The sequence below is a fragment of the Pseudoalteromonas fenneropenaei genome (genome assembly GCF_042643375.1).
Lineage (GTDB): Bacteria > Pseudomonadota > Gammaproteobacteria > Enterobacterales > Alteromonadaceae > Pseudoalteromonas > Pseudoalteromonas fenneropenaei.
In genome coordinates this window covers 57,672-151,285 of the sequence record NZ_JBHRSD010000047.1, presented here as the reverse complement: position 1 = coordinate 151,285, position 93,614 = coordinate 57,672, and the positions used below count along the sequence as shown (strand labels likewise).

Below are 93,614 nucleotides of genomic sequence, written 5' to 3'. Positions count from 1 at the left end.
TGGTGAACTCTCGATACTCACTGTGCTTATTAGATCAAAGGGCTAGATCTGTGTCTAGCCCTTTTTCAACAGTCTGAAGGCCAACTGTTGTTGGCCTTTTTTATTTACGAGTAGCTAGGTTGTCCTAATTCTTTTCCACTATCTTAGCGTAGCTTTTATATTGATTTACCGATTTTACTTTCTAGATTCGCTAACATGCCCATAAGTTGATCTCGCTCGCCAGCGCCTAAACTGGCCAGAAATGTCTCTTCCCATTCTAAAGCTTTGGGCGATAAACGTTGATACATCGCCGTACCCGTTGTACTCAATGACAATAATGCCGCGCGTTTATCTTCACTATTAATTTCAGTCACTACATAGCCTTCATCTACCATTTGCTTTACAGCACGAGACACGGTGGATTTGTCCATTAAAGCCAAGTCGCATAACTGTTTAGCGCTACTATGCGGATTTTCTGCTAAGTGCGCCAATACACGCCACTGCGCCACCGAAAGACCGGCTTCCTCGGCGTACACTTTGGCAAATTCACTTGATACCAAAGTCGCCAGTCGCACTAAGCGGTAAGGTAAAAACGATTTAAGTTGAAGTGACATCGCGCCCAATAACCTCTTTATTTACAACTCGTAAACTATTCCATACATGGCGCAAAACCGCCCGCATTGAATTTACTCTCACATGAGAGTATCTTAATAAAAACACCTTAGGAGTGAAAGCAATGAATACCGAATTTCAATACCTCACTGGATTTGGCAACGAACTAGAAACAGAAGCCTTACCCGGTGCATTGCCAATTGGCCAGTTTTCACCACAAAAGGTCAAATATGACCTGTACGCCGAACAATATAACACGACCGCATTTACCGCTCCACGCGCGGATAACCGTCGCAACTGGTTTTACCGCATTCGTCCCTCTGTGGTGCAAGGCGACTACGAACCATTAGATAATGGTTTATTGCGTACCGCCCCTATCACAGAAGTGCCAACGCCACCGACTATGCTGCGTTGGAACCCTGTTGCCATTCCAAACAAGCCTACGGATTTTATTGATGGTTTAGTGACTATGGCCGCAAATGGCAGTGCCAATGGCCAAAGCGGTATCGGTATTCATGTTTATGTCGCCAACAAATCAATGCAAGGCCGCTATTTTTACAATGCTGACGGCGAATTACTATTCGTCCCTCAACTGGGTAGATTAATACTTCATACGGAATGCGGTAAATTAGCTATCAAACCGGGCGAAATTGCAGTGATCCCAAGAGGGATTAAATTCTCCGTTGAGCTAACGGATAGCGAAGTCCGTGGCTATATTTGTGAAAACTACGGCCACCCATTAGTGCTGCCAGAGCGTGGCCCAGTTGGTGCTAACGGTTACACTAACCAACGTGACTTCCAATATCCAGTCGCAGCATTTGAAGACTTAGAGGGCAATTTTGAACTGGTTGCCAAATTCAACGGCAATTTGTTCCGCTGTGATATCGGCCATTCACCGCTTGATGTAGTGGCTTGGACAGGCAACAGCGCACCCTATAAATATGACCTTGCGCGCTTTAACGTGATGAATACGGTAAGCTTTGATCATCCAGATCCATCTATCTTTACTGTGCTGACCTCTCCTTCTGGCACACCGGGTGTAGCTAACGTCGACTTTGTGATTTTCCCACCGCGTTGGATGGTGGCTGAAAACACTTTCCGTCCCCCTTACTATCACCGTAATATCATGAGTGAATTTATGGGTCTTATCCACGGCGTATACGATGCCAAGGAACATGGCTTTGTGCCTGGTGGTATGAGCTTGCATAACTGTATGTCACCACATGGCCCAGAAGCAGAAGTCTTTGAAAAAGCGTCAAATGCAGAACTTGCACCACAGCGCTATGAGAACACCTTGGCGTTTATGTTCGAATCGCGCTATGTCATCTCGCCAACCAAATATGCTCTGGAGGGTAAAGAGCGTCAGACGAATTACGCGGACTGTTGGAAAGGTATTAAAAAATACTTTAAAGGCGCATAATCTGCCAATCTCTTGGGGCCAATTGGCCCCAATTGCGTCGTGTTCTAAGGAGAATTCATGAGACTGTACAGTTACTTCCGTTCATCTGCAGCTTATCGGGTCAGAATAGCACTCAATTTAAAGAATATTGCCCATGAGCTAGTTGGCGTTAATTTACTTAAATCTGAGCAAATGAGTGATAGCTACCTAGCCAAAAATCCTCAAGGCCTATTACCCGCGCTTGAAACCGAACAAGGTGTACTAGCCCAGTCATTGGCAATATTAGAATGGCTGGAAGAAACCCAACCACAGCACCCACTACTACCGCATGACAGTTGGCAAAAAGCACAAGTGCGGAGCTTTTGCTATGCGATTGCTTGTGATATCCACCCAATTGACAATTTACGCGTGTTAAAACGCTTAGTCAGTCAATTTGATGCCAATGAAGAGCAAAAAAATGAATGGTATCGCCACTGGATAATTGAAGGATTTAAAAAGTTAGAGCCGCAATTAGGCCAAAGCCGTTACTGCTTTGGCAATACGCCGACTTTAGCGGACGTGTGTTTGGTGCCACAAGTGTTTAACGCGCTACGTTTTAACGTTGATATGACACAGTTTCCACGTATTGCCGCAATTTACGCTGCGTGCAATGAACTAGAAGCCTTCCGTTTAGCTGCACCTGAGCATCAGCCAGACGCGGTGTGATTTAACATCACAACAAAAAGGCGCTTATGCGCCTTTTAAATTTAAATCCACCCAAACACGGTTATTTCAGCGCAAGGCTCAGTTTGTCGAGATGCTCACGCAAGTCATGGCCCAAATCGGTGAGATAACCCCCATCCACGCTATCTATTACCCCTTTATTGAATAACCGCTCTGCCGCAGCCAATAGCTGAGGGTCGGCATCTTTATGTAACTTGAGCCCTTGGTGGAGACTTTTACTTGGGAATTTAGCCAGCAGCGCCAATTCTTCCATCATATTATTATCAATTGCCATATAACCTCTTTAATCTTGTAAATGTTTTTTGGACTGCCATCGCAATCAGGCTATGCTATTTAAGACTAGACGCAAAGGAGCAGAACGTCATGAAAATATTTATAAAAGTTGTCGCTTTTAGCACTTTGCTATGCGCTGGATCAAGCTCTGCCAATAACCGCCTTGAGCCGCGTGTATTTATTGATAAGCCGCAGAATGTCTGCTGGTATAACGGCGCAGAATACAGTGAAGGTGCGGTCATTAAGCAGCTCGACTGGTTGTTTGCCTGTGAGCCACGCTTTCGCCATGAGCAAAATGGTGTCGTCATTTGGGTGCGAATTGATGAAGAGGGCAAACGCATCGAGCCTGAAAACCGTGCAACGATAAACATCAATTAAGTTCATGCCCTTTTTCGGCTTGTGCGAAACGCCGTTTTTGCATGGGCCAACCTCAATTTTTCATAATATTTTCATTTAGTTACCATGTAAGTGTCATATCCTGTCTTTAGCGTAGACGGGATTTAATCAGTTCATGGGAATAATACAAAAATGAGAACAATCAATTTATCATTGCTTGCGTTGTCGGTTGTTGTCGCATTAAGCGGTTGTGGTGACGATGGTAAAGACGGCAGCAATGGAGCAAACGGTGCCGATGGCACAAATGGCAATAACGGCAGCAATGGCTTAACGAGTTTAGTCACACAAACCGCTCTTACATCAGGAGACAGTCACTGCTGGCTCGGTGGTACTCGTATTGATTCAGGTCTTGATCAAAATAACAATAACTTGCTTGATAGTGCCGAAATCAGCTCCACTACTTATATTTGTAATCCCGACAACTTTGCCTCGAGTGGTGTACGTTTGCCCCATTCCGTGATGCGCAATGACTTAAAAAATGGCGCGCAACCTAACTCCACCTTTGAGATCCGTAACGGTGGCTATGGTTCAGACATGGACGGCCATCCGAGCAATCCTATGCAATTTTATGCTTTAACGGACCGCGGCCCAAATGCCGATTTTAGCAGTGCACAAGGTAAAGGCAAAATGTTCCCAACTCCAAATTATGTGCCAAGAATAGGTTTGTTTGAAATTCAGGCAACAGGTGGCATCAAATTAGTCAAAAATATTCTGCTCAAAGACCGCAGCGGTAATACTATCACAGGGTTGCCAAATAGCTCCGCGTTAGGTGGGACAGGTGAAACCCCTTATGATGCAAGCGGTGAAGTGATCCGTATGGATATGAGCAAACCATACGATGCCACCACTAACCCCATCAAAACTGATGACTATGGCCTAGATTCAGAAGGCTTAGTTGCGCTCAGTGACGGTACATTTTGGGTTAGTGATGAATATGGCCCTCATATCGTCCATTATAGCGCCGATGGCGTGGAAATTGGCCGTATCAATCCATTTGGCAGCGATACTCGCAACGTTTACTCACTGCCAGCGGAGTTTGCTAACCGTTGGGCAAATCGCGGCATGGAAGGCTTAACCATCACTCCGGATGAGAAAACCTTGGTCGGGATCATGCAATCGAGTCTAGATAACCCAAATAAAAACCGTACAGACTTGACGCGTATTGTCACTGTCAATCTTGAGACTGGCGCTGTAGCTCAGTATCTCTATCGTCAGGAAAAAGGGTCTAATTCCAATTCCGCCATCAAGGCGCTTAGCGCTACGCAATTTTTGGTACTGGAACGTGACGGTGCATTTTATCACCGTACCCCAACCGCAATGAAACATGTCTACAAGATTGATTTAGCCAATGCGACTAATTTAGAAAGCATCGCAACTTCAGGCGAGCTACATCAAGACGCAAACCTGGGCCTCACAGTGGCAGGGCAAACTTTAGAACAAGTTATCAATAATAACGCTTCTGCGAGTAACTACGATGCAGGTTGGGCTAAGTTAGCCGCGATTGGCATCAAACCTGCGCAGAAACTCGGGTTAGTGGTCGATATGGTCAGTGAAGTGGCGTACCCATACGACAAAATGGAAGGCTTATGGGTCATTGATAACCAGCGCCTTGGCGTGATTAACGACGACGATTTCGCCACTTGGGCAACGAATGGCGTGCTTGAACAAAAATACCTCGACACCACGCAAAGCGTTATCGACGGCAATACCTTGTATATAGTCAACGGCCTCAATTTATCTGCCAACTAAAACCTTTTTAGGCAGCAAGCAACAACTTTGTCTTGCTGCTCTTCTTGATAAACAGGATGACAACAATGAACTATCACCCGCTAACAGCAATCGTAATGCTAGCCGTATTTAGCTTCTCTTGTTCAGCCTTAGCCAATGCTGATGTGACTTCTCGCGAATACAAACAATTGCTAGACCCAGCGCATTTTACTTATTCTTCAGAAAGCCTAGATGTTGCAAGCTACGACAACGTGATAAAAACCAATATTAGCAACGCGATTGGTCGTAACGTCAATGGCTCGCTCAGCCTCAACAAAAATCGCCAGATTGCCTTTTACGATTCCCCTAGCAGCTGCGTATTACGCGCTAACGGCTATCTTTTTCGCGAGCGCAGTTACGCAAGTAGCAATGAGGTAACACTTAAGTTTCGCAGTAGCGACCGTTATATCAGCGCATTTGAAGACCTATCCTCAGTAACAAACGGTGCCGAAACAAAATTGGAAGCTGATATTGGGCTCAAAAACGGCGATAGCTATAAAGTCGTTTACAGCCACTCTACCACCGCTATAAATACCCGCACGTTAAGCGATTTCAAAGACATCCACAGTCATTTTCCAGGCTTTGCTGACGACTATGGGTTTAGTGACAATTTACCTTTAGCAGTAGTTGGTGGTATCTATATTACGGAACATGTTTATAAAGGCACCGAAATAGATTTAGGCTCAATTGACGCAGAGCTGAGCCTCACCCTTTGGTATGTTGGCCAACCGAGTGCAGCGCAACATCCTATGTTGGCTGAAGTGTCATTTAAGATTGAAGACGGCAGTGCAGCTTATAGCCAAAAAGTGGTGCAAAGAGCCAAGCTCGCTTTAGAAGCGCTACAAACATTAGATAACTGGAATTCAATCGACAATACCAGTAAAACTCAACGTATCTACAATGCGGCGGGTAATTTTTGCCAGTAATAATGTGACGGCTTTGACTCAGGGTCTTTCGCTAAAGCGGCTTTACTGTATTCGATACTTGCTGATATGCCTGCAATAGACGGTTAAACAGGGGTTTTGCAATGTTTTTGTTGCAGGCAAAGTAAAGCTCTGTTCGTCCCGCCTCTAAAGTCCATAGCCGTTGTAGTGGGACTTTGATTTCACCTTTGGCGAGTCGATATTCATATTGCGCATCGCTTAATATGACTAGGTCTAGTAAATCGCTGCGCGTCGCCAATAGGTCGAACACATTGTCAAAATTGGTAATAAGAATTAAATGTCGTTCTTCATCGAAACCGCGCTCTAACAGATACTGATGGCTAAAATTATTGCGGATCACCGCCGTTTTATATTGTAGAGCATCGTCCAGTCTACTGAGAGTGATGTTGGCGGATTCCAGTGCGTAAAAGGAAGCGCTGAATACGGCAACCGGGAACACCCAAGTAAATTGAGACTCCCGAGTATCTAACCGTGCAATAGAAAATAAACAGGTATTATCATCTCGAAGCGCGGCATTATAGGCCAACGACCAATTCATCACGCTGATCTGATGGTCTATCTTACTAGCTTCAAGTACCTTTAGCACCAGCTCTGCGGCTTTCCCTTGCAACTGACCTTGCTCATTCAAATATTGGAAATTGGGGAAATTTTCCGTAACAATATTAAGCTCTGCCGCACGCACTGAGGCATTGAGTAACACAGCGCCTAACACAAAACTTCCAAACCACTTTGCAACCAAGTGTAACCCTCCATACAACCTACACCTACTATAGTTGCAAATTTTGCTTTTATAAAAGAATTTGCCCAATAAGGGCAAACTCTTGTCCGTCTTACTTATGGTTTATCGCATTGATTAAAAAGGCAGAGATCTCAGCACCAACTTTTAAGGTGGTCTCAGAGCTTGATTTGCCTTCCAATGAGCTGTCGGTAAATGGCGCGATTTCCATCATATCTGCTGCGGTAATGGCAAACTCCGCTTTTAACATAGACAGAATTGTTAGTGCTTCTTGCGGCGTCATGCCATTTTCTTCTGGTGTGCCTGTGGCAGAGGCAAACGCAGCATCCAGTGCATCAATATCAAAACTAACGTACAGCTCTTCGACACCATCAGCCTTTAACTGTGCGATCACTTCCGTTGCAATAGCCTCTGCGCCTTTTTCACGAATTTCGTGTGCCCAATGCTGCTTAATGCCAAAAGTGCTTTCCCAGTGCTGTTTTGGTTTTCCACTTGAGCGAATACCAAACTGCACTAAGTTGCGTGGGGCCGGTAAAAATTCGAGAATATGTGTACACCAAGAACCAAAACACAAATCAATACCAAGACGTTCTACCAACAAGTCAGTATGCGCATCAAAATGAATGATTGCAGTCTTTATTCCGCGCGCACGCTTGGCTTTCAAATACGACTTGGTTAATGGATAACTAATGGAATGGTCGCCACCAATGCCGAAAATGCCTTTGTCTTCGAAGTGAGCATAGAAACCATCGCAAATATCTTCGGTAATGGATAAAGGGCTGACATGGTAGTCACTGTTTGCATCTTGGTATAAAGCTTTTTGGCAATTGCTGATGGTTTCTGGATTCAGGTATTTATCATGCAGTAAATGTGGGATCACTCGAACATCACCGAGATCTAATGTACGCGCTGCGGGTTGCTGTTCAAGTAAAGTGCTACGCAAAAACAGTGGCCCCCAATTTGCGCCACGTAATATTCCGCCACCACAATCTGAGCTAATACCGAGGATCACAGCATGTTGCGAGGCTTGTGGTAAAGCATCTAAACTTTCTAACCACAGGGTTTGAACATCATCCGTACCAAAGAGTTGTTGCCGTAATGCTAACTTGCGCTCTTTTGCAGTGTTAACCGTGAAAACCCCGTCCCCCGGTGGACACAGGCAACTTGCGAGTTTTTCCCGATATTCAGCCCAAGATGTGTTCATTCTTCTCTACTCCTATTGCTATGGTGCAGCAAACTTCCTGCATTCGTACTGCATAGTCATGCACTACTGAAATTTTAACAAATATTGCGCAACTATGTTTACCTGCATGCCTTGATGTGTCTTTGGTGTTTGCCGTTGGTTTTCCCTAAAAACAGAAAATAACCATATAAGTCAATTAACTACTGAATTAAGAGTGGCTAACCACAGGTTCAAGATTGTTCAGCAACCGCAGTCAACATTGCGCATTTATTCAGATATAACAGTGACAGGCGGGAAGTCAACCCGGGCAAGTTGGAGAGCGTAATAACGCGTGGCTGGATATTCAACTCAGGTGCATTTCCACCTAGAAAATGCACCTTTCCCATTGAAATACAAAACATTGTGTTTCTAAAAACCCGAGCCAAGGGTTTCGGGTGTACACAACTGGCTATTCGTAATGGCGTGGCCGCTTGGTTTTAATAATCGCAATATAGCCATGCCAACTGGCGTAACTAAGCATCGGCATGATCACTATAAAGCCCGCAGCACCAGTCGCAAATCCAAGCAACACGAAAAATACGATGCACAGACCCCATACTATCATAGCTGGTACATTTGCTCTCACCGCATGCATGCTGCTTACCACAGCTGTCATAATATCGACACGACGCTCCATCATTATTTGCGGCGTAAACGCTGATATGGCAAAAACACTGACCATTAGCACACCCCCAATTAAGCTGCCGAGGGTGAGAAATGCACTGAGCTCTTCAAGACTTGGGTTTGGCACATTGGGGTAAAGCGCGTGCACCAACGCAGCCAAACGCATCCACACAACCATGATAACCATAAGTAATATCGCGAAGCCCCATTCGCCTGCGGGGTTACGAAACATTGACCGTAAACTATGGGACAGCGTAGGTGTGTGCCCTTTCTCTAGCTCCCACGCAACATCATAAAGCCCTGCCGCAAATGCGGGCCCAATCAGTGCAAACGCCACCGCAGCCGGCAAGATCACCAAATGCGATCCAGATTGATAAACAAACCACAAAATCGCGGCCGGAATGGAAGCAAAAACAACACCGTAAAACAAACTTAATATAGGTGCTCTTGCCATATCCCGAAATGCCAATGCTAACCAATGGAACGGCGCAAAAGCAGAAATTTTATTACTTTCAAAACAACGTGCAAAATCGGATTTCTGTGCTGAATGTGTCGCTGGCATAGTCGCCTCCTCCTAGACCTTCATTTAAGGTTTAGGTGATAGAGCGCAAAGTTGCAAATAGTGAAATAGGATAACTTTATGTTGTGCTCAGCTACAAACGGACATACGTCCTGTACTTTGTCGGCTAGACTATTAACCATTACACTTTAGATAACTAACTAGGTTTAATCATGGAAAAGGTTTTTCATCTAGGCTTACGCACTGCTGATCTGCAAGGCGCTAAGCTTGCTATTGTCCCGGGTTGTCCGGACCGCGCCAAGCGTATTGCCGAGCAAATTTCTGAGGCTCAGTGTTTAGTTAAAACCCGTGAATTTCACGCGTATCTTGCAAGCCTCAACGGTTCTCCAGTGGTGGTATGCTCAACGGGCATTGGTGGCCCGTCAACTTCTATCGCGGTTGAAGAGCTTGCTCAACTTGGAGTTAAGACCTTTTTACGCGTTGGCACAACAGGTGCGATTCAGCCACACATTAACGAGGGCGACGTACTGGTCAGTACCGCGTCCGTTCGTTTAGATGGCGCCAGCCAGCATTTTGCTCCTTTGGCCTACCCTGCTGCTGCAGATTTTTACGCGACGCAAGCTATGGTAGAAGCTTGTAAAGCTACTGGCGTTGACTTTCATGTGGGGATCACTGCATCAAGCGACACATTTTATCCCGGGCAAGAGCGTTACGATACCTATTCAGGCTATGTGTCACGTGCATTTCAAGGCAGCTGTGCAGAATGGCAACAGCTAAATGTCATGAACTATGAAATGGAATCAGCCACCTTATTTACCATGTGTGCAGCGCTTGGTTTGCAAGCTGGTTGTGTGGCGGGTGTACTCGTTAACCGCACGCGTCAGGAGATCCCAGACGTAGATCACGCTATGGTTGAACGCCGTTCAGTGGCTGTGGTATTAAAGGCGGCAGAGCTTTTGTTAGCTAAGTAATTACCAGTTAGCTTTTGCTCAAGTTTTTACAAAGCCCTATTGTCATAGATAGGGCTTTGGCATTTTAGTGGCTAAAAAACGTTTTATCTAAATTGAGAACAGGCCATTTTTGCCGTTTTTATTAGTAAATGATACCTGCGCATCTTTTCGTCGCGACTAAGCTTAACCCCACTAACACGCAGCTGAGTGCTATCAAAGCTTGCAGTGCAGCAGCGCTCAGTTAGCACTTTACCGCACTTATCTGTTCAAACGTAATTGGATAGTCGAAGCTATTTATCACAGCTTTCGCGACATCTGCTTGATTTTCATGGCCTTGACACTCTAACAAGGTAACGCGCAGAATAGCGACTTGCTCTAGCGTATTACCCGCTAACACCATTTGACTTAACGCACTTTGTAGCGGTGACAAACTTGGGCTATAAGCTGCATTTTCAGCATAACGCCCGATAAAGTTACCTTTATTTGTGACAATTTCAACCGCGCTGTAATTGCCTGAATATGGCGCATAGCTGTGCTCTGCTGCTGCGAGCAAATCAGTCGAAACATCACCTGACGCGCTTAAATTCACCTTAGGCGATGCAAATAAACTATGTGGATTAGCTAAATCTGACGGCCCGAAAGGCTGTGGAAGCAGTTCTCGTAGCGTTGCACTGTGATGTGGTAACGCAATCTTTAACTCATCCGCACTTGCCAGTTCATTCATAAATTGTCGGCAATAACCACAAGGTGCGTCGGTGATGGCAATTTTGTCGATACTTTTAGCACCTTGCAACCACGCATTATTGATAGCAGCCTGTTCAGCATGCACAACTAAGCTAAGCGCCTGATGTTTAAATTCAAGGTTAGCACCAACATACAACTCCCCGTATGGCGCATTGCTTGTGTCAAGCACCACAGCACCAACATAAAAATGGGAAATTGAGGGACCGGCAAATTGTGCTGCAAGCGGCAGTAATGCGAGCATTAAGGCATCGATATCACAACTGTGCCGCGTGCATAAATGTTCAACCTGAGCGTGGTTAAGTTTGCCGCGCTGCAACGTCAGTAGCGCTTTAATGTCAGCACTTTGCTCGGGCGTAAAAATGTGTTGAGTAGTAGAACTTGTCATACTGTTGTTGTTATTTTAAAGGGCTGGACAGTCTACGCCTTTACTTTTGCTTTGACAACACTCGACGATAAGGGAAAATGCCCAAGCCTCATTAGCAGTTGCCCAACCAACGTTTTGCCTGGTTAAAGCAATCAAAGTTTTCCGCGGTAATATTAAAACGTTTGGCTTTTTGTAGAAATAAATCATGCATATAGCCTCGAAAGCCAACCACTCTGGCCACCGTCATACCATTTAGGTAATGCGCAACTTTTGGCATGATATCCACTATGTCAATGGCAGCAAATTTATGCTCAAGTTCAACCACATCCAGCAACACTTTGCTGCAGTTATGGGTTTTGGCATATTCATTTGCAATTTTATAGACGCTGATCACATCCTGTGCCGTTATCTTCCCACGCAGCGTCATCATGACAAGCGCCGTCGTTTCGTCATAAGTAATACTGGTTGAAAATTGAGACATATGAGCCTTGTTTATAAAGATACGAAAAAGAACTGGTAAAACCAGCAGCGCATCATATTGAATTCCTAATTTAAGTCAACAAAACCAGTAATAAAAAACGATTAAGAAGGAACAAAAACAAACTAAAGGATGACTTTTTGGGGTGGTAAATGAGGAGGATTAAAATAAGTTGTTAGCAACAACTTAAGTCATTGCTAACAACGTTGCCAATTGCCGCTTTGATTAACCGGTATTGCGCATTCCAGCAGCAATGCCTGTCATGGTAATCATTAAAGCGCGGTCAACATCTGAAGTCAGATGGGGTTCCTGACTGCGTGAACGTTTTAGCAATTCAACCTGTAATAAATTTAACGGATCAGTGTACGGGTTACGTAAATTAATCGACTCCCTGATCCACGGTTGCCCTGCAAGTAAGGTTTGTTCTTTACAGATCTCACGGACCAACTTGATTGCATCGCCAAGCTCGGTGCGCAAAGTTGCGCCTAAATGGCGATAACCCGACTCAACCAAGCCTTGCTCATAGTGCTCACTGAGCCAACTGTCTGCTTTACAAAACACCATTTCCAACATTTCTAAACGTGTGCGGAAAAACGGCCAAGTCTGATTCATGGTTTGCAAGGTCTCAATACCAAACTTTGCAATCGCATCCTGCAAGCCTTGATACGCACCAAGCCAAGCTGGCAGCATTAAGCGGTTTTGGCTCCACGCGAAGATCCATGGAATAGCACGCAAACTCTCTACACCACCATGAGGATTGCGTTTCGCTGGACGCGACCCTAATGGCAGTTTTGCTAGCTCGACCTCAGGAGTTGCCATTCGGAAGTATGGGACAAAGTCTTTATCTTCTCGCACGATTTGTCGATAGCGAACGCACGACGCATCAGCTATCACATCCATCACTTCTTTCCACTGAGGTTCTGGGCTTGGTGGCGGTAACAAATTACTTTCTAGCACGGCGCCTGCATAGATGTTTAAGCTCTGTAAGGCGACTTCTGGTAAACCAAACTTAAAGCGGATCATTTCGCCTTGCTCAGTGACACGCAAACCACTTTTTAATGACCCAGGTGGCTGAGAACGCAGCGCTTGAGCCGCCGGCGCACCACCGCGGCCAATAGTGCCACCGCGGCCATGGAATAACACCAGCTCAATACCTTGCTGTTCTGCAAGTGCAACCAATTCTTCCATGGTGCGATATTGTGCCCAGCCTGCGGCCATCATGCCGGCATCTTTAGCTGAGTCTGAATAACCTATCATCACATATTGCTTGTTACCGAAATGGCCACGATACCAAGTGCTCTTTAATAAGGCGCTGATCACATCGTAACCGTTGTTTAGATCATCCAAAGTCTCAAACAGTGGCGCCACAGGTAAATTAAAACTACAGCCCGCTTCTTTTAGCAACAAATGCACCGCAAGCACATCTGACACTGTCTTTGCCATGGAAATAATATAAATACCAAAAGCGGCAGGATCTTGCTTAGCTATAACAGCGAAGGTATCTAGCACTTCCTGGACTTCTGGCGTTGGCTGCCAGTGTTTTGGGACGAGTGGGCGACGTGAAGTGAGCTCTGCTAGCAAAAACGCTTGTTTATCTTGCTCATCCCACTGTGCGTAGTCACCAATCCCCAAGTAACGAGTCAGCTCAGAAAACACGCCTGCGTGACGTGAGGCATCTTGTCTTACGTCCAGTTTCACCAGACGTAAACCAAAACACTGCAAGCGATTAAGAGTATCAAGCAACAAGCCATCAGCCACCACTTTCATATTGCATTTTATCAGCGAGCGATAGCATAGCTCCAGCGGTTCACGAATTTGCTCAACTTTACGAATTTTGTCCTGCGCGCCGCTGGGATAACCTTTGATTTTGGCGTTTATTGCTTCAACCGTTTCATGAATTTCGGCTTTTAACTTTTTCAATAACGCACGGTACGGCTCACTGACAGCGCCACTGTGTGCCATCAGTTCATCGCTCGCCGAATACATAGATAATTCCGCACTGAGCTTGTCAATATCGCGGGCGTATAAATCAAGCGCCATCCAACGTCCATGATCTAGCACTTGTTCTGTCACAAGCGCGGTCACAAATGGATTACCATCACGGTCCCCCCCCATCCAAGAGGTGAATTGCAGCGGCATAAAATGGGTAGGCAGCTCTAAATTCAGGATCTCTTTTACCGCACTTTTGAATTCAGCGATAAAACGCGGTACAGCTTGCCACAAACTATTTTCAATCACGGCAAAACCCCACTTTGCTTCATCTAATGGGGTTGGTCGGCTATCACGAATATCATTGGTATGCCAAGCTTGGCAAATCAGTTGCTCTAAGCGGTCATGCACTCGTTGCCGCTCTTCTGGCGACAAACTAGTACGCTCCAGTTCTGCCAAACAGTCACTCATTTCAATGTGCTTACTAATAATCGTGCGGCGAGTGACTTCCGTCGGATGTGCTGTTAACACTAAATCAATCTTCAAATTGGCAATAGATTGCGCAACTTGATTTAAATCCAGCGAACCTGCATCTAACTGCTGCTTTAAATGCTTAAGCGTTTGCGTTAACGGACTTAAATTACATACTGCACGCTGGCTTTCTTTAGAAATGGTATGAAATTGTTCAGCTACGTTGGCAAGATTTAGGAAATGATTAAAAGCACGTGTTACTGGGAGGAGTTCACTATCAGACAAACTGTGCAAAGTATCGATAAGTGCGACTCTATCGGCATCATTACCGCCACGCGAAGATTTAGATAAATGTCTAATTTGTTCGACTTTATCCAAAACCGCCTGACCTTGCGCCTGTTTAATGGTTTGTCCAAGCAGCTGCCCCAATAAATTGACATTCGCTCTTAGCGCTGCATATTGTTCACTCATAGTTACTCCTTCGCTTTGATGATGTCCTCTATACTGACCTTTGCTCGCATCACGAGCAATTGAATTTTCATCAATTAAATGTGAATGTTAGGTGTTTAAATGGCGATGTACAGACGCGTTATAAGAGTCATAACGAGTCAATTATCGCATGCTCAGTGCGCGTTTGGTGCGCTTGTTGGCGCTTTACCGACCTCAGCATGATGTATTGCAGCTTTTTCATCAAACTCTGCTGGCAAACTCAAAAGCTATCATTATCAAGCCGTATTAAGATGACAAGTTAATGATAACTGGGTGTTAAAACTATCAACTCAACAAAAGCTGTGCAAGTTTCCCCGTGATTTTTAAGTTAAGGTAAAATTTAGATGATATTAATTATCATTTGTATTGACTTGCAGTTATAGCTGGATAATAATGATTCTCGTTGAGAACAAGGACGTGAAGGTTTGCCCAGCTAGGCTAAACTTAGCAGCTTAGCTTCACCCTCAACATGTTGATCACCCAAGGCTTTGTTCACCTTTAACGAACACATCTACTTGCTACTACGCTCATATCTGACGGTAGATATGGCCCAAAAAGCCCTTTTAGGGCTTTTTGTTTTTTGGTGCTTGGAATTTAGCGCAAGTTTCAGACTTTCTGTTGTCTAATTTAATCCGCATATATTGTAAAACTCATTGAGTCTATTACACTTAGCTAAGGTACGTAACCGTATAATAGAATGGAGAGACATCATGTGGCTGCAAAAGACCAAAGTACTGGCACTGATTGGCGCTTTGCTTTTCACCAATGTCAGTTTTGCAACTTTAGAGCAAGGTATTATCGCGGCGAATGAAGGCCGCTTTGAAGATGCGTTAAAAGAGTTTCGTTACTTGGCTGACATGGGTTATGCGCCGGGTATTTATGAATTAGCAAAAATGTACGAAGGTGGCTTTGGTGTTACAAAAAACGAACGCAAAGCGGCGGAGTTATTCAAACAAGCGGTTGATTTAAATCTTGCTGATGCCATGTTTTCACTAGCCGTAATGTATAAAGATGGTCGCGGCGTAAAGCAAGACCTGCAAAAAGCAGTTGAACTATTTACCAGTGCTGCCAATAAAGACCTCCCAGCAGCTCAGTTTAACCTAGGTGTCATGTATACTAATGGCGAAGGGGTGATTAAAGATTACCGCGCTGCTTTGAATTGGTACGAGAAAGCCGCGGGCAATAACTTCACTTTGGCACAATTCAATATGGCGTTGATGTACTTCCAAGGCTTAGGTGTGCCAGAAAGTGTTGAAAAGTCCTATATTTGGAACTTGATCGCAGAATGGAATGGCAATCGTGACGCTATGAAGAGCCGCCAGTTAGACGAACAGAAAATGTCGCCTTCTGAGGTTGAAGAGGCTAATCGTAAAGCCAATGTTATTTATGAGCGCATTTTAGCTGGAACGTATATTGCGGAAACTCGACCTGAGTCTTGATCGAGTAATAATCATATAACAAAGCCAGCGCATGCTGGCTTTGTTATATTTAGTTTATCTTCAAACGCTAGCTAGCGTGAGATAGCTGGTAAAGGCGAATACCAATTTGCATTAACACTTGGTCAATTAGGCGGGTTAAATTACTCGCTAACCTTGGTGGCAGTTTCTCATTTATGACTGCATGGTTGCAGGAGGCATAACAATGCAGGTGCAATTGCCGAGAATAACCAAATAGCAAAACTCCCATCGCGTTATCGCAAAATTTCCTCCCCTAAATTAGATCACTTAATTAAGCCGATTGATATAACATGAGTTGTCTCTATTTCCTCATAAACAACCACATCACTGGTTTTAGCAACCAAGCCTTACGCGCCAACAATAAATGTATTCGCCAACCGAGTTTTTGCGACTGCAACACTGTGCGTTTATGGCTGAAAGTTTCCACTCCTTCGCGGCCATGATAATGACCCATGCCTGAGTTACCTATCCCACCAAAAGGCGCGGCTTCTGCTGTCACTTGGAGCAGGGTTTCATTCACGACTAAACTGCCGCTTTGCACTCGTAACCGTACTTGTTCGATATCAAAACGGTCACTACTAAACACATAAGCTGCTAATGGATGGGGATGCTGGCAGACATAATCAATCGCTTCGTCTAGCTGATGATAAGTTATCACCGGCAAAAGTGGACCGAAGATCTCATCTTGCATAATTCGCATTTGCTCATTGACGTCTGTGACTACATGTACTGCCATTTTCCGTGTTTCAGCAGCTAACGCTTGTGGGTGTAACGCCTCAACATTTGCACCTTTGAGTCTGGCATCGCTCAGTAAGCCTTGTAAACGGGCAAACTGGCTATCGTTAATGATGGCTGTTAGCTCTTTGCTATCTGCCCCTGCTTTAAAATACTGAGCGTAGACACGTTTTAAAGCTTGAATAAACGCTAAGTATTGGGTCTCGTGTACCAAGACATAATCGGGCGCTACGCAAATTTGCCCAGCATTTACGGTTTTACCTAAAATAATTGCTGCTGCGGCGCAGTCAAGATCAGCATTGCGGGTCACAATCGCTGGAGATTTACCTCCCAGCTCCAACGTGACGGGCGTCAGATGTTGCGACGCCGCTTGCATCACCTTTTTTCCTACCGTAGTAGAGCCCGTAAAAAACAAATGTGCAAACGGTAGTGCGCTAAAGTGAGCAGCCACTTCAGCTCCGCCTTCAACTACTTTGCACCAAGATTGATGGTTGGCAAAAAGTGTACGCAGGACCTGATTAATTGCAGGTGTAAACTCACTGAGTTTGAGCATGACTCGGTTACCAGCGGCAATTGCGGTGAATGCAGGCAGCAAGGCCAATTGAATGGGGTAATTCCAGGGTGCAATAACCCCAACCACCCCTTTAGGTTGTAACTCTACGCTCAATTTTGAAGGCCACAGCTGCATTCCGGCCGCACGCTTGTGCGGCTTCAACCAACGTTTGAGATGCTTGCAAATATAGTCAAGTTGAGTCACGGTAGGCAGAATATCAGCAAATTCAGTGTCAAAGCGGCTTCGAGAGCCAAAATCTTGATTGGCAGCGCGAATAAGCTCAGGGGTGAGCGTAATAAGGTCTCCCCTAAGCTGCTTTAATAAAGCGATGCGCTCATCAACAATTGGATAGGTATTTCTGGCGAATTCGCCTTGCAGCATTACGAAAGTCTGCTGCAAGTCAAAATTGAGTTCTGTCTGCACTGTGGCGTCCTTAAGCGTTGCAATTTCAAGCATTACAACAATCAATGCTGAAGCTTGGCAATAATTTAACTATAACGCTGCACCCACAAGGTGGCAACTGTACATTGTTGCCACCTCTAGTATCTTTATTCCTTTAAAACCCTAACACCACACGTGCCAATGTCATAGTCACTAATGTAATTAAAGCAATAGCGACTAGATTTAGCGCAAATCCGGCGTTTATCATGTCGCGCATTTTCAATTCCCCAGAACCAAACACTATCGCATTAGGTGGTGTTGCCACTGGCATCATAAACGCGCAACTAGCCGCAATTGCTGCCGGAATAACCCAAACGAGCGGTGTTCCAGTTAGCGATTCCGCCACTGGCCCAAGCAAAGGTAAAAAGCCTGCGGCTGTGGCGGTATTGCTGGTAATTTCGGTGAGGAAAGTGATAAGCCCAGCAACCAACAGCACGCTTAACAGCAGTGGAATTGTGTCAGCATCAGCGAGTAGATGCGCGATATAGTCTGCAAGGCCTGAGGACTTAATCTGTGCCGCGAGCGATAACCCACCACCAAACAACAGTAAAATGCCCCAAGGGACTTTGGCAGCGTGATCCCAATCGAGTAAACGCGGCTGTTGCTCATCACCACTTGGCAACACAAACAATAACAATGCTGCTAAAATCGCGATACCCGTGTCGCTGAGCTCCAAACCGCTCCAATCCGCCAACAAAGGTCTAAACACCCAAGCTATTGCAGCGAAACCAAACACCCAAAGCACGCCTGTTTCAGCTCTACTTATAGTTCCCAATTGACTTAGCTGTTGGCGAAAGACTGACCTAGTATCAACACTTTGCTGTTGCTGGTCCACTTTATACGCAACTTTAGTCAACCAAAACCAAGTAAATAGCAACATCACCAATGACAGCGGTACACCTATCATCATCCACGTTGCAAACCCTATTTCAATTTTGTAGCTATCGGCTAAGTACGCTGCCATTAACGCATTCGGTGGCGTGCCAATCAAAGTGGCAATACCGCCAATGCTCGCACCATAGGCAATCGCCAGTAAGAGCGCTTTAGCAAAGCCACTGGCGTCTGCATGCTGGCCTTTGACTAAATGGATCACCGACAACGCAATAGGTAACATCATCACCGCGGTTGCGGTATTTGACATCCACATAGATAAAAATGCTGTTACGCCCATCATCGCCATGATCTGATAGCTTGGGGTTTGCCCAGCGCGAAGCATAGTATTGAGTGCAATACGTTTATGTAAGCCCCACCGCTCCATTGCAATAGAAAGTAAAAAGCCACCTAGAAAGAGGAAAATTAACGGATGAGCATACGGCGCCGCAACTTTTGCGACAGGCATGATCCCCGCTAATGGCGAGATCACCAAAGGTAATAACGATGTCGCCGGAATTGGTACTACTTCACTCACCCACCAGCTCGCCAGCCAAAATGCCAACGCTGCAGTGCGCCAAGCAGCAACACTCATACCGCCAACAGGGTCAATAATACAGCTCAGCAACATCACCATAGGGCCAAGCCACAGTAGGATCAGTTGGGTCGGGGTAGTTTTTGTTATATTTGTCATTTCTTAACCCTTAAAACAAGTACTTGAGACCAAGCGCCACACTGCTGTCAGAGTCTTGTGGCAAATCAAGTGTGCTCAGCATGATATATAAGTTCGTTTGTTTATCATAGAGATAGTCAAGTCCGAGTGTCCATTGCTCCGCTTTGCCTGAGTGGCGTAATCTGCTGTCGTCACTGGCAAACTGCAGTTTTGGTCGCCATTGGTTATGGGTATAAGACACGCTCGCCACATAACCTTTGCCAAATTTATCGCCACTCAGGTTTTCACTGTCTTGCAACAAAGCGCCAAATTGCCATTGTTGCCACTGCGTAACCGCAACAACTCGCGTTGCTATCAGGTTATTGAGACTATCGGTATGGCTCAGCGCCACATAGTAGGGCTTAGATTTAAGCGCTCGGTCACCATAAATAGCGGTGACCGCAAAACCCGCTTGTTGATTATTGGCATCATCTTTAGGTGCATAGGTCAGCGAGACATTAAAATCCTGCCAAGTTGGTGTGGTATAAGTGAGGGTATCGCCAAGTCTATCTTGACCTGCTAAAACCTGCGCAATATCGCCCTGAGTTTCATTAAATAGGTCAAGCTTACCTTCACTGAACTTAAACCGAGTGTCGTTGCGCCCCGCTACCAAAGTGCCGAATGAACCTCGTAAACCAATGTAGGTATTACGGGCTGCAAATGGCGAATCAGTGTCGTCACTTTCGAACCCTTTAACCTGTACTTCGTATTTGTAGATAAGCTTCAAGTCGCCGCTTAGCGTGTTTGAACCATCAATACCAAGGCGTGAAAAAGGGGCATCAATTTGCGTGCCTTCTTTGGTATAACGCATGAGGCCTTTGTAGGTGTGTGCGAGTTGAATTTCTGCTTTACCGTAGATTTTATACTGAGCCTCAGCCAGCGCAGGCGCCGCACTAAGAAGGATGCCAAGCGCACACGCGCTTTTTCCAAATGAGGTGAGATTACTTGCTGTCATGGATTGGGTCCTGTTTTTATTTAATTATCCACAGCAGACTACGCAAGTTTACGGCCAATAATTATTTTTCATAATTATCAATACATTAAGGTAATTTTTTGTATTTAGAAGGGCTTAAGTGTGTGGATATCCACACACCAAAATTAGCTTTTGTCACTTTCTTCACCCAAGGGGTCTTCAAGAAACATAGTGCGCGACAACCCATACTTGGTCATTTTGTCGTACAGGGTTTTACGGGGTAGTTGCAATAGCGCCATTGCGGCTTTTATATTTCCCTGTGTACGCGCAAGCGCCTCTTCTACTAGGCTTTGCTCATAAAAGCTGACTTTCTCCGCAAGACTAAGTTCATTTGCCACTTGGGTGTTTTGCGGCGTAAATTGTAATGCATTATGTTGACCCAGCAGCACTGAACGTTCAGCAACGTTACGCAGCTCTCGCACATTGCCAGGCCACTGGTATGCCATCAGCTTTTGTAATAACTCAGGGTTCACTGGTTCAAATGGACGATGAAAACGCGTGGCTGCAATCGAGCAAAAATGCTTAAACAGCAAAGCAATATCGCCTTTGCGCTCCCGCAGTGGCGGAATAAGCACTTTAACAAGGTTAAGGCGATAGAACAGATCCGCTCTGAACAAGCCTTGATTGACTAAGCTAAGTAAATCTATTTTAGTTGCGGCGACAATCCGCACATCTAAACTGATCGCATCATTACTGCCAACCGGCGTGACTTTGCGCTCTTCTAACACCCGTAATAATTTCACTTGCAAACTGGGCGACATTGCCTCAATTTCATCAAGAAACACCGTCCCGCCCTGCGCATATTCAAATTTGCCTTGGCGCGATTGAGTCGCGCCAGTATAGGCGCCACTCTTAGCACCAAATAACTCACTTTCAATTAAGTCATGTGGAATTGCACCGCAGTTAATCGCCACAAAGTTGTTGCTACTACGGGCACTTTGGTCATGCAGGTAACGCGCTACCAGCTCTTTGCCCGTGCCTGTTTCGCCTTCTATTAGCACATCTGCTGGAGTATCTATCACGGCATCAAGCAAAGCTACCATTTGGCGCATACATTCAGTTTGCCCCAAAATCCGCACTCCTGGTGCACTACTTGATGCTAGTGAGCGTTTTAATGCGCGGTTTTCCATCACCAATTGGCGTTTTTCTTGCGCACGTTGCAAAGAGTCTAGTAACGCTTCGCTTATCGGCTTTTCAAAAAAGTCGTATGCGCCAGCTTGCATGGCTTTTACCGCGATACCGACATCGCCAAAGCCAGTTAAAAAAATCACCGGTAGTTCAGAGTCAAATTGCTGTACTTGTTTAAGAAATGTCATACCATCCATAGTAGGCATATTGATATCGCACAGTACTACACCGCTAAAACGGCGGTTTAATCGCGATAGCGCAGTATTCGCATCAGCGAAACAAGTAACTTCATAGCCTTCAAGTGACAATAATTGTTGCAAGGCATCACGCACCATTTTCTCGTCATCAATTACATAAATGGCAGGTTGCATCATGACTCCTCACTGCTATGCATTTTACCGCTTAAAGCGATAATAAACTCCGCACCTTGTGTAGGGCGATTATGGGCACTTAAGTTGCCACCAAACGATGCAACTATCTCTTTTGAAATCGATAAACCCAGTCCAAGGCCGTGGCCAGTTTTTGTCGTAACGAAAGGTTCAAAGATACTACCCAGCAAGTGCTGCGAGATACCTACACCTGTATCGGCGACGGTTACCTTCACTTTTTCATCAAACAGTTCAGCACCAATGGTTAAACGTTTTTCGCTTTGCTCTGCCATGGCCTGCGCAGCATTAGTGAACAGGTTTACCAACACTTGTTCAAACCGAAACGGCTCTACCCACACCTCAGTCTCTGGCACAGATACTTCAACCTCAACCCCAGCTTGCTTTAATTCGGGGCCTGTGATCATCAAAGCGTTATCAATTAATGGCCGTAGCGCAACTAATCGCATTTTGTTATCGCCTGATTGGCTAAATTGCTTGAGCTGCGCGACAATTTGATGAACACGAAACACTAAACTTTCAATGATGTCTAAGTTATCACTGACCGCGCTAAACTGGCCTTTACGTAACAAACGCCTGCAGCTGGCAAGGTAAGTATTAATCGCCGACAACGGCTGATTTATTTCATGGTTTATACTGGCACTGAGCTGTCCAATAGTGGCGAGTTTCGCCGCCCGGATCAAAGCATTTTGCGCCTTCTCCAAAGCTTGTGTACGTTCTTCAACTTTATCTTCTAACGCTTGTCGGCGGCTTTGCAAGGCTTGATAACCTTGCCACCGTTTCTGGACCACGTGCCACACCACTCGTAGTATCACTAACAACAAACAAGCAATCCCAATACGCGGCCATTGCTGATACGGCAAGTCACTGACATTGGAGAGAAACACTAACTGCGCCGCAAGTTCAGGCAAAGGGTGTGTGGTGAAATAATAGGCTTGGTGCGCAATGTTGACTTGCTGCGCTTGCCATTGCCAATCTGACGCCTCGGCAACAGCGCTACGATAATGCTGTAACGGCCATTCCGGTTGGCTTGCACCATAAATCAGCCCGTCATCGCCAAGTACCGCAAATTCATTATCATAGCCGGTATTGAGCTTTTCACGATCTTGCTCAAATTTACTGACATTGACCTTTAGCACCACTACCCCGACTTTGTGATTACGTTCGCTCACTACGTGCGAAAAGTAAAAGCCGCGCGCTTTTGAGCGGATCCCCACGGCAAATTCAAGTGCGCTGCCATGCCCGATTGCGTCGATAAAGTAACGGCGAAAAGCAAAATTGTTACCTATATATGAGTAATCTTTGGACCAATTACTGCTCGCAATTACATCACCTTTGGCATCTAATAAATACACATCGGATGCGCCAGAAGCTCGTTGTACATCTTGCAAATAGATATTTAAGTCGGTGTACGCAGTAGACTGTGCCTGAGCACTAAGAAATGCCGCTTTAAGTGCAGGATTCTCACTGACCAGTTTGGGGATAGCAGCAAAGCGGGCAAATTCACTGTCAAAGTACGCAAACAATTGCTGCCCTTGAGATTTAACTTGTTCATAGCGATAAGCACGGTCTTGCTGTAAACCGGCCACATATACCACACTCAAACAAACCAAAAGTAACAAGAGTTGCAGCAGCCACTGCACAAATGTTTGACCACGAGCAGCCACTACATAGCTTTGCTGAACCATAGACTTAGCTCTTAAAAAAATTGCGTTCAGTATAAAGCTTTATCCCTAGAAGCCAAACACCCAAGCGGCAATCGTTACCGTAAGCGAGCTTATCACCGTAATCGCCAGCAAATTCATGGCAAACCCTGCCCTGACCATGTCGCGGATCTCAATACGATTTGAGCCAAATACAATCGCATTGGGTGGTGTTGCTACTGGCATCATAAATGCGCAGCTCGCTGCCATTGCAGCTGGGATAACCCACACTAATGGAGAACCGGCAACTTGCTCTGCAACGGGCGCCAGTAAAGGTAAAAAGCCAGCCGCAGTGGCAGTATTGCTGGTCAGCTCGGTCAAAAAAGTGATGAGTGCAGTAACTAAAATAACCCCTAACACAATGGGAATAATGCTGGCACCTGAGAGCAGCACTGCAATGTATTCAGCAAGACCCGATTTTTTAATTTGAGCCGCAAGGGCAAGACCACCGCCAAATAGCAGTAAAATACCCCAAGGTACAGCACCCGCCGCCTGCCAATCCATCACGCGTTGCACGCCAGCCTTTTCGGCGGGCAATACAAACAGCATCACGCCAGCGGCGATCGCAATCCCCGTATCTGTGATTTGTAACCCCGTCCATTGCACCAGTAAAGGTCTAATCACCCAAGCCAGTGCAGCAAAGACAAACACCAACAGCACTTGACGCTCAGCGTAGCGCAATGGACCGAGCTCTTTAAGTTGAGCTTTAAACAATGCTGTACCAGCGCAGTTTTGCTCCATCGCGCCTAACTTAAATGCGCAGCGCGTTAACCACCACCAGCCGCCTAACACCAATACCACACTAAATGGGATACCAATTGCCATCCACTGTGCAAAGCCAATTTTAATTTGGTAGTTATCCCAAAGGAAAGCCACCATCAACGCATTAGGCGCAGTACCTATGATAGTTGCTACACCGCCAATACTCGCGCTGTACGCCACACCAAGCAGTAGCGCACGACTATAGTTACTCACGTCGGTGCCGCGCTGCTCTAAGACATGAATAACCGACAACGCAATCGGTAACATCATAAGCGTGGTCGCGGTATTATTGATCCACATGGATAATCCCGCGCTAACCGCCATCATGGCGAGGATTTGACGGTCAGGTCGAGAGCCGCTGCGACTTATAGTATGAAGTGCAATACGTTGGTGCAAGGACCATTTTTCCATTGCAATAGAGATTAAAAAGCCACCTAAAAACAAAAAGATCAATGGATGGGCGTAGCTACTGGTGACATTGCCTACAACGTTCAGATCTGCCAATGGCAATACCACAATCGGTAGCATAGAAGTCACAGGAATGGGGGTGCACTCACTTATCCACCACACTGCCATCCATAATGCCAAACCTGTGGTATACCAAGCTTCAACAGGCATTTGAGCCGGTGCTGGCAACAACCAAGTAGTAACAAACAGCAATGGCCCTAGCCACAACCACAGAGCAGAAAAACGGCGCGGAGATTGAGATCCCGTCATTGTTATTATTCCTTTACCTATTAAAAAAATCGGCCTGTTCAGGCCAATTGTAGGAGTCTTTAATCGTTAGTTTAGAGTCGGTATGTGTATTCCAAACGCAGCTGTCGACCAGCGCCCGGCATAGCACCATCAAGCAACCTAGGTTCAAATACATAATATTGTTTATCAAGCATATTTTGCACTTTGATAGCCACTTGCTGACGGTCATCAAACTGCCAAATTGCAGAGCCGCCGAGCAATAGGTAAGCAGATTGCGTAAAGTCGACCTCAACCCCCGGCACCATCACAGTATCACGCCAATTGGCATTCAAACTGAGTTGCAGCGTACCCAGCTGGTGCTTCCAAGCAGCAACAGCAAAACGCTTAAAGCTTGGGTTTAAAGGCTCATCGAATAGTTGCGTATAACCAAACTCAAACCAGCTTTGTTCTGTAAGAGTTACATTGCCGTTTGCCTCAAGCCCTTTCATGCTAGTGCTAAACGCATTTTCAAAACGAAACCTTGAACCTACCTCATCAATCGGAATGAGATTAATAAAATCACTTAAATCGTTATTAAATAATACCGCATCCAGCTGCACCGTTTTCGTCTGCCAGTGCCAAACCAATTCAGTGGTTTTTATCGATTCAGCAGTGAGGTTGGGATTCCCAACGGTGACATCATCGTTGGAATACAACTCGTTACTCACAGGTGAGCGAAACGACTCACCGTATTGCAGTTTGAGCGTTTGTTCAGGAGAAAGTGCCGCCACCAGCGCAATCCGTGGTGAAATTTTAGCGTCAATATCGGCAACATGGTCATAACGCGCACCAACAAACACAGTTAAAGCATCGTTAACCTGATACTTCATTTGCGCGTAGACGGCCTCAGAATTAAAACGCGCTTCAAGCGCATCAAACTGCGGATAATCTTGCTTTGTTACTATGTCATCAAGATAAAACTGCGGCAGCAATTCAACTTCTTTACTACTGTGATTAAAGTAGCTGGTGCGGATACTGGCGTTATCTTGTTTGGCACGGGAAATTTCAGCACCAAAATTGAATGTCGCAGCACCGTGAAAATAGACGGCGTCAGTAGTTAAATTAAGATCACTTGAATGCCAAGCTGGTCCCACAAAAAAATCACCGCCACCCAACACATCACCAGGTATAATCAAGCCGGCACTGACAATTTCATGACTGACTTTATAAAGCCGAGAAGAGACTTGCCAAGTCTCATCTTTTAGCCATTGATATTCAACACTTAAAGCCCTGTTTTGGCTGTGATGTTGATTATGTGGGCTTACCCCTGCCAGATTAATAAAGCCATTGAGGTGAACATCATTTTGTCGATATTCAATTTGCCAACGGTGAAATGCAGCACCAAGCTCGACAAATTGACTGAGTAACGGATCTTTGACTTGGCCATCGAAATACGGCTCACCAGCTTGCTGTTGCCACGCAACATTGGCGAATACCGATAGGTCGCCAGAAAGCTTTACACTTAGGCTGGTAGAGAGTTGCTGATGTCCGTGTTCACCAATGCCAACAACCACTTCATTGGCTGCTTGCTTGGTCACAACATTCATCACACCTAGAAACGCATTACTGCCATACAGCGCAGAACCCGGTCCGCGAATAAACTCGACTCGTTCAACTATTTCAACTGGGATAAAAGGTGTATAAACCGACGCTTTACCGAAGGAAGATTCATTTAGTCGCTGGCCATTAATCATCACTAGTACATTGCCGCTATCTAAATAAACGCCACGAGTATGTTCTTTTGGTACTGCACCAACCCAATCACCTCGGGTCATTTGAAAACCGGGCACAAAGTTCATCAGTTCGTAGGCATTTTTTACCCCTAGTAGGGCAATATGGCGCTTATTAAAAACTGTAATTGATGAGGGTACAGAGGTACGGGTTTCATCGGTTTTAGTAGCAAGATCTATGTTAACGTCTAACAACTCTTCAAAACTCAGCTCAAAGAGCTCAGCCGACGAGCCTGATGATTCTGAACTAGCCAAAGCAGAGCCAAAGCAACCCAAAGTCCCAAGTAGAAACAAAATAACTACGCGCATAGACCTCTCATACGACACCCACAAACTTGACTATACCCCGCCCACTTGCAGCTGTAACTGTGATGGCTGCGTCCTCTCACCCCAATTACTTAGAAGACCTAAGTTTATGGGAGTTATTCACCTACCGCCTATCTACAACTTCAAGTAGCCTGCATATAAGTTATCAGCGTGATTGTATCACAAAATTGATTCACATAATCTAGATCAAAAGTTGTAACTAGCTGATTAAAGTTGACCTAAAAAATCGTCATTCTGTTTAAAAAGTTACGATACACACGTCTAGTAACGTAAAGTCATTGTTTTATACAATTATTCATACTCAGTTAAAGCATAATGTTAAGTGACAAATAAGCCAAATTTTAATCGTGTTGAACAGTTACAAAGATAGCAACAAATTGAGGGGAAAATATGAACGCAGAATAATTTTGCTCAAACCAGTTCAAGGTACAGGAAGACACAATTGAGCCAATCCCGCTGAGAATTAGCACGCCATACTCTGTTAATTAGGTGAGTCAACAGCAAACAGGCTGCAGCTTTTTGTAGATTGGTATGAGCGTCAGCACTGCATCAAAACGGACACAGTGCTGGTTAACGCGCTTAAGTTAGTGAAGCAGCAACGGCCTTTCTCGCTTGGTAAAACTTAAACAAACCGATTAATGAGGCTGCGATCCAGAACAACTCAATCACAAAGCTCGCCAAATTGAAGTTGTAGCAAAGACTGATCAATAGCAGGATAGCCCCCGTCAAGTTCATGATGTTATACACTAAACCTGTGGGTTTCACTTTGTTAAGTTGTAGCAAAAAGAACGCACCAACGACTAAAAAAGTACCTGTCATACCAATAATATCAAACAACAACGCAATCATGTTTTTGTCCTAAACAATGCCGATAACCCAAACACGCTGGCCCTATCCATGGGGAGGGTCACTTTCACTCGTTGAAACAGCAAACCTGCTTATGTTAGCAGGCTTGGAATAGTGAAACAGGATTTATGTCCGCTTTTGCTATTTACACAAATCCACATGGACAAATGGCGACCATTTTACCACCAAGGCACTCACTATGGCCGATGAAACTTATTCTATTTGTTAGCTTAATAAACCTAATACTAAGCCTATCAATAAAAACTGGCAGATATGGTAACCCGCATTAATTAGGAACAGTTTGAGCGGCCGTTGTTCAAACAAATAGCTGATCCCCATCGCCGCACTAACCCAAGTGAGACCTATTACAAGGCCTGTTAACACCGCTTCGCCCAGCACAGGCTTAGGCCCTAAAACCAGCGCAAAAAATACCGTAGCAATTAAGGTCAGCACAATTGCCCCGGCAAAAGTTACCTTCATATTGGCTTGCTGCACATCTAGTTCAGTTAATCCGCACCCTTCCATCCATGCTTTGCCAAAGAGTAGCGGCGAATACCACAGTCCCCCGAGTACAAATGAGCTGGCAGCGGCAACACACACGGCCAAAATATTGATGTGTCCAAAGTCCACGCCATTCTCCATCCGTTACTTTTGTTTGAATTTAGTCAATAAAAGTTAAGACAGCAATAACATCACGATGAATTTCAAGGGAGCTAACCCGCTACTTAGCCACTGGCTTTTTTTGTAATTTACGCTGTAACGTTCGCCGATGCATATTCAGCTGGCGTGCAGTCTGCGAGATATTGCCGTGATTTGCTTGGAGTGCGCGTTGAATATGCTCCCACTCTAAGCGCTCAGGCGACATTAGATCGTGTACCTCTAATTTTCCTTGATGTAGCTCCTGCTCACCTTGCAGTGCTTTGATAATAGTTTGTAAATCAGCAGGTTTGGTAAGATAGTCGTCCGCGCCTTTACGTATGGCCTCTACCGCGGTCGCGATACTGCCATAGCCAGTCAATATCACAATCCTCACCTCTGGCAAGGCAGCGCGTAAGGCGGGTAAACTCATAAGTGAGGTGGTTTGCGCCAGTTTCATATCAAGCAATAAAGCATCCGGAGCAAGGGCAACAATCTTTTCAAAATGAAAGCTAATATCATGAAAGATAACCACCTCAAACGCATGCTTCGCCAATCTTCGCGCCAGCGTATTGGCTAACGCGATATCGTCTTCAATGATCACCAGTTTTTGCATTATTTCTGCTCCTTAAGCTGAGCTGGCAAACGCACCGAAACTTGGGCGCCGGTGGCTAAATTGGCGATGGTAAAACTCCCCCCTAGGCGATTGAGTGTCGCATGGGTCAATAGTAACCCCAAACCAAATCCATACTGACTACTTTGCGGTTTATTTCCCACCTGCTGTAATTGCTCAGCACTTAAGCCTGTACCAAAATCTTCCACCTGTAATAGCCATTGATTGTTTTGCATTTGACTGCGCAGTAGCAACTTTGGCACATTGTTATCCTTGGACGCCCTCGCGCCATTATTCACAATATTGTGAAGCGCTGGCAGCAACATAGGGTCGTAATCGAGTTCTACAGCGGGCACTTTATCAACAACTTGTACTGCGATGGCTGGGTATTCAAGTAGCAACAACTCTTGAAGCTGAGCTAAAACCGCGTGGTGAGTTATCTTGGCTTGATGCTTTTGTCCTTGCAGCAGCTGACTTTGGTGACGAAATTGTTCGAGTAATTGTTGGCATTGTGCCAGTGGCTCGGCAAATTCCTTGATAAGTGAGGAATCAGGCAACTCTTCTTGAAATTCCTCGTAGAGCAAATGTAAATTTGCTAACGGCGTTGCCAGCTGATGTGCAACTTGCGCGGCACTTGCACCAAGTGCCATCACTTGTTCATCATGCAACTGACGCTCTCGCGCTTTCGCTAAGCTGCGCTCTTTGCTAGCAATTTTTTCGGCAAGCGCCGTTACAACCCACACAATGATAGCCGCACTGAATACAAAGTTGACCCACATTGCTTGGAAATGCCCAGTCATATCATGATGATGGGCTTGGCTCGGTAAACGCCATAGCAGCCACGAATAACTCAACACCGCGAGTACTGCGATAAACAAAGCATAACGACGCCGCAATGTAATTGCGGCAATCACTATAGGTAGTATCAGCAAGGAGACAAAGGCATTGCTCGCACCGCCGGTAAATCCTAACAACAAGGTCAGCAATACTACGTCAGCGGCCAATTGCATTATCATCCCAGCGACGTCTGCCTCGCTTTGCTTGCGATACGCATACACACTAGCGAGTTGAAATAACGAGGCTATCGCAATGACACCCAATGCTGGGAGCATATCTACTTGAGACTGCAACCAATATTGACTGAAAATTACCGCCAGTAACTGAGCCACAATAGCTAAAGTGCGTAGTAGCAACAAACGGCCTATGGTCGAATTAGGAGAAAAGGCTAGCATAAAGTTCTGATTAGCTAAAAAACACCACTATACCCGAGAAGTGACATTGCAGGGTTATTTCAAGTCAAAAACCATCGTTTCGATGGTTTTCGTAAAATTAATCGTTCAAATTAAGTGTAAAAGCCGGACACGGTGTGCCTTGGTGGAAGTACAATTGCCAACGTCCCTCTTTAAAACGCCACAATGACATTCGCATCGAAAAATGAAATTCAGCCCGTGCACTGGCGCGATACGCAGCGCGATAACTTACTTGCGCCACTTCTTCTGCCACCATACGGCCTGTAAATTGTTGATTATAAAACTGTGGCACACGTTCTTTGGGTAACCGCGTCAAGACGTGGTGCTTATTAAAGGCTAAACCATTGGCTGAGATTTCATAAAACTCATCGTCCAACAACGCGCTTAGCGCCTCAACCGAGGAGCGAATTTCAGGTTCTAGTAATTGCCTTTCTAGCTCGATTAAGTGCGTTAGCAATTGCGCAGTAATTTTACTTTGCACACTTGGCCTTTTATATTAAATACTTAAATAACCATACGGTAGACTATTGTTACGTAGCTAGCAAGACAATCCCGCTGCGGTTTTCTGGCATTTTTTTGCCAACTTTGTTATAACTGCGCGACTACCGATACTGGTCGGACAACCTGAAGAGAACACGATGAAGTATGCCCAGATCACAGGTTGGGGTAAATGTTTACCTCCAGCCAACATAAATAATGACGAAATCAGTACGATTGTCGAAACCAATGATGAATGGATCACGACCCGAACTGGGATAAAAAACCGCCGCGTCAGCCACGTATCTACAGCAGAGCTTGCCACACTCGCAGCTAAGCGCGCATTAGCTTGTGCTGGAATTGAAGGCAAAGAGCTAGATTTAGTATTGCTCGCCACTTGTACACCTTCCACTATGGTGGCCAATACGGCTTCATTGGTGCAAAAGAACCTTGGTGCGGTCGGCGCAGCCGCGTGTGATACCAACGCAGCCTGTTCTGGTTTTTTATATGCGCTGCAACTGGCAACTGCGCAAATTCGTGCTGGACTCATCAAAAAAGCTGTGGTTATTGCGGCTGAACGTATGACTTGGTATGTAAACTGGGCGAAACGAGACAGCGCTGTGCTATTTGGCGATGGTGCGGGTGCTGTGGTACTCGAAGCCAGTGATACACCAAGTGGCTTACTGGCGAGTAAAATTGGCTGCGACAGCGAAGACCGCAATATTTTACATATTGCCAACTACGGAACTGATCAAGACAAATACATCGCAACAGGCCCATCAGATCTGCTCTTTGAGGGTCGTGAGATTTTCAAACGCGCAGTAAAAGGCATGAGTGAAGCCTGTGATGATGTGCTGAGCCAAGCAAATTTGCAACTTGATGACATCAACGTATTGGTGCCACATCAAGCTAATTTACGCATCATTCAAGCCATTCAGCAGCGTTTACAGATTGCCGATGACAAAGTGATGGTCAATATTGACCAATACGGCAACACCTCAGCAGCGACCATAGCGATTGCTCTATGTGAAGCGGTTGAAAAAGGCTTGATCACCCCTAACGCTAACATCATGTCTGCAGCATTTGGCGCTGGCTTAACTTGGGCAGCAAGCTACATCAAGTGGGGTCCTCGCGTAACGCCCTTGGCTGAATGCCTCGAAGAGCTCCCATCTTGTGAAAAGACCGGTTTAGAATTAATTGCGCCTGCCGTTGCGGCCTGTCAATTAGTTAATACTCAAGACTAATCAGCAAAAAGTGTAGCTGAGTGCTCTTTTGGCTGTCCCTGATTGAATGCTATCATAGTCTTTTCAATCAGGGCGCCGTTAGGAGTACGTTATGTCGCAGCCTTATCAAGATTTACTTCAGCTTGAGCCAAAACCAGTTTGGCAATTTTTTAGCGAAATTTGCAGTTTCCCGCACCCATCCAAACACGAAGAAGCACTTGCTCAACATATTATCGCCTTTGCCAATGCCAAAGGGCTCAGTGTAGTACGTGATAAAGTCGGCAATGTTATTATTAAAAAGCCAGCTACCGTAGGCATGGAAGACCGTCAAACTGTCGCTCTGCAAGCACATATCGACATGGTGCCGCAAAAAAATGACGACACCGACCACGATTTCACCAAAGATCCTATCCGTGCCTATGTTGACGGCGAGTGGGTAACTGCCACAGGTACAACGCTTGGCGCAGACAATGGCATTGGCATGGCCGCGTGTCTTGCCGTGCTTGCTGCCGACGATATTCCCCACGGCCCGCTGGAAGTCTTGCTAACTATAGATGAAGAAGCCGGTATGACAGGTGCATTTGGTTTAGAAGCAGGTTACCTCGATGCCACCATTTTGCTTAATACTGACTCTGAGCAAGAAGGCGAGATTTACATGGGCTGCGCTGGTGGTATTGACGCCGCATTCAAGCTGCCAATTCAACGTCAGTCTGCAACAGCAACGCAGTTACAGCCAGTAAAATTAGCACTGAAAGGACTCCGCGGTGGCCATTCTGGGGTAGATATTCATACCGGACGCGGCAATGCAAACAAACTCTTAGCACGCTTTTTAACTCACAGTGAGATCGCTGCAAAGCTTCAGTTAGTCAGCATTTCTGGAGGTACGCTGCGCAATGCTATTCCGCGTGAAGCCTATGCAACTGTGCTGGTCAGTAGCCAAGACCGCGATGCTCTACAAGCTGCAATAACTGACTATCTCACCACCTTGAATCATGAGTTAGGTGCCGTTGAGAAAAACATTCAGTTTAGCCAAACTGACGTTACCTGTGATGAGCCAGCTATGACATGCGACAGCCAACGCACTGTTTTAGCGCTGATGAACAGCTGTATTAACGGCGTGATCCGAATGAGCGATGATATTCCGGGCGTAGTAGAAACCTCATTAAACATGGGGGTAGTGACAACCGCGAACGATCACGTACAAATGTTATGCTTAGTGCGCTCTTTAATTGATTCTGGTCGCAGTGATGTCGTCGGTATGCTGAACTCGCTTGCTCACCTAGCGGGTGCTGAAGTGGTATTCTCAGGTGCCTATCCAGGTTGGAAACCAGATCCAGAGTCAAAAGTGTTGCACATATTCCGCGATATGTACGAACAAACTTATGGCGAAAAGCCACACATAATGGTTATTCACGCTGGTTTAGAATGCGGCTTGTTTAAAGAGCCGTATCCTAACATGGATATGATAAGCTTTGGCCCAACTATTAAGTTCCCGCATTCACCAGAAGAAAAGGTAAATATTGCTTCTGTAGGACTGTTTTGGCAGCAACTGTGCGGTATTTTGGCGCATATCCCACGGCGCTAAACAATTGTACTTTTAAGACGGCAAAACATAACAAAGGCGCCTAAGCGCCTTTGTTATTTGTAGAATAAAAACTGTCGCTAAGCACTATAACGAGCTTGCAAGTAACTGAACATGGCACGCAGGCCAAGCGCCTCTCCACCTACCGGACGACCAGGTAGAGGTCTGAGATTCCACGCCATCACGTCAAAGTGCAGCCAAGGTGTGGTTTTAGCATCCACGAATTCTTGTAGATACAGCGCCGCAGTAATAGCACCACCAAATGGCGTCGAACCGCAGTTGGCAATATCCGCCACATCACTTTTAAACAAGGCTTTGTATTGATTGAACAGCGGTAATTGCCACACCGGATCTTGCAGTGCTTCACCAGCAGCAATGAGGTCCGCCGCAACTTGCTTGTCACTACTGAAAAAGCCCGGCAGTTCAGTACCTAAAGCAATTCGACAGGCGCCAGTTAAAGTAGCAAAATCCACTAATAGATCAGGCTGTTCGGTTTGCGCTTCAGCCAATGCGTCACACAACACTAACCGACCTTCAGCATCGGTATTGTCAATTTCAACCGTTAAACCTTTACGTGTTTTAACTACATCACCCGGTCTAAAAGCATTTTTCGACACCGCATTTTCAACCGCAGGCACTAACACCCGTAGCCTCACGTTGAGATTTGCCGCCATGACCATTTGCGCTAAAGCAATCACGTGAGCCGCCCCGCCCATGTCCTTCTTCATATTGCGCATACCCGCTGCAGGTTTTAGGTCTAAGCCGCCAGAATCAAAACACACTCCTTTACCCACTAGTGTCAGTTTAGGTGCATTCTCGTCACCCCAACGTAAGTCTAACAAGCGCGGTTTATTGTCACTGGCGCGGCCAACTAAGTGAATAGTTGGGTAATTGTGTTCAAGTAACTCATCACCGATTAACTGGCTAAATTGACCACCAAAACGCTCCGCTAATTCTTCCATGGTTTCGGCCAAATGCTGCGGCATCATATCTGCGGCTGGTGTATTAATCAGATCTCGGGCTAAATTGATGGCATCGACGGTTTGCTGTAAACGGACCAAACATGCTTCATCTGCCACTACTAACTTAGCTTCAAAAGCTTCCAGTGATTTATATGCGCTAAATTGATAAGCACCTAGTAAAAAACCCAACGCGCTACGTTCGACAAAAGCGGGGTCGCCTTGAAACTGATACAGCCCTTTAGGTAAAGCTGCGGCTAAATCACCGGCAACCCAGAGGTCGTCTAAAGTATCAGTCAGCACCACAACCTTAGCTAGGCTACCATCTTGCGCTGGGATCAATAACTGTTTTTGCTTTTTAACGTTAAAGTTTGTTGCCCAGCTTTGCACAAACTGGTCTTGCTGCCCAAACCAAGCATTGAAGCCATCCTTTTGTACAAATTCAACTGGGGTTGGTGTCAACTCAGCGCTGGGTGAAACTAAATACTGACTCATGAAATCCTCATTTGAGTACGTTAGATTAGCCACAGCATATCAAAAAAAGTATCGCTAAGAGAAGGCCGTATCGATGCAATTCATGCAAGTTACGAACGACAAGGTAAGGTGGTTAGTTTTTGTTTAATTCAACGCAACTGCGCAAAAGTTAATCAACATTCTTTTTGGTAGCTTCACTACGTATACGATTCTTTGGCTTATTAAAATTGAAAGAACTGGGCAACACATCAACCCCAAGCCATTGACCCAACTTAACTATGATAGGGATAGTGATAGGCGCAAAAGGTAATACCGCAAAAACCCCAAGACCTAAGCCTTTTAATAAATCAAAAAACTGAGCGTTGGCAATTTTAAGCTCTCGAGGTTTGGCTTGACCTACGGTATATCGCCTGTAGATATCCAACATTACCTTAGTCTCATCACGTTCTTGTCGTAGCGCAAATTTTAGCGCTATCAACGAGCGGCGCAGCTTAAGCTGTTGACGCCGCTTAGAGATCCGCACCACTCTAATAGGGGCTTTATGTATCATTCGATAGATTCGCATGTTTGAGTCGCGGAAAGTCCTAAAGGCAATTAGTCATATTGTAGCAAATGCTACATCACAAAACTATTTGTCTAAAGTCGCATTTTACTCACTTTAGAGCAGCCATTTGGGTGAAATAAGCCGCTCTATTTTTTAAATAAAATAAATGCACTTTCGAATTTGCGCTCCTTCAAGATTATTCTATGCTCAAAATACCGTTTTTAATTGAACACCAAATGAACTGGATAGAATTGGATAAAATTTGCGCCAAGGAATAGAAAATTCTAAATTTGCGTGCAAAAAGCGTAATTTAGTGATTGCACAGCTTGTTAACTGTGTGTATAAGATTACGGCGAGCGCACCAGAATTTTCACTTTGCGCTTTCAGTATGACAACAAATACAACTGGGGAAAACAGGATGAAACATAATATTAGTAAGTTGCAACGTGCGATAAGTTTTGCACTTGCATCCACTGCAACTATTGGACTTTACGCAACAACAGCGCAAGCAGAAGAAGATGCTAACGCAAAAGATATCGAAAAGATTGCGGTAGTTGGTTCACGTGCAGCACCTCGTTCAGTAGGCGACTCACCAGTCCCTATTGATATCATTGGTGGCGAAGAGCTTGGCAAAACTGGCAGCAATGACATGCTAGAAATGCTTAAAGGTTCAGTACCGTCTTTAAACGTGCACCAAAACCCGATTAGTGATGCTGCATCATTGATCCGCCCTGCAAACTTACGTGGTTTGCCCGCAGACAGCACATTAGTGTTATTAAACGGTAAGCGTCGCCACCGTGCATCGGTTATCGCGTTCCTTGGTGGTGGCATCAACGATGGTGCACAAGGCCCAGATATTTCAGTGATCCCAGGTGTTGCAATGAAGCAAGTTGAAGTACTTCGTGACGGCGCAGCTGCACAGTACGGCTCTGATGCGATTGCTGGGGTAATCAACTTTGTGCTTAAAGATTCATCAGAAGGCGGCAGCATTTCCATCAAACAAGGTGAGTACTACGAAGGTGACGGCGATACGACCACCATCGAAGGTAACATTGGTTTACCATTCACCAATTCAGGTTTTGCGAACCTAAGTTTCCAATACAAAGATGCTGATGCAACCAGCCGCAGCCGTCAGCGCCCTGATGCTGCTTACTATGCTGCTGCAGGCGTGCCAGGCGTAGCAAACCCAGCACAGATCTGGGGTGCACCTGAAATTAAAGATGACATCACGTTATTCGGTAACGTAGGTCTCGAGTTAGATAACAACACCAACTTCTATATGTTCGGTAACTACTCAGAGCGCGACGTGAAAGGCGGTTTCTACTACCGTAACCCGCAAACTCGTCCAGGGGTTTATTCGAACGATGACGGCAAAACGCTGTTAGTTGCAGATTTAGACGGTGAAGGTGGCATCAGCTGTCCTACTGTCAACCTCACCTTTGTTGATGCTAACGGTGACACCCAACGTATTTGGGACGTGAACAACATCGCAGCTTATCAACAAATCGCTGCTGATACGGACGTAGGCCGTAACTGTTTCGCATTTAACGAGATTATTCCAGCCGGTTTCACGCCTAACTTTGGCGGTAATATCACAGATACCTCATTAACTATGGGCGTAAAAGGTGAGCTGCAATCTGGCTTCCTAGCGGGCGCTTACTACGATGTGAGCGGCTCGGTTGGTCGTAACGAAGCGCGCTTCTTTATCTATAACACCATCAACGCCTCTATGGGTGCAGATAGCCCACGTGATTTCAGCCCAGGTAAATATATCCAGCTTGAAAAGAACTTCAACTTAGACCTTTCAAAAACCTATGATTGGGGCCTAGCATATGAAGCAAACGTTGCTGGTGGTCTTGAGTGGCACGAAGAAACGTTCGAAGTATTATCTGGCGATGAAGCATCGTTTATGGTTGGCCCATTATATGAGCAAGGGTTTGGTATCGGTTCAAACGGTTTCCCTGGTTTCAAACCGTCTGATGCAGGTGAATATACGCGCCGTAACTATGCAGCATACCTTGACATAGAAACGCCATTTACTGAGCAATTCTTAATGGGGTGGGCGCTACGTTTTGAAGATTATGACACGTTCGGTTCAACCACTAACTACAAAGTGACCGCGCAATTCGAAGCAACGGACACCTTGTCACTACGTGGTTCAGTAAGTACGGGCTTCCGCGCACCAACCGTAGGTCAAGCGAACGTAAGTAACGTACAAACAAACCTAAGTTCAGGCGTGTTGGTTGACTCAGCACTACTTCCACCAACTAACCCAATTTCAGTTCAACTTGGTGGTAAAGAGCTACAACCAGAAGAATCACAAAGCTACACTGTAGGTGCTGTGTATCAAAACGATGGTTTCTTCTTCACCATTGACTACTACAACATTCAAGTGGAAGACCGTATTAGCCAATCAGACAAAATTGAACTTTCTGCTGCAGATAAAGCAATTCTTAAAGCAGCCGGTGTACCAAACGTAGATGGCCTTGCACAAGTCAGCTTCTTTACAAACGACTTTGATACCACAACCCAAGGTATCGATGTAGTAGCTAACTACTCAATGGACCTTCTTGGTGGTTACGGTACGTTTGCACTCGCGTACAACTGGAACGACACCAAAGTAGACAAGTTCTCTGACATCACTGGCTTATTTAAAGTACAACGTCTTGAGGAAGACTTACCAAACCACCGTGCAACTGTAACTTGGTCACAACAGTGGGATAAAATCTCTGGTTTTGTGCGCGCCAATTACTTCGGTGAGTACCAAGGTGTTCACGTAGATTACGACGCAACGGCCAAAATGGCAGATGCAGTAGTTACTTTCGATGCTGAGTTAACTTACTTCGTTACCGAAGCAATCAGCCTATCAGCTGGTGCTCAGAACATTTTCGACGAAGACGCAGAGAAACTCGATTTTGAACGCACTACCGGTATCCCTAACAACAACTGGGGTGGTAAATACTACGAGACTTCACCAATGGGTATCAATGGTGGCTTCTACTACGTAAAAGCAACTTACACATTCTAATTCTGTATAAGTAGTTAATAAGGCGAAATGGCGACGACATTTCGCCTTTTTTATTTTATAGTTAGGAAAAAATCAGCCAAATCTAAGATGTTATTACTACAAAGGGCGAATGAACTGTTAGCCGAGAATAAACTCAAAGAAGCAGAGTTTATGTTTAAAGCCGTACTCAAGGAGTCGCCAGATAATGGCAGTGCGTTGTTTGGCCTAGGCCGTATCGCGATGCGCTTAAAGCAATATGATCACGCCATCTACTTTCTTAAGCTTGCCTGCAATCATTTACCAAAAATGCTCGAACCACTTTGGGCATTAGCGGACGCCTTCACCGCTGTAGGCTCTGCTGTCGATACTAAAACTGTGCTGGAGTACGCCATTAGCATTGCCAAACACAATGCTGAAACACACTACTATCTAGGTCAATTTTATTTAGACCATGGTTTTATTAAAGAAGCTACACAAACTTTCCGCAATGGCCTAAGTTGCCCTCCTGGCCCAGTTACCGCATACATGCTATTCGAGCTGTCACAGCTAGACACGCCTGCACAACTAGAAAAACAACTGCCACTGTTGCACGAGCTGGTACAGCAGTATGAAAATAAACCTCTGCGAATAGTGCTCTACTACGCCCTCGCAAACAGCCTACATCACATTAAAGATTTCAAACAAGCATTTGACTATTATGTATTGGCAAATCAAACTCAGCGCGAGCTTTGTCAATTTCACACAGCGCAAATGCTACCATTTTTCACTGATCTTAAAGCGCGTTGTGACAGTAAGTTTTTTACTACCAATCGTGACCGCGTTGCTGCAACTTTTACTCCAGTATTCATCGTGGGTCTGCCAAGAATGGGCTCAACTCTCCTTGAGCAAATGTTGATAGCGCACAGCCAAATTGGCTCTTTAGGCGAAAATACCATTATCAGCGACGCGATTGTGCCGTTTCTTGAACAGCGCGTAAATAAGCCGTTCCCACTGTGCCTGCACGACCTCAGTACCTCAGTATTAGATCACTGTCGTGAGTTATACACAGATGAGATCCGCCGCAACCGCCTAGATAAGCCTTACATAATCAACAAATTACCGGCCAATTTTCAAAATATTGGGATCATCCATAAAATGTTCCCTGATGCGCGTTTTATTCACGTCACGCGAGAGCGTATGGCCAATGCATGGTCAGTATTTAGCAATTTTTTTGCTGCAGATGAACCGTACTTTTGCGATGCCAACGAGTTTCAGCAATATGCAGATATGGTAGATGATACCTTGGCGCATTTTAAAAGCTGTATCCCACGCAATATGTTCACAGTCAGCTACGAAGATTTAGTCGCAGATCCCGAAAAATGGCTAAAGCAGGTTTTAAGCTTTCTCGATCAGCGTTTTGAGCCAGAATGTTTAGAGTTTTACAAAGGTAAGCGCTTGGTACATACGCTCAGTAAAGCGCAAGTCAGGAAACCCATCAGTAAGCGACCTATAACAGCGTGGCAGGCCTATGAAAAGCCGTTTAAAGGTTTACTGACTGACTACGAGCAAAGCAAAGCTCAACAAAATGACCATAAACTAGCCTAACCTGTGTGGTTAGGCAAAGTTTGCTGTGTGTTTTGAGTCATACTTAGCAAACCATGCCAGCAAGTCTTGAAACTGATCTTGGTGAGATTTTGGGTGAGTAAGCATATCAATGTGTCCGTAATCATGGCTATGTCCATGGCGCTTACCATATATGCGGATCTCTTGTGTGCCTTTCCCAGACTCAGCCATAAACTTCTCAATATCAATAGGCTGGGCTAGTGCTTTATCTTTAATGCCCGCAATGTGTAAAATTGGCGGCAGTGCTAAGTCACGCAGGGCTGCACTATAGTCAAAGCCATCGTCAGAGTCGACCCAAGGTTTACGTTTCGCCCACTCCATACTCTGGCGATGAGATTTAACCGTTTCATCGTCGCTACCCCAACGCAATTTTTTCGCTGGTAAAAAACCATACTTCTTAGCATATAAAGGCGCCAAACCGTACCAAATCAGATTAGCCTGAAGCAGCTTTTGTGGGTGACGGTTGTACAAGCTGCGCTTACTACCAAAATAGCAGCAGGCATCAATTTGGCCTATCTGTTCTGGAAAACGAGCTAAATAGCTGTTCATCAGCACACCACCCCAAGAATGTGCGACCCAAAATCGTGGAAACTCACCATTACTGGCCTTTATACCCGCTAAAAAGCAGGGAAAGTCTTCTAAGATTGACTCAGTTTGACCATAGCTGTGGCCCGGCGCAATATTAGGTTCACTCAACCCCCTGCCGCGCAGGTCAGCTACGTAGCAATCGTAACCTTGACTGGCAAGAAATGGCGCGAGCCCTTTATTACTTTCGGTATAGAAAATTTTACCGTTTTCTACCGCACCATGCATAAAGAACACAGCAGGCCCGACATTATCAGGCTGATAGATACGACGTAAATGTAATTGGTGGTTGCCTAATGGCAACAGTATAGATTCCTGCTGGATCATAAGTTAAATACTCGCTTTTTAACTCATCCTACCAGTGGAGCTGACTGAAGGCAATGACGTCTCTGAGAGCGAAGGTCTAGTATTTATCACGCATAAAAGCATCTACCGCATCGGCAATCTGGTGTTCAATCGTCTCTTCAAGTCCCTGTCGCTCCTGATTAAACACAGTCAGTACCGCCTCGACTTGACTGTCATTTAGACGCTTAGATTTTAAAAAGTATTCCCATTCCGGCAAGGTTTTATCATAGCGAGGGATGACGTGCAGCACTGCAAATGAGTTTTGCCAAGCTTGTTGATTTTGCTGCGTACAAAACGCCTCAATATACTGTTTACCATTGGGGCCCATACATCCGGGTTCTAAACGCAGTTGTATCGTTAACGTCAGTTGCTCGCTCATTGCTGTGTTCTACTCAATTGTGGTCGCCCTATGCATGTAAACTGGTTGCAAAGTTTTGGTTAGTTAAACTTTATCCGTACCTGAGTTGCAATTCAACCACAGCTTTTCAATTCCCACAGTTTTCAATCAAAGGTCAACAGGCTCGAGAATACTCATACTAATTCTGTCAGAAAGTGCTTAAAGACTACTGACCCTAGTCGATAATTGTTATAATTACTCAAGTATTAAGTCATCCGGTAGCTACTTTTTTGCATCCACGTAATTTACACCAGAGCGGCTATCAGTTCGCGTCCCTTATCAAAGCAATTCCAGAGCTAGAAGCACATTTAGTCACGACGCCAGCAGGCACTGTCAGTATTGATTTTGCAAACGCGCAAAGCGTACTGCTCTTAAACCAAGCCATTCTTAAACAAGATTATGGCATTGCCTACTGGACGTTGCCGCCACAATATTTATGCCCGCCCGTGCCTGGGCGAGCTGACTACTTGCACCACTTGGCTGATTTGCTAGAGGCAGATCCTCGTATTGACCATAACGCGAAAGTGAAAGGCTTAGACATTGGTACAGGTGCCAGTTTAATTTATCCTATTTTAGGTCACCAGATTTATGGCTGGCAATTTGTCGGCAGCGATATCAATCCAGGAGCACTTGCGCTTGCCAAACAGTGGCAATCTTTCAACAAGTTACCCGTTAAATTACGCACTCAGGAAAACGCCAAGGCAATTTTTCACGGCGTTATTCAACATAATGAACAGTTTACTTTTACGCTTTGCAATCCACCTTTCCATATGAGCGCAGCGGATGCTTTGCAAGGCACACAACGTAAGTGGCGAAATCTTGGTAAACAACCAACTCAACAACTAAACTTTGGCGGTCACGCGCCTGAGTTATGGTGTGAGGGCGGTGAACGCGCATTCGTTACTCAAATGCTCACTGAAAGTGCTGACTTTGCAACGCAAGTACAGTGGTTCACTTGTCTTGTTTCAAAAGCAGAAAACCTTACCGCGCTTGAGAAAGTCGCCTCGCAACTTGCAGTCAAAGAATGGCGTATCGTCAATATGAGCCAAGGTCAAAAACGTAGCCGCTTTATCGCTTGGCACTTCTGATCATTAAAGATAGATGCTGCCGCGCAAATAAAGTACGGCGTCACCAGCTACTATCACAGCGTCTTCAGCCATAGTGCAGTATAAAACTCCGCCTCGCGCGGACAACTGCACTGCCATCAATTCTGTTTTGGCTAATTGCTTACTCCAAAAAGGCGTCAACGCACTGTGAATTGACCCTGTTACTGGGTCTTCGTCGCCGCCGTTTGCAGGCCAAAAATAGCGCGACACAAAATCTACTTCGTTGCCTGCAGCAGTCACGACCACATCGTAAGGTGCCAAGGTTTTTAGCTGCGCTGAATCATATTGAACGGCCTTAACCTCAGCCTCATTTGCCAAAATCACTACATAAGCCTGCCGATTACGCAACACTTGTTTTGGTGCTAACGACAGACCAGCCAGTAGCGCGGCGGGCACCTCATGCACAGGCTCGGGAGCTTGGCAGGGAAAACACATCACAATCCGGCCAGCCTCAGTTTGCGTTACCGTTAACTCACCAACCTGTGAGGTAGAAAACCGCAATTCACCACTGCAAGCAAAAAACTGATATAACACAAAAGCACTGGCTAGGGTTGCATGGCCACAAAAGTCAATTTCCGTCAGCGGCGAGAACCAGCGAATAGCATAGTGATTAGGTGCGATTTCCACCAAAAAGGCAGTCTCAGACAAATTATTTTCAATCGCGATGTTCTGCATCACAGCATTATCAAGCCAAGCTGATAACACCACCACGGCGGCCGAATTACCCTTAAACTGTTGTTTAGTAAAAGCATCGACGATAAACAGCTCTAGTACCATGATCACAATTCCGGTATCCAATTAATAGGGTTTGAAGGTAAATCGGCAAGGTTTAAGTGTCAATCCAAGATATGTCGAGTCTCAATAAAATAGTTTAATTTAGTCAAATAGTTGTATTGCATCTAACACATTCGAGGAAAACTGATTTTAACCTCTGTACCATGACTTACATCACTGGTAATGTTTACGCTACCAGCATGACTTTTTATGATCCCAAGGGCAATACTGAGGCCGAGTCCAGTTCCTGCACCAATGGGTTTAGTTGTGAAAAATGGGTCAAAAATACGATAAAGGTTTTTCGCCTCAATGCCTTTGCCATTATCTTTGATAGTAATTTGAATAGTATCCGACCCATCAATGGCGCTACTTACGTGGATTTCACCCGGTTTTTGTCCTAAAGCATCATTGGCGTTACACAAAATATTATAGAAAGCTTGAGTTAACTGCTCCGGCACGCCGCGTAGACTCGGTAAGTCTTCAAGGTGATTAATCAATTGACTCTGCTGATGTAATTGTGGTGCCAGCTTTTCGATTGCTGGCTGTATGACTTGCGTGTTGAGATCGATGTTCTGCTTTGGGGCACCACCTTGAGTGGCAAATACGCTGAGATCTTTGACTATGGCTTGGATACGGCGCACACCGCTGTGAATATCTGCCAACAAGTCTTCACTATCGGCAAAAACATAATGTAACTGATATTTTTCCTCGAGTGCATGTAAGGTATTGAGGTACTCCTCTTGGCTATTCACCTCTGCGCTTTCTAGCTGTTGCCAAACCTGTTGCACCTTGCTGCGGTATTCTTGCAAGAATTCTAAATTGCTCAGAATAAACCCTAGCGGATTGTTAATCTCGTGCGCCACTCCCGCCGCTAATTGCCCTAGCGATGCCATTTTTTCTGCTTGGACTAAAGCGTTTTGCTGTAACTCTATTTTCATTTTAGCAGCTTGGAGTTCTTCGTTACTGGTTTGTAGGGCTTGGGTACGTTCAGCAACCTTATGTTCTAAGTTGGTGTTTAAAGATGCCAACTCATTGCTTACCTGCTTAAGTTGCGCCACATGTTCATAAGTTCGTAAAGCGCCTGTAATGGTACTAAAGAGTTTGTCTTTGGTAAGTTCGGTTTTGCACTTGTAGTCATTAATGTCGTAGTGCTGCATCACATCAAACTCTGGCACTTCGCCGGGTTGCCCAGTTCTTAGAATGATCCGCACCACATCATTACCTAACTCTTCGCGAATGCGCTGCACGCATTTGAGGCCTGCATCGCTAGTTTCCATTATCACATCCAATAAAATGAGCGCTATATCTGGCATTTTTGCCACTTTATTGAAAGCTTCAGTACCGCTGTTAGCATGCAGGAGTTTTAGTTTACGACCTTTATAGGCATAGCTGCCCAACACCATTTTCGATAGCAAATGAACTTGTTCATCGTCATCGACAATCAGCACTTTCCAAGGCGTTTCCGAAACAACTTTAAGATCAGTGTCATGGTGTGTTTTGAAGAATTGTAAAGGTGCAAATTTATCTGTCATGTTGGCCAAAATGAAGTTTGCATATATTTATTTTGGCCGAAATTTATAGATTTACAAATGACTTACTTGAGTTTTGCAAGTTCCGACTTGTAGTGAGCTCGGCACACCGACTCATACCTATCATTACCACCAATTTCGACTTGCGCCCCATCGGAAATGGCATTGCCCAGTTCATCCAAACGTAATACATGATTAGCTTTACGGCCACAATGACAAATGGTCTTAAGTTCAATCAGTTTATCAGCCCAAGCTAACAAATATTGAGATCCAGCGAACAGCTCTCCACGGAAATCACTCCGTAAGCCATAGCACAGCACCGGTATATGCAAGTAATCAACCACGTCGGTTAACTGTAAGACCTGCTCTTTGGTTAAGAATTGGCTTTCATCCACTAAAATACAATCTAGCTTATGCGCTTGGTGGTGGCTTTCGACTAAGCTAAATACGTTAGTATTACTTTCAAACACATGCGCGTCGGCTTCTAGCCCAATTCGACTTGCTACCTTACCCACCCCTGCACGATTATCAATCGCCGCGGTAAGAATAAACGGTGTCATGCCACGCTCTTTATAGTTAAAAGCTGATTGCAATAAGGTGGTCGATTTGCCCGCGTTCATTGCCGAATAATAAAAATACAACTGCGCCATAATTTGCTACTTTAGGATAAAAAACCGCGGCTATGATAACAAAACGAGCTTAGATTGCGAGTTAAGAGTGTTGACCTTACTGCTCTTCAATCCCCATCATGAGATATTTTAAGTACAGTTTGGTATGCGGCAAATCATGCTGAACTTGCCAGATTTTTTCCACAAGGGCAGGATTAAGTTGGTAAAACGCTTTAGAAAACGCCATAAAGCCATAACTCATATCAAACGGTGGTCGTATCGCATGCAGCGTATTAGCATATGGATACGCTGCAACCTGATCTTGACCTATCTGACAAATACCTATGCTACCTTCAACCACCCCTTTATTGACCAATTCAAAAGCATGGCGCTGCGATGACGCCCCTACTTGAGGGTATTGCTCAACGTTGAGCTTTTGTGCCGCAGAGTATCCATTAGGGATTGCCAACGTAAATGGCACGACTTTTTCTGCTACTGCTGCGCGACTAACTTTACTCACCAAGCACCAGCCAAACTGACTGATCGCTAAATCGGTTTGCAGTTCACCTTCGGCATTATGGGGAAACACTAAAAAATGCTCGCGCTCCTTACGATAGGTCGCCACCACGGCATCTATACGATTTTTCGCTATTTCATACAAGCAGCGATTCCACGGTTTGCGGCTGTAAACTATGTCTAGCTCTGGGAGCTGCGCATCAACTTGCTGCAAGATTTCAATCGTGGCCCCAGGGTATCCAGCCGGAACATCCAAACTGTTACCCATAAAAAGCGGCGGGAGTGCTTTATCTTCATAGCAAAAGTGCAACTTGGTTGCTGCCAACCCTGGTAAAGGAAGGCACACTAAACACCACATCAATAAGCTGGGTTTTAACATCCAATCCTCTAAGCTTGGTTCAATGACTTTAAGCTAAATTATGAGTTGAGTTAGTACAAATTAGCAAACTTCTCAGTGTAATTAAAAGTTATTCGTATTTTCACTTGCTAATTACGTTTTGCTCGTGCTCCAGCAACCAAGCCTTGTTTGCAAGCCCACCCGCATAACCTGTTAATGTGCCATTAGCGCCAATAATACGGTGACACGGCACAATAAAACTAATCGGGTTTTTACCATTTGCCGCCCCCACTGCCCGCACCGCCTTGGGATTATTAAGCTGCTTGGCCATCCAACCATAGGTTGTGGTAGTGGCATAAGGTACTTGGCGTAAAACCTGCCAAACTGCTTTTTGAAATGGCGTACCCGTGACATCTAAACTCACTGAAAACGTTTGCCGCTTACCCGCAAAGTATTCCTCTAGTTGCTGTGCCGCAAGGGAAAGATGTTCGTTCTCACCTTGTGTTTGCGCGTATTTTGGATGAAACCCGACATAACATAACCCTTGTGCTGTCGCTTGTAAGGTTACCTTGCCCATGGGCGAGGAAATAACTTGGGTTAAAATCATAACTGTCCCCATAGCTGAAAAGTAAGATAAGAACGAAATGGTGCAAACTGACTCTCTTCGACGGTTGGACACGCTGCCAGCGCTTTAGCAACACCGAGATCGCCCGCGAGGAAAATATCAGGATGGCTTTGCCCACGCATCATGGCGTAATTGACCGTCCAAGGACCAATCCCTTTTATCGCCAACCATTGTTCAGGTGTACCGTCGCCATGCTCCGCGACAAATTCACTGAGCAAGCGCAGCGCTTGCTTACGTTTCGCTGGCATGCTGAAAAAGTCGAGCTGATGTTGCGCTAAGTCCCCTGCGTTTACAAACCAACGTTTGTTATCCCGCTCTTCACCTAGATTATCGACTAAGGTTTGCACATAACTGCGAGCAGCCTTGACCGACACTTGTTGACCGAGCACAGCTCTAATCCCAGCTTCAAAGGTACTCCAAATCCCCGGCAATCTTAAACCTTCACACAAAGCAAAAGCACCCGCTGTTTGTTGCTGGAAATGCGCTTCTATTAAATTGCAATTGGCGTCTAAATCCAGCACGCGCCGGATATTTGCTACAACTTGATGTAATACCCTGACATCATCAACATGAATTTCACTGACAAACCCATGTCGCTCGGTGTCTATTTGTGCGGTGAAATAGCCTTTAATCCCATCAATCGTAAATGTTCGGCCATAACTTTGCTCATCAAGCCATTCTAAGCCCGTGATCAAACGATGTGTGAGAAATCCGCGCAATGCATCCCAGTTGTAAGGTGGCCGATAAGGTAAAAACAGCTTGATTTTGGTGGTCGCATTTTGCGCCCCCCGACACTGTGTAGGATTTAGACGGTAGAGCTGTAAAAATGCATCATTAAACCGTCGTAGTGACGAAAAGCCACTCGCAAAGGCGATATCCGTCACTGAAAGCGGGGTTTGTTGTAACAATTGCTTGGCGAAATCACACTGCTTGTATAGCGCATAAGCTTTAGGTGAGGTGGCAAAATACTGTTGAAATAGTTTGTTAAGATGTCTGACTGAAATCCCCAAACGCTCTGCTAGCTGTTGGGTAGTGCCGTTACTCAACGCGCCTTCGTCAATTAACCGTTTGGCTCTATCAGCCGTTGTCGCTGTACCTTGCCAAGCATAGCTGCCAGGCGCACTGTCGGGCCGACAACGCAAACAAGGCCGATATCCAGCGGCTGCCGCCTGATGAGCATGGGAAAAATATTCCACATGTTGCTCTTTTGCCATTGGCGCTGGGCAAATCGGGCGGCAATAGATTTTGGTGGTTTTCACGGCAACAAAAAACAAGCCATCAAATCGCGCATCGCGAGATTGTCGGGCTGTTTGCAACTGCTCTTTACTATACACGGCATTCAAAATTAGTGCTTCACAGAGTTAATTAACTTCATCATTAGCCCTAATTGTAACCCTAATTCCACTGTACACTCGCCAGAATTGGCACTCAACGTGACAAGGCCTAGTGACCTTCAGCAAAATCAAGCAGCGCTTGTCCAGTTAGACGATAGATGATCCACTCGTCTTGCGGTTTTGCACCAATACTTTGATAAAAATCAATTGCCGGCTGATTCCAATCTAGCACCACCCATTCAAAGCGACCACAATCTCGTGCCACTGCTTGCCTTGCCAGATATTGCATAATGGCTTTGCCCGCACCTTTGCCACGTTTATCTGGGCTAACAAACAAGTCTTCCAAATACAACCCATTACGGCCAAGCCAGGTAGAGTAATTATAGAAATAAACGGCAAACCCTATCGCCTCATCCCCTTCAAAACACAGTAAAGCATGGGCGGTTGCACCTTCGCAAAAAAGCGTGTTAATCAGTTTTTGCTCGGTTGCAGCGACTGCATCTGGTTCTTTTTCATACAGTGCCAGCGCTTTAATAAATGCCAAAATAGTCGCTACATCATCTATTACAGCAGGTCTAATAGTTAACATATGGTCGTACTTCCTGTTTTATCTTTACGCACACTCTTCCATAGCCGCTGCGACAATGCAAATACACGCGACTAAGCAAACTAGGTGACATAGAGCAAAAGGTTTGCTATTTTCCCTGATATTGAAACCGAATTGAATGTTGTTTTGCGCACCCGAATGAATCGTTTATGCTTGGTCAAAGCCACTATCAGTTGGCTAATCGCTCTTACCCTGCTATTGCAGGCGGGCTTGACTTTGGCCGACACTCAGGTCGTGCATCAGCTTGAATCAAGTCATCTCCAGATTGAACATGCTCATCAACTCGACGTCACTGTCGGTAGCCAATTACTCGATGAGAGTGGCCATCATATTAAAGATTGCCATCACTGCGGGCATTGTAGTGGCAGCCATTTAAGTTGGCTGGTACTGAAATCCGTCATGCCCAGTGCTTCTCGTCATTTAGTTGCCGCAGGTCGAGTCCCAAGCAGTTTTATTGCTATAAGTCTTACTCCTGAATTACGCCCCCCAATTGCCTGAATAAAAATGGCAATCTGATTTTTCTGCGTATTCGCGCTTGCTTAACGCCAACCATGTTGTTTATTGCCTTGCTTTGGGCGACTTGCGGTTGCATCGCGCTAAGTCACTTTGCCATTACCTCAACATTTAGTCCCTAAATGCGCTTTGCGCCCTATTGATTGAGTTTTGCGCAGCTTCAGCATGCTGTGCATAAAGGTAATTGTTATGACTTTATATTTTAATCCACGTTTGCATTTGCGGACTTTGTTCGCTTTTATTTGCCTTAGCATATCGCCTCAGGTCCTTGCTGGCGAAGAGCACGACCATGCAGAATCTCAGCCTGATATTGCAGTTAAACTCTCACAAACACAGCAGCAGTTAGTCGGCATTAAGATAGCGACAGTATCTAGGCGCCCTGCTGCCATGCGTTTGGCAGCGCCAGCAGAATTGCTTGCCAATGGCTACACCAGTTATATCGCCACACCAAGAACAGAATCTATCGTCGTCAAAAGGCATGTCATGCTGGGAGATATCGTAAAACCAGGTCAAGCCCTCGCGACTTTATTCAGCCCCACCATGGCAGAAGCCCAAGCGGAGTATATTTCCGCCTACACAGACTGGTTACGAGTAAAAACCTTAACCAGCAATACCGTCAGTCAAAGTGAAAAACAGTTGCTGGCAATTAAACAGCGTGGCGCTGAAGGTAAATTGCTGGCGTTGGGGCTGAGCGCAGATGCTATCCGAACGCTGCGCGAGGAGCCGGAACCCACTTTGGGGCAATATACGTTGAATGCACAAACCGCCGGAATAGTGCTACAAGATGCGTTTGTATTGGGTCAGCGCATTGCCGCTGGCGATGCCTTGATGCTTATCAGCAATGAGCAAAGTTTGTGGGTCGATGCCAGAATTCCCGCCAGCAATCAGCTCACTCTTGATGGTGACACCTCAGCCTTTGTGGTGTGGCAAGCTGAGCGTCTACCAGCCAAAGTCATTCAGCAAGCACACACCATAGATCCCATCACTCGCACCCGCATCGTACGCTTACAAGTAGACAACCCAGCAGACGTGTTACATGCCGGAATGTTTGTCGATGTAGAGTTTATGATCCCCACTAAAACAGATGCGCTGGTGGTACCTACTGAAGCGCTTAGCCGCAGCAGTGATGGTGACTGGCAAGTATTTGTTACTTCAGACGATGAAACCTTTGTGCCAGTAGAGGTAGAACTCGGCACAACGCTTGCCGAGGGCAAGGAAGTACTGGATTTACCAGAAGGCAGCCGTATTGCAATCTCAGGCGCGTTTTTTATCGCCTCTGAACTTGCTAAAAGCGGCTTTGATCCGCATAACCACTAAGCGCTGGAGGTTTTATGTTACATCACTTAATAGCCTGGGCTGTAAGTCAGCGATTACTGGTCGCCATCGCGTTACTGGCGTTTGCTGGCTATACCTTAATTATGCTACCAAAACTGGAGTTGGATGCCTTCCCAGATGTGACCAACGTCCAAGTTGCGATTAACACCGAAGCCCCCGGCCTTGCTGCTGAAGAAGTTGAACAGTTAATCAGTTATCCAATTGAAGCAGTAATGTATGCCCTACCGGATGTGGAACAAGTGCGCTCCATTTCAAAAACCGGCTTATCGGGTGTCACCGTCGTGTTTAAAGAAGGTGTGGATGTCTATTTTGCACGCCAGTTGGTGTTTGAACGTTTACAAGCAGCAACAACCCTAATTCCAGCAGGTGTGGGTACACCTGAGATGGGGCCCAATACCTCAGGCTTAGGGCAAGTATATCAGTATTTGCTGCGTGCTAGTCCCGAGTCTGGCTATAACCAGCGACAGCTACGTAGCCTCAACGATTGGTTAGTGAAATTACTGTTGATGCCCGTAGATGGTATTACCGACGTATTATCGTTTGGTGGCAGTGTCCGTCAGGTGCAAGTGAATCTAGACCCCGGCAAATTACTCGCCTATCAACTTTCTCAGCAAGATGTCATGAACGCCCTTGAACGCAATAACGAAAACGCTGGTGGCTGGTATCTGAATCTTGGTCAAGAACAGTTGGTGATCCGAGGTACAGGTTGGTTTCATAACGCTACAGCAATTAGTGAAATTGAAGCTGTGCCGCTTAAAACGGTGGCTGGCACTGTGGTGACGGTTGCCGATGTTGCGCAAGTGCACGAGGGCGATGAGATCCGTCAAGGTGCCGTTACTATGTCTCGGCGCAATGAGAACGGTGAGCTGGAACAACTTGGTGAAGTCGTCACCGGAGTAGTGCTAAAACGCATGGGCGCCAATACCAATGCCACTATCACAGGGATCACTGAACGCGTCGCGATGATCAATCAAGCCCTGCCATCGGGTGTAAGTTTTGAGCCGTTTTACGACCAAGCCTCGCTCATTAATCAAGCAGTTAATACCGTTGTTAACGCCTTATTGTTGGCATTTGTGTTTATCGTCATCATTCTGGCATTGTTTTTACTTGATCTTACCGCCACCTTGTTGGTTTTGGTTTCTATTCCAATAGCAATCGCGTTAGCTTTGGTGACCATGGCACAGTTTGGTCTGTCAGCCAATTTAATGTCGCTGGGGGGACTTGCCATCGCGATTGGTATGTTGGTTGATGGCTCGGTGGTGATGGTAGAAAACATCTTAAAACACCGCCAAAACAGCACTGGCTCGATTAATCAATTAATTATTACTGCGGGGAAAGAAGTCGCAAGACCGATTTTTTTCGCTAGCAGCGTCATCCTCGTGGTGTTTCTGCCGCTGTTCAGCTTTTCAGGGGTTGAGGCCAAACTGTTCCAACCTATGGCTATCAGTATTATGTTGGCGATAGTTGCGGCGATTATCGTTGCGCTGCTGGTAGTGCCTGCATTGGCGAGCTTCTTGTTGCGGCAAACCCAAACCGAGCGCCACAACCCAGTGTTGCGCAGGCTTGAAACTGGTTATCAGCAGTTGCTGCGCTACGCGCTTGTTAGGCCTCGTTGGGTTATTGCTACTATGTTGGTGATGTTGCTTGGCTCGGCTTGGTTAATACCAAAACTGGGGAGTGAATTTGTGCCCGAGCTGGAAGAAGGCACCATCAATTTACGCGTCACCCTCGCCCCTTCTGCCAGTTTAGAAACCGCACTTGCGATTGCGCCAAAACTTGAAGCTGTGCTGTTAAGTTTGCCAGAGGTCAGTTATGCGCTCAGTAAAATTGGCCGCGCTGAACTTGGCGGCGACCCAGAGCCTGTCAATAATATTGAGATTTACATTGGTTTAAATCCAGTTGAAAGCTGGCAAAGTGCCACCGACCGAAAAGCGTTACAACAACTTATGGCGGAAAAACTCGCGGTATTTCCCGGCATTTTGCTGAACTTTTCGCAGCCCATCGCCACCCGCGTGGACGAACTGCTCTCAGGGGTAAAAGCCCAACTAGCGATAAAGTTAATTGGTCCCGAGCTTTCTGTATTAACCACAACAGGTGAACAACTGCGACAATTGATTGCGGCTGTGCCCGGCACCAGTGAAGTTGCGCTGGAACAAATTGCTGGGGAGTCGCAACTGCTCATTACGCCAAATCGCGCAGCACTCTCTCGTTATGGCTTGGCGGTTGCAGATATTATGCAGGTCGTACGCAGCGGCGTCGGTGGTGCACCTGCGGGGCAAATCATCAATGGTAATGAGCGCTACGATATTTATGTGCGCTTACAGTCACAATTTCGTAATTCAGCAGAAGCCATCGCCGATTTACGCATCCTGTCAGGCACGGGCGCTTGGGTGCGCTTGGGCGATGTCGCTGAGGTCAGTTATACCACAGGCGCACCACAAATTCGTCGTGACGATGTCCAGCGTCGCATCGTTATCCAAGCCAACGTTGAAGGTCGAGACATGGGCAGTGTAGTGGCGGATATTCAACAAGTGATAGCAACTCAAGCAACGCTGCCAACAGGATATAGCGTACAAATTGGCGGCCAGTTCGAAAATCAACAGCGCGCGCAGCAACGCCTACTCATTGTGGTGCCGCTCTCATTAGCCTTGGTTGCCTTGCTGCTCTATTTTGCCTTTAACTCTGTCGCGCAAACCTTACTGATTTTGGTCAACGTACCGCTTGCCGTCATAGGCGGTATCGTCTCACTGTATTTGTTTGAGCAATACTTGAGCGTACCCAGCGCAATTGGGTTTATTACTTTGTTTGGGGTGGCGGTACTTAACGGCGTGGTGATGGTGGAAAGCATTAATTTGCGGATGGGACAAGGCATAACTCAGCAAGAGGCCATTTTGCAGGGTGCTACCGCGCGCTTGCGTCCAGTATTGATGACCGCATTAACCTCCGCGCTTGGCTTAATTCCTATGCTACTTTCACAAGGTGTGGGGGCAGAGATCCAAAGACCCCTTGCCGCCGTTGTGGTGGGAGGTCTCTGTAGCGCCACTTTGCTGACCTTAGTGGTGCTGCCGGTACTTTACCCTTACTTTGGCAAAAAATCCTAACCACTAAAGCCACTTAGCTAATAAGGCAACTTGAGACGCATTACTCAAGTTGCCTTGTCACGGCCAAGAAGTGGTTAGCGCTCGTTAAACGAGCAATAATGGTAGCGAAAATGAGTTACAAAATGAAATCCAAATGCGAATCACAATCAATATTTAACCACATGTTTTTAAAGGATTTTTTGTTGACATAAGATGTCAATACGGTAGACTGCCCGCATTGAAATTCAGTTTGGGGAAGCCAATGCAAGGTAAGCAAGCAGTAATCGACGCGTTCAACGCACTTCTCGCCAATGAATTGGCGGCCATTGACCAATATTTTATTCACTCGCGCATGTATGAAGATTGGGGTATGACCAAACTTTATACTCGTTTAGAGCACGAGCGCGAAGAAGAAACAACCCATGCAGACTGGCTTATCAAGCGTATTCTGTTTTTAGGTGGTGTGCCAAATATGACTAAGCGTCGTGACTTATTAATCGGCACCGACGTACGTTCTATGATGGCTAACGACCTAACTTTAGAATTAGAAGTCGTCGGCTCAGTAAAGCAAGCCATTGCAATTTGTGAGCAACAACAGGATTACCAATCACGCTCTGTACTTGAGAAATTACTGTTTGATACCGAAGAAGATCACGTTTACTGGTTAGAGCAGCAACTTGGCTTGATGGACAAGATTGGCATGCAAAACTACATTCAAGTGCAATTAGGTTAAGGACGAGCGATGAAAGGCGATAAAGCAGTTATTAGTGCACTCAACAAAGTGCTAGCCAACGAACTGGTTGGTATTAATCAGTATTTTTTACATGCGCGCATGTTTAAAGATTTCGGCTTTTCACAGTTGGATAAAGCTGACTATAAAGTTTCCATCCAAAAGATGAAAAATGCCGACCGTCTTATTGAACGTATTCTATTTTTAGAAGGCCTACCAAACCTCCAAGATTTAGGCCGTTTACGTATCGGTGAAAATAGCTTAGAAATGCTAGAAGCCAATCTGGCTTTCGAACAAGCAACCATTGGTGACTTGCAAGCTGCCATTGCGCTGTGCGAGAGCAAACAAGACTATATCAGTCGCGATGCACTTAATCACATTCTGAGCGAACAAGAAGAACAGATTGACTGGCTGGATACGCAGTTAAACCTTACCGCTAAGATGGGTATTGAAAACTATCTACAGTCACAGCTGTAAGTGCGCTGTGAGTGTCACTAAAACAAAAAAAGGGCTTACATAGCCCTTTTTCATTTGTTGTTCGCTAACCGCTTAAGCAACTTGTTCTGACACATTTGCAATCGCTATCAGCTGCTCATTGAGAATTTTTTTGGTGCAGTTTGTACATTTACCACATTGTGTTCCTACCGCTAACTCTTGTGACAAATCACGCATAGTCGTCGCACCAGCGTTGATTGTCTGAATAATTTTTTTATCTGTTACACCGTGGCAAATGCAAATATACATGAACGCGAACCAGTCTCAATACGATTACGAGCTGAATTCTAAGTGAAACAACAATAATTATCAATAAGCTTTTTAGAAAAATGAGAACGATTTTGATTTATAACTAAATTTAGTTTTTCGGGCTAAAAATACGACTCTCGAGCGAGTTACGGTTCGTAAATCGCAGCAATATTTTCACTTTTACCTTCACATTTACATAGGTAAGTCGCCCTGTCCTATGTTAAATTTATAAGGATTACATAATAATTAAGACGTTACGGAAGAACACACTATACTGGGAAGTAGTCTTTCTCGTCACTTTTGCGTTCTTGGAGCCTAGTTAATGCGCGTTTGGTTGGCAAACTTTTTAACACTTTGCTTGCTTTTTGCCTTGCCTTGTTTTGCCAATGGGCACTACGCACAAAAACTATCTCGCTTATCAATTGAAGAAGGTTTAAGCCAAACCATAGTCACGCAGATGGTACAAGATCCATTGGGTTATATTTGGCTAGGTACAGAGCAAGGCTTAAATCGTTATGATGGCTTTCGTGTCAAGGCAGTAAGTCTAGACATCGACCTGTCAGACAAACCCATAATACTGCTAAAAAACCTCAATAATGGCCATATATTTGTCTCAACGGGTTATTCAGGCGCTTTTATCATTGACCCTAACACCCTTGCTATTAAACGTGTCTATACCGGTAAACTATCACCTGAGGCGACCCGCTTTTCCCCCATTTCAGCTGTAGTTGAAAAAGCCAACTCACTTTATGTTGGTATTGAGAATCAAGTCTTTATTATTGACTTACGTAGCCTCAACTCCACCTTTCTCTTAGCACTTGAGCCTAAAAATACTTTGGTTCGCGCACTGAACTTAGTCGCTGGGCAACTTTTGGTTGGCAGCGATATGGGACTTTATCAATACCGTTTGAGTCAAGAGATCCTGACGCCTTTAGCATTTATGCCAAAAGAGCAAAATACTAGCTTAAACCAGAATGTTAAAAAGTTAGTGTTAGACCCTGCACTTGGCTTATTAGTAGGCACAGTACAAGGTCTTTATGTACTTCCGTTTGATGGCGAAGAGTTTCGTTCACAATTTGCCTATCCGTTAGTACCAGAGCTGAATATCTGGGATTACGTACAATCCAGCTATGGTGAGTTTATCGCCACCGAGCAAGGTCTGTTTCTTATCGATAGATTGAATAAAACCGCCGAGAAAGTGCTGAGCTATGATCAAAGCCATTTTAATATCATCAATAACAGTATTTTTGACCTGCTGCTTGATAAAGATAATGTGCTTTGGATGGCTTCTCGGGAGCAAGGTGCGCTTTATTGGCCATTACAAGCTATGCGCTTTAACACCATAAAACCCCCTGCAAGTGCGTTGGCTAGTAATAGCATTTGGGCATCGGTAGAAACAAATACAGGTATGTGGCTTGGCACCGATAACGGCCTTGTACAAAAAGATGAGCGCCAGGCAATGGCGCATTATTTATTTGATAACGACCCTAAACAAGCGTTTGGTAGTAATGCCATTTACCATATTGCTACACTCGATGCCGATGGCAACGAGCTGTTACTTGAGACTCCTAACGGCTTGCAATTTTTCGATACTCGCAGCCACCAACTCACTGCGCTTTCAGCGCAATTCCCCATGATTAAGTCATCAGATCTGCAGTGGGGGTTAGGCCAAATCACATCGCAACATATTGCGTTTGCCACCAGTCAAAACTTTTACACTCTAAATATCAAGAACAAAGCGCTTTCTGAAATAAAGGGCTTAAACCGACTACTCGATACTGAGAAGTTCTATCGATTTTTACCACCTCTCCCTACTCATCCCAATGAGCTACTCGTTTCAAGCAATGGCAAGTTGCTGCGTTTTAATCCAGAAACACAAACTGTTAAAGTCGTGTTTGATTTTGGTAGTAATGGAGGCACTGATTTTGCGGTTGTCGACAGCTGGCAACTTGACGACTCACAAACCCTCTGGCTTGCAACCTCAACTATGGGGTTAGTGGCGATTGACGTAAACAGTTATGAACCGCGCTTTGTGTTTGATAAAAGTAATGGCTTTTTAACCAATACTATTTATGAACTCCGTCGTGATAATTTTGGCGCGTTATGGGCAAGTTCGCAAAACGGCCTTTATCGCCTTGACTTAAACTCCCATCACCTTAAACGCTTTACCCACAATAATGGCTTACCCGTCAGTGAGTTTAATGCGGGCGCCAGCATAGTCCTCGAAAATGGGCAAATGGGATTTGGCTCAACGCACGGCTTAGTGATGTTCGACCCTGCAGATTTTGACGACGTAACTACACCTAACCAAACGCTACAAATCACAGATATCTCGTTGATGTCCCGCACATTACCGTTTAATCATAGCTTATATCAAGATGACGCCCTAGTTCTGGAATATGACGATGTGGGACTGCAAATTCACTTTTCCAACTTTGATTTTGCAAATCAATATAGTGATATTTTTGATGCCAAACTTGAAGGCGGTAACTACGCTGAATACCAAAATTTACAGCAAGGTAAGCTATTCTTCTCACGCTTACAACCGGGGAAATATACGCTCACTTTAAGCATGCGTGCCCTTGGCAACAATATCAAACTGGCCGAGAAGTCGTTTCAATTTCGCGTCGCACATCCAGCATTTTTATCGCCATTTGCGCTGTTTGGCTATATGTTGATTGTTACTCTTATCGTCTGTACATGGGCGCGGCAATACTTACAAAAGCAAGCAGCGGTAAAATCCGCGCTTAATTCAGTGACCTTAAGTCAGCAACAAACCGAGCTCGCGCTTAAGGCAACGCACAGCGGGATTTGGGAAATAGATCTAGCCAAACAACAGATAGAGCACTGCCGTATCAACGATGAGCTTGGTTATACCGAACCAAATACAGTAACGAGCCTTGAGCAATATTTCGCTCTGGTACACCCCGAAGACAGAGAACAACTGCGTCAATCCTTGCATAACTTTGTTGCTTCCCCCCATGTTGCACCTTATCAAGCGACCTACCGTATGCAGAATCAAGCTGGCGATTGGCTTTGGTATCATGACATGGGTAAAGTGTCACAGACCAAAGATGCGCAACCGCTTAAGATAACTGGGATTTATACCAATGTCACGGAGCAAAAGGCCAGTGACTTGATGGCCAGTATTCTTGGTGACGCTTTTAGTCAGATCACCGATTGGCTGCTGGTACTTGATAGTAATTTACGACCATTAGCGGCAAATCATAGCTTCCGCCAAGCTTTTGGTTTTGAAGATGATTGCGACATAAAAACACTCCAATTTGAACAATTTTGTGAGGTGGTTGGTAATCGCACTTTGAGTAAATTGCTAAAGCGCATTAAGCAAATGCAGCACAAGACTTCATTACGTGAAGAAGTGTGCTTAAAAACAGCATTCAATGCTGAACACCCTGTGCAACTGAGCGTCAACGCTATTGCAAAACATCATGATCAGATTGAATATTACGTGATTGTGTTAAGCGACCTCACGGAACAAAAAAATAACGAGGCTGAATTCCGTTATTTAGCAAATTATGACGCGCTAACCGGACTACCCAATCGGGTATTAATGATGCAAAAAGTTTCAGACGCGCTGCAGCAAGCCAAAGATCAAGCCTTGGTTGGTTTACTGTTTATTGATTTAGATAAATTTAAACCTATTAATGACTCATACGGCCACGAATTTGGCGACAAGTTATTAAATGCAATTTCACGGCGGATAGAAGCGCAGCTGCCATCAGAATGTGTTTTGGGTAGACAAAGTGGTGACGAGTTCCTAGTGCTTTATGAGCGCATAAGTACTCCAGAAAAACTCAGCGAATTGGTCAATCAATTGTTGGCGATACTGCCAGAAAAAGTCTCAATTGACGGCTTTACTGTGAGTATTTCTGCCAGTATCGGCGCTGCGTTTTATCCGTTTGACGCCAAAACCGCGGAACAACTGATCCGCCATGCCGACATTGCCATGATCCATGCAAAACAGTCTGGGAGAAATAGCTTTAAATTTTTCACCAGTGCGATGAACGATGAGATCTTGCGTAAGCTTACCTTGGAAACTGCTATCAAAAGCGCCTGCCGCGAGGACCAATTTTTCAACTACTATCAACCTATAGTCAATACCCGCAATAATCAGGTGGTTGGCGTAGAGCTGTTAATGCGTTGGCAAATCGACGGCCAGTTTATTTCTCCTGAAGAATTCATTCCGGTAGCAGAAGAGGTAGGCATCATTGAGCAAATGACCGAACAAGCTTTAGCACGCGCCGTGGCGGAGCTTCATCCATTGCTCATTCGTGAAAGTAACTTCTATATTTCACTTAACCTTTCGGCAATTCAAGTGCTAAGAGCCAATGTCAGCGAGCACTTGGTCAACATCCTGTATAGCTTTGGTATCCCTTGCAGTAAATTACGATTAGAAATTACTGAAAGTACGCTACTTGCGGATAAAGTGAAAGCCAAAGCCGCGCTAATGGACCTTCATGAACAAGGCTTTGTGCTGCTGTTAGACGACTTTGGTACGGGTTACTCCTCCCTCACCTACCTCAGCCAATTCCCTATTGACATGATTAAAATAGACCAAGGGTTTGTGCGCAAACTGGAGCAAGTCCCCACCAATAAAGCCATAGTGAAAACCATCACTATGCTGGCAAATAACCTTGGGATGACCTGCATTGCAGAGGGTGTGGAATCCAAAGCACATATCCAATATTTAAGCGACCTTGGTATTGTATATATGCAAGGCTACCATTTCTCAAAACCCGTGCCTGCTGAGACTTTACTCGCAGAGCAATTTATAGCTGAAGTGGGTAAACGCGCAAAAATGACTTAGTGGTGAGGGGCAACCTAGAACAGCGAACTGCTATTGTTAGTTGCTGAATTTTAGCGATGCAAAATGCAATTTGACCCCTTTATCTTTTCAAGTTTGCAAATAGCAAGCGGTAAACGTCACTGGCAACATCATTGCGGCCATCTTTATAAAACAGCGCGAGATCATTTGGTTCATCACTCAACAATGTGACCATATCAACCTCAACGCTAAACGACACCAGCAAGAAAATATACAGTGAGAATAAGTACTTCATAAACACCACTTGAAGTTAATTTATTCCATTATAACCAATAAATACAATAACTTACTTAACACTTTAACACATGCTAGAAGTGGTAGGTAAAATCAATGAACTAAAAATTAAGTCTGTCGACTAAACCCTTACATGCAGGACTGGGTGGTAAATATTAAATTTCTCTCTTGAACTTTTTTAGTTCGCCCATATCAAAAAAATGCGATTCGTTCTTTACTTTGTTTTGGGGACAAGCCCAGCAACTATGGAGATAATAACAATGTATTTTTCGATAACGTCTCAATCTGTCTTTTCAAATAAAAATCTATTCATAAACAAGCAGTAATTAGGCTTTAGTTCGGAGACTTCCATGTTAGAGGTGAGTAATTTAACTCGCAGCTATGGCAGTTTTATAGCTGTAGATTCTGTGAGTTTTAAAATCCAAAAAGGTGAAATTATCGGGCTGCTTGGGCACAACGGCGCGGGTAAAACCACCATTATGAAAATGATCAGCGGCTATCTCGAAGCCGATGAGGGTGACGTTAGTCTAGACGGAGTAACCCTGTCTAAAGATCCAAAAAAACTACAAAGCCAGCTTGGCTATTTACCCGAAAGTTTACCCGTTTATCCTGAAATGAGTGTCGCAGAATATTTAGATTATGCTGCTGATTTAAAAGGTCTAAGAGGCAACACCAAAGTTGCTGAAATTAAGCGCGCCATCAAAGCGACTGATTTATCTGCAAAGTTGTTGGCACCCATCGAAACTTTATCGCGTGGCTATAAGCAGAGAGTGGGTGTAGCACAGGCAATTCTAGGGCAACCAAAATTATTGATTTTGGACGAGCCCACAAATGGTCTTGACCCAGAGCAAACACAACACATGCGTGAGCTCATTAGAGACATTGCTAAAAAAGCCACGGTGATTTTGTCTACCCACATTATGCAAGAGGTGAATGCCTTATGCGATCGGGTGTTGATCTTGAAATCAGGCCAATTGGTGCTTGATGAGCAGCTAGAAGCATTGCAACACAGTAAACAACTGGTGGTTGAAAGCGATTTAGCAGAGGCGAAAAAACTCACTGAAATTGAAGGGGTGTATGCCGTTGAGCACTCGTCTCAACAACTTGTTGTGAGCTTAGAAGACCAGGCTCAAATGCAGCAAGTTGCGGCCAATATCAGTAAAACCATCATTGAAAACGGTGCGCAATTGTTTGCGCTTTATCCGCAAAAACGTGACTTAGAAACCGTCTTTAATCAAATCAATAACGATGAGTTCGTCGCAAACGAGAATATCAAAAAGGGAGGAGCCGCGCATGCAGCCTAGTCATTCTGCGCAGTTTAATGCTGCCCGTATTGCGCAAAAAGAAATCGCGCTATTTTTCTCATCGCCCATTGCTTACTTGTTTATTGGCGCATTTGTGGCGTTAACCTTGTTTATTTTCTTCTGGGCCGAGGCATTTTTCTCTCGAAATATTGCCGATGTGCGCCCGATGTTTGAGTGGATGCCCATTCTACTAATCTTCTTATCGGCAACCTTAACCATGAAGCTCTGGAGTGAAGAGCGACGCAGCGGCACCATAGAATACGTGCATACCTTGTCGGTGCCATTGTGGCACTTTGTGTTGGGCAAGTTTTTAGGCTGCTTGGCACTGCTGGCGATTGCGTTGCTGATCACACTCCCTTTGCCGATCACGGTAAGCTTTTTAGGCGAGTTAGACTGGGGCCCCGTTGTATCGGGTTATTTGGCGGTGATGTTATTGGGTAGTGCCTATATTGCCATTGGTTTGGCGGTATCGGCGCGCAGCGATAATCAAATTGTCAGTTTGATCACCGCGTGTGTGATTGGCGGCATTTTTTACTTTATTGGTACGTCTGCGGTCACTGATTTTTTCTCTCACCAAGGGGCTGAATTTTTAAGACAACTCGGTACGGGCGCGCGCTTTGACGACATCACCCGTGGTGTCATTGATGTGCGAGACTTGGTTTATTATGTTTCGTTAACTTTAGTGTTTTTGGCTTTAAACACCTACTTTTTAGAGCAAGAGCGCTGGGCGAAAAATGACAACAAAGCAAGTCAACAGGCAAATCATCATAAAACGTGGCGGCTAGTGACAGGCTTGTTAGTTGTAAACTTGCTCACCGCTAATGTGTGGTTAAGCCAGTTACCACAATTGCGATTAGACACCACCGCAGGCAAACAGTATTCGATCTCTGAGGCAACCAAATCTTACTTGGCACAGTTACAAGAGCCCATGTTGATCCGGGGTTATTTCAGCAATAAAACCCATCCATTACTTGCGCCGCTAGTGCCACAGGTCAAAGACCTACTTCAAGAGTACGAAGTCGTCGCCGATGGCAGAGTGCGCGTTGAGTTTATCGACCCACAAATGCACCCAGAACTTGAAGAAGAAGCCAATACCCAGTTTGGTATTAAGCCAATGCCATTCCAAGTGGCAGACCGCTATCAAGCGTCGATTGTCAGCTCATATTTTAATATTCTGGTGCAATATGGCGATGAGCATCAGGTGTTAGGTTTTAGAGACTTAATTGAGGTCAATGCCCGCGCCGAGTCAGATGTTGAGGTGCTATTACGTAACCCTGAGCATGACATCACCCGCGCCATTAAAACCGTAATGCAAAACTATCAAAGTGCCGGTAACTTGTTCGATACCGTGAAGCAAACATTGACGTTTAATGCGTATGTATCTGCAAATGACAAATTGCCTGAGCAATTACAAACCTTAAAACAGGGCATGGAAAAGCATTTAAGCGATGTGCAAGCTAAGTCTTATAACAAGCTCACCGTGAACTTTATCGAACCAGAAGCCGAAGGCGGTAAAGTCGCAACCCAAATTGCCGAAGACTATGGCTTTGAGCCAATGGCAACCAGCTTTTTCTCAGATCAAACCTTCTATTTTTACCTGACCTTAGCGGGCGAAGATCAAATCGTACAAATTCCACTGGATGACTTTAGTAACACAAGTTTTGAGCGCAATCTCGATGCGGCAATCAAGCGTTTTGCGTCTGGTTTCACCAAAAATCTAGCCCTGGTAAAACCGGCCTCAGCGCCAAGCTATGGCTACGGCATGCCGAGCAGCAGCTTTAGAGAGTTAGAGCGCATGTTAGGCTCTGAACTGAATATCATCAATGAAGATCTAAGCGATGGCAGTGTTTCTGGTGAAGCCGATATTCTGATGTTAGTCGCACCTAAATCACTGGATGAAAAACAGTTATTTGCTGTAGACCAATTCTTAATGAAAGGCGGCACGGTGATAGCGGCGACGTCACCATACAGTATCAATCTTACTGGTGGCAGTTTGAACATGACCTCGGTTGACAGCGGGCTTACAGATTGGCTGGCGCATCACGGCTTAAAAATTGAAAACAGCCTAGTGATGGATGCCACCAATGCGGCATTCCCAATTCCGGTAACGCGTAATGTCGGTGGTTTCCAATTACAAGAAATGCGCATGTTGGATTACCCCTATTTTGCAGACATTCGCGATGGTTTAAACCAAGACAATTTAATTACCTCAGAGTTACCTCAGCTGACTATGGCTTGGTCGTCGCCTATTACCCTTGTTGAGAATAAAGACAATGTGACTTTTACCAAATTAATTGAAAGCTCTGATAAGGCATGGACCTCATCGTCACTTGATGTGATGCCACAACTGAATGTACAAGGCGAAGCGAGTTATATCTCTGAAAGTGACACTGCTAAGCAGCTCATGGGCGTGATGGCTCAAGGTAAATTCACCTCATACTTTGCGGATAAAAGCTCACCGCTTTTAGCGACTGCTGAGTCTGGCAACCAAAACACACCAGTGGTTGAAAGCGCTGGGAGCGAAGCCGATAGCAACACTGACAGTCAACCCAAAAGCAATGACACCCAGTTTGATATCAGCAGTGTTATCAAACATGCACCTGAGAGTGCGCGCATTATCTTATTTAGCTCAAATGACTTTGTACAAGATCAAGTACTGCAACTTACTGCAGGCTTATCGCAAAGCAATTATTTAAATAGCTTACAGTTAATGATGAACGCAGTGGATTGGTCGCTAGAAGACAGAGCACTGATGAGTATTCGAGCACGAGGCAATTTCAACCGTACGTTACCGCCAATGGAACACGATCAGCAACTCATTTGGGAATACGGTAACTATACACTGGCCTTTGTGTTGTTAATGGCTTTAGCCCTATTTGATCGCCAACGCAGAAAGCGCAAGCAGCGTGAGTATTTAACTTGGATTTCGCAATAGGAGTGCAACCATGAATAAAGCAATAACCATTTTATCTGTGGCATTAGGCACACAGGTGATTTTAGCTGGCGCACTATTTTATAACAGCCAAAATAGCTTTAAGACACAAGCGCCAGTGTCTTTGTTAAGTCTTGAGCAACAAGCCATAACCGAAATCAAACTACAAGAAGGTGACAATGAAAATGCGCTTACGCTGGTGAAAAACGGCGAGGACTGGCATTTGGCTGAGTACCCAACTTTGCCCTTGTTAGATCACAAAGTGTCAGCACTGACTAATACTTTAATAAACAGCAAAGTGAACTGGCCAGTATCACGCACTCAAGCCAGTCACGAACGCTTTAAAGTGGCCGATGACAACTTTGAAAAACGCATTACGTACAAGCTAGCTAATGATGAGGTTGAAGTGATATTAGGTGAGTCACCCAGCTTTAAAAAGCTCTACGCGCGAAATGGCGATAATAACGATGTGTTTACCATAGACTTCAGTGCCTATCAGCTTAGTGTTGATAAAAACGACTGGCTTAATAAGTCTTTGCTTTCGGTGAAAGACATCAGCGAAATCAACCAAGCAGGACTGGCATTTGAGAAAACTGAAATAAAGCAAAAAGCTATTTCAGATAAAAATGTAGACAAAAGCTCAGCCTTACCTGACATCATCAATGCCAAAACCAGTACGAAGATCAGTGTTGAAACAGCATGGCAGGTTAAAGCCCCTGCGAAACTGCCAGAAGGTCAAACTCTCGATACTGCACGTATTGATGAGCTGATTGAGCAATTTTCGAGTTTAACTGTCACGGCGATCGCAGACCAAGAAATTGTTTTTGAAGACATTGAGAAGCTCAGCGTAAAAGATGCCAATGGCAAGCAATTCGACTTTGAATTTGCTCAACACGAAGACAGCTATTACGTAAAACGCAGTGACTTTGAACACTGGTTTAGCCTTGCCAAAGCTCAGTTTGAAAACCTAGCCAATTTCAAGGCTAATGACTTTTTCATTAACCCATCAGATGATGAAAGTAAGCAGCAACTGAGTAATGAAACAGGTAAACAAACGGATACAGAAACTTCAGATTAATTCGCCGCAGTTCTAGTTCCCCCCTTGGGCCATCGCAGCTGTATGCGATGGCCCAGCTTTAGGTAAGTGCTTGTAATCTTATTTCGAATACCTTATGACCGGACTAATTGAAGTTAATTGGGTGACAACACAAGTGAAAGCCATCGCAGACGGTCACCCGCAATATCCTGATATTTTGCCGAATTGCAATTAAATCTTCTTCATCGGTGCCTGTTCACCTTGGTATAAATATACAGGTACTATGTACTTGGAATTATTACTTTCTCTTAGTTGAAAATAGTTTTCAGTGCATTCATATGAAAAGGCATTTCCTCCCCGAAGTACAATCTTTTGTTTTTCCTCACCACTGTACTGTGCATAGAGAGTCCCTTTTTCACTGAAAATATTTAATACTTTGTCGTTTGTTGCTTGGTAATGTCCAATTAACGAGTTAGCTAGCCCTAATGCTTCTTCGTGTTTAACTGGCTTAGGTGACAATCCTAGCTGAAGAGCTATCATATTTAATAAAACTGGACCCGGATGTTTTGTATCGATATTCGTAAATGCTGTTGCAGTCAAATCTGCTGTTGGGAAATAAACATGCCATGCAAAAAATCCGGGAACCATTCCTTGATGTCCGTAACTAACCAAGCCGCTGACTGGATAAATATCAACACCATACCCGTATTTTACTTTATCTCTATTATCTAATATCGCTTGCTTGTGCATTAGTAGATAATTATCTTTTGAAATCACTTTTCCTGACTTTAAGGCTGTTTGCCATAGAGCCATATCTTCCAATGTTGAAGCTACAGCACCTGCGGCCGCAATCCAACTGCGATCTACATGCCACTTTCTTTCAGTAGAGTATTCCGGCTTAATATATGTGTTAGGACTATGAGAGCTATTTGTATATCCTTTCACTTGATCGAGTTCAGTACCTTTAGTCATTACAAAGGTATTTTGCATATTTAACGGTTTGAAAAATGCACGATCAAGATACTCATGATAAGAGACACCCGATGCCACTTCGATAATTTTACCTAAAATGACATAGCCTAAGTTAGAATAGCTATATTTTTCACCTGATTTTGAAATTAAATTTCTATTGCTTATAGTGTCAATTACCTTGTCGATTGAGGCAGACTCATCATAAACGGCTGTTACCGTTGGGTCGTCTAAGTAATCAGGTAGCCCTGATGTATGACTTAACACTCGCTCAATCGTCAAGCTCTTATAATCAGGGTTAATGCTAGGTATAAACTTCCCTAACTTATCCTGTAAAGATAACGTTCCTTGCTCAGAAAGTTTTAATATAGCCGCAGCAGTAAAAATTTTTGTCACAGAACCTATTTGAAAAATATCATCCGTTTGAAGCTTTCGTTTACTATTGAGATCAGCTAGTCCAATAGCCCCCGTATAAACTAGGCTATTTGACTGCTCTATTCGAACAGCCATCCCCGGTGCGCCAGATGAATTACTGCATTTGAGCAAGGTATCAAAATTTGAACTCCTTGCTTGTAAGTTAAAGACAAACAACCCCAATAGTAAAACCCACTTATTTGGTGTTCTCATAACCTTTCCTTCTTATTGATTACACCCGTAATCAATAAAGTATTACATTTGTAATCTTTTGAGGCAAGCTATATTTCAATATTGGTGTATTCAAATATATTTGTATTTTGAACTACCCGCTTCTGGCGCCTATGCGACGGTTCAAATTGCTTAAGCTATCAGCTCAAGTTAAAAACGTTCAGCTAAAGCAATCCCATCATAACCCTCACGCATCTTAACGTTTGCGTTGCGCGGCAACGAATCTTATCGCTGGACTTTGCTTGTTGATAAACCTTTCTTATATAGGTTATTACAGATTGGTAAGATCAGTTTCGATATGCTGCAGGCTTTTGCTCAGCGCGCGATGTAGCTCTGCGGCTGTAATGGGTTTGGCGATAAAATCGTCCATACCGACTTGAATACATCTTAATCTATCTTCTTCAAAGGCATTGGCAGTAATGGCGATAATATAAGGGTGGCGATATTTATCTGCGTGACTGCGAATTTGCCGTGTGCATTGAAACCCATCCATATTAGGCATTTGGCAATCCATTAAAATCACTGGGTAATAATTATGTTCAAGCTTTGCCAATGCTTCGATGCCATCAAGCGCAGTTTCAATACGGCATTGGGTTTTCTCCAGCATTTTCTTTACGACTATCTGGTTTACCATGTTGTCTTCAACCAACAACACCGTTACATCTTTTAAAATTGGCACTTCTATCTCGACGCTGTCGTCTTGTACTTCATGACCAATTTTACATGGCAAAACCACGCTAAAGTGGCTACCATAACCAAGCTCACTGGTTACGCTAATCTTACCTCGCATCAGTTCTACTAAGCGTTTGCAGATAGTCAAACCTAACCCTGTGCCGCCATATTTGCGAGTGGTTGATACATCGGCTTGAGTGAACTCTTGGAATAGTTTTGCCAGCTGCGCGTCACTCATGCCAATCCCCGTGTCTTGGACATCAATTCTGAGTAACTCATTTTGATATTCAACACTCAAGTTAATTTCACCGGTTTCGGTAAACTTACCGGCATTGCTCAGCAAGTTATTGATGATTTGCGTTACCCTTAAGTCATCGAGCATCAAAAACTGTGGGACATTATCTGCTAACCGAGTACGAAATATTACCCCTGTTTTTAAACCAGTTTTTTGAAAGACCTGACTCAGTCCAGTAAATAATTTACGAGTCGACACTGAATGTATATCCAGCTTAAGTGCGCCCGCTTCAATTTTTGAGTAGTCTAAAATATCGTTTAAAATTAACAGCAAATTACGCGCAGATTGCTGGATCATGCTCAGCTGCTCGGCTACATCGTCTTTTACTTTTTCGTTCTCCAACAGATAGGCGGACAAACCAAGAATGCCATTTAATGGCGTGCGGATCTCATGGCTCATATTGGCTAGGAACTGACTCTTTGCCAAGCTCGCGTTATTGGCGACCTTCACCGCTTCTATCAGTTCTTCGGTTTTTTCCGTTACTTGTTGCTCAAGATCAGTATTAAAGTCTTTAAGCTTTTTATTAAGTGCTTCATTTTCGTCATAAGCATTTTGCAAGCGGGTAAAACTCATGTTCAGCTTGAATGCCAGTTGCGAAAACTGCTGCTGCAAACCCACCATTTCTAGAAAACTGTTCTGCGGCGGCACATCCATTTTCAACATTCTGCTGGGGTCAAATTCGTGCATATGATCAGTAAGACGCTGCATTGGTTGAACCAACATTCGCGTCAGCTGACGAATAAATATACTACTGAGCAAAATAATGGTAGCCGCAAGCACAAATGACAGCCCCCAAGCAGAGGCTGCAGCGAAATTAACGTACTTACTTTCCAGCATCACTACAATGGTCCAATCTAGTGCTGATGAACTCGCACTATGAAAATAAAACACCTGCTCTTGCGAAGTAGTATACTGCTGTCTGCTGTTGTCGAACTGAGCGAGTTCGTCTTCAGTAACCTCATCGAGGATTTTAAATTCGCCTTTCAACGAGCTGTAAACCACTTTTCGTTGCTGATCAAAAATCACTAACTCGCCGCGGTTATCAAGCAGCTTAGGGATAAAGCGCTCGAACGATTCAAAAATCAATGAGCCTTCAACAATGCCTTTAAATTGCTTTTCATGGAAATAAGGCGCGGAAATCGCGACAATTGGCTCGCTTCGCATACCACGTCCTTGAAACATCTCAGAAATAAATCCATCAGGAAAATAACGGCCCTCAGAAAAATAACTGCGATCGGCCACGTTGGTAGTCGTGTTTAACAAACTGAGCTTCAACCCTTCTGGGTAAAAGTGCGTTACCATTGCTTGCTCATCAGTTACGATTGCGGTGCGAAAATGCGTGTGCAAACGCAGCAGCTGTGCCAAGGCCACATCTTTTGGTACATTTTGTTCAATACTGCGAGCGGTTAACACTACAGCTCGGCGATAGCTATCGAGATAATCCTCAATTTGCTTGGTAATGGAGCTTGAGTCTTCTTGGAGCTGCGCGCTCACTTCCATTTTTAATCGCGCATAGTAATTGTTCGTCAGGACAATAGAGGTAATGATCACAACCAACACTATCAGCAAGCTCACTGTGTAGTTAAGCATTTGATATAAACGGCTGGCGCGCCATAAATGATGTAAACAGAAAAAACCAACTAAATCGACTACTGCAAGATAAACAGCAGCGTTAATAAAATACTTTGCTAGTGCGGTAAAAATCACCAGCAATGGCAAACTTAGGACAAAGTAGCCAAATAAAAACAGTAAGGCTAGCCCTATCAATAACCAAAAAAGTATTCCACGCAGGAAAAACGGCTTATTTGCTCGCACACACACTATCTGCAACCAGATCACTTCCAGTGCAAACACCAGCGAGGGCCAACAATGCTCCCAGCGCGAATAGATAAATATCGCCCCAATGGCAACTGCCGCCAATGCATACTGCCATCCGAATAGCAGTAACACACATAACACCAATAATTGGCCAAACAGAAACTCAGAGCTGTTTAAAAACCAAAACGGTAATAGATTAACCGCCCCACCCAGCAGGCCCAAACATAAAGTTGCCAATGCAGGGAAAAGCTTATGTTGAGTTATGGACAATGCTGCGCATTCCTAATTGACTCTTGGCATTAAAGTTAAGAGCAAGCCTTAAAAAATGCCAAGGATCTTTTAAATAACTAAATTATCGGATTCGGATGAGCGGGACAGTTATGGCTTTCAACTTGTAACACCAATCTCACTTTACCGAATTGCTTGGTCAATTGTCGTTCCACAGCTACTCTACATAAATCATCATGTTGTGCCAAGGTACAGTGATGCTTAAGTACAATATGCGCCCCAATGGTGATCTGCTTTTGCAAATAACTCACAGTGACATTGTGCACACTTTCCACATGTTCCGCTGCTACGATGGCCTTTTCAATGACTGGCACGTCGGGTAACACTGGTGGTGTAAAAAATAGTCCTTTGATACACAATCTGACGACATTAACCCCAGTATAGAGTACAAATAACGAGATCAGCATACTAGAAATGACATCAATCAACTGCCAGCCAGTTAAATGTAATATAACGCCGGCGATAAAAGTGGAAATGGTAGAGAGTAAGTCCAAGAAAGAATGCAAAAAGACTGCGTAGACATTAATACTGTCTTTGCGGCCTTTATATAAGATCCACGCTGACAACCCATGGAACAAAAACCCTATCGCTGCAATCATCGACATCAGGTAGGAATTAACCGCAAAGTCTTGACCGTCATGGTGTGCTGCAAGGCGCCCGCCGCCCTCGTATAAGATAAACAAACTAATCGACAAATACAGCACGCCGTTGATAAGGCCACCGGTATACTCGGCACGCTTATAACCTTCGTTGAAGTTTTTAGCCAGCCGCACAGCAAATGCCGATGCTATCACCGCAATAAATAATGAGCTGTTGTGGACAAAAAGATGCCCTGCATCAGCAAGCACTGCTAAAGAATTAGAATAATAAGCACCGATTAATTGGATCACCATAAATGAACAGGTGATAGCGAGGGCTAATAATAACCTACGCCGAGAGGCTTCATGAGTTGTAATGTCATTCATCGAGAGTAATACGCAAGCCTTGTGAAGCAAATTCCGCTATCTCAGTACAAAAAATGTCCCAAAACACCTTCCCTCGTCCGAGATAAGACGCAGAACGAGAGATCAGATAAACAGAATTATGATATAAAGTATCAATTGTATCGCTAAACACTGCTACGCGCACCATAAACCTGCAAAATTTCTCGGTCAGAGCTACTAAAAAGACAATACTTTAAAACTGGAAATTGCATTAATACACAGCCATTACCTTATGCGTAGCGGGAAGTGTGGGACGTCTCGGAATTATCTTGCCACTCTTTGTTGTCAAGCCCTGCAGGCAAGTTTGGAAATGCCTGGCGTTTTTTCAGTGCTTCATACAAAAAGCTCAATTGCTCATCACTTAACACGACTTGCTGTTTTCGTTCGATAGTGGCTATCAATAAACGTAATGGGCAGTAGCCCAGTTTATGATGAAGATACCTAGATTCATCAGGAACAACCAGCAGGCATTCGACTTTGTGGCCTAAATTAAAGTATTTCCCAACCTGCTCGCTAAAAGCCAGACGTTGGTTTTCAAGTTGGCTATCGGAATAAGCGTAAGCTGAGTTTGTTGACCAAATACGCCAACTTGCTTGAGCACCTGACTTGAGATCAGTGTGAGGAATTTTCAAGGCAAAAATGCCAAAACGTGACAGCACTAAATGTGCGACAAGTACCTCTCCGTTTGCTACCGGCAACTGCACCTGATTGAGCAACTGATAATCCGCAGCATTCAGCTCTTGTTCTAGTAAAAGCTGCACTTTGTCAGCTAACTCCCGCGGCTTTGATGCGGCATTTCTCAAAAGTAGCCAATAAGCCAAACCACCCGAGAGAAACAGTGCAATGATAATAGGCATTAGATTGAATGTAACAGGTACTTTTGCTGACTCAACGGTTGACTCAGTGGAGCTATTAACACCGCTTAACTGCGCTATGTTAGGCGGATTTTCTAGCTCTTGTGGAGGCGCGGTTTGATTCACAAGTGCGTTTGTAGGGTTTGGCTTTGATTGTGTCTCAACCATATTCTGAGCCGCTTGACGAGCCTTAGACGCCAATTGACTTTCTCGCGTTAGCAATGCCCGTTGTTGCGTAGCCCAATCTTGTTCAAATTGCGCTCTTTGCGTTTTTCGGTGTGCGGCACACCAAACATAATCGGCCATAATCATATCGCTTTTGAGGCAGCGATTAGGCGCTAGATAATAGTTAAGCCAAGCTTGTTGCTTATGCACATCGTCAAAAAAGCTGGTTCGAAGCGGGTTAGTTGATGTGGGTACAACAGCAGGTAACGTCGCAGCCGTAGCGGTATTTAGCTCATTATCAAAGCGCGGCTCACGGCAAAACCGATTTAAGCGCTCATATAACAAACGCTCACGTAGCGATAATGCGGTCTTATCTTGGGTCTTTTGCGAGCGCTGTAATGCGCGATAGATACTATCGTGCTCGGCTTGAAATGCTTGGCATTGATTAAGCGTGAGCTGCGGCTCGAAAGCGTAAGCGGGTAGCACCAACCAAGATAAAATTAGAAAAATCCCGCGACTCATGTCCATGTCCCTAAAGCGAGTAAACACTATAACAAAACGCTCGAATATTGCCCAGTAAAATGCCGCCTGTTTAATCGCTTAACAATTGATTGAGATCCCAGCGTTCGACAATTCCATCGCTACTTAGGCTTAGTACCTGCCCTGTGCTCGCGCCACCCAGCGCAAGCACAGTTGCTTCTGCGCTATTGGCAGCAATGCGCCAAGAACCAAGTTCAGCCCCTGTCCGGCTATCCCATACAGTAAAATGCGCTTTCGATGATGTTGTCACTAACCATGCTCGGTCTTTTATCATTAGGGCTTCACGAAACCAGCGAAATCGCTCGGTGTAGTGTAACTTTGTGATTGGCTCCCCACCCACTAAATCATAAATGACTTGTTCATGCAGTGCATCCGAGGCAAAAAAGCGCTGGAAATCACTGCTCACCGCTAAAGAAGTAATGCGCTTTGGAAAAGTGAATGTTTTCAATACTTGTGCATCAACAAAACGCCATAATGCCACTTCACCATCGTAACCTGCACTCATTACTTGCGTACTGTCATTGTTCCAGCGCAAATGCGCAACATCGCTCTGGTGTGGTTTAAACAAGCGTTGTGATTGGTCAGCAAACGACAGTAAATTAACAGAACCGTCATTGAAGCCTACCGCCACATACAAACCATTTGGCGCGATTGCAATACTTACCACTCGCGCCAGCTCATCGGCTCCAGCTACAGAAAAGTATTGCTCCAACTTACCTGTTGCTACCGACCACATACTGACTTTGTGTTCGCCCGCAATCAGCAAATGTTGATTGTTATTGGCAATGACCATAGCGCGCACCCGCTCACCTAACGCTTGCCCATCTAAGGCCCAACGTCTAGTGCGTGAACTGAGATCCCATAAGCTTATAGTTTTGTCTTGATCATACGTGGCCGCAAGAGAGCCATCATGCGAAAACACCGCATTCACCACTATCCTATCGGTCAAAGCAAAGGCATCATCGGCACGCTCATTGGGTGGATCTTGGCAGGCTTGTAATAACATCATCAATAACAACAGACAATAACGCATATTAACCTCGCGGCCGTTGTAGGCTTTGCAGATCCCACGCTTCAATCAAACCATCGCTGTTGATGGTTTCAAATGTCGCACTATCAATAAAGTGTAGGTCAATGATACTGCTTCCTTCTCGCTCAGCCTGTGATATGCCGCTGCCAAGTTCCTCTCCAGTTTGACTATTCCAAATCGAAAGCTGGCCTTTTGGCGCTGTGGTGACTAATAACTGAGAATTTGGCACAAACTCAGCCAACCTAAATGCTTTAAAACGACTCATATAATTAAGCTTAGCGAGAACTTCGCCATCAGCAAGGCGGATCACCTCTTGCGCATCCAATCCGTCGGAAACAAACACCCTAGTAAAATCTTTATCTACCGCTAAACTGGTGATCCTATGCTTATAGGCTTTACTGAACAGCGCTTTAGGCTCTGCAAACTGCCAAAGGGCAAATTGACCATCTAACGAGCCACTCAGCACTTTTTCGCCATTTTGATCGATTAAAAGCTGCGTTACTTTTTGACTGTGCGGGGTAAACTGATGATTTACGCCCGTCGAAAGCTCTGCCATGTTAATGGTGCCGTCTTCCATGCCGACTACGAGGCGTTTTTTATCACTAGATAAGGCTAAAGCTGAGATCCTCGCGAGCGGCGATTGGCCGTAAAACTGTGTCGTTGCGATGAGTTTGTCGTCTGGCAAACGCCAAATCGCGAGTTCATTGTTGCTGGCATAGAGCAAAAAGGTATCGTCTGCTGAAAGTACTAAATGGCGGATCGGACGCGTAATTTTGTCACTCGGTAAGGTTTTCAGCGCTGCACTTGCTTTGCTCCAAAGTTGCACTTGTTCTTTACTATCAAGCCATAGGGTTGTATCACCTTGGTGAGAAAAAAGCGCTATTTTCACTGGCTCTTCCGTCACTTTATTGACGACTGTTGTGTGAAGCGCGGTATTTCCATTACACCCCAACAAGCCTAAAACCGTTGCAAATACCCATAAAAAGCGCGTCACAGAAGGATCATCCATTGTTTAAAACATGACTGTATGGTGGCAATCTTAGTGCTTTGGCGAGTAATTGCTCGCACTCTAAGCGTTTGACCCGATAAACGTACCGCTGTTGCCACCACAATTGATAATTTATTGTAGTGCAACATACATTCCACTTTACAACTATTTTCTAAAATCAGGTCAATTTAATTTGTATTCAATTTAGGCCAGCGAACCATAAAAATTGTAGATAAACATATTATTTACAATAACATACAAATAGATGCAGTTGCAAATCACTCTCAATTACATTAGCATGTATCCAAATTTAATCCATGTAAGATATTGATAATGCGCTCATACCCTTTTCCTTTATCAACTTTATTTACTGCGCTTAGCCTTGCCTTGGCATTGCCTGCTGTAGCACAGCAAAATGATGCCACAACAGCAAAAGACCAAGACATTGAGGTCATCACTGTCAGCCCCAAAGGTCTCATCTCGTATGTCAGTGCGGCGGCGTCTAAATCTGACGTACCAATTGTTAAAACACCAGTATCCGTGTCTGTGTTGACCGCAACACGTATAGCTGATTTAGGTGCAGAAACATTGCAAGACGCTATTGGCTATGTTGCTGGTGTATACAATGGCCCATACGGTGTGGATACACGCGGTGATTGGTCCAAAATCCGTGGTGTTGACCCAATCCAATATCTTGATGGTTTGCAACGCCAATTTGGTCACTATAACAACACCCGCCCTAATCCCTATGGCTTGGAAAGCATTGAGATCCTTAAAGGCCCGTCGTCAGTGTTATACGGGCAAGGCTCAACTGGTGGCATAGTCAATGCCATCAGCAAACAGCCAAAATCAGGTACTTTTGGTGAGGTTTGGGCGCAACTTGGCAATTATGAGCGCAAACAACTCGCGCTTGATTATAATACCGAGTTACTTGAGGATGAGCTACAAACGCGCGTTGTCGCCATGTTCCGCCAGAGCGGCACACAAACTGATTATGTTGACGATAACACGCTATTCTTTGCCCCAAGCCTAGCTTGGCAAGCCTCAGATGACACTAAAATCACTTTGCTTGGCAACTTGCAACGTAATCAATCTGGCTCATCCACTCAGTTTTTCCCACATCAAGGCACTTTGCTAGAGGCACCATTTGGTCAAATCCCCAGCGAGCGCTTTGTCAGCGAGCCGGGATGGGATAAATACGATACCGAGCAAGCTGCACTAACCGCGATACTCGTTCATCAACTTGATGAAGATAGCCATGTTCGCTTTACCACGCGTTACAGCGACAGCGAGTCCGACTATCGTTCAATTTACGCTTGGCCGCCTAAGTTTGCCGCCGATAATCGTACCGTCAAACGCGTCTTGTCAATGCAAGAAGGCACCGCCAGAAGCTGGCTCAGCGACTTGCAATACCATAGCTACATCACGCTAGGTAACACACAGCATAATATTGTGCTCGGTGTCGACCATCAGGATGCAGATACCGATACCGACCGCGCCTCTGGCACCGCTGGCGTGTTAGACTTGTATGCACCTGTATATGGTTTAGTCACTGACTTACCAAGCAGTATCGCCACCAGCGCCAAACCTCGCTACGCGGACACTATCAAAAACCAGCAGCTCGGGGTATATATTCAAGATACTTTCGAATATGAACAATGGGTGGTGAACTTGGCTGTACGCCATGACAATGTCACCAGTAAAATCAAAGCAGCCGATCCTAAGCGCAAAACACAGCAAGCTACAACAGGACGAGTTGGTGTCGTATATCAATGGCAAGGCGGATTATCGCCTTATGCGAGCTACTCAGAGTCATTTAAGCCCATTCTCGGTGAAAAACCACAAGGTGGTCGCTATGAGCCGCAGCAAGGTAAACAAGTGGAAGTTGGGGTTAAATATCAACCTACTGGCACTGAGCATCTGATCACCGCCGCTTTATTTGAGATCAAAGATGAAAACCAGATCCGTCGCGTCGCACCGGACTTTGAAGTACAAGACAGTTCAACTCAAGTAAAAGGCTTTGAGCTCGAAGCCCAGCTTGAATGGCAAACAGTCGACGTTTACGCTGCCTACTCATACACCGAAAGTGAGCAAGATGTCTCGTCATTGACTGCCAATGAACTCGCTGCGCTTTATCTATTTGGCCCAGCCAACATGAAAAGCACTTACCAAAACCAGCTACTGACTGATGGCGCACCTCTGTCTGCAACGCCTAAGCACTTAGCATCGGTATGGTTTACTTATCGTGCCGATGAGTGGCTACCAGGCTTTAAATTCGGTGCGGGTATTCGCCATGTTGGTGAAACCTATGATGGCAGCCGTGGCATTGAACTTGCGAATGGCCAAGTGTTACACAATAGCCTGACCACCGAGAGTTTTGAGCTACTTGATTTAATGTTAGGCTACAGATTCAAGCAATTTGAGCTGAGCTTAAACATAGATAACCTTACCGACAAAACCGTCATCACCAGTTGTCTTGCGCGTGGTGATTGCTTCTATGGTCAACGTCGTACAGTTACGGCGAATCTGAAGTATCGTTTCTAAAAATTCTAGTTGATATGAATAACAGTCAGCAGCAAAAGTTCGCTGCTGACTATATAGATAATGGCGAGCTGGGTCGCTATGCTTGTCTCTATTTTGCCTACTTGAAGCCTCAGCAATGTTGGCTACGCTCGCTCACCCCAACCACATAGTTTATCTATGCTCACGGGGATTGACTCACTTGCCGCCTCACTGTAACTCCAAGTAGCTTGGGCATAACATTGGTTGGCACGGTCTAATTTATGGGGGTATTACAGCGTGCGCTAAACCGCGGAGGGGGTCTAGTCAAACAAGCTGTACACAAATTAAACTTCTCCACTTTTTAGCATAGCTTATTGTTGAGTTTTTTAAAACGATAAAAGTCTCTGACCTCCTGTCATTTCTCACTTTTAATCACTGTTTGATAAATTGTCTCAACAATTCAATGCGTTTTGTCATTAAGGCTTCATATCACCTCAATAGGCTTTAACAGATTATGCTGCGTATGCTTTTCAGCGCGATGTAAACAAAGCATGGTAGGCCGAAAGGAACTATCTTTATTCACTCGACTTACTGACAAAACTCAGCCCGGTTTGCATGGCAAAAATCGCTGTACAAGCGCATGCCGATTCAACACAATGGCAGCCGTTGAAGCCACAGCATTTTCTTTGGAGCGCAAAAGTATGACACAACGCCAGCCTTATTCTGTATTGGTGGTGATCTACAACCAAAGTCATGAGTTTTTGTTACTGCAACGTAGTGACGACCCACTCTTTTGGCAATCTGTCACTGGCGGCATCGACCAAGGCGAAACGCCACTACAAACCGCCTATCGCGAACTCAAAGAAGAAACCGGCATTGATGCCAAAGCACTTGGCCTTGAGATTGTCGCTCATGACCATGTAAATCACTATGAAATCCGCCCTGAATGGCGTCATCGTTATTCAGCCAATGATTATATTAATACCGAGTATGTTTTTAGTATTCAGGTGCCAAACGCAACGCTTGTTACGCTCAATCCAAATGAGCATTTAAATTATTGCTGGCTTGACGCGCAGCAAGCCCTAGATAAGGTTTGGTCTGCCAGCAATCGTGACGAAATCGCCGCTTTGGCGCAACTGTTTCAGCCTAGCTGAGCCCGCAATATAAAGCTTACGGAGTAGCATCAGCCGCAAGTTTAAATAATAAATAATGCCAACTGATGCCATCGCGCAGCATAATATCCGGTTCATTTAAGGCTTCAAATACACACTGTAAACGGGCTTTACAGGCAAGGTTTTGCAGGGCTTGCGGCGTAAGTATGCGGGTTTTTCGGGCTGACAACTCAGCTTCATCCTGACCATGTTTAATGCTAATCACCAATAAGCCATCGCTGCACATCAACTGCTTTAATACTAACAAAGATTGCACTATGGCGGTGTCTTCCAACTGGGTTAGCACTGAGCTAAGTAGGATGAGGTCGAAGCGTTCTTCACGTGGTAACAATTTGCTGAGCCTAGGTAATGCATCATCCACCCACTCAATTGGCAAAGTGCGGGTATAGGCTTCGCCCATACGTCTTAAACTCGCCGCAGGTTCGACAGCAACTACACGCGGTTCATTTCCACTTAGCGCAAAAAACTGTGCATCGCGGCCAGCCCCAGCGCCGACATCCAAAAACGCGGCATGACGCTTTTTTAAGTATGGGGTCAACCAGTGTCGCCACACCCCATGTACGATATCAAAGTCCAAGGCTTGATATTGATTAGCCAGCTCATAAGCATGTTGATTATAAAAATGATATGGCATCTGCGCTGCTCATCGTTATAGATGGTAATGCAGTATAGTTACGTTAGGTAACAGAATTATGAAAAACCGCAACAAACGAGCTAAAAAGCCAATTACCACTCAAGTAATTGGCTCGCAATTAGCAATACCGAGCGCATAGCAGGCAAGTATTATTGCGCTGCGATCCACAGCACGCCTACTTCCTTATTCACCACTTTAACATGCTGACCTTTACGAAGGGGCTCTGTACTTTTTAACTGCCATTGGATCCCAGAATAAGCGTAATGGACGACAGCGCCTTCGTTAACGTCTGCCTCTAACACAAAACTGAGCTCTGCAAAATCGCTATGGACTTGAGAATGGTCTTGTTTATTTTGCAGCTTACGTAACGGCTGCCATAGCAGTAAGGCGAGCACAGCGGTCAATATCGCATTAAGCCACAATGCAGTTAACCATGTTTCTGGTAGCAAGCCAAAATACATCACTACTGCACTGATAATTAACGCTATACCAAGAAACAACAACACAAATGTGGCAAACCCCAGTATCAACACTTCGATACATAGTGCCAATACGCCTAAAATTGCCAGTGTTTCCCAGAGATTTTCGCTGATCCAGCCCATAGCTTAGCCTTTTTGCACTTTGTTTAACGTATTAATAATAGACATACTTTGTGCCACCAGTGCACTTGCGTCTGTACTGCCCTCTGGCAACAACACCACTGATGAATGCTTAGCGATGGCTTCTTTGGCGGCAATGGCTTTGGTGGCTAAATCAAGTTGAATGGCTTTTTGCCCTTCTACGGTATTGGCGGCTTCGCCTACTTGTCTGAGCGCCTCTGCTTGCGCTTCTGCAACCGCTAGTATGGCACGCGCCTCACCTTCAGCACGGAGGATCTGCTCTGCCTTTTCCGCTTCGGCTGCCAGTACTTGGGCCTGCTTTTTACCTTCGGCAACGTTGATTGCCGCTTGTCTATCCCCTTCTGACTCAAGAATTTGCGCGCGCTTTACCCGCTCCGCTTTCATTTGCGCTTCCATCGCCTCCATAACCGAGTTTGGCGGCACTATATCCTTAATTTCGTAACGTAATACCTGAATACCCCAAGGATCTGAAGCTTGGTTGATAGCCGCTACAATATTGGTGTTCAGTAAGTCACGCTCTTCAAAGGTTTTATCCAGCTCCATTTTACCAAGTTCACTACGCATTGTCGTTTGCGCCAACTGCGTCACAGCAAAAATATGGTCATCTACGCCATAGGTCGCTTTGTATGGATCAAGCACCCGAAAATACAGGACGCCATCAACAATTAAGGAAATATTATCACGCGTGATAGCAGACTGAGACGGGACATCAATTGCCTGCTCCTTTAAACTGCGGTCCGCAGCAACTCTATCAATAAAAGGTACGATAAAATTTAGGCCCGCTTCTTTGGTCGATTGAAACTTGCCGAAGCGTTCAACTATCCAAGCGCGGTTTTGTGGCACAAATTTTATACTGCTTTTTAGTACAATGAGCACAAAGATCAGCAAGAAAAAATTAACGCTCAGAAAAATATCGAGTATATCGGTTGGTTGGTCCATCTTATTCTCCAGTTTTTTGTTCCTGAAAACAGCCTAGCAGTTGTGTGCGGTGGCCGCCAGAGATTTTTGTTCCAGTAACAACAGTGTAAAATTAATGTAAATATTTCCATTGACTTTACCTTGTTTAGCGTTAGATTAGACAGTATGAACTTAACAGACAACCAAGTTCAGATTTTTTACCCAGTGAGTTTTAACGTGGCTTCGGCCACGTTTTTTTATGCATAAAAACATGGCGCGGAATCGCGCCATGTTTAATGTAGTGTGACCTTACTTTTGAACCTGAGTAAGTGTCCTAACTTCTTACCCGAGCATCAGGTTATTTAAGGTCAGCTAGCAGTACTTCAACCGTTTTTGCAAGTTGCTTGTCTTCACCTCGCACCAGCGAATTTGGGTCGTTGTTCACCACAACATCCGGTATTAGGTCGCGGTTTTCTTGCAGGTTTCCGTCGTTGTCACGCATGCCCACTTGTGGAATACCAAACACTAAGTCACCCGTAAATTGCGTTTCCCACCAAACCGCAGTGCCCGTTGCCGCCACTGGCATACCAACCAATTTACCCAAGCCAAGCTGTTTGTAAGAATACGGGAATAAATAAGCATCTGAATAATTACCTTCGCTCACAATCACCGCCGACGGGCGATACCATTTACCAAGTGGCTCTGCACCTAATTGTTGACCACGTGGCACAAAGTCAAAATACTTTTTACCAGAAAGTAGGGTATTGAGGTCCTCATGCAACCAACCACCGCCATTAAAGCGCGTATCAACAATCATGGCCTCTTTATCAGCATAGCGGCCCAACATGTCGTTATAAACCGTCTGGAACGAGCGAGTATTCATGGCTTGCACGTGCACATAGCCAATCCGCCCGCCGGACAAAGTCTCAACCAGCGCTCGGCGCTGCTCAACCCAGCGATCATAACGTAAATGATATTCGTCACGGCTGGTAATCGGTCTGATCACCTGATCAAAGGTCTTTTCGCCATCAGAGACGCTAAGACGCAGTCTTTGCCCGGCTTTGTGATCTAACAAAGCATAAGCATTGACTTGCGGCGTCAATGCAACACCATCAATGGCGGTTATTACCATGCCAGCTTTAACTTTACTGTTTGCTTTATCTAATGGGCCTTTGGCCATCACTTCACTGATTTTTAAACCGTTGCCCTGATAGCTTGAGTCAAAAAACGCCCCTAACGACGCGGTATTGCTACCGCTTGGCGTTGGGCGATAGGAAGCACCAGTATGGGAGGCGTTGAGTTCACCTAACAATTCGCTCAGCAAAGTGGCGAAGTCACGCGGATGGGCAATGCCAGCAAGCTTAGCTTGATAAGCGGCTTTCATGACATCCCAATCAACCCCATGCATATCTTTCACATAGAATTTCTCTTTGGTTTGACGCCAAATATGCTCAAATAAATGTTCACGCTCCGCCGCTTCATTGACTATCACTTCTGCAGCAAAGTTAATTGCCGTCGGCTTTCCTGAACTCAGCTCGACTTTACTCAATTTGCCACCGGTTAGGACATAAGCAAATTTTTCGTCTTTATCGACTTTCATACTCGCGCCATCAGCGCCCAGTTTTGCAACTAAGGCCGTCGTACCTTCATTAAAGTCACGTTTCCAAAGGTCAAAGCCTTGCTCAAATTGCGCAAGATAGTAAAAAGTTCGACCATCCTTAGTTAAATAAGCGCCAGATAGGTCAGCGCTATGTTGGGTAAGACGAACATTGCGCTCTTGAAGATAACGTAAGTCAATCTCGATAGCTGTGGTTGAGGTCTTATCAACTGCAGCATCTTTACTATCTTTACTTTCGTCGTCTTTAATTGCATCGTCTTTGGCTTTTTTGTCTGCCTCTGCCAACTCTTGCTCAAGCGCATAGTCTTCTTTACTGAGCTTAAACTTATCAAAACTGCGCTGGTTTAAAAACGTTGCCAGTACGTTGCTTTCACTACCCCAACTGCCATGTGCTCGACGTCCATACTTATCGCTGAACCACAGCAGTGCATTGCCATCCATCGCCCACATGGGCTCTGAGTCACCATAGCCACTTTGAGAAATGTTGATAGGCTCACTATTACCATCGGCCGCGACAATGCCTACGTCTGTCATCCAACGTTGTTGCGCAAGGTAGTGCGTAGCTAACCATTTACCATCTGGCGACCACGCAAAATATTGGTCGCCATCTGCGTAAGAATAATTGTACTTTTTGTCCAGTACGGTGCGGGTTTTACCACTTTCAAGATTAAGCACTTTAATCGCTGCGCGGTTAGCTAGATAAGCAACCTCTTTACCATCTGGCGAATAAGCGGGTTGGAAGGTTTCATCTTGGTCTGCAAGTAAAGCTTGCTCTGCAAATTGCGTTGCAGCAAAGAAGTACTTATCGCTTTCATTGACCAAAGACGTGGTATACAAATTCCAACTGTTATCACGCTCTCCCGCATAAAGTACTGAGCGTCCATCCGGAGAAAACGATACATTACGCTCTTGTTCTGGGGTGTTGGTTAATCTAACAGTCGTGCCGTATTCTATCGCGGTAACATAAACATCGCCGCGCACCACAAATGCGACTTCCTTACCATTTGGAGATAATGCAAACTCGCTAGCGCCGTTGTTTTTAACTTGGCGCTCCATTGCATTACGATTGCTATCAATCGCAATTTCAATATTAACAAGTACAGGTTTACGGCTGCCTTTGTCCAAACGATACACATTACCATGGTAGCTGTAGACGAGATTTCCTTGCTTGTCGGCACTTAAATCACGTACTGGGTGGGTGTCGTGCGAGGTTAACTGCACTGACTTTTTGCTATCAAAATCATATTGATAAACATTGTAAGTACCATGTTGCTCGGAAAGGTAGTAAAAACCTTGGTCTTTATCGCTCCATACTGGGTCACGGTCTTCACCATTAAACTCTGTCAGTTGTTGACGTGTTTTGGTTTTGGCGTCCCACAGCCAAATATCACGCGTAATTGAACTGGTGTGTTTCTTACGCATTGGGTCTTCATAGCCCTTTGCGTCTTGATACAGCAGTTTGTCGCCCTTGCGGTTAAAACGTGCTTTTTCCATGGCTAAGGTATCTACTTGCACTGGCGTACCGCCACTCAATGCGACTTGGTAGGTTTCTGAAAGCACACCGTAGGGGAATTGCGCTGACTTGGCATCGTCCGTGCGTAAGGAAGTAAACAACACAGCTTTACCATCGCCAGTAAAATCACTCGGGATATCATTGGCAGAATGGTAGGTTAAGCGCTTTGCAACGCCGCCGCTTGCTGGCACCACAAAAATGTCGAAGTTGCCATAACGATCTGAGGCAAAAGCCAGTTGTTTGCCATCGGCCGACCAAACTGGGTAGCCATCGTAGGCTGCATGTGTCGTTAATGGCTGTGCTTTACCGCCTTTGGCAGCAACCACATATATGTCGCCCTGATGAGCAAAGGCAATGGTTTTGCCGTCGGGAGAAAGCGCGGTTTGGCGCCACCAATTGCTATCAATTTGCTCCGCAGCAGATAATGCTACGCTACCAAATGCCCCTGCAGCCATGATCACTGCAAAAGCTGTACGGCTCAAGTTCGCCATAAAATCCCTCGTTTTATTATATGTGTATCTAGGGTGTGAATACTTAACTTACTGCAACAAAAACAAACTGCAAAAGTCAACACGCGCTAATAGTTACCGAGGTTATAACATGTCTGTGGTTTTCAATGTTGAGTAAAGCGGTCAATCAACCTATATAAATGTAAAGAATTGTGTCAAATCGGGCTGCAAAGAAAATGTGTAGTTTGATTAATGTGACGAGCTGTTTTGGCGGCTCAGGCATGACTTTTGTTCATTAAAAAAGCCACGCAAGGTGCGTGGCTTGGCATTGCTTGGGTGTAATAGCAATGTAAATTGGTTAGGCTGCAGCGCTATCTGATCCTTGCCCTAAACGAATTAGGTAATCAAATGCACCTAGGCTTGCGGTTGCTCCACTGCCCATGGCAATGATGATCTGTTTAAATGGTGTGGTGGTTGCGTCACCTGCGGCATAGACGCCTGGGAGCGTAGTTGCGCCTTTCGCGTCAATCACAATTTCACCAAAACGTGTGAGTTCAATACCACTGTCTTTTAACCAGTCAGTATTTGGCACTAAACCGATTTGGACAAAAATGCCTGCCAGTGCAACCGTTTTTAATTCGCCAGAGGTTCTATCTTTATAAACTAAACCCGTGACTTTGTTACCATCGCCCAGCACTTCTGTGGTTTGCGCACTTTTGATAATGGTTATGTTAGGTAAGCTTCTCGCTTTACGGATCAAAACCTCATCCGCTCTTAAGGTATCAGCAAACTCCAATACCGTAACGTGCGAAACGATGTTAGCCAAGTCAATTGCCGCTTCAATACCTGAGTTACCACCACCAATCACAGCGACTGGCTTGCCTTTAAATAATGGGCCGTCACAGTGTGGGCAAAATGCCACGCCTTTACCTTTATATTCTTGCTCGCCCGGCACATTCATGGTTCTCCAACGCGCTCCCGTTGCCAACACCACCGACTTAGCTTGTAGCACTGCGCCATTTTCAAGCTCAATTTCAAGATGTTCGCCACGTTTTAATGATTTTGCGCGCTGACTTTTCATAATGTCGACGTCGTACTCTTTAACATGCTCTTCTAAATGCGCGACCAGTTTTGGTCCTTCGGTAGCCTTAACCGAAATAAAGTTCTCAATCCCAACAGTATCGGCTACTTGGCCGCCAAACCGCTCTGCCACCACGCCAGTATTTAAGCCTTTACGTGCTGAGTAAATCGCCGCTGCTGAGCCTGCTGGGCCACCACCAATCACTAACATGTCAAAGACATCTTTGTTATTTAATGCCGCCGCTTGTTTAGCACCGGCGTTTTTATCGACTTTATTTAAAATTTCAGTCAGGCCAATGCCACCTTGCGAAAATGGCTCACCATTTAAGTAAACGGTTGGCACCGCCATGATGTTTTTTGCGCTCACTTCCTCTTGGAACAATGCGCCATCAATCATAGTGGCTTTCACCTTCGGATTTAATGCGGCCATTAAGTTGATTGCCTGCACTACTTGCGGACACGTTTGGCAACTGAGTGAAATATACATTTCAAAATTTAATTCTGTTTCTAAGCTCAGGATAGACGCTTTGTCTGCATCGCTGACTTTAGCTTGATGCCCTCCACTGTGTAGTAGTGCCAGCACCAAACTGGTAAATTCATGCCCCATTGGAATACCAGCGAAGGTGATTTCGGTATTGCGGGTTGGGCTAACCACCGTCATTGACGGAATACGTTGCTTGTCTGTTGCTTCTTTCACTGTAATAAGCGAACTTAATGAAGCGAGATCATCTGCTAACTGCTTTAACTCTTGAGATTTTTTGCCTCCATCAACAGCGATGACCAACTCAATTGGGTCAGATAGCGAGTTAAAGTGGCTTTTTAATTGGTTTTTAATGTTGTTATCTAACATGGGTTTAGTCTCAACTGCTGTCATTTAGAGGGGCTCGGTTGAGCCCCAAATTTGCTTAACGGGTGTAAAATCGCTTAGATTTTGCCAACTAGGTCAAGTGATGGCGCTAATGTCTCATCACCTGGTTGCCAAGAAGCTGGACATACTTCACCGTCATGGCTTGCAACGTATTGTGCCGCTTGTACTTTACGTACTAGTTCTTTGGCGCTGCGGCCGATACCGAGGTCGTGCGTTTCAACCACTTTGATTTCACCTTCAGGGTTAATCACAAACGTACCGCGCAGCGCTAAACCTTCTTCTTCGATCATCACACCAAAGTTGCGAGTGATGCGGCCTGTTGGGTCACCAATCATTGGGAATTGGATTTTCTTAATAGTGTCTGACGCGTCGTGCCAAGCTTTGTGAGTGAAATGCGTGTCAGTTGATACTGAGAACACTTCAACACCCATACCTTGTAGTTGCTCGTAGTGGTCTGCAAGGTCACCTAATTCGGTTGGGCACACAAACGTGAAGTCTGCTGGGTAGAAGAATACGATTGACCATTTGCCTAGCAAGTCTTGCTCGCTTACTGGTACGAATTCGCCATTGTGGTAAGCCGTTGCTTTGAAAGATTGAATTTTTGTATTGATTAAAGAAGACATAAGTATTTCCTCACTTGTATTTAAGATAATAAAATTAAGCCACTCAGGTCAGGTTTAGGTAAGCTGGCCTTGTTAGCTTTCGATGGCATAAAGATATCGCGAGAGAATTAATTAATGAAATGGATTGATTAGATTGCAGTAATCGATATTTTAGATTGATCTATACTTTCCCCCATTCTCTAGCATGTCTTTGCAAGTAAATTTGCATCAATGGGTTAAATCGCTGAAAATTAACTAACTTAGACCAACGAGCCAGCACATGCACCAGTATTACACTCACATTCAACTTGCCTACTTCGGCTTTATACCTTTCTTGCTCTCAGTTGCTTGGCAATTAATGGCTGGCGCCAACCACAGCGCAATCCAGGCGTTTTTGTTTTACAGTGTTGCGGTGATGGCGTTTTTGGCGGGTAATCTTTGGCGAGCTGGCGAACAATCTGAACGCGCTGCGCGCTTAAGTGTGTTGGCAGTTTTGCCCGTGCCTGCGCTGGTGTTTGTTGCCGTAGAGTGGCAAATCGCGTATTTGGCTTTCTGTTATTGGCTAGTATTAGGGATTGAAAAGACGACGCCTGCATGGCAAAACTATCATCCAGAGTACAAAAAAATGCGCTTGCTACTGACGTCAGTGATCTTTGTCTGTCATTTATTCCAAATTGCCATGGTATTTGCGCTGAAAACACCTTAAACAGAGCATGAAACGCATTGTCCAGCTATAACTTATTGGTATTCCAACTTAAATGGCGATTGCAATGCGTTATCCTTATCTGACAATTTTGCTGTGGTGTGTAACTGGCTTCGCCTCTGTCTGGTTGCTTGTCAAACGGCCTCAGCAATGGGACACAGTGGAAGAGTTGTTGTGGCTCTCGGTTTCATTGTCAATGCTGTTGCAACTACACCCACACTCGAAAAATCGCTTACTAAACGTAGCGTGGCCTCTCTATTGCTTTGGCTTATGCTTAGATTTACTAGATGATTTCATTGCAAGCGACAAACTCCCAATTTTGCTTTTTGATACCTCGCTAAAGAACATCGGGTTTTTACTTATCTGTAGCTCGCTGCTACTCATGCTCAGGGATAAACGCAGTGATATTGTGCACTTAAACAACGAAATCGCTGAGCGTAAACAACTCGAAGCTAAACTGACTTTTGAAGCCTACCATGATGCATTAACTGGGCTTGGTAATCGCCGTGCTTATTTTGAACAATTTAAGGCCTTGAGTCGCTCTCACGGCTATCTTTTTTACTTTGATTTAGACCACTTCAAACAAGCCAATGACAAATACGGCCATCAGCGTGGTGATCAAATTCTCAGTGCTTTTGCCAACTCCTTGCAGCATCACTTTGCTGCCGACTTATGTTTTCGCCTTGGTGGTGATGAATTTGTTGCGTTCACTAGCGACGATAGTATTCAGCCAGTCAAGATACGCGACCATCTACTAGAACAAATATTTGAGTTTGGTGTGGGTGTCAGTATCGGCGTCGCCAAATTAGCACAGGATTCCGACCCTGACGCGATATTGCATCAGGCTGATGAAGCTATGTATCGGGACAAACAACAGAAAAATTCTCGCCGTTGTGAAAGACCTTGACTGGCGCAGCCTGATATTCGCTGATACTCTAAGCTTAACCCCACCGAATGAGGAAACACAGTGTTTAGTCAATTATTTAGTAACAAAGCGCTGGAACAAGAATTACAACAACTCAAACAACAGAATGCCGCGCTAAAAGACGACAACCGCGCCCTTAAGGCGGAAAAGGAACAATTACAACAACAGTTGGTTGAAACCCATGCCCAACTCAACGACAACACAGATAATCAATTACTGCAGTGTGCGCTCAATGGTTTAATGCAAGTGCAAGGCATTCGTGAATCAGTTTTGCACAGTTTTGAAGAAATCGACCATGAAAGCCGCGCCATCAATAATGTCAATCAATCATTTGAAAAGTCAGAAAACGCTCTGAAAAATATTCTTTCAGGGATGACCAGCCTAGATAAAAACATGGGCGGCATGACCAGCAATATTTCTGGCCTTTCGCAAATGGCAGACAGTATCAATACCTTTGTGACGACCATTTCTAAAATCTCCGACCAAACCAATTTACTCGCACTCAACGCTGCCATTGAAGCGGCGCGTGCTGGTGAAGCGGGTCGAGGCTTTAGTGTGGTTGCCGATGAAGTTCGTGCACTTGCTACCAACACTAACGAATCCGCCAATGAAGTTTCTGACTTAGTTAAGAAAATCATTAGCACCACACAACTCACCGTTGATGCGGTAAGCGTTATTCAAAACTCCAACCATCAATTGTCGTCAAGTATTGCGCACTTAAATGACGAGTATCAGGAAATTGTCAGCCGTTGTGGCAACATGAAGGACACCATAGTACGGGCCACTGGTTTAACGTTTGTGCAAACTGTTAAACTTGACCATGTCGTGTGGAAAGGTGATGTCTATGCTCAAGTGATTGGCCGCAACCGTAAAAAGCCAGAAGAGTTCAGCGACCACAGCATGTGCCGCTTAGGCCAATGGATGAAATCTGAAGGCGGCAAGTTATATGGTGATGCTTCTGCGTTTAAACGCCTTGACGCGCCGCACCGCGAAGTCCACCGCGCTGGGGTTGAAGCAATGAAACAAATGCGCAGTGGCAATAAACAAGCTGCGATTAAAGAGCTCAACAAAATGGAACAAGCCAGTAGCGATGTTATGCACTTGCTTGATGAACTGGCGCACTTAAGACGCTAGTTTTACGCTCTTACTGGTGCGGACAACCCTATCCGCACCCTTAATACCACTTAACCCCTTCCTTGACGTGGAAAATTTGCTACACTTGCCGCCCTTTGCAGCTATTTACCGAAGTAAGATGTTTCTAGACCCAAATTGGCGTGTCCTCACTGTAGGTGACGGCGATCTATCGTTTTCTCGTGCTTTAACGCATTTTATTCCAGCAACACAATTGGTCGCATCGGTACTCGACAGCGAAACCGTGCTGCGCGAAAAATACCAAGCTCATGCGATTGACGATTTACGCGCACTCAACGTGCCCATTTACTTTGAGTTCAATGTCTTAGATGATTCTTGCTGGCAGCAACTGGCGCAAAAATTTGATGTGGTGATTTTCCAGTTTCCGCTTATCCCAGCATTCAATGACCAGCAACAGTTTGAGCAAAACCCACATTCAATCAATACCTTAAATCGTATTTTATTGCGCACCTTCATTAGCGCCTCACAGCGCTTTGCGCTAGATAGCAATGGCCCGATGCTAAGTTATATTACCTCCAAAGACGTTAAGCCTTACCGCGATTGGAATATTGAAGGCACGCTAGTCCAAGGCTTACCCTATCAGTTTTTGGGTAATTCACGTTTTCATCTAGAACGCTTCCCTGGTTATCAAATTCGCAATGTTGACCGCGATAAACATGTGAAAAACACTTCTGGGATCACTTACGTATGGTCACCTAAACCTTGGCCAGAAGCGCATCAACATGCCCCTCATCGACCACAAATACCTTATTATTTCAACGGCAACTATTGCACTATGTGCCGCGCGGGTGAGTTTAAGGGTGAAGCCGACATTAAAGCGCATAACAAGTCGCGTTTACATAAAGTTGCGCAACTTCATGAAAACGCGTGGCAAAGCTATTTGCAGCAACTCGAAAATAATTAGGGAACAAAGTTAGCGCAAAAGTTAATAAAAAGATGCTTGATTGTATCGATCCAATAAAGTATACAATTAAGCATTGTTCTCAGCTAAAAGTGCCAGTAGACTAGCGCCTCTCCCGTGCTTTGGACTGCAATTTGTATGGTAATTAACCGCGATTTTATCTTTGCTTTGGCTTGTTTGTTAGTAGCTATGGTGACCATTCAGTCCGGTGCATCTATCGCTAAACAATTATTTCCCCATGTTGGCCCTGAAGGCACCACGGCATATCGGCTTGGTTTCTCAGCGCTTATTTTATGTTTGGTATTTCGTCCTTGGCGGCAATTACCCAGCAGTTGGCGCAGTATTTTTGTTTATGGCTTGTGCCTTGGTGGCATGAATATCCTATTTTATTTTGCCATCGAGCGGATCCCGCTAGGTATAGGCGTAGCGCTTGAGTTTACCGGCCCTTTAGCGGTTGCGCTGTTCTCATCAAAACGCAAACGCGATTTGTTGTGGGTGGTATTTGCACTGGTTGGCATAGTATTGTTATTACCCGACCTATCAAGCGTAGACGGTCTTGACCCAGTCGGCGTCGTGTTAGCCTTGGCCGCAGGTGGCTGTTGGGCTGGGTATATTTTGTTTGGTAAAAAGACCGGCAACCAAGGCTCTGGCGGCGTTACCGTTGCTTTAGGTATGACGATCGCCGCTATTTTTGTCGTGCCAGTTGGCGTGGTATCGCAAGGTACAGCGCTACTTAATTGGGAGCTGATCCCACTCGGTATCATGATTGGTATTTTATCCAGCGCCTTACCTTATAGCTTAGAAATGGTCGCGCTACGTAATATGCCAGCGCAAGGTTTTAGTATAATGATGAGTTTAGAACCTGCGATCGCCGCTTTGGCAGGCCTACTCATCTTAGGCGAACTGCTTAGCATTTGGCAGTGGCTTGCGATCCTCATGGTTATCGTTGCATCAGCAGGTAGCTCCATCACCAGCAAGCATAAATAACCTCTAAGACTAAGTTCTCAAAGTATCGGCAAAGGTACGTAGCGCGTTCCTTTGCTATTTTTTGGCCTGAATAAACGTCAATCTCGGGCACCTCTGCAACATGTACTTTATCCTTATTTACGAGCCAAACACGGTCAATGCGCGCGGCTCGTCAAAGGTCTAGTCAGAATGATGGAGTACAGTAAAGCCACCATGCAACACAATAAGCCTATGCCATAAATGGATATTTCTTGGTGAATAGCGAGAAAATCCATTGCCTCAAAACCATTCATTGGCCCTAAGTACCAAATGATTAAAAAGACCAAATCAAAAGGATGGCGTTGCTTAAACCAAGGTCCTATCACAAACGATAACAACACCCACACTGTGCAGCCAATAATAAGGCTTATTGCATTGAGCAAGCCATATTGAACCCATACCCACACAACACTGCCTAGTTGCGTGCCAATCATAATGAGCACCGCAGTCATAATTTGCGTATAGCGGCGATGTGTTTCTGAAACAGTACAATGGTTTAGTAACAAACCCAGCTGTGCCTTGTCCTCACGAATACCTAATTTTCCGAGCATGTTGAGATTGAGTAGACACAACAGACCCATTAACAATTTGGCGGTGTCATTTTGCAACAGTGCAACAATACTGAGGTTTAAAATTAACATCGCCAGCCATAAAAATTTCGGTATAGCACGCGTTAATAAGCTTAACTCGGTAATAAACAAGCGTACCAACGGCGAGTTTGGATACAAAGCACGAAGCCTATCGAAAAGACGGGCCGAAACTAAAGTACGATTGTCCTTTTTAATCGACTTTTTGGGTACGTGCTTAAATCTATCAAATACCACAACAGCCAACGCGAACACGGCAAAACCAAATAGCAGCACCAGCGCGCTTTCACTTAAGAGCCCGCTATTGAATGACAAGTCTTTGATCAGAATCGACCCAAGCGCCTTTAGGTTTTCGGGCGAATCAACCAACACACCGATACTAACCCCACTCCCTGTAGTATTTGGATAAGCCGCTAAAATAGCCTCATTAATTTGCGCAGATATTTCAACAAAACCCGGTTGGCTTCCCCCTAAACTGGATAAGATCCCTGCAAAGAGAAAAAAATAGACGACGTTACCTAGCGAGCTTGCAAGTCTTGGATGGCTATCAAAAAGCGACGCAAATGCGGCACAGACAAATAACGATGGCAACAGCACAACAACAAACAACTTAATATAAATACCGAGCTCAAAGGAGTATTGGTCATAAACAAACACATTCAACAACATGGTTGTCAGTAGTGTGGTGCCGCAAAGAGTCGTTAGTACCATCCATGACGCAAGTGTTTTTTGCAAAATATACTCAGTGTTCGACATCGATGTATGAGCAAGTAACACACCTAGATTGCGTTTTCTATCAAGCGAAATCGCGCCTTTAATAAAATAAAAACCAAATAACGCCACTAACATGGAGGTCATCATGCTGTAGATGATTGCCATCCAAACGCTGTTGTACGCTCCAATAATCCCTGAGACTCTAAATGTGACATAACCGTCTTCAGGCAGAGGATAAAAACCCAATGAAAGAAGGAGTAAGAGGATGAGTAAACCTAAACTGTTTTTGCGCGCCAGCTGTAATCGATAATCAATCCAAGTACGCTTAAAAAACGACCTCATGCCAATGTTTCCTGGGCAGCGCGATTCACCGCCAAGTAGGCATCTTCCAAGGTTGGTACAACTGCCCTTGCATTTTCATCAGGTTGATCACCGGACACAATTTTCAGTAAGTAACCCAACTCGTTGCGCTCTGCATGCGCCACTGTCTGAGTAGACTTTAACTCTGCATAGCGATTGGTTGAAACTTGTAATTCCCAAACTTGATGCTGAGCCGCACGTTT

At 45.0% G+C, this 93,614-nt stretch carries 75 protein-coding genes (1 of these 75 only partly in view); 28 read left to right on the top strand and 47 right to left on the bottom strand.

The features are described from left to right. Positions 1–155: 155 nt before the first annotated feature. Positions 156–593: a MarR family winged helix-turn-helix transcriptional regulator gene (locus ACFOEE_RS20025; RefSeq protein ID WP_377128766.1), complete on the bottom strand. Its 438-nt coding sequence runs from the start codon at positions 591–593 to the stop codon at positions 156–158. A gap of 122 nt (positions 594–715) precedes the next feature. Between ACFOEE_RS20025 and hmgA the strand changes: the two genes are divergently transcribed. Together hmgA and maiA are read left to right on the top strand one after the other, a co-directional pair. Next, the gene (gene hmgA / locus ACFOEE_RS20020) at positions 716–2,011 is read left to right on the top strand and encodes a homogentisate 1,2-dioxygenase (protein ID WP_377128763.1); all 1,296 of its coding nucleotides are present in this window, start codon (positions 716–718) and stop codon (positions 2,009–2,011) included. Positions 2,012–2,068: 57 nt separating this feature from the next. Beyond that, positions 2,069–2,695 carry a maleylacetoacetate isomerase gene (gene maiA / locus ACFOEE_RS20015; RefSeq protein WP_377128760.1) on the top strand — a complete coding sequence of 209 codons (627 nt, stop codon included), beginning with the start codon at positions 2,069–2,071 and terminating at the stop codon, positions 2,693–2,695. Between the two features lie 61 nt (positions 2,696–2,756). Here maiA and ACFOEE_RS20010 read toward each other — a convergent pair whose 3' ends face one another. Further along, a complete protein-coding gene (locus tag ACFOEE_RS20010; protein ID WP_377128758.1) occupies positions 2,757–2,987 on the bottom strand; it encodes a TIGR02647 family protein in 231 nt (76 codons plus the stop codon). 89 nt (positions 2,988–3,076) lie between these two features. On the opposite strand from ACFOEE_RS20010, the gene ACFOEE_RS20005 reads away from it, so the two are divergent. The 3 genes from ACFOEE_RS20005 (at position 3,077) to ACFOEE_RS19995 (ending at position 6,075) form a co-directional block, all read left to right on the top strand. Beyond that, positions 3,077–3,364, top strand: a complete 288-nt coding sequence (locus ACFOEE_RS20005) for a DUF1496 domain-containing protein (RefSeq protein WP_377128756.1) — start codon at positions 3,077–3,079, stop codon at positions 3,362–3,364. A 150-nt stretch (positions 3,365–3,514) separates the two neighbouring features. Further along, a complete protein-coding gene (locus tag ACFOEE_RS20000; RefSeq protein WP_377128754.1) occupies positions 3,515–5,131 on the top strand; it encodes an esterase-like activity of phytase family protein in 1,617 nt (538 codons plus the stop codon). 65 nt (positions 5,132–5,196) lie between these two features. Continuing rightward, a complete protein-coding gene (locus ACFOEE_RS19995; protein WP_377128751.1) occupies positions 5,197–6,075 on the top strand; it encodes a hypothetical protein in 879 nt (292 codons plus the stop codon). A 31-nt stretch (positions 6,076–6,106) separates the two neighbouring features. Here ACFOEE_RS19995 and ACFOEE_RS19990 read toward each other — a convergent pair whose 3' ends face one another. From ACFOEE_RS19990 to ACFOEE_RS19980, 3 genes are all read right to left on the bottom strand, one after another. Then, the gene (locus ACFOEE_RS19990) at positions 6,107–6,805 is read right to left on the bottom strand and encodes an amino acid ABC transporter substrate-binding protein (protein WP_377128748.1); all 699 of its coding nucleotides are present in this window, start codon (positions 6,803–6,805) and stop codon (positions 6,107–6,109) included. Positions 6,806–6,923: 118 nt separating this feature from the next. Then, a complete protein-coding gene (locus tag ACFOEE_RS19985; protein ID WP_377128745.1) occupies positions 6,924–8,033 on the bottom strand; it encodes an arginase family protein in 1,110 nt (369 codons plus the stop codon). 427 nt (positions 8,034–8,460) lie between these two features. Then, entirely contained in the window at positions 8,461–9,237 is a 777-nt protein-coding gene (locus tag ACFOEE_RS19980; protein ID WP_377128742.1) for a DUF2189 domain-containing protein, read from the bottom strand. 170 nt (positions 9,238–9,407) lie between these two features. On the opposite strand from ACFOEE_RS19980, the gene udp reads away from it, so the two are divergent. Next, complete coding sequence (gene udp, locus ACFOEE_RS19975) at positions 9,408–10,166, top strand: uridine phosphorylase (RefSeq protein ID WP_377128739.1); 759 nt, start codon at positions 9,408–9,410, stop codon at positions 10,164–10,166. Between the two features lie 220 nt (positions 10,167–10,386). On the opposite strand, the gene cdd is transcribed toward udp, so the two are convergent. The 3 genes from cdd to ppc form a co-directional block, all read right to left on the bottom strand. Beyond that, positions 10,387–11,274 carry a cytidine deaminase gene (cdd, locus tag ACFOEE_RS19970; RefSeq protein WP_377128736.1) on the bottom strand — a complete coding sequence of 296 codons (888 nt, stop codon included), beginning with the start codon at positions 11,272–11,274 and terminating at the stop codon, positions 10,387–10,389. Between the two features lie 91 nt (positions 11,275–11,365). Continuing rightward, positions 11,366–11,734, bottom strand: a complete 369-nt coding sequence (locus tag ACFOEE_RS19965; protein WP_377128733.1) for a hypothetical protein — start codon at positions 11,732–11,734, stop codon at positions 11,366–11,368. A gap of 222 nt (positions 11,735–11,956) precedes the next feature. Next, positions 11,957–14,602, bottom strand: a complete 2,646-nt coding sequence (gene ppc / locus ACFOEE_RS19960) for a phosphoenolpyruvate carboxylase (RefSeq protein ID WP_377128730.1) — start codon at positions 14,600–14,602, stop codon at positions 11,957–11,959. 728 nt (positions 14,603–15,330) lie between these two features. On the opposite strand from ppc, the gene ACFOEE_RS19955 reads away from it, so the two are divergent. Further along, positions 15,331–16,059 carry a tetratricopeptide repeat protein gene (locus ACFOEE_RS19955; RefSeq protein WP_377128728.1) on the top strand — a complete coding sequence of 243 codons (729 nt, stop codon included), beginning with the start codon at positions 15,331–15,333 and terminating at the stop codon, positions 16,057–16,059. Positions 16,060–16,378: 319 nt separating this feature from the next. On the opposite strand, the gene ACFOEE_RS19950 is transcribed toward ACFOEE_RS19955, so the two are convergent. The 12 genes from ACFOEE_RS19950 to ACFOEE_RS19895 form a co-directional block, all read right to left on the bottom strand. Next, on the bottom strand, positions 16,379–17,788 hold the full coding sequence (locus tag ACFOEE_RS19950; protein WP_377128725.1) for a coniferyl aldehyde dehydrogenase: 1,410 nt from the start codon (positions 17,786–17,788) through the stop codon (positions 16,379–16,381). A 133-nt stretch (positions 17,789–17,921) separates the two neighbouring features. Beyond that, complete coding sequence (locus tag ACFOEE_RS19945; protein ID WP_377128722.1) at positions 17,922–19,370, bottom strand: SLC13 family permease; 1,449 nt, start codon at positions 19,368–19,370, stop codon at positions 17,922–17,924. A 10-nt stretch (positions 19,371–19,380) separates the two neighbouring features. Further along, the gene (locus ACFOEE_RS19940; RefSeq protein WP_377128720.1) at positions 19,381–20,343 is read right to left on the bottom strand and encodes a porin; all 963 of its coding nucleotides are present in this window, start codon (positions 20,341–20,343) and stop codon (positions 19,381–19,383) included. A 143-nt stretch (positions 20,344–20,486) separates the two neighbouring features. Further along, complete coding sequence (locus ACFOEE_RS19935) at positions 20,487–21,863, bottom strand: sigma-54-dependent transcriptional regulator (RefSeq protein ID WP_377128717.1); 1,377 nt, start codon at positions 21,861–21,863, stop codon at positions 20,487–20,489. Then, positions 21,860–23,563: a sensor histidine kinase gene (locus ACFOEE_RS19930; RefSeq protein WP_377128715.1), complete on the bottom strand. Its 1,704-nt coding sequence runs from the start codon at positions 23,561–23,563 to the stop codon at positions 21,860–21,862. The genes ACFOEE_RS19935 and ACFOEE_RS19930 overlap by 4 nt, the downstream gene beginning before the upstream one ends. A gap of 45 nt (positions 23,564–23,608) precedes the next feature. Next, positions 23,609–25,057 carry an SLC13 family permease gene (locus ACFOEE_RS19925; RefSeq protein ID WP_377128712.1) on the bottom strand — a complete coding sequence of 483 codons (1,449 nt, stop codon included), beginning with the start codon at positions 25,055–25,057 and terminating at the stop codon, positions 23,609–23,611. A 71-nt stretch (positions 25,058–25,128) separates the two neighbouring features. Further along, entirely contained in the window at positions 25,129–27,114 is a 1,986-nt protein-coding gene (locus ACFOEE_RS19920; RefSeq protein WP_377128709.1) for a TonB-dependent receptor plug domain-containing protein, read from the bottom strand. 597 nt (positions 27,115–27,711) lie between these two features. Further along, entirely contained in the window at positions 27,712–27,981 is a 270-nt protein-coding gene (locus tag ACFOEE_RS19915) for a CBU_0592 family membrane protein (protein ID WP_377128706.1), read from the bottom strand. Between the two features lie 222 nt (positions 27,982–28,203). Continuing rightward, on the bottom strand, positions 28,204–28,608 hold the full coding sequence (locus tag ACFOEE_RS19910; RefSeq protein ID WP_377128703.1) for a DUF1761 domain-containing protein: 405 nt from the start codon (positions 28,606–28,608) through the stop codon (positions 28,204–28,206). A 91-nt stretch (positions 28,609–28,699) separates the two neighbouring features. Next, positions 28,700–29,230: a response regulator transcription factor gene (locus ACFOEE_RS19905; RefSeq protein ID WP_377128700.1), complete on the bottom strand. Its 531-nt coding sequence runs from the start codon at positions 29,228–29,230 to the stop codon at positions 28,700–28,702. Continuing rightward, positions 29,230–30,459 carry an ATP-binding protein gene (locus ACFOEE_RS19900; protein ID WP_377128697.1) on the bottom strand — a complete coding sequence of 410 codons (1,230 nt, stop codon included), beginning with the start codon at positions 30,457–30,459 and terminating at the stop codon, positions 29,230–29,232. Before ACFOEE_RS19900 ends, ACFOEE_RS19905 begins: the two co-directional genes overlap by 1 nt. A 97-nt stretch (positions 30,460–30,556) precedes the next feature. Beyond that, positions 30,557–30,958 carry a nuclear transport factor 2 family protein gene (locus ACFOEE_RS19895; RefSeq protein WP_377128694.1) on the bottom strand — a complete coding sequence of 134 codons (402 nt, stop codon included), beginning with the start codon at positions 30,956–30,958 and terminating at the stop codon, positions 30,557–30,559. A 157-nt stretch (positions 30,959–31,115) separates the two neighbouring features. Between ACFOEE_RS19895 and ACFOEE_RS19890 the strand changes: the two genes are divergently transcribed. Continuing rightward, positions 31,116–32,198, top strand: a complete 1,083-nt coding sequence (locus tag ACFOEE_RS19890) for a ketoacyl-ACP synthase III (protein ID WP_377128691.1) — start codon at positions 31,116–31,118, stop codon at positions 32,196–32,198. Positions 32,199–32,289: 91 nt separating this feature from the next. Next, positions 32,290–33,762, top strand: coding sequence for an aminoacyl-histidine dipeptidase (locus ACFOEE_RS19885; protein WP_377128689.1), 1,473 nt, complete (start codon positions 32,290–32,292; stop codon positions 33,760–33,762). 77 nt (positions 33,763–33,839) lie between these two features. Here ACFOEE_RS19885 and ACFOEE_RS19880 read toward each other — a convergent pair whose 3' ends face one another. Both ACFOEE_RS19880 and ACFOEE_RS19875 read right to left on the bottom strand, forming a co-directional pair. Beyond that, positions 33,840–35,213 carry a leucyl aminopeptidase family protein gene (locus ACFOEE_RS19880; RefSeq protein WP_377128686.1) on the bottom strand — a complete coding sequence of 458 codons (1,374 nt, stop codon included), beginning with the start codon at positions 35,211–35,213 and terminating at the stop codon, positions 33,840–33,842. Positions 35,214–35,361: 148 nt separating this feature from the next. Next, positions 35,362–35,757, bottom strand: a complete 396-nt coding sequence (locus tag ACFOEE_RS19875) for a hypothetical protein (RefSeq protein WP_377128683.1) — start codon at positions 35,755–35,757, stop codon at positions 35,362–35,364. 397 nt (positions 35,758–36,154) lie between these two features. Here ACFOEE_RS19875 and ACFOEE_RS19870 point away from each other — a divergent pair, with 397 nt between their 5' ends. Both ACFOEE_RS19870 and ACFOEE_RS19865 read left to right on the top strand, forming a co-directional pair. Next, positions 36,155–38,764, top strand: a complete 2,610-nt coding sequence (locus ACFOEE_RS19870) for a TonB-dependent receptor plug domain-containing protein (RefSeq protein ID WP_377128680.1) — start codon at positions 36,155–36,157, stop codon at positions 38,762–38,764. 27 nt (positions 38,765–38,791) lie between these two features. Then, positions 38,792–40,327 carry a tetratricopeptide repeat-containing sulfotransferase family protein gene (locus tag ACFOEE_RS19865; protein ID WP_377128677.1) on the top strand — a complete coding sequence of 512 codons (1,536 nt, stop codon included), beginning with the start codon at positions 38,792–38,794 and terminating at the stop codon, positions 40,325–40,327. Between the two features lie 9 nt (positions 40,328–40,336). Here the strand turns inward: ACFOEE_RS19865 and ACFOEE_RS19860 are convergent, their stop codons facing one another. Together ACFOEE_RS19860 and ACFOEE_RS19855 are read right to left on the bottom strand one after the other, a co-directional pair. Further along, positions 40,337–41,257, bottom strand: coding sequence for an alpha/beta fold hydrolase (locus tag ACFOEE_RS19860; RefSeq protein ID WP_377128674.1), 921 nt, complete (start codon positions 41,255–41,257; stop codon positions 40,337–40,339). Between the two features lie 76 nt (positions 41,258–41,333). Beyond that, a complete protein-coding gene (locus ACFOEE_RS19855; RefSeq protein ID WP_377128671.1) occupies positions 41,334–41,654 on the bottom strand; it encodes a hypothetical protein in 321 nt (106 codons plus the stop codon). Positions 41,655–41,902: 248 nt separating this feature from the next. On the opposite strand from ACFOEE_RS19855, the gene rlmF reads away from it, so the two are divergent. Further along, positions 41,903–42,760, top strand: coding sequence for a 23S rRNA (adenine(1618)-N(6))-methyltransferase RlmF (gene rlmF, locus ACFOEE_RS19850; protein WP_377128669.1), 858 nt, complete (start codon positions 41,903–41,905; stop codon positions 42,758–42,760). Positions 42,761–42,763: 3 nt separating this feature from the next. On the opposite strand, the gene ACFOEE_RS19845 is transcribed toward rlmF, so the two are convergent. The 7 genes from ACFOEE_RS19845 to ACFOEE_RS19815 all read right to left on the bottom strand — a co-directional run bounded on the left by ACFOEE_RS19845 (position 42,764) and on the right by ACFOEE_RS19815 (position 49,090). Further along, on the bottom strand, positions 42,764–43,555 hold the full coding sequence (locus ACFOEE_RS19845) for a PhzF family phenazine biosynthesis protein (RefSeq protein WP_377128666.1): 792 nt from the start codon (positions 43,553–43,555) through the stop codon (positions 42,764–42,766). 122 nt (positions 43,556–43,677) lie between these two features. Continuing rightward, positions 43,678–45,084 carry an ATP-binding protein gene (locus ACFOEE_RS19840; protein WP_377128663.1) on the bottom strand — a complete coding sequence of 469 codons (1,407 nt, stop codon included), beginning with the start codon at positions 45,082–45,084 and terminating at the stop codon, positions 43,678–43,680. 62 nt (positions 45,085–45,146) lie between these two features. After that, positions 45,147–45,731: a thymidine kinase gene (locus tag ACFOEE_RS19835; protein ID WP_377128660.1), complete on the bottom strand. Its 585-nt coding sequence runs from the start codon at positions 45,729–45,731 to the stop codon at positions 45,147–45,149. 76 nt (positions 45,732–45,807) lie between these two features. Continuing rightward, positions 45,808–46,584, bottom strand: coding sequence for an amino acid ABC transporter substrate-binding protein (locus tag ACFOEE_RS19830; RefSeq protein ID WP_377128657.1), 777 nt, complete (start codon positions 46,582–46,584; stop codon positions 45,808–45,810). Positions 46,585–46,684: 100 nt separating this feature from the next. Beyond that, entirely contained in the window at positions 46,685–47,149 is a 465-nt protein-coding gene (locus tag ACFOEE_RS19825; RefSeq protein WP_377128655.1) for a methylated-DNA--[protein]-cysteine S-methyltransferase, read from the bottom strand. Next, a complete protein-coding gene (locus ACFOEE_RS19820; protein ID WP_377128774.1) occupies positions 47,146–48,501 on the bottom strand; it encodes a DNA-3-methyladenine glycosylase 2 family protein in 1,356 nt (451 codons plus the stop codon). The genes ACFOEE_RS19825 and ACFOEE_RS19820 overlap by 4 nt, the downstream gene beginning before the upstream one ends. 109 nt (positions 48,502–48,610) lie before the next feature. Beyond that, positions 48,611–49,090, bottom strand: coding sequence for a GNAT family N-acetyltransferase (locus ACFOEE_RS19815; RefSeq protein WP_377128652.1), 480 nt, complete (start codon positions 49,088–49,090; stop codon positions 48,611–48,613). A 156-nt stretch (positions 49,091–49,246) separates the two neighbouring features. On the opposite strand from ACFOEE_RS19815, the gene ACFOEE_RS19810 reads away from it, so the two are divergent. From ACFOEE_RS19810 to bfr (ACFOEE_RS19790), 5 genes are all read left to right on the top strand, one after another. Beyond that, positions 49,247–49,606, top strand: a complete 360-nt coding sequence (locus tag ACFOEE_RS19810) for a hypothetical protein (protein ID WP_377128649.1) — start codon at positions 49,247–49,249, stop codon at positions 49,604–49,606. A 204-nt stretch (positions 49,607–49,810) separates the two neighbouring features. Next, complete coding sequence (locus tag ACFOEE_RS19805) at positions 49,811–50,938, top strand: efflux RND transporter periplasmic adaptor subunit (RefSeq protein ID WP_377128647.1); 1,128 nt, start codon at positions 49,811–49,813, stop codon at positions 50,936–50,938. Between the two features lie 14 nt (positions 50,939–50,952). Then, positions 50,953–54,057, top strand: a complete 3,105-nt coding sequence (locus tag ACFOEE_RS19800) for an efflux RND transporter permease subunit (RefSeq protein WP_377128644.1) — start codon at positions 50,953–50,955, stop codon at positions 54,055–54,057. A 241-nt stretch (positions 54,058–54,298) separates the two neighbouring features. Beyond that, positions 54,299–54,769, top strand: coding sequence for a bacterioferritin (gene bfr, locus ACFOEE_RS19795; RefSeq protein WP_377128642.1), 471 nt, complete (start codon positions 54,299–54,301; stop codon positions 54,767–54,769). 9 nt (positions 54,770–54,778) lie between these two features. Then, positions 54,779–55,243 carry a bacterioferritin gene (gene bfr / locus ACFOEE_RS19790; RefSeq protein ID WP_377128639.1) on the top strand — a complete coding sequence of 155 codons (465 nt, stop codon included), beginning with the start codon at positions 54,779–54,781 and terminating at the stop codon, positions 55,241–55,243. A gap of 72 nt (positions 55,244–55,315) precedes the next feature. Here bfr (ACFOEE_RS19790) and ACFOEE_RS19785 read toward each other — a convergent pair whose 3' ends face one another. Continuing rightward, positions 55,316–55,510: a (2Fe-2S)-binding protein gene (locus ACFOEE_RS19785; protein WP_377128636.1), complete on the bottom strand. Its 195-nt coding sequence runs from the start codon at positions 55,508–55,510 to the stop codon at positions 55,316–55,318. A 322-nt stretch (positions 55,511–55,832) separates the two neighbouring features. On the opposite strand from ACFOEE_RS19785, the gene ACFOEE_RS19780 reads away from it, so the two are divergent. Next, positions 55,833–60,338 carry an EAL domain-containing protein gene (locus tag ACFOEE_RS19780; protein ID WP_377128633.1) on the top strand — a complete coding sequence of 1,502 codons (4,506 nt, stop codon included), beginning with the start codon at positions 55,833–55,835 and terminating at the stop codon, positions 60,336–60,338. A 79-nt stretch (positions 60,339–60,417) separates the two neighbouring features. On the opposite strand, the gene ACFOEE_RS19775 is transcribed toward ACFOEE_RS19780, so the two are convergent. Next, a complete protein-coding gene (locus tag ACFOEE_RS19775; protein WP_377128630.1) occupies positions 60,418–60,591 on the bottom strand; it encodes a hypothetical protein in 174 nt (57 codons plus the stop codon). 349 nt (positions 60,592–60,940) lie between these two features. Between ACFOEE_RS19775 and ACFOEE_RS19770 the strand changes: the two genes are divergently transcribed. The 3 genes from ACFOEE_RS19770 to ACFOEE_RS19760 are packed head-to-tail and all read left to right on the top strand — an operon-like array spanning position 60,941 to position 65,904. Continuing rightward, a complete protein-coding gene (locus ACFOEE_RS19770; protein ID WP_377128627.1) occupies positions 60,941–61,894 on the top strand; it encodes an ABC transporter ATP-binding protein in 954 nt (317 codons plus the stop codon). Next, positions 61,884–64,829, top strand: a complete 2,946-nt coding sequence (locus ACFOEE_RS19765; protein ID WP_377128624.1) for a Gldg family protein — start codon at positions 61,884–61,886, stop codon at positions 64,827–64,829. Before ACFOEE_RS19770 ends, ACFOEE_RS19765 begins: the two co-directional genes overlap by 11 nt. 10 nt (positions 64,830–64,839) lie before the next feature. Continuing rightward, a complete protein-coding gene (locus ACFOEE_RS19760) occupies positions 64,840–65,904 on the top strand; it encodes a DUF4340 domain-containing protein (protein WP_377128622.1) in 1,065 nt (354 codons plus the stop codon). A gap of 189 nt (positions 65,905–66,093) precedes the next feature. On the opposite strand, the gene ACFOEE_RS19755 is transcribed toward ACFOEE_RS19760, so the two are convergent. The 6 genes from ACFOEE_RS19755 to ACFOEE_RS19730 form a co-directional block, all read right to left on the bottom strand. Next, positions 66,094–67,458 (bottom strand): serine hydrolase domain-containing protein, encoded by a 1,365-nt coding sequence (locus ACFOEE_RS19755; RefSeq protein WP_377128619.1) that lies wholly within the window; start codon positions 67,456–67,458, stop codon positions 66,094–66,096. Positions 67,459–67,747: 289 nt separating this feature from the next. After that, positions 67,748–70,531 carry a hybrid sensor histidine kinase/response regulator gene (locus ACFOEE_RS19750; RefSeq protein ID WP_377128616.1) on the bottom strand — a complete coding sequence of 928 codons (2,784 nt, stop codon included), beginning with the start codon at positions 70,529–70,531 and terminating at the stop codon, positions 67,748–67,750. A 77-nt stretch (positions 70,532–70,608) separates the two neighbouring features. After that, positions 70,609–71,514 carry a cation diffusion facilitator family transporter gene (locus ACFOEE_RS19745; RefSeq protein ID WP_377128613.1) on the bottom strand — a complete coding sequence of 302 codons (906 nt, stop codon included), beginning with the start codon at positions 71,512–71,514 and terminating at the stop codon, positions 70,609–70,611. Between the two features lie 248 nt (positions 71,515–71,762). Further along, on the bottom strand, positions 71,763–73,073 hold the full coding sequence (locus tag ACFOEE_RS19740) for a hypothetical protein (protein WP_377128611.1): 1,311 nt from the start codon (positions 73,071–73,073) through the stop codon (positions 71,763–71,765). Between the two features lie 70 nt (positions 73,074–73,143). Continuing rightward, entirely contained in the window at positions 73,144–74,124 is a 981-nt protein-coding gene (locus ACFOEE_RS19735; RefSeq protein ID WP_377128608.1) for a WD40 repeat domain-containing protein, read from the bottom strand. Between the two features lies 1 nt (position 74,125). After that, the gene (locus tag ACFOEE_RS19730; RefSeq protein WP_377128606.1) at positions 74,126–75,130 is read right to left on the bottom strand and encodes a WD40 repeat domain-containing protein; all 1,005 of its coding nucleotides are present in this window, start codon (positions 75,128–75,130) and stop codon (positions 74,126–74,128) included. 312 nt (positions 75,131–75,442) lie between these two features. Between ACFOEE_RS19730 and ACFOEE_RS19725 the strand changes: the two genes are divergently transcribed. Together ACFOEE_RS19725 and nudB are read left to right on the top strand one after the other, a co-directional pair. Beyond that, positions 75,443–77,653, top strand: a complete 2,211-nt coding sequence (locus tag ACFOEE_RS19725) for a TonB-dependent siderophore receptor (protein ID WP_377128603.1) — start codon at positions 75,443–75,445, stop codon at positions 77,651–77,653. Between the two features lie 659 nt (positions 77,654–78,312). Next, positions 78,313–78,765: a dihydroneopterin triphosphate diphosphatase gene (gene nudB, locus ACFOEE_RS19720; RefSeq protein ID WP_377128600.1), complete on the top strand. Its 453-nt coding sequence runs from the start codon at positions 78,313–78,315 to the stop codon at positions 78,763–78,765. 16 nt (positions 78,766–78,781) lie between these two features. Here nudB and ACFOEE_RS19715 read toward each other — a convergent pair whose 3' ends face one another. The 6 genes from ACFOEE_RS19715 to ahpC all read right to left on the bottom strand — a co-directional run bounded on the left by ACFOEE_RS19715 (position 78,782) and on the right by ahpC (position 87,085). Next, complete coding sequence (locus ACFOEE_RS19715) at positions 78,782–79,417, bottom strand: class I SAM-dependent methyltransferase (protein ID WP_377128597.1); 636 nt, start codon at positions 79,415–79,417, stop codon at positions 78,782–78,784. 149 nt (positions 79,418–79,566) lie between these two features. After that, a complete protein-coding gene (locus ACFOEE_RS19710; protein ID WP_377128594.1) occupies positions 79,567–80,019 on the bottom strand; it encodes an NfeD family protein in 453 nt (150 codons plus the stop codon). 3 nt (positions 80,020–80,022) lie between these two features. Beyond that, entirely contained in the window at positions 80,023–80,976 is a 954-nt protein-coding gene (locus ACFOEE_RS19705; RefSeq protein WP_377128592.1) for an SPFH domain-containing protein, read from the bottom strand. A gap of 316 nt (positions 80,977–81,292) precedes the next feature. Further along, positions 81,293–84,556 carry a S41 family peptidase gene (locus ACFOEE_RS19700; protein ID WP_377128589.1) on the bottom strand — a complete coding sequence of 1,088 codons (3,264 nt, stop codon included), beginning with the start codon at positions 84,554–84,556 and terminating at the stop codon, positions 81,293–81,295. Between the two features lie 316 nt (positions 84,557–84,872). Continuing rightward, the gene (gene ahpF, locus ACFOEE_RS19695; RefSeq protein ID WP_377128772.1) at positions 84,873–86,444 is read right to left on the bottom strand and encodes an alkyl hydroperoxide reductase subunit F; all 1,572 of its coding nucleotides are present in this window, start codon (positions 86,442–86,444) and stop codon (positions 84,873–84,875) included. A 74-nt stretch (positions 86,445–86,518) separates the two neighbouring features. After that, positions 86,519–87,085: an alkyl hydroperoxide reductase subunit C gene (gene ahpC, locus ACFOEE_RS19690; protein WP_377128586.1), complete on the bottom strand. Its 567-nt coding sequence runs from the start codon at positions 87,083–87,085 to the stop codon at positions 86,519–86,521. Positions 87,086–87,344: 259 nt separating this feature from the next. On the opposite strand from ahpC, the gene ACFOEE_RS19685 reads away from it, so the two are divergent. The 5 genes from ACFOEE_RS19685 (at position 87,345) to ACFOEE_RS19665 (ending at position 91,732) form a co-directional block, all read left to right on the top strand. Continuing rightward, positions 87,345–87,770 carry a DUF3429 family protein gene (locus ACFOEE_RS19685; RefSeq protein ID WP_377128583.1) on the top strand — a complete coding sequence of 142 codons (426 nt, stop codon included), beginning with the start codon at positions 87,345–87,347 and terminating at the stop codon, positions 87,768–87,770. Between the two features lie 64 nt (positions 87,771–87,834). Next, positions 87,835–88,674, top strand: a complete 840-nt coding sequence (locus tag ACFOEE_RS19680) for a GGDEF domain-containing protein (protein WP_377128580.1) — start codon at positions 87,835–87,837, stop codon at positions 88,672–88,674. Positions 88,675–88,734: 60 nt separating this feature from the next. Continuing rightward, positions 88,735–89,826 (top strand): methyl-accepting chemotaxis protein, encoded by a 1,092-nt coding sequence (locus tag ACFOEE_RS19675; RefSeq protein ID WP_377128577.1) that lies wholly within the window; start codon positions 88,735–88,737, stop codon positions 89,824–89,826. A 118-nt stretch (positions 89,827–89,944) separates the two neighbouring features. Then, positions 89,945–90,748 (top strand): Rossmann-like fold-containing protein, encoded by an 804-nt coding sequence (locus tag ACFOEE_RS19670; protein WP_377128574.1) that lies wholly within the window; start codon positions 89,945–89,947, stop codon positions 90,746–90,748. A gap of 135 nt (positions 90,749–90,883) precedes the next feature. Continuing rightward, entirely contained in the window at positions 90,884–91,732 is an 849-nt protein-coding gene (locus tag ACFOEE_RS19665) for an EamA family transporter (protein ID WP_377128571.1), read from the top strand. Positions 91,733–91,866: 134 nt separating this feature from the next. On the opposite strand, the gene ACFOEE_RS19660 is transcribed toward ACFOEE_RS19665, so the two are convergent. Next, positions 91,867–93,393, bottom strand: a complete 1,527-nt coding sequence (locus ACFOEE_RS19660) for a hypothetical protein (protein WP_377128568.1) — start codon at positions 93,391–93,393, stop codon at positions 91,867–91,869. After that, positions 93,390–93,614: the 3' end of an ABC transporter ATP-binding protein gene (locus ACFOEE_RS19655; RefSeq protein ID WP_377128565.1), read on the bottom strand. It continues 654 nt past the right edge of the window; only the last 225 of its 879 coding nucleotides appear in the window; its start codon lies beyond the right edge, outside the window; its stop codon occupies positions 93,390–93,392. The genes ACFOEE_RS19660 and ACFOEE_RS19655 overlap by 4 nt, the downstream gene beginning before the upstream one ends.

Excerpts from the sequence above, each read along its gene's own strand:
- ACFOEE_RS20025 (WP_377128766.1), bottom strand. The coding sequence starts at position 593 with ATGTCACTTCAACTTAAATCGTTTTTACCTTACCGCTTAGTGCGACTG.
- hmgA (WP_377128763.1), top strand. The coding sequence starts at position 716 with ATGAATACCGAATTTCAATACCTCACTGGATTTGGCAACGAACTAGAA.
- maiA (WP_377128760.1), top strand. The coding sequence starts at position 2,069 with ATGAGACTGTACAGTTACTTCCGTTCATCTGCAGCTTATCGGGTCAGA.
- ACFOEE_RS20010 (WP_377128758.1), bottom strand. The coding sequence starts at position 2,987 with ATGGCAATTGATAATAATATGATGGAAGAATTGGCGCTGCTGGCTAAA.
- ACFOEE_RS20005 (WP_377128756.1), top strand. The coding sequence starts at position 3,077 with ATGAAAATATTTATAAAAGTTGTCGCTTTTAGCACTTTGCTATGCGCT.
- ACFOEE_RS20000 (WP_377128754.1), top strand. The coding sequence starts at position 3,515 with ATGAGAACAATCAATTTATCATTGCTTGCGTTGTCGGTTGTTGTCGCA.
- ACFOEE_RS19995 (WP_377128751.1), top strand. The coding sequence starts at position 5,197 with ATGAACTATCACCCGCTAACAGCAATCGTAATGCTAGCCGTATTTAGC.
- ACFOEE_RS19985 (WP_377128745.1), bottom strand. The coding sequence starts at position 8,033 with ATGAACACATCTTGGGCTGAATATCGGGAAAAACTCGCAAGTTGCCTG.
- ACFOEE_RS19980 (WP_377128742.1), bottom strand. The coding sequence starts at position 9,237 with ATGCCAGCGACACATTCAGCACAGAAATCCGATTTTGCACGTTGTTTT.
- udp (WP_377128739.1), top strand. The coding sequence starts at position 9,408 with ATGGAAAAGGTTTTTCATCTAGGCTTACGCACTGCTGATCTGCAAGGC.
- cdd (WP_377128736.1), bottom strand. The coding sequence starts at position 11,274 with ATGACAAGTTCTACTACTCAACACATTTTTACGCCCGAGCAAAGTGCT.
- ACFOEE_RS19965 (WP_377128733.1), bottom strand. The coding sequence starts at position 11,734 with ATGTCTCAATTTTCAACCAGTATTACTTATGACGAAACGACGGCGCTT.
- ppc (WP_377128730.1), bottom strand. The coding sequence starts at position 14,602 with ATGAGTGAACAATATGCAGCGCTAAGAGCGAATGTCAATTTATTGGGG.
- ACFOEE_RS19955 (WP_377128728.1), top strand. The coding sequence starts at position 15,331 with ATGTGGCTGCAAAAGACCAAAGTACTGGCACTGATTGGCGCTTTGCTT.
- ACFOEE_RS19945 (WP_377128722.1), bottom strand. The coding sequence starts at position 19,370 with ATGACAAATATAACAAAAACTACCCCGACCCAACTGATCCTACTGTGG.
- ACFOEE_RS19940 (WP_377128720.1), bottom strand. The coding sequence starts at position 20,343 with ATGACAGCAAGTAATCTCACCTCATTTGGAAAAAGCGCGTGTGCGCTT.
- ACFOEE_RS19935 (WP_377128717.1), bottom strand. The coding sequence starts at position 21,863 with ATGATGCAACCTGCCATTTATGTAATTGATGACGAGAAAATGGTGCGT.
- ACFOEE_RS19930 (WP_377128715.1), bottom strand. The coding sequence starts at position 23,563 with ATGGTTCAGCAAAGCTATGTAGTGGCTGCTCGTGGTCAAACATTTGTG.
- ACFOEE_RS19925 (WP_377128712.1), bottom strand. The coding sequence starts at position 25,057 with ATGACGGGATCTCAATCTCCGCGCCGTTTTTCTGCTCTGTGGTTGTGG.
- ACFOEE_RS19920 (WP_377128709.1), bottom strand. The coding sequence starts at position 27,114 with ATGCGCGTAGTTATTTTGTTTCTACTTGGGACTTTGGGTTGCTTTGGC.
- ACFOEE_RS19915 (WP_377128706.1), bottom strand. The coding sequence starts at position 27,981 with ATGATTGCGTTGTTGTTTGATATTATTGGTATGACAGGTACTTTTTTA.
- ACFOEE_RS19905 (WP_377128700.1), bottom strand. The coding sequence starts at position 29,230 with ATGCAAAAACTGGTGATCATTGAAGACGATATCGCGTTAGCCAATACG.
- ACFOEE_RS19900 (WP_377128697.1), bottom strand. The coding sequence starts at position 30,459 with ATGCTAGCCTTTTCTCCTAATTCGACCATAGGCCGTTTGTTGCTACTA.
- ACFOEE_RS19890 (WP_377128691.1), top strand. The coding sequence starts at position 31,116 with ATGAAGTATGCCCAGATCACAGGTTGGGGTAAATGTTTACCTCCAGCC.
- ACFOEE_RS19885 (WP_377128689.1), top strand. The coding sequence starts at position 32,290 with ATGTCGCAGCCTTATCAAGATTTACTTCAGCTTGAGCCAAAACCAGTT.
- ACFOEE_RS19880 (WP_377128686.1), bottom strand. The coding sequence starts at position 35,213 with ATGAGTCAGTATTTAGTTTCACCCAGCGCTGAGTTGACACCAACCCCA.
- ACFOEE_RS19875 (WP_377128683.1), bottom strand. The coding sequence starts at position 35,757 with ATGCGAATCTATCGAATGATACATAAAGCCCCTATTAGAGTGGTGCGG.
- ACFOEE_RS19870 (WP_377128680.1), top strand. The coding sequence starts at position 36,155 with ATGAAACATAATATTAGTAAGTTGCAACGTGCGATAAGTTTTGCACTT.
- ACFOEE_RS19865 (WP_377128677.1), top strand. The coding sequence starts at position 38,792 with ATGGCGACGACATTTCGCCTTTTTTATTTTATAGTTAGGAAAAAATCA.
- ACFOEE_RS19860 (WP_377128674.1), bottom strand. The coding sequence starts at position 41,257 with ATGATCCAGCAGGAATCTATACTGTTGCCATTAGGCAACCACCAATTA.
- ACFOEE_RS19855 (WP_377128671.1), bottom strand. The coding sequence starts at position 41,654 with ATGAGCGAGCAACTGACGTTAACGATACAACTGCGTTTAGAACCCGGA.
- ACFOEE_RS19845 (WP_377128666.1), bottom strand. The coding sequence starts at position 43,555 with ATGGTACTAGAGCTGTTTATCGTCGATGCTTTTACTAAACAACAGTTT.
- ACFOEE_RS19840 (WP_377128663.1), bottom strand. The coding sequence starts at position 45,084 with ATGACAGATAAATTTGCACCTTTACAATTCTTCAAAACACACCATGAC.
- ACFOEE_RS19835 (WP_377128660.1), bottom strand. The coding sequence starts at position 45,731 with ATGGCGCAGTTGTATTTTTATTATTCGGCAATGAACGCGGGCAAATCG.
- ACFOEE_RS19830 (WP_377128657.1), bottom strand. The coding sequence starts at position 46,584 with ATGTTAAAACCCAGCTTATTGATGTGGTGTTTAGTGTGCCTTCCTTTA.
- ACFOEE_RS19825 (WP_377128655.1), bottom strand. The coding sequence starts at position 47,149 with ATGATTTTAACCCAAGTTATTTCCTCGCCCATGGGCAAGGTAACCTTA.
- ACFOEE_RS19815 (WP_377128652.1), bottom strand. The coding sequence starts at position 49,090 with ATGTTAACTATTAGACCTGCTGTAATAGATGATGTAGCGACTATTTTG.
- ACFOEE_RS19810 (WP_377128649.1), top strand. The coding sequence starts at position 49,247 with ATGAATCGTTTATGCTTGGTCAAAGCCACTATCAGTTGGCTAATCGCT.
- ACFOEE_RS19805 (WP_377128647.1), top strand. The coding sequence starts at position 49,811 with ATGACTTTATATTTTAATCCACGTTTGCATTTGCGGACTTTGTTCGCT.
- ACFOEE_RS19800 (WP_377128644.1), top strand. The coding sequence starts at position 50,953 with ATGTTACATCACTTAATAGCCTGGGCTGTAAGTCAGCGATTACTGGTC.
- bfr (WP_377128642.1), top strand. The coding sequence starts at position 54,299 with ATGCAAGGTAAGCAAGCAGTAATCGACGCGTTCAACGCACTTCTCGCC.
- bfr (WP_377128639.1), top strand. The coding sequence starts at position 54,779 with ATGAAAGGCGATAAAGCAGTTATTAGTGCACTCAACAAAGTGCTAGCC.
- ACFOEE_RS19785 (WP_377128636.1), bottom strand. The coding sequence starts at position 55,510 with ATGTATATTTGCATTTGCCACGGTGTAACAGATAAAAAAATTATTCAG.
- ACFOEE_RS19780 (WP_377128633.1), top strand. The coding sequence starts at position 55,833 with ATGCGCGTTTGGTTGGCAAACTTTTTAACACTTTGCTTGCTTTTTGCC.
- ACFOEE_RS19775 (WP_377128630.1), bottom strand. The coding sequence starts at position 60,591 with ATGAAGTACTTATTCTCACTGTATATTTTCTTGCTGGTGTCGTTTAGC.
- ACFOEE_RS19770 (WP_377128627.1), top strand. The coding sequence starts at position 60,941 with ATGTTAGAGGTGAGTAATTTAACTCGCAGCTATGGCAGTTTTATAGCT.
- ACFOEE_RS19765 (WP_377128624.1), top strand. The coding sequence starts at position 61,884 with ATGCAGCCTAGTCATTCTGCGCAGTTTAATGCTGCCCGTATTGCGCAA.
- ACFOEE_RS19760 (WP_377128622.1), top strand. The coding sequence starts at position 64,840 with ATGAATAAAGCAATAACCATTTTATCTGTGGCATTAGGCACACAGGTG.
- ACFOEE_RS19755 (WP_377128619.1), bottom strand. The coding sequence starts at position 67,458 with ATGAGAACACCAAATAAGTGGGTTTTACTATTGGGGTTGTTTGTCTTT.
- ACFOEE_RS19745 (WP_377128613.1), bottom strand. The coding sequence starts at position 71,514 with ATGAATGACATTACAACTCATGAAGCCTCTCGGCGTAGGTTATTATTA.
- ACFOEE_RS19740 (WP_377128611.1), bottom strand. The coding sequence starts at position 73,073 with ATGAGTCGCGGGATTTTTCTAATTTTATCTTGGTTGGTGCTACCCGCT.
- ACFOEE_RS19735 (WP_377128608.1), bottom strand. The coding sequence starts at position 74,124 with ATGCGTTATTGTCTGTTGTTATTGATGATGTTATTACAAGCCTGCCAA.
- ACFOEE_RS19730 (WP_377128606.1), bottom strand. The coding sequence starts at position 75,130 with ATGGATGATCCTTCTGTGACGCGCTTTTTATGGGTATTTGCAACGGTT.
- ACFOEE_RS19725 (WP_377128603.1), top strand. The coding sequence starts at position 75,443 with ATGCGCTCATACCCTTTTCCTTTATCAACTTTATTTACTGCGCTTAGC.
- nudB (WP_377128600.1), top strand. The coding sequence starts at position 78,313 with ATGACACAACGCCAGCCTTATTCTGTATTGGTGGTGATCTACAACCAA.
- ACFOEE_RS19715 (WP_377128597.1), bottom strand. The coding sequence starts at position 79,417 with ATGCCATATCATTTTTATAATCAACATGCTTATGAGCTGGCTAATCAA.
- ACFOEE_RS19710 (WP_377128594.1), bottom strand. The coding sequence starts at position 80,019 with ATGGGCTGGATCAGCGAAAATCTCTGGGAAACACTGGCAATTTTAGGC.
- ACFOEE_RS19705 (WP_377128592.1), bottom strand. The coding sequence starts at position 80,976 with ATGGACCAACCAACCGATATACTCGATATTTTTCTGAGCGTTAATTTT.
- ACFOEE_RS19700 (WP_377128589.1), bottom strand. The coding sequence starts at position 84,556 with ATGGCGAACTTGAGCCGTACAGCTTTTGCAGTGATCATGGCTGCAGGG.
- ahpF (WP_377128772.1), bottom strand. The coding sequence starts at position 86,444 with ATGTTAGATAACAACATTAAAAACCAATTAAAAAGCCACTTTAACTCG.
- ahpC (WP_377128586.1), bottom strand. The coding sequence starts at position 87,085 with ATGTCTTCTTTAATCAATACAAAAATTCAATCTTTCAAAGCAACGGCT.
- ACFOEE_RS19685 (WP_377128583.1), top strand. The coding sequence starts at position 87,345 with ATGCACCAGTATTACACTCACATTCAACTTGCCTACTTCGGCTTTATA.
- ACFOEE_RS19680 (WP_377128580.1), top strand. The coding sequence starts at position 87,835 with ATGCGTTATCCTTATCTGACAATTTTGCTGTGGTGTGTAACTGGCTTC.
- ACFOEE_RS19670 (WP_377128574.1), top strand. The coding sequence starts at position 89,945 with ATGTTTCTAGACCCAAATTGGCGTGTCCTCACTGTAGGTGACGGCGAT.
- ACFOEE_RS19665 (WP_377128571.1), top strand. The coding sequence starts at position 90,884 with ATGGTAATTAACCGCGATTTTATCTTTGCTTTGGCTTGTTTGTTAGTA.
- ACFOEE_RS19660 (WP_377128568.1), bottom strand. The coding sequence starts at position 93,393 with ATGAGGTCGTTTTTTAAGCGTACTTGGATTGATTATCGATTACAGCTG.